The sequence below is a fragment of the Pseudomonas sp. Pseusp11 genome (assembly GCF_047304405.1).
Classification (GTDB): Bacteria; Pseudomonadota; Gammaproteobacteria; order Pseudomonadales; family Pseudomonadaceae; genus Aquipseudomonas.
This window is the reverse complement of sequence record NZ_JBGLZF010000001.1, coordinates 56,238-171,580: the sequence shown is the minus strand read 5'-3', so window position 1 is coordinate 171,580 and position 115,343 is coordinate 56,238. Positions and strand designations below refer to the sequence as shown.

Sequence of the window (115,343 nt, the reverse complement as noted above, 5' to 3'; positions counted from 1 at the left end):
TTGCGACGGATCATCGCCAGGTACTTGGCGCCGGCCTGCACATTGGCATCGAGATTCTGAATGTCACTGACGCCAACCCGTTGGGCGGCCGATGGTGTTATTTGCATCAGGCCGGTGGGGCCGCCTCCACTTCTGGCAGTGGGTTGCAGCGCCGATTCCTTGAACGCCAGCGCTGCCAGGTTCAGCCAGTCCATGTCCTGGGCTTGCGCGTGTTTTTGCAGCACCGGTCGAAGTTTTTCCAGACGCTGACGATCGGCTTTGGCCAAGGGATAGTGCACTTGATACAGGCGCCGGTAGATCCGCAGGAACGCCGCATCCTGGTCCGACGGTTGCTTGTAGGTGGTCAGGAAACGGTCGATGCTCGCCCGCAGCATCGAGGCGTCGCGACGCACGAACCAGTACTCCTCGCCCGGCTCATTGATGAGCACCTGTCGATCGAAGCGCAACTTGGGCAGGATCTTGCCCCAGCGCTCGGCGATCGGTTGCTCGACGATGGTCAGATGGAAGATCCCGCCTTGGACCATTTCCAGCACGTCCTCGACGGCCAGGCTTGGGTCGACCCACTCGATCTTCACCGGGGGCAGTTTGTGCAGCGCAAGCTTCTGATTGATCTGGCTGACCGCATCCCCGGCAGCACTGCCGGTGGGCAACGCGAGGGTTTTACCCGAGAGTTGTTCGAGGTGGGTGTAACGTCGCTCGCCTTTGATCCCCACCAGCAGCAACGGCACGTTGCTGGCAATTGGCTCACTGGTGCTGACCGCGTGCCCCGATTGCGGATCAAGCAATTCCCCCGGCGCGACCAGATCACCCTCCCCGCGCTGCAACGCGCCGAGCAGTTGATCCTTGGCTTTGGGAATGATCTTGAGGGTGATTTCCTGGCCGTCTCGGGCGTGGCCATTAAGGTATTGCTCGAAAGCCCGCAGGCGGTGGTATTCGACGCCGATGGCCTGGCCCTGGACTTCGCCGGAGCTGTTGCGACTCTGGTTGACCAGCACCCGCAGCACACAACTGCTGCGAATCTCCGCCAGGTCGCGGACCTTGGCTGCCGGTACGGCTTGCAACGGCCCGGCCAGACGTGCAACCGCCGGCATCGGCAGCAGCAACGAACAACACAGCAGTAACAAAACCGAGGGACGTGTCATCCACTCTCCGGAAAGAATACTGGCCAACCTCATGAGTGATTTCATGACATCGGGCAACAGAAACAGAGCGCTTGAAGCGCTGATAAAGTGCGAGAGAGTGGCACAGTGATGGCAAATCTACCAACCCCGACCTGCCTCGCGGCCTCAACAGACAGCTTTAACTCGTTGTAGTTCTTGGTTTTTCTTATAAATCTACAGCTCTGATATGCTTTCCGGCCTTTGGTCCGAGGTAGCACCATGCAACTCATCGATATCGGCGTCAACCTGACCAACCCCAGTTTTGCCGACAAACACCAGGCTGTACTCGACCGTGCCTACGCTGCCGGGGTCTGCCAACTGGTGCTTACCGGGACCAGCGTCGAGGGCAGCGAACAGGCGCTGGAACTGTGCCGGCAACTGGACGAAAGCGCTCAAAGACTGTTCGCTACCGCCGGCATTCACCCGCATTCAGCCAGCGACTGGAACGCCGACAGCGCCCAGCGTCTGCGCAGTTTGCTCAAGGAGCCGAACGTAGTGGCCGTGGGTGAATGCGGCCTCGATTTCAATCGTGACTTCTCACCCCGCCCGCAGCAGGAAAAAGTCCTCGAAGAACATCTGGCAATGGCGGTCGAACTGCAACTACCGGTGTTCCTGCATGAACGTGACGCCAGCCAACGATTGCTGGAGATCCTGCACGATTACCGCGATCAATTGCCGGCCGCCGTGGTGCACTGCTTCACCGGTGAAAAGAAGGCGCTGTTCAGCTATCTCGATCTGGATTTGCACATCGGCATCACTGGCTGGATCTGCGACGAACGCCGGGGCACGCACCTGCATCCGTTGGTGAAGGAGATTAAACGCGGGCGCTTGATGCTGGAGAGCGACGCGCCGTATCTGCTGCCCCGCAGCTTGCGCCCCAAGCCGAAGAACGGTCGCAACGAGCCGGCGTATCTGACTGAAGTGTTGCGTGAAGTGGCGTTGCATCGCGGGGAAAGCATGGAAGACCTCGCCGCCCACAGCACCGCCAGCGCCCGGGCGTTTTTCGGGTTGCCTGAGTTCGCGTGAAGCCTGAAAAGATCGCAGCCTTCGGCAGCTCCTACAGAGGTCCGCGATCGGTGTAGGAGCTGCCGCAGGCTGCGATCTTTCTCATGCAGCAAAGAATCTGTTGACCCACATCAAATTCAGTCTCCCTGAGTAGCGGCACAATAGTGGCACCTTGCCAAAACTGTTTCCGCTATCAGAGAAGACCTCCATGGGTGCCTGGCTTAGCAATATTTCGCTGAAATACAAATTCTGGGCGGTCAACGCAGTCGCCTTTGTCACCACCCTGTTGCTGGTGCTGTACGCCGTGCAGCTCGAACAACAGGCCCGCAGTCACGCCGCGCAAGTATCGGCCCAGGCCCAGGCACGATTGCTCAATGCCTGGCCTGTCGGGCAGCCGTTGCCCAAGGCCGACAACCTGCTGACCTTCAATCGTGGGCAGGCGCCTTTACTGAACGGGCAACCGCTGCTGGAACTGACCGATACCCTCGGTTGGGTCCAGATCAATGCCATGCCGCTGTTCGGGGAAAATCCGTTGATGGGTGCCGAGGTGTTCGCTCGTCCCGACGGTCAACAGGTCGCGGTCGTTGCCTACAGCCCGAGCCTGAGCCAGGTGTTCGGCGAGCGCTTCACTCACTACGCGGTAGCGGTGTTCATCCTGATGCTGGCGATGCTCGGCGCGTCGCAACTGTTGATCCGCTTCCTGCTCAGCCAGCTCAACACCTTGAAAGACGTGATGCTCCACGTCGAGAAAAGCGGCGACCTGTCGGCCCGTGTGCCACTGGCCTGCAAGGACGAAGTCGGGCAGATGGCCAATGCCTTCAATGCCATGCAGGCCGGCTACCAGCGGGTGGTCAACACTGTCGCCAGCACCGCCCGGCAACTGGACGTCGGCGCCGCGCAACTGGCCGCGAGCATGAACGAGGTGCGTCACGGCATGCTCGGCCAGCAAAGCGAAACCGATCAGGCCGCTACGGCGATCAACGAAATGACCGCCACGGTCCATCACATTGCCCAACACGCCGGCGCCACCCGCGACCTCTCGCAAACCGCCGACACCCTGGCTGGCAGCGGTCAGGAAGTGGTAACTCGGGTACAGAAATCGATTGGCGGATTGTCCACCGGCGTGCAGCAAACCGCCGAAATGATTCAGCGCCTGGCCGAGGACAGCCAGAAGATCAACGGCGTGGTCAACGTGATTCACAGCATCGCTGAACAAACCAACCTGCTGGCCCTGAACGCTGCCATCGAAGCGGCCCGGGCCGGTGAGATGGGACGCGGGTTTGCGGTGGTCGCCGATGAAGTGCGTAACCTGGCCAAACGGGTCCAGACGTCCACCGACGAGATCACCACCATGGTTTCCGCGCTGCAGGCCGGGACTCGGGATGCGGTGGATTTCATGCAGGAAAGTTCATACAAGGCGGACGACTGCATGCAACAGGCCCAGGAAGCCAGTGTGGCCCTGGCTGAAATCACCGGCGCGGTGGCGCAAATGCGTGAAAGCAATACGCAGATCGCGGTTGCGGCCGAGCAGCAGAGTCATGTGGCGGAGGAGATGAATCGGGCCGTGGTGAGCATTCGCGACGTGACCGAGAACACCGTGAAGCAGACCGTGAACTCGGCGATTACCAGCAATGAATTGGCGATGTTAGCCGGGGAATTGAGCAAGGCCATCGGGCAGCTCAAGCTTTAAGGGCCCGCGAAGGCAGTCAACATGAATATCGACCATGCCCCCTATCGCGCCGATAGCCAGCCTTGATTCGCCGACGTCTTTCGCCCGACCTATTCTTTGTTCATGAGCCTCAACGAACCAAGGATAAGCATCATGGGCAAACGTCATCCCAACCTTCCCGCCTGGCAATGGCGCCTGTACCCGCACAATCACCAGCACCCGACCAATCTGGTGTTGCACCTGATTGCCGTGCCGCTGTTCATCGTGGCGTTTTTGCTGATGGTCTCGGGGGTGTTCAGCCTGGATCTGGCGAGCTTCGCAATTGGCGTCATCGGCCTGATTGCCGCCTTGGGCCTGCAGCGTCACGGTCATAGCCTGGAGGCGCAAGCCTCCGAGCCGTTCAGTGATCGCAAAGACGCGGTATCACGCTTGCTGGTCGAGCAGTTCCTGACCTTCCCACGGTTTTTCTTCAGTGGCGGCTGGTGGCGCGCCTGGCGCGAACGCCACCGTCGCCATCGCTGATCAGGCGAAAATCGTGACGGTCTGCCGACTCATGGCGATCAACTGACCGTCTTCGCTCCACAGTTTGGCGGCGGCGTGTCCGTAGCCGTCAGCGGCATGCTCGATGTCCACCAGGTACTTGCACCAGTCCAGCGTACTCAACGCCAGCAACGGCTGGACGAATTCGATGGTCCAGGTGAGCGTGCTGCCTGCCGCCGGTTTCTTCAGATGCGACAACAAGGACGGCGGCCAGGCGTCGACCAGCGCCAGGATATGGGCTTCGCTGACCGACTCGCCCTCCCCATCCCCGCGCAAGCGTACCCAACCACCCATGTCCCGCGATTTGTTACCGGTGAACGGCATGCCACCGACACTCCAGCGCATGGCCAGGTAGCGCATGAATTCCGGGGTCACGCCTTTGATGTACGGCAGTTCCTGACAGTCGTCCCAATGCTTCATCTCAGGAGCCGGGTTGGCCGTGACCACCACTTCGGAAGGTCGCGAAGCGCCGAAGCTGCCCTGGACCAACGTCACCACTTGCCCCTTCTGCATCGCCCGACCCAGCACCTGGCTGACGGCTTTGCCTTCGCGCAATACGTCGACTTCAAAACTGACCGGTACATCGGGTTCGACCGGGCCGACAAAGGTGATTGCCAGCGAGCGTACCGGACGATCCGCCGGGACTTTTGCGCGCATGGCTTCGTATTGCAAGGCAGCGATCAGACCACCAAAACTCGCCCGCCCCTGGCCCCATTCAGGTGGAATAGACACTTCCTGCGGCTGGCTGCGAACAGCGTCGAGCAGATCGGAAAAGCGCATGGGAACCTCAGGGACTGGGAAATGGATGGAGCGATCTTAACCAGCTCGCAAGGCCGGCACAGCGCTTATTCCGGCCAAAATTACTGACAGATGAGCCGTGCTCGGCTGGAACCCACATTGGATTCGTGGTGGTTTCAGGATTTGAAGCAGGCTCTGCTGAGTTTGTCGAGAACACGGTCGGCGCGCTCTTCGGCCTGGGCCATGGTGGTTTTCCAGACTTCGACACACGGCTGCAAATCGGGCTCTTCCTTGGCGCGGGCCAGCCATTGCCAGCTGTCGTGCCAATCCCCCAAGGCAGCCTGAGCCGACTTCAGCCTGGGCATGGCCGCTTCCGGCAAACGATCCAGTTCGGGATAAGCTTCGATACCATAACGCGCACGCTTGATCAGCAGGCGCAGACGATGGCGGTCATGGGCGGGATCGTGCAGGGCCTGGTCGAGTTTCTTCCATTGTTTGGCCAAGCGTTTTTCGATGCGCTGGCGCAAGCCCTTGAGCAAACCATGGCGCTGGGAGGCCCGCAGGAAACGCGGAAAGGCGTCGAGGATCATCAACAACTGCGTCAGCTCCGGGCTCATCGCCACGGCTGGATAAGCCTCAGCCATCCGCGCCATGCGCCGGTGCGCGGCCTCGGGTTGATTGTGCTGGAGCAAGTACGCCGCCAGCACTTCACGATCACGCAACGGTGTGGTCAGTTGGCCGACCCGGGACGACGCTGCTTCCAGTTGTTCGACCCCGGGCAAACCGCGCAAGGGACGAAGCAGGCTGCGCAATCTGCGCACGGTGGTGCGCAGATCGTGCAGCGCTTCCGGATCGGTGCGGGCACTCAAGCGAGCCTGACAGGCCAGCAAACGGACTTCCAGGCCCAATACTTGAGCCACCAACCGATCAAGCACGGCAGACATCGCGTACTCCCTGAATCGAATTACCCTGAGTACGCTCCATCATGCCTCAACGGCCGGCGCGGGACTCACGAATGTAGAAACGTGCCTTCTCGGCCTTTCTGGTACAACCCTCGTACGCTTCGAATTGTTGCTGGGTCTTGGCACCGGTCAGCAACGACAGCGCCTTGGAGTAGCTGACAGTCCCGGCTAAACCCTCGGCCTTGGCCAGATCCAGTTCGTGCCAGGCAGCGTCGAGCTGGCTACCGCAGCTGTCACGGTAAGCGGTTTTACCGGCACAACCGGCAAGCGCCAACGCAATCAAAGGCACACAAATCCAGGCTTTCATCACTCACACCTCAAAGATAGTAGACAGTCGTGCAGGTAAGACCGCTCTGGCGCGCGAAAAGTGCCTTGGACCCGCAGTGGAAACTATAGCGCTCGCGAGGATACCTACTCGCCTTCGTTGAGTGTCAAAAAACGACGCCCGCTCCCGTCGAGCGACCATAGCGATTGAAGCGTGCCCCTCGTTGGGTGCATTGTTGAACCTTGTCAAAGAGGTCGATTCATGAAAAAGCGTGTCGCACTGGTGTTGGGCTCGGGCGGTGCCCGGGGCTACGCCCATATCGGCGTCATTGAAGAGATCGAACGGCGTGGCTACGACATTGCCTGCATCGCCGGTTGCTCCATGGGCGCGGTGGTCGGCGGGATCTATGCCGCCGGCAAACTCGATGATTATCGCGACTGGATCGAGAGCCTGGATTACCTAGACGTGTTGCGTCTGGTGGATGTCAGCTTCCGCCTGGGCGCGATTCGCGGGGAGAAGGTCTTCGGGCAGATCCGCAAGATCGTCGGCGAGATCAACATCGAAGACCTGCGCATCCCCTACACAGCCGTGGCCACGGACCTCACAAACCAGCAGGAAATCTGGTTCCAGGAAGGCTGTCTGCACCAGGCCATGCGTGCGTCGGCGGCGATCCCCAGCCTGTTCACCCCCGTAATGCAGGGCAACCGCATGCTGGTGGACGGCGGCATCCTCAACCCGTTGCCGATCGTGCCGGTGGTGTCGAGCCATTGCGACCTGATCATCGCGGTCAACCTCAACTCCACCAACCAGCGTCACTATCAACTGCCGGTGATCCAGCGCCCGGCGGCATTCAAGACCCGCTTCGACAGCCTGATCAGCTCGCTGGGCTCGAAATTGCCTTTCCGCCGTAAACAGGCGGAGCAATTGCTGCTTCTCGAAAAGGAAGCGCTGATGGCAGAAGCGGCCGAGATCAACCCGTGGATCGAATCCGCCCAGCCCGAAGCCCAGCAACCGGCGGCGGCCCCGGAAAGTGACGGCGCACCGAAATCCGCCACCGGGTCGTTCATCATCGACAACGTCGGGCCGGCGTCTTTGCTGGACCTGATCAACCAGAGTTTCGAGGTGATGCAGACCTCATTGGCGCAGTACAAGATTGCCGGGTATCCACCGGATATCCTGATCAACGTGCCCAAGCGGGTGTGCCGTTTTTTCGAGTTCTACAAGGCGCCGGAGTTGATCGCGCTGGGGCGCGAGATTGCCCGCGATACGATGGATCGGTATGAGAACGATCGGAATGAGGATTGGCGGTAAAGCGTACTGACGATCGTTCCCACGCTCCGCGTGGGAATGCATCCGGTGACGCTCCGCGTCACTTTTTAACGGCGGACGCAGAGCGTCCATGGCGGCATTCCCACGCAGAGCGTGGGAACGATCAACCACCTAACTCAACGATTCAATCAACCGATACCCCACCCCCGCCTCGGTGACGATGAATCGCGGTTGAGTCGGATCATCCGCCAGTTTCTGCCGCAGGTGCCCGACCACGATCCGCAGATAGTGGCTGTCCTCGGTGTGGGTCGGGCCCCAGATGTCCTTGAGCAATTGTTGCTGGGTGATCACCCGCCCCGGATGCCGCGCCAGTTGCGCCAGCACCGCGTATTCCTTGCGCGTCAGCGCCACTTCGGCGCCGTCCAATAGCACCCGGCGATAAGCCAGGTCGACAGTGAGCGGGCCGAAACTGAGCGCCGCTTCCTGGGCCTCACCCGTTGGCGCCTGACGCAGCAAGGCGCGCACCCTGGCGAGAAACTCCTGAATGCCGAACGGCTTGGTCACGTAGTCATTGGCGCCGCCATCCAGCGCCTGGACTTTCTGCCCTTCGCTGGCGCGCACCGAGAGCACCAGTACCGGCACCGTCGACCACTCGCGAAACTCGCGTAGCACCTGCTGGCCGTCCATGTCCGGCAGGCCGAGGTCGAGCACCAACAAGTCAGGTTTGTTCAATGCGGCCTGGGCCAGGCCTTCCGTGCCGGTGCCGGCCTCCAGCACTTTGTAGCCTTGGGAGGCGAGGCTGATGCGCAGGAACTTACGGATCTGCGGTTCGTCGTCAATGACCAAAATGGTCGCGGTCTGGCTCATGAATTCACATCAACACAAAGAGGTGGCAAGAGAGTAGCGCAGGCGAGATCAGGCTTCACTGTCCAATCCCGGCTGAGTCTGCAACGGCAAGTGCAGCGTGATACAGGTGCCGCGCCCTTCGATGCCGTCGGCGACGCTGATCCGCCCGCCATGGGCACCGACCATGCCCTGACAGATCGCCAGCCCCAACCCCGTACCCTGCCCACCGCGATCACCACGAGCGGCGGTGTAGAACATGTCGAAAATTTTCGCCCGGTCCTCCTCCGGAATCCCCGGTCCCTCATCGCTCACCGAAAAAAACAGCTCGCTGTCAGTGACGCCGGCGCGCAATTCAAGACGTCCGTGGGGCGGTGAGAAACGCGCGGCGTTTTCCAGCACATTGACCAGTGCTTGCTCGATCAACGCGGCATGCACATAGAGCAGCGGCAGTTCGGTCGGCACTTCGGTCACGACGTGCAACGACGCCAGCACCGCGCGCAGACGATTAAGTGCACTTCCGACGATGTCTGCCGGCGATACCCAGTCTCGCGCCAGTTTCAGGGCACCGTGACCGAGGCGGGTCATGTCCAGCAGGTTCTGGATGTAGCGATCCAGCCGTTCGGCTTCATCGCGGGTGCCTTCGAGCAGTTCGCGACGGTCCGCAAGCGGAATCGCCTCGCCCAGCGCCAACAGGCTGTCGATGCTGCCGCGCATGGAGGTCAACGGCGTGCGCAAATCGTGGGACACCGACGCCAGCAGCGCGCTGCGCAACTGTTCGGTTTCGCCATGCAAGCGCGCGGCCTCAAGATCATCGGCCAGTTGCGCCCGGGCCAACGCCTGGGCCAACGGTTGGCTCAGCGCGGTCAGCAAGCGCCGACGCTGGCCGCTCAGGGTCTGGCCTTCTTTGGCACACACGCCGAGCAGTGCCAGCGGCCCGTCGTCCACCGACAACGGCCACCACCACCAGCGCCCGAACGGCAAGGTACCGGTGCCCGCGCCTGCCGGTTGATCGTGTTGCCAGGCCCAATCGGCGGCGGCGCGCTCGGCTTCGGAAAACTCCAGCGGCCCGCCGGTTTCGACTTTCCAGCCGCTCTGGCCATCGCGATTGAGCAGGCACAGTTTCAGGTCGTTCCAGCCGTTGAGATGCTGGGCCGCGGCGCTGACCACGGCCTGACGGTCGGTGGCGGCGGTAAGTTTGCGCGACAGGTCGAGCAGTTCGCTGGTCTCTTCCTGAGTGTCGCGCAAGGCTTCCAATTGCCGCCGTTGCCGCGCTGCAAGGTTACCGGTCAGGGCCGCCATCAACAGGAAGAACAGCAAGGTCAGCACGTCCTCTTCGCGCTGGATGGCAAATGAGAAATTCGGTGGAATGAACAGAAAGTCATAGGTCAGAAACGACAGAGCCGCACAAGCCAGCGCCGGGCCAAGACTGCTGCGCACCGCCACCAGCAACACCGCCGCAAGGAACACCAGCGAAATGTTGGGCAGCGGCAAGACACTCGACACCGCCCAGGCCAGGGCACTGGCGAGCACCGTCGCCACCAGCGCCAAGGCGTAGTCGAACCACACCAGCGACTGCGCCGAACGCTGACGTGGCTGATGCTGTTCGTGATCGCTGTCGAGCACGTTGATTTCCAGCCCGCGAGCATCGCGCAGCAAACGCGACGCCAGACCGCCACCAAACAAGCGTCGACGCAAACGCTGGCGCGACTGGCCCACCAGCACCAGGCTGGCGCGACGTTCGGTAGCGTGCTGAATCAAGGTTTTCGCCACCTCACCGGCGCGCAGCAACACCACTTCACCGCCGAGGCGTTCGGCCAGTTGCTGGGCACTTTGCAGGCGCAGGCGCGACTGCTCGTCGCGCACCCGGCCGTTGTCCACATGCACCAGGCTCCACGGCAGATGCCGGCGCTGGGCGACGCGACTGGCGTGACGCACCAGACGCTCGGCCTGCGCATCGCCATCGACACCCACCAGCAAGCGACCGCGCACCGCTGGCGCTGCTTGCCCCAACTGGCGATAGCCCTGCGCCAGATCGTTATCGACCTGAGCGGCGGCGGTTTGCATCGCCAGTTCGCGCAGGGCGGTGAGGTTGGTCTGGGTGAAGAACGCATCGATGGCCGCCCGGGCCTGCTCCGGCACGTAGACTTTGCCGTCGCGCAGACGCTCCAGCAACTCACGCGGCGGCAGGTCGATCAGCAGCAGTTCGTAGGCTTCTTGCAACACCCAGTCCGGCAGGGTTTCACGCACCTGTACGCCGGTGATGCCGCGCACCTGGTCGTTGAGGCTTTCCAGATGCTGGACGTTGACCGTGGTGAACACGTCGATGCCGGCAGCCAGCAATTCCTGGATGTCTTGCCAGCGTTTGGTGTGACGGCTGCCGGGGGCATTGCTGTGAGCCAGTTCGTCGACCAGCACCAGTTTCGGCTTGGCGGCGAGCAAGCCGTCCAGGTCCATTTCTTCGAGCATTACGCCACGGTATTCCGAGCGCACCAACGGCTGCTGCGGTAAACCGGCGAGGAGTGCTTCGGTTTCGGCGCGGCCATGGGTTTCAACCACCCCAGCCAGGACTTTCACGCCCTGGCGCAGTTGAGTGTGGGCGGCCTGGAGCATGGCGTAGGTCTTGCCGACCCCCGGAGCGGCGCCAAGGAACACCTTGAGCCGGCCGCGGCCATCGCGGGGCAGGTCTGCTAACAGCGCGTCGGCGCGGCCGGAGTCACTCATCTGTCATTGCCTTGTTCGACTTGGGATTGGGGGTGTTGCCGTAAAAGATCGCAGCCTTCGGCAGCTCCTACAGAGGTCGCGGTGTCGACACGGTCAATGTAGGAGCTGGCGAAGCCTGCGATCTTTTGATCTACAGCTTCTGCAGTGCCAGGTTCAACTCAAGCACATTCACCACCGGCGGCCCCACCAACGGCCGCTCGATGTGCGCATCCAGCAGTTGCTCAAGCGTAGACACCGGCAGGTTGCGCGCTGCCGCGACACGCGCCAGTTGATAGGCAATCGACGCTGGTGGCAAGTGCGGATCGAGGCCACTGCCAGAGGTGGTCAGCAGTGCCAACGGCACCGGCCCCTGCCCGGCCACCTGCAGCTTATTGGCCTCCTCGATCACCCGAGTGGCCAGCGCCGGATTACTCGGCGAAAGGTTGCTGGCGCTGCTCGACACAGTGGCAAAGGCACCGGCCGATGGCCGTGGGTGGAACCAGGCGTCGCCGACGAAATCCTGGGCAATCAGCGACGAACCACGGACCTTGCCGTCGGCGTCGCGCACCAGGCTGCCATTGGCTTGGTCCGGGAAGGCAACCTGGGCGACGCCAGTCACCACCAAGGGATAAGCGACGCCGGTGATCAGGGTCATCAGCACCAGCAGGCTCAGGGCCGGACGTATCAGTGTGGACATTTCAAAATCCTCGATTCGAAGAATACTCATCACTTAGAAGGCACACACATCACCTGTGGCGAGGGAGCTTGCTCCCGCTCGGCTGCGCAGCAGTCGTAAACCCGGTGAATGCGGTGCCCTGAATAAACATTGGGCCTGAGGTGGGGCCGCTTCGCAGCCCAGCGGGAGCAAGCCCCCTCGCCACAAAAGCCCCTGCCTCAAACAACAACCGCTAAACCAGATGCAACGCCGTCAACAGCATGTCGATCGCCTTGATGCCCACGAATGGCACCAGAATCCCGCCCAGTCCATAGATCAGCAGATTGCGCCGCAGCAGCGCCGCCGCACTCGCCGCCTGCACCCGCACACCGCGCAGCGCCAGTGGAATCAGCACCACAATGATCAGGGCGTTGAACACGATCGCCGAGAGAATCGCGCTCTGCGGACTGCTCAGGTGCATGACGTTGAGCACACCCAATTGCGGGTAGATCGAGGCGAACAACGCCGGCAGGATCGCGAAGTACTTGGCCACGTCGTTGGCGATGGAAAAGGTAGTCAGCGCACCACGGGTCACCAGCAATTCCTTGCCGATCTGCACCACGTCCAACAGCTTGGTCGGGTCGCTGTCGAGGTCGACCATGTTCGCCGCCTCCCGCGCCGCCTGCGTGCCATCGTTCATCGCCATGCCCACGTCCGCCTGAGCCAGGGCCGGGGCGTCGTTGGCGCCGTCGCCGCACATGGCGACCAGGCGCCCGTCGTTCTGCTCGTGACGAATGCGCGCCAGTTTTTTCTCCGGCGTGGCTTCGGCCAGTACGTCATCCACGCCCGCTTCGGCAGCAATCGCGGCGGCGGTCAGTGGGTTGTCGCCGGTAACCATGACCGTGCGAATCCCCAGCTTGCGCAGTTCGGCAAAACGTTCGCGGATGCCGGGTTTGACCACGTCCTTCAGATGAATCACACCGAGCAATTTGCCGTCGGCGCACACCAACAGAGGCGTACCACCGCTCTGGGCGATCTTGTCGATTTCCCGGGACAGGGCGGGAGCCAGATCAGCGCGTTTCAGACCAACGAAATTCAGCAGCGAATCCACCGCGCCCTTGCGATAGACCCGGCCCTGATAGTCGACACCGGACAGGCGGGTTTCAGCGCTGAACGGCACGGCGGTCAGTACTTCGGGGGACGGTTCGGGGTGCGAGTGAAGACCGCGCAGGTACTCGACGATGGATTTGCCTTCAGCGGTGTCATCGGCCAGAGAGGCGAACAACGCGCCTTCGGCCAGTTCCTTGGCGCTGACGCCTGGTGCGGCATAAACCGCGCTGCAGCGACGGTTGCCGAAGGTGATGGTGCCGGTCTTGTCCAGCAGCAGGACGTGCACGTCCCCCGCCGCTTCCACGGCACGACCGGATTTGGCGATCACGTTCAGGCGCACCAGACGGTCCATCCCAGCGATACCAATGGCCGACAGCAAGCCACCAATGGTGGTCGGAATCAGCGTGACCAACAACGCGACCAGGAACACCAGCGGCAGGTTGCCGTTGGCGAAGTGGGCGAACGGTTGCAGGGTTACCACCACCAACAGGAAGATCAGGGTCAGGCCGATCAGCAGGATATCCAGCGCCACTTCGTTCGGGGTTTTCTGGCGTTTGGCGCCCTCGACCAGCGCGATCATGCGATCCAGGGTCGACTCGCCGGGGTTGGCGGTGATGCGCACCAGCAGCCAGTCCGACACCAGTCGAGTGTTGCCGGTGACGGCCGAACGGTCGCCACCGGATTCGCGAATCACCGGTGCCGACTCACCGGTAATCGCCGCTTCGTTGACCGCCGCGATGCCTTCAATCACCTCGCCGTCGCCGGGAATCATCTCCCCCGCTTCGACGCGCACCACGTCGCCCTTGCGCAGGCTACTGGCCGGCACTACCTGAAAGCTGCCATTGGCGCTTTTGCGCCGGGCGCTCAAGCCAACGCTGCCGGCCTTGAGACTGTCGGCGCGGGCCTTGCCGCGACCTTCGGCCAACGCTTCGGCAAAGTTGGCGAACAGTACGGTGAACCACAGCCACAACGCGATTTGCGCGGCAACGAAGGTTGGCACGGCGCTGTCGGGAATGAAGCACAGCACGGTGGTGAGGATGGCGGTCAGTTCCACCACCAGCATCACCGGCGCACGCTGCAATTGCCGTGGGTCGAGCTTGACGAACGATTGCACCAGCGCCGGGCGCCAGAGGGCCGAGATCGCGGTTTTCGGTTGTTCCGGCGCTTTGGCGGCGACGGTTTTGGTAACGGGCATATTCATCATTAGATCCTCAGAAGCCCATGCTCAGGTGTTCAGCGATAGGACCCAGCGCCAATGTCGGCAGGAAGGTCAAACCACCCACCAGCAAAATGGTCACGGTCAGCAAGGTCACGAACAGCGGGCCATGGGTGGGGAAGCTGTTCTGGCCAATCGGCGCGGTTTTCTTCATCGCCAGGCTGCCGGCCAGGGCCAGCACCGGAAGGATGTAACCGAAGCGCCCGATCAACATGCCCAGCCCCAGCATCAGGTTGTGGAACGCGGTGTTGGCACCAAAGCCGCCGAAGGCAGAACCGTTGTTGGCACTGGCCGAGGTGTAGGCGTAGAGCAACTGGCTGAAGCCGTGAGCGCCGGGGTTACTCACCGCCGCGACCGGGCCAGGCAGGCTGGCGGCAATCGCGCCGAGCACCAGCACGCCCACCGGCATCACCAGCAAGGTCACCACCAACAGCTGAACTTCCCGGGCTTGCAGTTTCTTGCCGAGGTATTCCGGCGTGCGGCCGATCATCAGCCCGGCGAGGAACACCGCAATCAACACGTTGAGCAACATGCCGTAGAGCCCGGCACCGACACCGCCGAAGATCACCTCGCCGACCATCATGTTGACCATCGCGACCATGCCGCTCAGCGGGTTGAGGCTGTCGTGCATGCCGTTGACCGAACCGTTCGACGCTGCGGTGGTGGTCACCGACCACAGCACGGTGGCGGTGGTGCCGAAGCGTGCTTCCTTGCCTTCCAGCGGCGCGGTCTGTTCGACGGCGACGTTGGCCAGGGTTGGATTGGGTTGGTATTCAGCCCACAGCGACGTCGCGCCGCCGATCAAAAACAGCGCCAGCATGCAGGCGATGATCGCGCGGCTCTGACGCAGGTCTTTGACGTAATGGCCGAAGGTGAACACCAGCGCCACCGGGATCAGAATGATCGAGGCGACTTCGAACAGGTTGCTCCACGCCGTCGGGTTCTCGAACGGATGCGCCGAGTTGACGCCGAAGAAGCCACCGCCGTTAGTGCCCAGTTGCTTGATCGCAATCTGGCTGGCGGCCGGGCCGAGCGGGATCACCTGATCGACGCCCTGCAGGGTCACGGCATTCACATATTGCGCGAAGGTTTGCGGCACACCCTGCCACACCAGATACAGCGCCAGCAGCAAGCACAGAGGCAGCAGGCCGTAGAGGGTGGCGCGAGTCATGTCGACCCAGAAGTTACCGAGGGTTTTGGTCGACTTGCGACCAATGCCGCGACACAGTGCAACCAGAACCGCCAGACCGGTGGCGGCACTGACGAAGTTCTGCACGGTGAGGCCAACCATCTGGCTCAAGTAGCTCAGGGACGCTTCACCGCTATAGGCCTGCCAGTTGGTGTTGGTCATGAAGCTGACGGCAGTGTTGAACGCCAGCGTCCACTCCTGGCCCGGCAGGTTTTGCGGGTTCAGTGGCAAGTGATCCTGGAACATCAGGATCGCGAACAACAGCAAAAAGCCCGCGAGGTTGAAGGCGAGCAAGGCCAGGGTGTATTTCTGCCAACTCTGTTCGGCCTGCGGATCGACGCCGGCCACCCGATAGCAGCCACGCTCCACCGGGCCGAGAATCGGCGAAAGCCAGGTACGCTGCCCTTCCATCACCTTGTAGTAGAAGCGCCCCAGAAACGGTGCCGGAATCAGCACCACGGCGAAGAAGGCGAGGATCAGCCAATAGTCATAACTGTGCATAGCCGCTCCTAGTTCCGGTCCGCGCGCAACAGCGCAACCAACAGATAAATGAACAGCCCCACTGCCAATAGCAGTGACACTCCGTCCAGAACGCTCATGGAAGTTCTCCGTGTTACGGCGTATTGCCGCGTGTGGAGTGATTGTCGGCAGGGAGGCTGTAAAGGCGCGAGATCGAGGGGTGTGGCGGGGCATAAAGAATGCGTAAAGAGTGGGTTTATGCCGGGATTACAGGGTTGTCCAGGCTTGCCCGCGAAGGCGGCGGAACAGCCGACAACGCCCCCAACTGGCGCACAAGTAGCGCCCATCCAGCGGCGAACATCCCCGATACGACACCTTTTGGCGCTTTACGACTGCCATCACAACACTGGCACGCCCGCTGCACACGCCCTCCCCCGAGCTTTCCAAACCGTTCAGGGGGCAACACATGAACACACAACTCAAACCCACGCTGGGCACGCTGCACCTGTGGGGAATCGCGGTCGGGCTGGTGATTTCCGGTGAGTACTTCGGCTGGAGTTACGGCTGGGGCGTGGCCGGTACGCTGGGCTTTCTGGTGACCTCATTCATGGTCGCCACGATGTACACCTGCTTCATCTTCAGTTTTACCGAGCTAACCACCGCGATTCCCCATGCCGGCGGTCCCTTTGCCTACAGCCGCCGTGCCTTTGGCGAGAAAGGCGGATTGATTGCCGGGCTGGCAACGCTGATCGAATTCGTCTTCGCGCCACCGGCGATTGCCCTGGCGATCGGCGCCTATCTGAACGTGCAGTTTCCCGCCCTCGACCCGAAACACGCAGCGGTCGGGGCGTACATCGTGTTCATGGGCCTGAACATTCTCGGCGTGAAACTGGCCGCCACCTTCGAACTGGTGGTCTGCGTATTGGCAGTCGCCGAACTGCTGGTGTTCATGGGCGTGGTCGCCCCGGCGTTCAGTTTCAGCAACTTCGCCCTCAACGGCTGGGCCGGCTCCGATGTGTTCGGTGCGCCGGCGATTGCCGGGATGTTCGCGGCGATCCCGTTCGCCATCTGGTTCTTCCTGGCCATCGAAGGTGCGGCCATGGCCGCCGAAGAAGCCAAGGATCCGAAACGCACGATTCCCAAGGCCTACATCAGCGGCATTTTGACCCTGGTGCTATTGGCCATGGGCGTGATGTTCTTTGCCGGCGGCGTCGGCGACTGGCGCACCCTGTCGAACATCAACGATCCGCTGCCGCAAGCGATGAAAGCGGTGGTCGGCGAAAGCTCCAGCTGGTTGCACATGCTGGTGTGGATCGGCCTGTTCGGCCTAGTGGCGAGTTTCCACGGGATCATCCTCGGCTACTCGCGGCAGTTCTTCGCCCTCGCCCGGGCCGGTTACTTGCCGGCATCGCTGGCCAAACTGTCGCGCTTCCAGACCCCGCACCGGGCAATCATCGCCGGTGGCGTGATCGGCATCGCAGCGATCTACAGTGACGGCTTGATCAACCTCGGCGGCATGACGCTGACGGCGGCAATGATCACCATGGCGGTATTCGGTGCGATCGTGATGTACATCATGAGCATGCTCAGCCTGTTCAAACTGCGCAAAACCGAACCGAACCTGGAACGCACTTTCCGCGCGCCTTGCTACCCGTTGCTGCCATTCATTGCGCTGGTGTTGGCGGTGGTTTGCCTGGTGGCGATGGCCTGGTTCAACACCTTGATCGGGTTGATCTTCCTCGGCTTCATGGCGGTGGGTTTCGTGTACTTCATGCTGACGGCGCAACTGCGTGCCGATGCGCCGGCGGATGCGATGTTGACCGGGCTCTAGACAGCCGCAGTGCTGCTGTCGGATCAGGCATAGAATGGAACCACTGCGAAATTCCATCGCTCAAAAGTGGTATGCACGATCGGTTGGCGAAACCCTCGCCCACCGGCCTGCCCTCAAGGAGAACGCCTATGCCCTGGTATGCCTGGTTGATTCTGATCGTTGCCATCGGCTCGATCGTTGGCGGTTTGATGATGCTGCGCGACACCGCCAACAAGGTCGAATTGACTGAAGAGCAACGTAAGCGCGTCGCCGAACGCAACGCGGAAGCGGATGCCAAGGATGCGCAGGACCGCTAGATCAAAGATCAAAAGATCGCAGCCTCCGGCAGCTCCTACGCGGGATATGCGTTCCCCCTGTAGGAGCTGCCGGAGGCTGCGATCTTTTTGCTTTTGCGCTTACTTTTCCCAAGCCGCCTTGGCAATGTGCAAGCCATGCAACCCTTTGTAAGCCGCACGCTCCGGCGGGCTCCAGCCCTCAAGCAACGAATCCTCCAACCGGTAAATCTCCACTCCCAGCGGGCGACAGACGCTCAACGGATCCTGCGCATCCGGCCCCCACATGGCCAGCGACAGATCGCCACCCGGGCAGGTCGATAGCGCACACAAAAGATCAATCTCGGCAAAGAACTCCAGATAATCGCCCTTCTGCGCCGGGCAGGCTTTCATGAAATACAGGTCGTCGTGGTTCAGGCCGGTGCACTGGAAAATGTTCAACACGTCATGCACATCGAACTCGGTCAGGCCATGGGGTAATACGGCGCGAGTCAGGTTGGAGTGGCAGTGATGATGGAAGTCTTCGCCGGTGAGCATTTTGTTCACGTAAGGATCGCAGCGTGTTCCCAGCAAATCGTGCAAACGTCCGCCGTGTTCGTCGATGCCATAACCGGCCAGGCTATCGTCGGTAATGGTCACCAGCGGCCGTAAAAATGGCAGGTTCGACCAGAGCCGGTCATGGGTGCTGACATGGGCGCCCTGCAACTGCCGGGTCCGCGCCGCCCACAAGCGCTCGCGTGGATCGTGGGCATTCCAGACATTGAAATCCCCGACTTGCGGGCCGACCGGGGTCGTGACCCTGAACACATGCCCGGCCGGTACATTCCAGGCGCGACCGGTGCGGATCGGCACTTCGAACTGCTCGATCAGCGTGCGCCCCGCTTTCTGGTCGCGGATCCGTTCGTAGAAGGCTGTGTCGACCTGCAAGGCCGAGCCTTTGCTGACTTGATAGGCCGCCGGATAGTCTTTGTACATGGCACAAAATCCTCGATCAGTGATGGGAAGAAGGGGCAAGCATCTGCAACAGGAGGTGTTCGGAATCGTCGAGATAACGGCTCATGGCGTCCGCAGCCGCGCGCTTGTCGCCGTCGGCCAGCAACTCATGTATCTGCCGGTCACGCGCCAGCCAGGGCGCCTGAAAACGTGATTCATCGGGAGCGGTGCAAAACACCAGGCGCAGTTGCGCGACGACGTTGGTGAAGAACTCGTCGAACAACGGACTGCGTAGCAATCCGACGATGTGTTGATGAAAGGCCAGGCTGTGGGTGCCGACGGCGCGCCAGTCCTCACGCTCCCGGGCCAGTTCGGTGGCCTCCAGGGCTTCGAGCATCCGGTCGGACTGATACTCACGCAATGGCTGACTGGCGCTGATGGCTTGCAGTTCCAGGGTGCGCCGAACCTTGAACAGATCGCGCACATCATCGACACCCAGCCTGCGCACCATCACGCCCTTGTTACGGACATAGCGGGTCAGCCCTTCCTGCCCCAGACGGTGCAACGCCTCGCGAATGGTGTTGCGCGAAGCGTTGTAAGCCGACACCAGATCGTTTTCCACCAACGCCATGCCGGGCAGCAAACGACCGCCGATGATGTCAGCGCGCAATTCCAATGTGATGTGGTCGGCCAGGGACAGTCCGCTGCTCATACTCAACGCCTCGTGATTGTTCAACAATCGTCTGCGAATGAATAATCACTATTCGTGCCATCACCTGCCTGTCGTGAACTAGTCCTCCCAGTATTTGAACAATACGCTGGCGTTCACCCCGCCGAATCCGAAACCGTTGGACATCGCGTAGTCGATGTTCATTGGTCGCGCCTGACCGTGGACGATGTCCACGCCTTCGGTAGCCGGATCCGGGTTATCGAAGTTGAGCGTGGCCGGCACCACCTGATCGCGCAGTGCCAACAGGGTAAAGATCGCCTCGACTCCGCCTGCGGCGCCGAGCAGATGCCCGGTGGCGGACTTGGTCGACGTCACCGCGATCTTGTTGTCCGAGCCGAACAACGACTTGATGGCCGCCAACTCTCCCAAATCGCCAACCGGTGTCGAGGTGGCGTGCGCGTTGAGATGCTGCACCTGTGCCGGCGAAATGCCTGCCTGAGCCAACGCCAGCGACATTGCCCGACGCGCACCGCTGCCATCCTCCGGCCCCGCAGTCAGATGATAGGCATCGGCGCTGGTGCCGTAACCAACCAGCTCGGCCAATGGTTGAGCGCCGCGTGCCAAGGCATGTTCCAGGGATTCGATCACCAGCAGGCCCGAACCCTCGCCCATCACGAAGCCATCGCGCCCACTGTCGAACGGCCGCGAGGCGCGCTCCGGGGTATCGTTGTAACCGCTGGACAGGGCCCGAGCCGCCGCAAATCCGGCGAGACTGACCCGATCGATCGCCGCCTCCGCGCCACCACACACCGCAATGTCCGCCTCACCGCAACGAATCAGCCGAGCCGCGTCACCAATCGCCTGGACCCCGGCCGCGCACGCTGTTACCGGAGCCCCCAAAGGCCCTTTGAAACCGTGCTGGATCGACACATGGCCCGCGGCGAGGTTGACCAGAAACGAAGGTATGGTGAACGGCGACAAACGTCGCGGACCACGGCTGTCGGTAGTACGCACCGCATCGGCAATCGCGCCGAAACCACCCACGCCCGAGCCGATAATAGTAGCCGTGCGCTCCTGGGCATTGGCGTCGAGCGCTTGCCAACCGGCCTGCTCCACTGCCTGACGCGCCGCCTCCATGGCGAACACAATGAAGCGGTCCATCTTCTTCTGCTCTTTGGGCGGCGTCGCCCGATCCGGGTCAAAACCCGCCTCGGGATCTTCCGCCAAGGTCGGCACCGCGCCACCGACCGTGGTCGACAGACCGGCAACCACCTCATCCGGCAACGTCCGCAACCCGGAGCGCCCGGCCAACAGACGCGCCCAAACCGCTTCGACACCGCTACCCAACGGAGACACCAGGCCCATGCCCGTGACTACCACCCGACGATTACTCATAGCGCAAATACCTCAGTCGATTCATGGCGCCTCACTTGTAACGCGCGGCGGCAATGCTTCTGGACAGATTCGGCGCCATCGCATGACGCGCCGCCACAAAGGATTCCCACTCCGAGAGATTCGGCAAGGAAGGAATGGTGATGAGCTCACCCTGATCCAGACCCGACAACGCCGCGTCGACCATCTCTCCCGCGTCCATGATCATGTCCTCCGGAATCTGGGACGCATCAATACCTGAGCGCTCCAAAATCTCGGTGCGTGTCACTCCCGGCAATACCGCTTGCACCTGAACCTCGGTGCCTTGCAGCTCAGTATTCAACGACTGAGTCAGGCTCAATACATAAGCCTTGCTCGCGCTGTACGTCGCGTTGAACCGCTCAGGAAACAACGCCACCACCGACGCAATATTGATAATCGTCCCACGACCGGCCTTGATAAAACCGGCTGCCGCCGCCGAAGCCAACCGCGTCACCGTGGTGACGTTCAACTGAATCAAACGCTCCATCTGATCCATGTCGGCGTTGGCCAACAAACCATCCGCCGCGATACCGGCGTTGTTCAACAATAGGCTGATGCTTGAATCGCTGCGCAGACGCTGCTCAATCTTCAAAACATCATCCTTTTGCGTCAGATCCGCCTTGAGCACCTCAACCTGAACACCATGCTCCGCGCGCAATTTGCTCGCGGCAGCCTCGAGTCGTTCCTGATCACGGGCGACCAGCAATAAATCAAAACCACGCGCCGCCAGCCGTTGCGCGTAAACCGCACCGATGCCGGAAGAAGCGCCGGTGACAAGGGCCGTACCTTGGGCCTGGACAGAATTCATGACAGTGCTCCTGGGTGGATGCTTAAGGAAAGACGAACGCTTCAGCGAACGACGGATTTATTATAGGCATAATTTTATCGCCATATGATAGCCGTAATTTTTTGCATCCCGATAAAAGGTGCCAGATAGCCCTCTGCAGCAATAAGCAAAAAAGGCCGGTCAATGACCGGCCTCCTGGTGTGGATTTACAAGCTTAGTTCACTTCCAGCTTCTCGCGATTCCTGTCCAGAATGGCTTTGCCGATACCCTTCACTTCCAGCAGTTCGTCTACCGACGAAAATGGCCCATTACTCTCACGATAAGCAACAATCGCTTTGGCCTTCGCCTCACCGATCCCGGACAACTCCCGTTGCAGGGTTGGCGCATCGGCCCCATTCAGATCGACCTTGGCGGTTTGAGGCTTGGCGGCAGCGTCCAGCATAAACGGTGCCTTGGCAGCCTCTGGCGCAGCCGTCGGCGCAGCGATGGCCGCAATAGAGGCGCTGGTGAGCAGGGCAAAAACCAGAGAGTAGAAATAGCCAGTACGCATAAATGAAGCTCCATGACATCGATTGGAAGAAGCAGCTTTTCCGAAGCTGCCTCCCAAACTTAGGCGATGTGATGGAGCTGTCAAAAGTGTGTCCGTTACAGGATGTGAAACAATCAGGGCTCGAGGCGGCGTTGCTGGTGAATCCAGTCGACGATCTCGCCGTCGGGCGTGTAGCCGCTGACCGTTTCGCGTAGAAGTTGACGGACGCGGGCGTAATCATCCTGTTCGACGGCAAGCAGCAACTCGCTCAAACGCCCCTTGAGCACGTCCCAGGGCAAATGGTCTTCGTTGGCGGTCATGATCATCGGATGTGGCGTCGCGGCAACGTTATCGCCGATCAGCAACTCTTCGTAGAGCTTCTCTCCCGGACGCAGGCCCGTAAACTCGATCGAGATATCGCCCTGGGGATTTCGCTCGGAACGGATGCTCAAGCCGGACAAGTGAATCATCTTCTCCGCCAACTCGACGATTTTTACCGGTTCGCCCATGTCCAGCACGAACACATCGCCGCCCTGCCCCATGGAGCCGGCCTGAATCACCAATTGCGCGGCTTCGGGGATCGTCATGAAGTAGCGGGTGATTTTCGGGTGCGTGACGGTCAGCGGGCCGCCGGATTTGATCTGGCTGTGGAACAGCGGGATCACCGAACCGGAAGAGCCCAATACATTACCGAAGCGCACCATGGTGAAACGGGTCTTGTTGACGCGCGATACATTGGCTTTATCGCCGAACAGCACAGGGGCAATTTCACGGCTCAGGGCTTGAAGCGTCAACTCCGCCAAACGCTTGGTGCTGCCCATGATGTTGGTCGGACGTACGGCCTTGTCAGTGGAAATCAGCACGAAGTTGGCGACCCCCGACTGCAACGCAGCCTGAGCCGTATTCAGGGTTCCGATTACGTTATTCAGCACGCCCTCGGCAATGTTGTGCTCGACCATTGGCACATGCTTGTAGGCAGCGGCGTGATAGACGGTGTCCACCCCCCAGGTCTTCATCACATCGAGCAGTTTGTGCGGGTGACGGATGGAACCAAGGATCGGTAGCAATTTGACCGAGACCGACTCACGGCAGGCGCGCTGCTCCAATTCCGACAGGATGCTGTAAAGATTGAATTCACTGTGTTCAAAAAGCAGAAGCGTGGTCGGGCCGAGCGAGAAAATCTGTCGGCACAGCTCCGATCCGATCGAGCCACCGGCGCCCGTGACCATCACGGTCTTGCCTTTGATACAGCGCTCCAGCAAATCGGCCTGGGCTGGCACGGCATCACGGCCCAGCAAGTCAGCGATATCCACTTCCTGAATGTCTTCAACCTTGACCCGACCGCTGGCCAGATCGGTGAAGTTCGGGACGCTTCGCACATGGAGGGGGTAGGCTTCCAGCAGATTGAGAATTTCCCTGCGTCGTGCGCGGGTGGATGACGGTAGGGCCAGGAGAATTTCCTGCGCTCCTGTTTCATCGATCATCTGTTGAATGTGTTTGGGTTTGTAGACCTGGAGGCCGGCGATCGATCGATCCGCAATACTTGGGTCATCATCGATGAACGCCACGGGACGCATGACCCGGCCCATGCGAAGTGCGGCAACAAGCTGATTGCCGGCTACGCCGGCGCCGTAGATCGCGACTTTGGTGAGACCGTTATCGCGATTGGTAAACGGCACATGGTGAGCGCCAGCGAACCAGTCGCCCATGAAATATTGGCGCATACACAGGCGCAGGCCGCCTATGATCACGAGGCTGAGCCACCAGTAGTTGAAGACGATTGAGCGCGGTACTACTGTTTCGTGATTGCTGTACCAATACACAGCGACAGCGAGAATAAGCGATGAAAGGCTGACCGCCTTGATAATGGCGATAAGCGCGTCATTACCGAAATAACGCATGACGGCACGGTACATGCCGAAACGTATGAACAAGGGAATAGCGATGACGGGCGCGCAGACAAAAAGCCAAAAGTGGACCCGCAAGGGGTTGTACATATCGTCAAGGCCCAGACGCACGATAAATGCCAACCACAAGGCAATCCAGACCAGCAGGATGTCCGTAGCGACCTGTATCAACCTTTTTCGACGCCGGGGCAGCCCAACCAGGTACGCTCTGATTTTATCCATCAACCCTTCAAACACCTTAGTTTCCTCCTCTCAGCAGCCCCTTCACCGTGGTGAAACCTCAAAGGTGCGTCGCGATCACTCTAGACTCAAATGACAGAGTAGATACTGCTTAGTTCTATACCGCTGGATCTTCCAGATTTCCGGCGCGAAATTTCATTGCCAGCGCGATCAATGGCACATAAGCCAAAATGACTCCCAAAGCGCCATCCAGACCAAAACGTGTCACGCACAAGGCTATCGGCAACAGCCAGAACAAATTGATCACGCCAACAGCGATGGTTACCGGTAAATGCTTGCGAAAACGACGTGAGGCGAACTGGTAGGCGTGGCTGCGGTGGGCTTCATAGACTTTGTCTCCTCTTAACAGGCGGCGAAACAGAGTGAATGTTGCATCAACGATGAACACCCCTAGCAAAATGAGCCAGGCCCATAGCATCGGCGCACTCACCCATGCTGCCTGCAGAGACAGCCCACCCAGCACAATGCCGAGAAATCCACTGCCGGCATCGCCCATGAAAATCTTCGCGGGTGGGAAATTCCAATAAAGGAAACCTGCCACAGAAGCGGCGAGAAACAATGTTCCCCACATCAGACTTTCCAGACCTGCCAACCAATACAGCAGACAGGCCCCCAGGCAGGCACTAATTGCTTCTACGCTGGCAATGCCATCGATTCCGTCCATGAAATTGTAGAGATTGAGTAACCACACCAGATAAAAAGCGGCCAGCACATGACCTGCCCAGCCCATATCGACATGGGCGCCAAACAATTCGACGGGGGGTAGCCCCCCCATCCAGCCCAGCAGCCAGACTGCCGCTGCAAAATGCCCCAACAAACGCCAACGTGCGGCGATATGTCCGTGGTCGTCCATAAAGCCAATCAACGCTACCGAGAGCCCTGCCCCTGCACTCGCGACAAAGGCAGATGGTGTAATCAGTCCTGCGGCGTACAGAAACATCAACGACACAATGAAAGCGACGACAATTGCGACGCCACCACCACGCGGTGTTGCAACAACGTGAGAGCTACGGGCGTTCGGAACATCCATCAAACTTCGAGAAATCGCGTACTTGCGTAACGCCGCCGTCAGCAAAAAGGAAATACAGACAGCCACCGGAATAAACCACGCATAACTCATTTTTGGCGAGACTCCAGAAAATGCTGTGCCGTCAATTTCAATCCATCATCCAGACTTGCTGGTGGACACCAGCCCAGCAACTCCTTGTTTTTCTGGATATCAACCTGCAATGAGCCGAAAAGCCGTTGAGCCACCGCGCGCCGTCCCAATAAGCCAGCCAGGAACACCAACGCCCCTGAAGGAATGGGGACAAGCCAGGTTTTCGCCCCCAAACAGGTGACAAGGCGCCGCATCAGCTGGGTCGTTGAAACATCACTATCATCGCTTGCCAGAAAGACCTGATTCGCTGCGCGAGGATGATCGACACACGTATTGATCAGATCAACGACATTCTCCAGTGACACAAGGCTTCGGTGATTGTTCACTGCCCCGAATGGTAGTGGAATGCCTTTGATCAACCATCGCATCATTTGCTGAAAGTTCGCACCTACACCAGCACCGTAAATAAGTACTGGACGGATAATTACAACTTCAATGGCTCCCGCATTGGCCAGTTGCATGAGTTGTTGTTCTGCTTCGCACTTGGAAATCGCATAGGAATCCAAAGGCAATGGAATATCATCTGCCGAGAACGCACGTCCTGGCGCAGTACTTTCCCCATTAACCTTGATAGAACTGATAAAGATAAATCTTTTAACACCAGCCTGTATGGCCTGGCGCGCCAGATTTAGTGTCCCTTCTACATTGATCGCACGAAACTTTTCCAGTGATTGCTCCGGGTCCTCATGCATCACGTGCACCCGGGCCGCCGAATGCACAACCACATCCACACCAGAGAGAGACTGAGCCCAGTTGGTGGCTCGATCTATATTCGATATATAAATTTTTTCTACTTCGTCAGGTAACTTGCTATTCAAATTTCTGAGCGGAGCCACAACCGATGTTTCCGGCAAAGTGCAGAAACGCCTCACCAGCGCGCCTCCCAGAAACCCCGTCGCACCGGTCACGAGTATTTTTTTTGACATTTCAAACCGATTCAAAAAATTGATAGCAATGGAATAATCTACCACGAAAATGCTTCATTTTGAGCGTTGAATTGGCGTGTTAGAGCCCTGCCCTCCTTCTGACCGCTTGGCCTCTGGTCCGTAGATGAGGAAATACAATCGGATTCAAGGTGAATTTCCATCACACAGGTTGGAGCAAACACCCGAGAGAGATAGAATCCCACCAATTTTGACCAAAAGCTCTATGAGTAGAGCCCGAGGCGCCTCGCCAAGATGAATGGCGTCAGCAAGCGATTCAAAATAAACACTAAATTCAACAGGCTAGGCCTCGAAGGGAGCACATCGATGCAGCAAATCAATAATCTCAGCGCGAAAATCGCCAAATACCGAGATCAGATCGATGCATCCATCCAACGCGTGGTGTCCAGCGGATGGGTTGTGCTGGGGCCCGAGGTCAAACGCTTTGAAGCGTCCTTTGCCCAATACCTGGGCGCCGACCACTGCATAACCGTCGCCAATGGCACCGATGCAATCGAATTGGCCCTCAAGGCTCTGGGTGTAGAAAAAGGTGACGTTGTCGCCACGGTTGCCAATGCCGGCATGTATACAACCACTTCTGTTCTGTCCATCGGTGCCGTACCCACCTTCATGGACGTCGATCTCGAAACCCAGGTCGTGACCCTCGCGGAAGTGAAACGCGCCGTGGAATCGGGAGCCAAAGCTGTCGTCGTGACGCATCTTTATGGCCTGGCCATCCCGGAGATCCAGGAGATTGCAGTTTTCTGTGCAAACAAAGGCATTGTGCTTCTGGAAGATTGCGCACAAGCACACGGTGCCAGCATGCATGGCAAACGCGTAGGTACATTCGGGGACGCCTCGAGCTTCAGTTTCTACCCGACAAAGAACCTCGGAGCCCTGGGCGACGGTGGCGCAGTCGTCACCAACTCGGCTGAGATTGCGCAACGAGTCGCACAGTTGCGTCAATACGGATGGTCCTCCAAATATTGCGTAGAGTTGGGCGGAGCCAGAAACAGCCGCCTGGACGAAATGCAAGCCGCCATTCTCTCCGAGTTCCTGCCTCACCTTGATCAGGGCAATGCACGACGCCATGAGATTGCCGAACGTTATCGCAACGAAATCAATCAACCCGACATTGTTCATCCGCAAGGAACAAGTGATGCCTGGGTTGCTCACCTGTATGTCATCAAGAGCCAGAAACGTGATGCGCTGCAGCAACATCTGCGCAGCCTGGAAATCGCGTCTGAGGTTCACTACCCGATTCCTGACTACAAACAACCTGTATTCAAGAATGTGAACGCTGACTGCCACCTGGCCAACACCGAGCGTTTGGCAAAAGAGATTCTGACACTGCCATGCTACCCAGAAATGGAAGAGCATGAAGTCAGTGCCGTGATCACAGCCGTCAATGGATGGGCGGCATGACCTACTCGATCATCATCCCGGTTTACAAAAACGCAGAATCCATTCCACGCTTGATTCAGGCACTCAGTGAAATCAACGAGAGCCTGAACAACGAGGTAGAGGCGGTTTTTGTCGTCGATGGCAGCCCGGATGCATCGTTTGAGTTGATTCAAAAAGAACTGCCAAACCTGCCTTTTGCAGCGCAGCTATTGGCCCATTCGAGGAATTTCGGTTCATTCCCAGCGATTCGAACGGGCCTCATGGCAGCAACCGGAAAATACTTCGGTGTCATGGCTGCCGACCTTCAGGAACCACCGGAGTTGCTGATCAGCTTTTTTCACTCACTTTCAAATAATGAGTGTGACGTTGCCATCGGTACCCGCAACGCCCGTAAAGACCCGTTTTTTAGCCGAATGGCCTCTTCAATGTTCTGGGGGCTTTACAGAAAGCTGGTCGTCCACGATATGCCTAAGGGTGGCGTAGATATCTTTGGCTGCAATAACGCGTTCAAAGAGCAACTTCTGAAGCTTGAAGAATCTCGCTCGTCATTGATCGCATTAATATTCTGGCTCGGTTTCAGAAGAAAATTCGTCGACTACGATCGCCAGGTTCGCCAGGAAGGCAAGTCAGCCTGGACGTTCAAGAAGAAGCTCGAATACATGATGGACAGCGTCTTCGCTTTCACTGACTACCCTATTCGTTTATTGGTCAAAATGGGCGCGATAGGCTCATTAGTGTCAGCGGCAATAGGCCTGATGGTCATCATTGCAAAAATTCACGGCACCATTGCAGTACCAGGCTACGCCGCCACTATGGTCGTGGTCCTGCTGCTGGGCACCTTGAATCTTCTGGGTCTGGGTCTTGTAGGTACCTATGCCTGGCGAGCGTATGAGAACACCAAACAGCGACCGTTGGCAGTCGTGAGCATACAGTTGAACAACCGAGAGCAAATCCGTCATGTCTAACCCGACGATCCACCCTAGCGCAGATGTCAAAAGTAACAACATCGGCCAAAACACACGTGTTTGGCAGTATGTTGTAGTTTTTCCTGAAGCGGTGATCGGCACGGATGTGAACATCTGCTCTCACTGCCTGATTGAAAATGATGTTGTTATCGGCGACAGAACGACGATCAAGTCGGGTGTTTATCTTTGGGATGGCCTGAGGGTTGGTAATGATGTGTTCATTGGCCCAAACGTCACCTTCACCAATGACAAGTTTCCACGCTCCAAGGTCTACCCGGAAGCATTTCTGCCAACCGTGATACACGACAAGGCCTCGATCGGCGGCGGCGCCGTCATCCTCCCTGGCGTCACCATCGGTATGGGGGCAATGGTTGGAGCGGGCGCAGTGGTCACCAAATCCGTGCCTCCGTATGCGATCGTGACAGGGTCACCGGCGCGGATTACCGGATATGTAGAGAATTCAGCGGCAAGCGACAACAGCGAAAAACCGAAACTCGTTGAAAATGCAAAGTCGCAAGAAGGAATTACAAGAGTTGGTGTGGGCGACGTCACCATACACAACTTCAAATACGTTGCGGACATGCGGGGCGATTTGTCAGTAGGCGAATTCGAAAAGGAAATCCCTTTTATTCCGAAGCGCTATTTCCTGGTGTTCAATGTACCCAACCAAAAAACCCGCGGTGAGCATGCTCATCACAACTGCCATCAGTTCCTCATCTGCGTGAAAGGGAGTTGCGCCGTCGTGGTAGATGATGGTCAAAACCGCGCGGAAGTAATGCTCGACGCACCGAACAAAGGGATTTATTTGCCACCTTTGATCTGGGGCATTCAGTACAAATATTCCGAAGATGCAGTGCTGCTGGTATTCACTTCAGACTACTACGATTCGGCCGACTACATTCGAGACTATTCTGATTTTGTTAAAATAACGGGCTCAAAAAACTAGTGAGCATTACCATCTCTAAAGAAAATATACGTCGATGGGTATCGTTCCTGGCAGGAGGTTGTTTGAACACCCTCCTGACCTATGGAATCTATTTACTACTGAACATGTATATAAGCTATCAAAAATCTTACGTCATCGCTTACATAACCGGGATCCTATTCTCGTACCTGTTTAACGCACACATTGTTTTCAATGTGAAAAAATCATGGAAAGGCTTGATGGCCTACCCAATTGTGTATTTGCTCCAGTATATGTTATCCGCCTTAATGCTTAGCCTTATGGTGGAAAGACTAGGAATACCCAAAGAAATAGCACCGCTTTTGATAATTGTACTGCTTCTGCCTGTAACCTACTTGCTTAGCAAAACAATACTTAAAGCTACAGATCAGCCCAAGGCAGGAATGGATCAGTAAAGCAAATGACAAACCTGACAAAGCAACCCTTATCCCAAAAGTTTTCCCCGTCGCGCTCTTGTATCGGGATAAAGTCTTGGATGGCGCACATCTTACCAGTTGCTATTTTGGTCTTGGCGTTGTGGGTACCGTACGGATTTTCGCTGATCGGCTTGATAGAAGAGTGGGGATTGCTAGGGTCGTTTACAACTCATGGACTGTTCTTTGTAACTGACACTACCAGCCCACTGGCTGCACATGCGCTACGCCCACTAACGATTCTTCCTCAAGCCATCGCTTACTATTTAGACCCCTATTCTTTCAAGTATTGGAATGTGCTCCTTGCACTCTCACTCTGCGTAAAAGGCTCAAGCCTGAGTTACATAACAAGCCATATTACTGGCTCATTAAAATGGGGAGTGATCGCAGGCCTGCTGATCATAATTTATCCAGCCGACACTATGCAGTTATCGTTCAGAGCGCTCCACATAAACTGGGCGCTTAGTTCGGTACTGCTTGGAACCTCGATATTCATAGCCGCTTTGCAAGCGACATCGAGAATCACATCGTATTTATTGAGTATCGCGTCAGCAATACTATTGCTGGCTTCCTGCGCGATGTATGAAGCGTCACTATTACTGACTGCACTACCACTTTTAACAATATTCATAAAATCAGATTTAAAATCAGTTATCCTCCAAGTACGCCAACACATATGGAAGCATCTGATTTGGTTTGTGGGTGCATTTTCGTACATTGCTTACGCTATCCATACGGCACCACTCGTTAACAGTTATCAGAGTGGTATCGCTGGCAGCACCAGTATTATTACCACGATCAGGCATGCACTTCCAAACCTGTTCTCGATAGGCTTGCTGAGAACAACCCTGGGGGGATGGTATGATGCAACAAGAATAACTGCCGCGGAGTTCAGCTCCTACTGGTATGCCATAAGCATAGTGCTTATATTATTTATCGCGTCTTTTCTTTTACTTTCCAATTACAGAAAAAGCCAGCCCGCAGAAGCCGATATTTACTCGCCAGTCATTATCCGCCTGTTAATTGCTGGCGTCACTTTGGTACTGCTAGGGTATGCCCCTTTTCTACTCTCGGTATCACATCAAGCGATAAGCCAACGTACGTTCTTGTTCGCGACACCAGGCGGTGTGTTTGTGACGCTCGCCATACTTATTGGCATTGGCAAAGCCAGCAAAAACCTGGCAGCACTTGGCGTAGCCCTATTCGTTTTTATCGGCCTCTCAAGCCAACTATATCAATTCCACCACTATGTAAAAATATCGGATAGACAGCGCAATATTCTAAAGAATATCGTCGAAAATTTTGACGGTAAAACCAACAACAAAACACTAGTAATCGTCGACAAAACAAACCAGCTCAATAACACCTGGATGTTTATAAACGAAAACTTACAGGCCACTCTTAATTATATTTACGGGCATCCATTTAATTCAATGGAGGTATGCCGCGAAAATGGCAATGAGTGGCAGCATACCGACAGTGTTGGCCGAAAGGGAACCTGTGAAGAAACCGCTAATGAATGGACTTTTCATTACCCAACACCTATAAGTGGTCCAGGTTTCGAACCCACCAAAAGTTTGGAAGACAAAAAGTTAGCCAAATCTCAAGCCGTTACAATCATTGTAAATCCAGATGAAAACTCCGAGGCCAATACAAACCGCGCGAAAATGTTACGCAGCGACCAAAGCCGCACTGGCGCGATCTATCGTGGATTTATCGACAAACCTGACTATCATAATCGCCTGATTGGTTTCACCGACCAGAAATCCGATGAGCATTACTTTTGGGGATTTGGTAACTGGTGGAGTATGGAACTGCCAATAGCGGGCTCTGGTTGGCGCGAAGCTGAATGGAGTGTTAACAAATTTCAGCATAACGCCTCAGCATGGAAAACAAATAAACAGGCATTCCTCGATTTTAAGTTTTCACCTTCATCAGACCGTTATCAGCTGCGCGGAATGTTCGATGTAATCGTCAACCCGACAATAAAAAAGAGCATGAAAATTGAAGTGAATGGTATCAACATCCCCTTTGAATGGAAGGACGACAACAGCTTTCAGGCTGAACTCGTCAAGAGCCAACTTCGAGACGGAATGAATACAGTCACTTTCATTAGTGACGTTGATGACAATTACTATGGGTTTTCGGGAAGACTTGACTGGATTGAGATAAAAAAATAGCACTAGACCAATACACTTCAGCCTCCTGCCCATCGTAAGTGATGCGCAGGAAGCATCGCGCTGTATTAACGCGACTCTCCTGCGGTATCTGGCTCGCCATCAGCGATGGCACAAAACTTTGGACAAAAGTTTCACAGGAGTCCAGTCTTCACACAGCAGTGGATGCAGATAATCAATCACGCCGGCCAAGTTGCCGGCGTTTTTAGTTACGTGCTAAATGAACACCGCCCCACAAGGGTTCGTCGCATAGCGCCCCATACGCCCCGACCCTCACCTGCCAGATCGCCGGCAATCTGGAGGATGCTTACCTGGTAATGTCGGGGTAAGAAGCTGCACGCTCATTAGTGAACATGAACAGCTTCCTTTCAATGCGCGCGCATCGCCATAAATTATTCCGCAGTAGTCACGCTACTGCTACGGTCGATTTCTTTTTGCTAAACAATTGCTTGATCGACTTCTGAAGCGGTCTCTCAATAGACAAATGCAACCCAATAGAAATACATGTAACAATCAGCAGAAAAATTGCCAAATGCAGTACTTGATACATAAGCGATCCCGAAGGATGCGCAGTATATAGTGGGCGCAAGATGGCATGTATTAGATAGAACGCAAATGATGACTCCCCCAACAGTATCATTCTTTTGCCAGAAAACGCCGCCGACACTTTAGATTTTTGATCTATCGCAACTCCCAGGATCACGATAGTGAACAGCGCCGCATAAGCTGCATCCCAGCTAAACGCGGACAAAAAGTTCTTGCTCCATCCCATAAGCACCAGTATCAATAACAATGACGCCGCAACCGCCCTGCTCCAGGTCCGTTGTACTTTGTTGGTCGCTACAAAATGACGCTTGTAATAGATGGCTGCGGCGATACCTAAACAGAAGTCAAATATCCTGGTAGCCGGCATGCGGTATAACCATCTGTGCGCGGAGTCAGGGTTTATTGACGTCAGCTCCGCTCGCCCCGGCATGGAGAAATAGGCTGCAAGACAAAGTTGAGCAGCAAAAGAAAACAGTGCAAAAATCAATAACCTGTTGCGCGACTTTATAACATTTAACTTACTCAGCACCGGTATAAGCAATGGAAATGTTAGATAGAGGAATACTTCAACACTAACACTCCATGCCGGCCCGTTGATCCCAAACGAAAAATAAACATCACTACTCCAGGCTTGCACCCCGACAAGATATGGGAGCAAAGGCGTTTCTAGTCCCGAGTTCATCCAGGGATAAATTATGCAGAGCGCATAAAGAGGATAAATCCGGGCAAACCTGGACACAATGTATTGGTAAGTATTTTTTATAGGATCCGATTCAAATCTATCAAGATAGTTATAAGCAATAATAAAACCAGAAAGTACAAAGAAAAACGTCACACCGCTATAACCTGAGCCTTGGACCCGTAAAGCCCATCCGTTAAGACCCGGAATATTATAGTGTGAAAAAAATACCATTAAGGCTGCAGCAAACCTAAGTCCGGTTAGGGCAGGTATCGCACCTGAACGGTCGGATGAAATCGGCATCATGCACTCCCAAATTTTGAAAAATCTCATCAGAAGTCTGGGCAACAGAATGTAATCGTGTTGCCCACTACTCCTTCCTCTTGCTTACCGTAGCCTCGCAGTTTCACTAGGAGAGCGGTTTTGTATACCGGCGCACTGAGCGACCACCTTAGTTAATAGCTCATCAGTCTTCCGAAAACCCCGACCACGCGTTAATTCAATCTGCTTTCGTTCAACGGCTCAGATGTTTTTGAAAAGGCTGTACGCAACGAAGAATCGCGGTACTTACTCAAGAATATTTTTCCTGCACGCAACCCATACCGCTCCACACTTTTATGCATAGCGAAACAGACTAAAAACAATACAACCAAAATCTGGGCTTTTGCGGGAATAAAAACCAGACCTAAATAGTCCACCAAGGAGGATATATAACCCCAAAGCCAATTATGAAATAAGTAAACCGCGAATGTCATGTTGGAAATCACACGTATCAAGGGCCCATCTTCAATTCTCAGTCGCAAGCTCCATCCTAATAGAAAAATCATGACAGCATAGAGCCCATAATTAAACTCTTTCCAGTTAGGTTGATACTTGGCGACCATAAAGAGGAAACAGCCAAACAAAACACAAAACGCACCGATGCATAGATTTTTTTTGGCGCTTCCGGTTTCCCAAAGATAAACACAAGCGCCCATAAACAGAAACGTTGAGTAAATCGTTTGGTAGGCCAAGGGAAGATTTGCGGCACTAGGAAAAGGCGGTAGTAAAACAATCGCAGCAACAAGAGCAATAAAAACAATAGGTAAATAGTTCTGGCGTCTGAACAGGCCTAATGCCTTGAAGATGGCCATAACTATATAGAAAGCAATCTCTAGCCTGAGAGTCCACTCGACCCCGCCAAGAGCCAAAGGAGTTCCAAAAAAATCGCCGATCAAAAGAAGTCGTGGCACCCATACTGAAAAAGGGGGAAATGCGACGCCTCTAAGGTAGTGATCGAATAAACCCTCCATTAATACCGCTACGATAAAAAGCGGATAGATCCTGAAAAATCTTTTTAGCAAGAACTCAAGCGTCGATTCCGATTGCAGCACGTGAGTGATGATATATCCAGATGTCAGAAAAAAAACAACGACACCAGCACCACCGCCATAGCACAACGGAAGGATTGCCTGTGCGAAATACCGGACAGTTACATGCAACGCCTCATTAGTAGAAGCAAAAGCCAGTGAGTCATACATCTTGTGAGCAATAAGCACACTGATAAATGCAAATATTCGCATTACATCGAGAAAAACGATTCTATCGATGATTCTGTTAGCCATTTTTTGACCGCACATAAAGGAATTGAAGACCGATGACCGAGGGAGTCATTGCGACAACGGGCATTCTACAAGCCTTGATTGTCACTGTCAGGTTTCGTACACACCGATTTGAAAGAAACCACCAGCAATGGCACCTCGTTCATCGGCGACGATTTCGACAGCCTAAAAATCAATTGTCGATAGCTGATCATCCCCTTAAGATGCCTGCCTGATCGGGATCGGTTACGCCTGTACTTTGTCGCAGTCCCCGAAAAATGAGCTTGCTCAGGTCTTCTACCAACACTATGAAGCATGGACACCGAAGGGATTATATTTCCAGAATGTTACGCATCGATAAAAGCTCTTCAGTGAGTACATCACCCCCACAGAGTTATCATCCTGTCTACCGACCCGATATCGATGGCTTAAGAGCTTTTGCGATCCTCGCCGTAGTCATTTTCCATGCCTTCCCTACCCTTCTTACAGGTGGATTTGTTGGAGTCGACGTTTTTTTTGTAATTTCCGGCTATCTTATCTCAAGCATTATTTTCAAGAATCTGGAAAGCGGTACGTTCAGTTTTTATGACTTTTACAGACGTCGAGTACGCCGAATATTTCCTGCGTTGCTTCTAGTATTAGCTACGACATTCGCGTTTGGCTGGATAATACTGCTGGCAACTGAGTTCCAACAGCTAAATAAACATATAGCCGCCGGACTTGGTTTCGTCCAGAACATTATTTTATTTCAAGAGTCCGGCTATTTTGACGTCAGCTCTGAGCTAAAACCGCTCACGCACTTGTGGTCGCTTGGCGTAGAGGAACAGTTTTATCTAGCTTTTCCAATTATCTCGCTATTCATATGGCGCTGGAACCTAAACGCTCTGATAATTATTGCGCTGATGCTACTGGCATCTCTGTACTGCAATATCGTCGAAGTTACAACTAATTCCTCTGCCGCGTTTTTCTTACCGCAATACCGTTTCTGGGAACTGCTATGCGGCAGCGTTCTAGCCTACATCATTGTAGTAAGAAAGCCCGCCCCTTCATCTTTAATAATCCCTCATTTCACCTCGATTTTCGGCCTTGGGCTATTGATAGCATCCGTTGTATTAATTAATAAAGGCCTTCAGTTTCCAGGGTATTGGGCAATCCCTCCAGTGTTGGGATCTGTGCTAATCATCGCCTCAGGCCCTAAGGCCGTGATCAACAAGTATATTTTTAACAACCGAATTGCTGTTTGGATCGGCCTTATCAGTTACCCGCTATATCTGTGGCATTGGCCGCTGCTTACCTTCGCTAGAATTATCGAATCTGAAGTACCAAGTCCACAAACAAGAACAGTCGTTATTCTGGCAAGCGTAGGACTTGCATGGACGACCTATCGATTCGTCGAAAAGCCGTTCAGAGCAAAATCCAACCCGAGAGTAGTTTTTAATGGACTAATAGTTACCGCAATTACTTTCGCTTCTATTGCCACATTAACCGTTGTCAACGGTGGCTTTCCATTCCGACAAAAAGACCGCGAAGAATTTGCGCAATCATTCGCAAACACAGCCCCTGACTGGAATTACTTCACAAACAACGAGACGGCTGCCCGCTTCCGGATGGACTGCGACTTTTATGATACAAAGAGTTTTTTTAAAGGAAAAGCCACCAATATTCCCGCAAGTAGTATAGCCCCGAGTTGTTACACACCTACTGCGAACAAAAAAATTCTCTTATGGGGCGACTCACATGTTCAGCAACTTAACTATGGTCTTCAGCATACACTACCGGACAGCGTTTCGATTCTCCAGGTAGCCAGTTCAGGATGTTTCCCCAATCTTCCGGACAAGTTCCAAACTGAAGCCGAGTACTGCCGAGTATCCAACCAGACAGCACTCGACGTTATAAAGAGAGAAGCGCCCCAAGTAGTTATTATTGCGCAGATCACAGGGCATGACACCGTGAACGACTATACCGCGATGACAAAACTACTGAAAAGTTATGGCGTGTCCCACATTGTTATCGCAGGTCCGGTTCCCAAGTATCAGGCGAGCCTCTATCAGATCATTACAAGGAAGTATTGGTTGTACACTCCAAGGCGTATCATTGACGATGTGGACAGCTCCGTATTCGAAGTGGATGCATCCCTTAAAGCAAAGTACGGAAATGGTCAAGGTGGCTTTGAATACTTTTCAATGACTGATCTATTTTGCAATAAAGACGGATGCATCACCTATTTAGGAAACGATCGCAAGAGCGGATTGGTAACCTTCGATGCAACACACTTGACCTCAATTGCATCGGTCTACGTCGCTAAAACCGCGCTGACAGAGGTTATTCTTAAAGATCTCAAGATGAATCCATAAAGAAAATGTAACTTCGGCCAAATCCAGGCTGATAAATAAAAATGCTTTTGGAGCCGACATAACAAGATTAATCGGCTCCATAAGTAAAATCATTCACACTTCCCAAAAACCGGGTATCAGCAGTCAGGGCAACTCATATGAAATGCAAGCCATTGCTGCGCTTGTGATCCCCAGAGACACCGAAGAGAGAAACAGAAAGACCAACGAAAGGATCAGCCAATGCTGGCAGATTGTGGCTTTGAATGCTCCCCATTCGAACCGGGTAATAACCGCGCCAAACAACACCAGGTAAACCGGCATAAAGAATCGTGTCTCTACCGCTCCAGGCAAGATAGCCAACACCGGCAGAAGAATGGGGGCTAGGTAAGCCGCCTCAATCCATCGTTTTTCCTTACGCAACCAATAGATCAACACACAGAAAAACAACAGACAAAAGCAAAGAAACGATACAACACTTTTGTTTGTGGATGACTTCTCGGCATAAACAATGCCATCACGCACATCCAAACCATTAACAAGGTGCCGGCCATAAATACCTAAAAATTGCATCGGATGTCTTAGAACCATGGAAAGATAGCCGCGCATATTAGGCTCAGAGAACGATGACGCATCAAGATCCCGAAGGGCGACACCTGCAGGATCACGATAATAAAGACTCGGCGCTGGACTGTCTTTACCTGCATAGGTCTCATAACGCTGGACTACGACTCCCCAATAGAGCTGCTGGGCCATCAGTGGTTTTCCTTTCACCATGGCAATCACTAATGGTGTAGCAGTCCCATGTATACGCTTGTTAATCAACATCTGGGGCGTAGCAACGATTACTGCGCCGAATAAGAAAACAAGCATTCCAAAGACGCGCAAACGCCAAGGTTTACCTCGCATAAACACGAATAAAACAACGAAAAAAAGCGCCATTGCTGCGAACAAATAAATTGTCCGAACATTATAGGCTGCGCTGACAGCGGCTCCGGATAGAAATAACCAGCCCAACCAATATTTTGAGTTCGCGCGGCTCGCCAGTATCACACTAATGATGAGTATAAGTAGTGCGGGCAAATCAGACAATGGAAACAAGAATAAGCCAGGAAACAGCAAGAATGTGAGCAATGCAAAGGCTGTCCGTCGCGCGAAGGACAGTTTACCGCCAAAGGTCTTCAAGAAAAAATCAGCAATGGGGCCTGTTAGCAAACAAGCATAAACAGCAGAAGATACGAACTGAAAAACCACTCTACCGTTATCACCGACCATATCAGCAAGTGCGTGAACCGGCATCAGTACAAGTGGATAAAAATATCCACGAGCCACTTCGGGAAAATTGACTATAACTGAAGGCGAACTAAGCCCCCAGTACAAACTCGAATCAAAAGGATAGAAGGAGATATCCATGACCCGATGAACTAAAAAAGTCAGCAAGAACACGGTAAAGCAAGAAAAGACCCGCTGCCGGCGCTGAAGCAACCCCAATAAATCCATAATATTCTCTACGTCTGGTTTTTAACGCGCTATTTTTGTCATTTTCCGTGCACAATATAGACGCAACGTTCTAAGTTATATCTCGGCTTTCAATATTCATTACTTCAAAAGCGAGTGATATATTTCACTGTAGGACTTAACCATATCATCGGCCTTGAAATACTCTTCATAACGTTTTAGAGCATTCTCTCCCATTTTGGCGGCCCCATAGGGGTCATCCCACAACTTCTTCATAGCGCTTGCGAGAGACACACTGTCTCCCGGGAGTGCTACACAGCCCGTTTGACCTTCGATATTGATGTACGTCGTACCTGTTCCGATTTCACAGGAAATCAGTGGTTTTCCATACATCGCTCCTTCGAGAAGGGTAATCCCGAAAGCTTCGGACCTGAGGTGAGAGGGAAATACCAACGCGAAACACAGACTCATCAATGCCGCCTTATCGCTGTCAGGCAAGGCACCGACAAAAAAGACATTCTCCAGCTTTGCATCTTTAGCCTTCTGTTTCAGTGCCGCTTCCATGGGACCTTTACCCATGATCACGACAGGCAGCTTTGTCTGCTGTGCCGCCTCCAGAAGAAAATCAAGGCCCTTGTAATAACGAAGCGCGCCTACGAAAAGGAAGAAGCGCTCACCCAACGCCTCACGCCAATGAGCCTTCGATGCATCAGTAACCTCAGGGTATGTATTGCGATCTATACCAATGGGGATGACCTTAACCTTATCTACATACTTCCCCAGCGTTTCGCTGCTTGCAACATAGTTAGGTGACGAAGCAACGATTACGTCCACATTTCGAAGAAACGCGTGCAGGAGCGGATTATAGAGTCGAAGCAACGACTGCTGTTTCACGATATCCGAGTGATAAGTGACAACGGTTGGCTTCTTGATTCTGGTTAGAAAGTGCACCATATCCATAAATGGCCACGGAAAGTGGTAGTGGATAATATCTGCCTGTTTTGCCAGCTCGAAGAAATCCTTGATCGCCCCGATTGAAAACCCGGTTGAGGCCACTTGAAAATTCTCATACGACCGGTGGGTCATATGATGTCCGAGCCGTTCATTGCGCATCGCGCCACGTGGACTAAGATAAAGGACTTCAGACTCGATACCGTGCTGTCTCCCCCCCTCAGCGAGCTGAAAGATAACCTGCTCTACACCACCCATGGTATCGGGGTAGTAAGTCTTGAAAAAATGCAGGATTTTCAATGTTTGCGCCCCAGAAACTTCGCGGGAACTCCAACATAGGTACCGGCCTGCTCCAGATTACGATGAGCGCACGCACCGGCGCCCAGCATGACATCGTCTGTTATCAGCAGTCCATCGATCACCGTTGAGCCAGCCCCCAGGAAGCAGCGATCACCAACACGACTGCGACCCGCAACTACAGCACCGACGGAAATGTGGTTGTAGTCACCCACTGTGCAGTCATGCTCAACGATCGCGCCGGTGTTTATAATACAGCCGCGTCCCACCGATGCCATCGGTCCAACATGTGCGTGATGAGCAATAAAACTACCTTCACCGATTTGGGCCCCGACGCCTATCGTGGCCCTAGAGGAGATGAGTGTCGCTAACCGCCATCCTTGCTGAATGACCCATTCACATTGCTCTATTCTTTTTCTGTTGTCGCCTGCCGCCGGCATGACTGACCAATCTGCGGGCAGCTCAAAGTCCACTGACGCTTTCACTGGAAACGAACAAAACGATTCGCCTTGTTTAGCCTTAGCGTCGATAAAACACAATTGTGTTATTCCCGATGCAAGCGCGACGTCAGCCACACTCCGGGCATGACCACCGAACCCCAGAATCAGCATCCCTGTGATTGGACTCATTATTGGCCCTCCGAAGGGCTACCGCCGCCTTCAGAAATAGCTTCAAGAACGGTGATATGCTCATTCACCACATCTGTCCAGGTACGCTGAATCAGGCCCTGATAGATATTTTTCTGTAGTGTAAGAAGCTCTTCTCGATGAGAAAGAGCCCATTCAATACGATGAGCCATATCTTCCCAATCAAACGGGTCAAAAAATGTCGTATCTTGCAGTTCTGGCTGATCAAGTATCTCCTCGGTAACCGCGATTCGAGCCATAACCACAGGAGTGTCTACCGACAGAGCCTCGGTGAATGTGAACGGGCACCCACCTTCGCTAAGGCTAGGGTTTACTGCCAGATCCGCTAACTTGTAACAAGCCGCAAGTTCCTGCACCGTCAAACCGTGCAAGCATAGAACATCGTTCTCCAAACCGTGTTCGGCAATAAATTTTTTGACAGCTGGATACCGCTCGGGATCACCGGTCAGAACCAGTTTGTGGCTGACATATTTTTTTCTTAAAAGAAACTCGTACGTCCGCAACAACATCAACAGGTTTTTGTTCGGTCTAAACTGACTCGCATAAAATATAAACTTGAACGAAGTATTTGCAAAACCTACAGTGTAGTTCTTATTTGAGGATTTTCGCATCGCACTAGCGAGAAGTGTTTGAGAGTAATGAAGCGAGGTGGCTTCCAGATCTGCAAACCCACGGGTTGTCACCCACTGGTTTAGCATATTCGGCGCATGATGAATCACCGCTACATTAGAAGCGCGTATCGAATACTGATCGACCAATGTCTCCCACTTGATCGCGTTGCTATAGGTAACGTAATGCTGCCCTGTCTGGATCGATCTACGGACATCCTCATAGGTCTGCAAAAAGCGTTCGCCTCCCACATTTGAGAACCCGACAGGGAAGTCCGATAGCACCACATCCGGCACACACATCAAGCGTGGACGATTTATTCTGTTGAAGGCTGGCCAGAATGCAGTAGGACTGTACCAGGCTTTCACATCAGCCAGGTTATCAATCAAGCGAAGCATCCGCTCCGACTCAATCCGCTCCATTCGCTTATAAAGCCGGAATATGAAAGCGTCGTCTTTCGGCTCCCCGACAGCCCCTTGAGCACGTGATACATAACGCCGAAACGGTCGCATCAGTCGTTTAAAAACAAACTTGAATTTTATGAAAAAAAGAACGATTAACGCCAACACAATGATTGGACTAAACAGGAGCAGAAGGCTGGCAAGAAAAGCGCCCTCTATCAACAGCAATATCAGCCCTGAGTAAGAATCGGTCGTCACCAATTGATGCTCAACGTGGTCAATGGCAGCTCTTTTAATCGAGGCAAAACCATTGGAAATTCTTTTAAATATTCCCGGCTTCCGCTTTCGTTTCTTTCTAGCGATGTAGGCTTCGTAGACGCGCAACACCATCGGCTTTTTCGAGGGTGAGACTAATTCGAAGCGCTCTTTAGAGACACCTTCGCTGTGAAATAGATCTTCAAGCCCCTCTTTTGACCAACTGGGGCATACAAGTACAAAACGGATATCTTCTCGGTCCCCTGCCCCTTTCAAGAAGGCAGCCAGGTATCTACCCAATCCTTCGTGACGAAGATCTAAACCTGGTGCGTAGGCCAGGTAGATACCATATTTTTTTATAGACACTCTCGTATGACTCCCCAATATTGTGCCGCCAACTTCTCAACGCCTTGTTCTGCCAATACCTCAGGCGATGGAAGCAGGGCCTTCTTGGACAAGTAAGTCAATTCCATTTCTTTCAGCTTATGTGCCATCTCTTTATAATCGGCAGCATTCATCCACGACAACTGCAGTGAAAATTGAACATCCATCTCATGCATAGCTGGATAATTACTACTCAAAGCTGGCACGCCTAAGCTAGCCGCTTCAACAACACTGAAGGTGCCGTTATCAATTTTACCGGCATGCCATAAAAACGTAGCATTTGCCAAAGCACAGCGATACTCAAAGTCCGGAAGTTCGCCGAGCCATTTAACTTTTTCCTTTAACGCAGCGCTTGTACCAACGAGTGTAGACAGGGACTTAAGATGCGGCAAACCACGCTCTAGCAGATTCTCTGTATTCACACCCGTCACATGACAGAAAAACTGCCCACCCAGAGTTTCATAGTAAAACTTAAGAGCTTTCAACGCATTTTCATGATTTTTATGCGCACCAGCATTTGTTGTCCACAAGAAATACGGATGATCAGGTGTCGATACTATTCCTGGCTCAACTTTTGAAAAATCGGGAGCGAGCATAGGCACTTTGGCGATTCGATTTACTTCCACACCGGCATACTGAATGGCGTCCTGCTTTGTAAATTCAGTCGTAACAAGAACTTTCTGCGCCCTGCGCACGGCACTAATAAAGTTTTGATCGCCGTTTTTGGAAAGTACCTTTTCATATCGTTGAAGATAATCATAAACCATGAATATGCATGGTCGCAGAGGTACCAAGGGAGCCTGCACCCGATCAGAGACAACGATCCATGCATCACAATCCAAAAGCTGTTTGATACCATCATCCGGGACAATATATTTTACGCTGTCAGGTTCCCAGCCTTCGTGACCGGCATACCGCATAGCCCTACGTGCTGTTTGCGCATCGAGGGTTTTCCATTTAAATGTGCGCTGCTGAACCCTCTCATTCTTATCTGAAGGATCTTCCGACTGGTCGTCAGCAGACTTCAAATGCAAGAGCACTACGTCGACATCTTCTCCCCATTGCCTGCTCCCTTCATGCAAAGCTTCCGCCAATAACTTGGCTCCACGAAGGCTCCCCCCTCGATATTCGACAGGGACTACAACAGCAATTTTCTTACGTTTTATTGGCCGCTGGCTTTGTTCTAAACGGCTGACTGCCAACTCTTGCAGGATTTCTCTGAAACCGTTTATCCAAGCAGCTTCGCAGTTCTCTGCACGCATAGGCTCCAGCAACACTGCCTGGCTGCTGCGGACTTGCTCAATGAACGCTGAGTCATCATTCAAGATGCGACGGATTTTCTCTCTGGCTTCTTTGACAGACTCGCATCGGCCAGGAAGGGTCGCTCCCCCCATGCGATCGAGGATGCCACCACTCATGAAGATCAATGGCATACCGACACGAATAGCTTCGAAAGGATGATAATGAATATGGTTAGGCTCGCTTGAATGATAAAACATCACTCGCGACTCTCTCATATTACTTTCGTGCTCTTCGTTGGTGACAAATCCCAACACATTCGGATCATCCACTTCTATCGGTTGAGAGCCACCGATCTTGTATGGAAAACCTTGCATATCCGAGACAAATTTCTCATATACTTTTTTATAGTAGCTACTAAAACCAATATCCGGACATACAAAAAAAATGTGTTTCTGACTACCATTCCAAACATCATTGATCCGGCAATCACTCAAACCCAGCGGTAAAAATGCCTTTCGTTTTTGCAGATACATGGACTCAGAATCTGCAAGATGCTCGTAGGCGATGCCTAACCAAAGGCGTCGCCCAAGTTTCTTTACTGACTGTGTACCCAAGGTGAGGATCTTGACGACTTCGGAGTAACTTAATGTTTTATCCAAACCATAAGCACGCCAGATTGCTGCACCACTGAATGATCGAGCAACCTCATTCATAAAGCCTTTTGAATGACAGATGAAAAAACACACATCAAAATATTTATTAGCGATTTCCCACGCCTCTTTCGAAGGTGAGACAAACCAATTTTGCGCGTTCAACACCGCCAGATCTTCGGCCGGAATAGTCAGATTGGCATCCTCTGAATAGTCTATGCTTGCCGAACGAAAACCGATTTCCTGTGGAAATGACTTAGGGAGAAAAAACTCTGTGACTCCCAAGGTTTTGAGCATCTGCAACTCGAAACGACGAGCCGCACCATGATTCAGCAACCACATGACACGAAACGGCTTAGTTTGCATCAGAAAGTCCATTTATCTTTTTGTATTCCGCTATAGCGTCTGTTATCTCACCATCGAACAACAACTCACCATGATGGAACACCAAACCCCGGGTGCAGATGGATTGCAAGGCACCAAAGTCATGAGAAGCCAGAACGAGTATTTCGGCCTTTTCGATCAAACTGGTAATACGTACTTTAGCCTTTGCCATAAAGTTGGCATCGCCAGCACCGATCACTTCATCCAGCAACAAAATGTCGCCACCAACCGTAGTAGAGATAGCAAAAGCCAGTCGTACCTGCATCCCGGCAGAGTACGTTTTAATCGGGTAATCAATAAACTCGCCCAGATCGGCAAACGCCACAATCTCGTCGATCTTCTCTCGCATGAACTTTGGCGACAAACCAAGCAGTAAACCACGGTAGAGAATGTTCTCACGTCCCGTGGCATCCGGTTCAAAGCCCAAGCTCAGATCAAACAGCGAACGAACCTGGCCTTGTACCACCAGTTCACCGCTGGAGATTGGATACAAGCCGGCGACCGTCTTGAGGAATGTGCTTTTGCCCGCGCCATTATGCCCAAGAAGCCCCACGCGTTCGCCGCTGACAATTTGAACATTTATGTTCTTGAGCGCATGAATATCAGCGACGTGATTGTTGGTATCTTTCTTTGAGAAAATATTGGCCAGCAAGGACTTTAATGAACGTTCCTTATAAGCCGCGGCCGCGTAATGAAGGTTGACGTTCTTTACATTGATCTGATTGATTCTATTCATTCTCATAGGTAAAAAATCACCTTCCGCTCTGCTTTGTAACCAACATACATTGCAATTAGCCCAAAGAACAAAGCAGTACCTAAACTAAATGTATAATTTGCAAGTGTTGGCCACTCCCCTTGCAGTAGCGGCGCCCTGAACAACTGTAGAATGTGATAAATCGGGTTGTAATCAACCAGCGCATGCAGCCCGCCGTTTTGAAACATTTTCGCTTCAAAGTACACCGGAGACACAAACCATAATGATTGCATCACAAGCCCAAGCGCATGGGGAACGTCGCGAAAACGGGTGCTGATGTAGGATAGAAGTGTGGATACAGGCCACGCTATCAAGGCAACGACAGGGAATATCGTTAGCGTCGCCAACCAGCTCCATCCGAAATTCTGAGGCATCATGATTGCCACCCAGAGATAGAGCGAAACGCTGGCCAGCATGAGCACAATTGAACTACCGAGCACTGTTCGCAAGGTATAAATGGCCAAGGGATGATTACATTGTTTAATGTAGGCATCCGCCTGAACGAAAGACAATGACCCGCCAATTGTATTAGCGGAAATAAACTCCCAAACTACGATTCCTGATAGAACATAGGGTGCGTAGGTTAATACGTCCGTATTGAACAGCCGGCTGAATACCAGCGTCAGGAGTATCGTCATACCCAATGGCTGGATAATTGACCACGTTACGCCAAAAAAAGATCGGCGCCAGCGAGAACGCAAATCAGCTAGAGCAAGATGCACCCAAAAGTATCGAGCAGCCCACACGCGAGAAAAATACGAAAACATTACTTCCCCTGAATAATTAAATTCGAAAGCCTGGACATTATTCGTCCTCTTTGAATTTTATGAGAATTGAGACTGTTACCAGCCTCAATCCCAACGCAACATCAGCTGGCAAAGTAAGCCCGAATTTCATCTACTACTTGCTGCACCTGTTCACGGCTCAGCGTCGGATAACTTGGAAGGTTCACCCCTCGCAAGCTGAGGTCCTGCGCTACCGGGAAGGACTCATCCGTCTTGCAATGTGGCATATGGTGAGCAGGAGCGAACAGAGGACGTGTCTCAATGCCCTTGTTCTTCAAATGATCACGCAATGCCTGACGCTGACTCTGATCATCCAACAGTATCGAGCACATCCAGTAGGAGTGACGAGTACCTGGCTGCTCTGCGTGCATCTGCAGCGGAAGCCCTTCGAGCGCTTCGCGATACCAGTCTGCAACCTGACGCTTAAGAGCGATGATCTCGTCTGCACGCTCCAACTGGGCAAGGCCAATGGCTGCGCAGATGTTGGTCATCCGATAGTTGAATGCCAACTCATCGTGCCAATACTCGCGGGTCTTGGACACACCCTGGCTTTTAAGATGACAGGCTCTCTCGTGGATGTCCTTGTTCTTGGACACCACCATTCCACCCTCACCGGTGGTAATGGTCTTGTTGCCAAAAAAGCTGAACGTGGCGACATCGCCAAAAGTCCCTACGTGCTGACCTTTGTACAGAGAGCCGAAAGCTTCTGCACAGTCTTCGATCAGCAGCAGATTATGCTCTTTACACAGCGCGACGACTTCATCCATGTCACACGCCAGACCGTACAAGTGCACCACCATGACGGCTTTGGTTTTCGGCGTTATGCGGCTTCGGATGTCTGGAACGCTGACGTTCCAGGTATCAGCCAGGGACTCAGCGTACACGACGCTGGCCCCGGTTTGCATAATGGTGTTGACCGACGCCACGTAAGTGAGCGTTGGGACAATCACCTCATCGCCAGGCCCAAGCCCCAGAGCGGCCATTGCCAAGTGCAGGGCTACCGTGCCATTGCTCACCGTGGTCGCATGTTCGGCACCGATGTATCGGGCAAACTCGCTCTCAAAGCGGGAGATGAATTCTCCGCGAGAAGAAATCCAGGTCGAATCAAGACACTGGTTTACATATTCCTTTTCGCGGCCGCCCAGAAAGGGCTGATATACCGGTATCATCCCAGTCCCCTTATTCCTGACCCTTGAAGTATTTAAAGCCGTGTTCAGCGACCAGCTTGTCGCGTTTGGCTTCACTCAGATCTTCACGCATCATTTCTTCTACCAGCTCAGCGAAGGTAGTACGTGGTACCCAGCCCAGTTTGGCTTTGGCTTTGCTTGGGTCACCCAACAGCGTCTCAACTTCGGCAGGACGGAAATAACGTGGGTCGACGGCAACGATGCATTTGTTGGTTGCGACGTCGTAACCTTTCTCGTCTACACCCTGGCCTTCCCAACGAATCTTGATATCTGCTTCTTTCGCTGCAACTTCAACAAACTCCCGAACGGAATGCTGTTCACCGGTAGCGATCACAAAGTCGTCTGGTGTTTCTTGTTGCAGCATAAGCCATTGCATTTCCACGTAATCACGGGCATGACCCCAGTCACGCAGGGCGTCCATGTTACCTAGGTACAGGCAGTCTTGCAGACCGACCTTGATACGTGCCAAGGCGCGCGTGATCTTACGGGTTACGAAGGTTTCGCCGCGGATCGGAGATTCATGATTAAAGAGAATACCGTTGCAGGCATACATGCCGTAAGACTCACGGTAGTTCACGGTGATCCAATAGGCGTACATCTTGGCGACGGCATATGGGGAGCGGGGATAGAAAGGCGTGGTTTCTTTCTGAGGAATTTCCTGCACCAGACCATAAAGCTCGGAGGTGGATGCTTGATAGAACTTGGTTTTCTTCTCAAGACCGGCGATCCGGATTGCTTCAAGGATGCGCAGTGTACCCATGGCATCAGTGTCAGCTGTATATTCTGGTGATTCGAAGGAAACGGCTACGTGGCTTTGTGCCCCGAGATTGTAAACTTCATCTGGTTGTACTTCCTGCACGATGCGAATCAAGCTGCTCGAATCGGTCAGGTCGCCGTAGTGCAGTTTCAGATCATAGCCTTTCTTATGCGGGTCGTGGTAAAGATGGTCAATACGGTGAGTATTGAACAAGGAGGCACGGCGCTTGATACCGTGTACCGAATAACCTTTCTTGAGCAAGAACTCAGCAAGGTAAGCACCATCTTGACCAGTAATACCCGTAATCAACGCTACTTTCTTGTCGCTCATTTTTTCACCAATTTAAATTAATCAATCGAACAGTAAGTCTCTATCGGAGAGCCAACTTATCGCTGCCCCTCACCTTCCCTCTGGAAGTGAGAACCGTTTTTTCATTCCATATTTCTACTGTTCAGCAGTCCCTCAATTTCTTTAACTTTCAACGCCACCAGCGCTGGGTCTCCTTTACTTTCCACATTCAATCTCAACAGAGGTTCTGTATTTGAGCCTCGGAGATTAAATCGCCAGTCAGAAAATTCCAGACTGACTCCATCGGTTTGATCAAGGTGAGGCCCGTGAGGTAAATAATGTGCCAGGACCTCTTCCAGCGCCGCTGACACATCGTTCACTCGATAATTGATTTCACCACTGCATGGATAGGCGGCAATGCGCTCATCAACAAGCTGGGCCAGATTTTTTCCCGACGCAGACATTAATTCGGTCACCAATAACCAGGGAATCATGCCGCTGTCACAGTAGGCGAAATCCCGGAAATAATGGTGAGCACTCATCTCGCCGCCGTAGATCGCATTCTCCAGACGCATGCGCTCCTTGATAAAGGCATGCCCGGTTTTGCATTGTACTGAAACACCGCCCGCCAATCGAACCTGATCGATCGTGCTCCAGGTCAGTCTGGGATCATGGATGATTTTGGAGCCTGGGTTCTTCTTGAGCAGCATTTCCGCCAGCAGACCAACCAGGTAATAGCCCTCGACGAAGCGGCCATCCTGGTCGAAGAAGAAGCAGCGATCAAAGTCACCATCCCACGCAATTGCCAAGTCGCAGCCGTTTGCCAGCAACGCTTGCCGTGTCAGCGTGCGGTTCTCTGGCAGAAGCGGATTGGGCACACCGTTGGGAAAGTTGCCATCGGGCTCGGCGTTGATGACCACCCATTCGAAGGGTAGCTTTTGGGCCAACTGCCGCAACACTGGCCCGGCAGCGCCATTGCCCGGGTCGGCAAGTATTTTCAGCGGTTTGAGATTCGCAACGTTGACGTAACTGAGAAGGTGCTCAATGTAGGTCGTCTTATCCAGTTCGAATCGAACTTCGCCGGGGCTTGCAGCCAAGGCTCCCAAATCACCACTTTCCACACGGTCGCGTATGGCATTTAGCCCGGTGTCGCCACTGATAGGCCGAGATTCGGACTTCACAAGCTTCATCCCGTTGTAACCCTTGGGATTGTGACTTGCGGTGATCATCATTCCACCATCCGCCTTGAACGAGCTAGTGGCAAAGTAGACTTCTTCGGTGCCACACAAGCCGATATCGATGACGTTGGCACCTGCCTCGAGCAAACCACGTGTCATCGCCTCTGCCAGCATCGGGCTTTCGAGCCGCATGTCCCGCCCCAGCACAATGTTTTTGCCCTGTAGCTCGACAACCATGGCCCGGCCAATCCGGTAAGCAACCTCTTCATTGAGATCAGATGGCACTTGGCCGCGAATGTCATAGGCTTTGAAACACTGGGTTTTGATCGGGGTATTCATACCGCTCTCTTGCTGAGGTATGTGGAAGCGAAGCCGATTAACGGCTCTGCTTTCTCGTCAGGATGGAAATGCATCAGGACCAGCCCAGATGCAAAAAAGCCTGACCGGTGGAAATCCACCGATCCGGCTTGTAACTGCGACGGTACTCTTACTTATCGACGCGGCCGTAATTATCTTCAAAACGAACAATATCGTCCTCGCCGAGATAGTCACCACTTTGTACTTCAATCATCACCAGGTCTATGACCCCAGGATTCATCAAACGGTGCTGATGACCAGCACGAATAAACGTGGACTCGTTGGTGTTCAACATCAGCTCCTGCTGATCGTTGATGACCTTAGCCATCCCGCTGACAACGATCCAGTGTTCGCTTCTGTGATGGTGCATCTGCAAGGACAACGAAGCCTTGGGCTTCACCACAATGCGCTTGATCTTGAAGCGCTCGCCGTTTTCCAGGGTTGTGTAGGTCCCCCAAGGGCGATGAACGGTGCGATGGAGCAAATGCACCGTGTGGCTGGCCGCCTTGAGCTGATTGACAATATGCTTTACGTCTTGGGCGTGATCTTTGTGGGCGATCATCACCGCGTCCGGGGTATCGATGACCAGCAGGTCCTCAACCCCGACCAGCGCAGTCAGTCGATCTTCACTGTTTACATAATTGTTACGGGAATTGTGGGACAACACCTCGCCTTCAAAACGATTGCCATCTTCATCAGGCTCGGTCAGTTCACTGACCGCGTTCCAGGAACCGATGTCACTCCAACCAATATCACAAGGGATGGTCGCTACCTTGGAGGAGCGCTCCATCAATGCGTAATCGATGGAGATGTCTGGAACCTCTGCGAATGCATCGGCGTCGAGTGCCAGGCAACGATACTTGTCAGAGATGGTAAGGCGCGAGCTTTCAATGGTTTTACTGACAGCTTCCACCACGTCCGGGGCATGCTGACGAAGCTCTTCCAACACAGTGCCAACCCGGAAGCAGAACATCCCGGAGTTCCAATAGTAGTTGCCCGCGCTGACGTAGCCTTCAGCCGTTTCAAGATTGGGCTTTTCGACGAAGCGCGCAACTTTCAGACCACCCTTCAGGGGCGCATCTTTTTGAGCTTCAATGTACCCGAACCCTGTTTCAGGATAGGTCGGCTGAATACCAAAGGTGACCAGCCAGCCTTCGGAGGCAAGCGCAACTGCACTGGCTACCGCCGCCGCAAATGCTTTTTCGTCTTTGATCAGGTGGTCTGCCGCCAACACCAACATTTGGGCGTCGGGGCCATGCGAAGCTTCCAGTTGAAGCGCCGCAGCAGCGACGGCGGCAGCTGTATTACGCCCGAAAGGCTCAAGGATGAAACCTTGCGAGTGCTTGTGCGTGTTGACCGCACCGTACTCGTCTTCGGTCTTGAACAGGAGCTCACGGTTGGTCACCGTAAGAACTTCCACAACACCTTCCAGACGCGAAGCACGAAGGAACGTTTTCTGGATTAGATTCTGGCCATCTGGCAGATCCATGAACGGCTTTGGATGGGCCTCCCGGGAGACAGGCCATAACCGGCTGCCTACTCCGCCAGACAAAATTACGGGAATCAGTTCCATGCTCTAAATCCTTAATCCCCTTCCGGCAGATTCATCCAGAAAGTGGGCTCAGTTATGTTTCTGGTCATCCTTGCATCGTATGCAATGCAAGTTTTTTGCTCGAGTCGACCGAGGGTGACAGCCAAGCATCAATCCAAACCGGTTGATTTTACACCGAGTACGCCTCCCCCTCACTCGCTAGCTCGACCACTTATCCGTATTCCTGCCTCAATTTTTTGAGGCGATCTCGATAAGTCGGAGCCAGGAGTGCGGGCCCAATAAGCCTGAGGCATGCAGCACTGAATGGGGTCAGATAGTTCTGCCGGCCATTCTACAGCTAGTACCGGGAATAAATAACTCATGCGAAGGGCAGATACGAAAATCATTTGAAAACAAACGATTTCTTCAAATCGACATCAAAATAATATCAATCGTCAGCCACGATCAATTCTCACTCAAGCCTCGTCAATCCTGCGCCTTCAAAAGCTTTTCCAGATAGGAACCATAACCGGTCTTGCTGAGACGCACTGCCTGAGCCGACAGCTCAGCGGCGGAAATCCAGCCACTGCTGTAAGCAATCTCCTCCAGACAGGCAACTTTCAAACCCTGCCGCTTCTCAATGGTATGCACGAAGTGGCTCGCCTCCAGCAACGAATCATGTGTACCGGTATCCAGCCAGGCAAAGCCGCGACCAAGCATTTCGACTTTGAGGGTCTTCTGCTCAAGGTACGCACGGTTGACATCAGTGATCTCCAACTCACCACGCGCGGATGGCTTGATATTCTTGGCGATCTCGACAACCTGGTTGTCGTAGAAGTACAGCCCCGTCACCGCATAGCTCGATTTTGGCTTCAGTGGCTTTTCTTCGATACTCAAAGCGTGGCCGGCAGCGTCGAACTCCACTACACCAAAACGCTCCGGGTCCGATACGTGATAGCCGAATACCGTCGCTCCATGCTCTTGAGCGCTGGCCGAACGCAGATTGTCCGAGAAGTGTTGACCGTAAAAGATGTTGTCGCCCAGGATCAGACAGCAAGGATCCTTGCCGATGAACTCTTCACCAATGATGAACGCCTGCGCCAGACCGTCCGGGCTTGGCTGCTCAGCGTAAGTCAGCTTGATGCCGTACAGACTGCCGTCACCCAGCAATTTACGGAAGCACGGCAGGTCTTCAGGGGTGGAGATAATCAGGATTTCGCGTATACCGGCGAGCATCAACACCGACAGCGGATAGAAGATCATCGGCTTGTCGTAGATCGGCAGCATCTGCTTGGACACGCCGAGGGTCAACGGGTGCAGACGAGTACCCGAGCCACCAGCGAGGATGATGCCTTTACGATTTGTCGTGGTCATTTGTTCAGGACTTCCATAAGCATTCGGGTGACACCACTTTGCCAATCCGGCAAGTGCAAAGAAAAATTGTCGCGCAGCTTCTGAGTATTCAATCGGGAATTCAGAGGGCGGCGCGCCGGTGTCGGGTAGGCGGTCGTTTCGATCGGATTGATCGCTGTGACAGCAAGCTCTTCACCGTTGGCCTTGGCAAAACCGATCACATGGCTGGCATAGCCGTGCCAGGACACTTCGCCGGCGGCCGCCAAGTGATAAAGACCCGCCAGCTCAGGACGCTGCAACACTTGCTGAATAGCCAGCGCCGTCACGTCAGCGATCAGGTCTGCGCCGGTAGGGGCGCCGATCTGGTCGGCGATGACGCTCAGGGTTTCGCGATCCTTGGCCAGGCGCAGCATGGTCTTGGCGAAGTTGTTACCGCGAGCACCATAGACCCAACTGGTGCGGAAGATCAGGTACTTGCATCCCGAGGCAATAATCGCCTGCTCGCCGGCCAGTTTGCTGGCACCGTAGTGATTCACCGGTGCGACGGCATTGGTTTCTTGCCACGGCGTCAGGCCTTCACCGCTGAACACGTAATCGGTCGAGTAGTGAATCAGCCAAGCCCCTAGAGATGCGGCTTCTTCAGCCATAACCTGACTCGCCTGACCGTTCACACGATCGGCCAGCTCAGTCTCGGATTCAGCTTTATCGACCGCAGTGTAGGCCGCTGCGTTGACGATGATGTCGGGTTTAACCTGACGGATCGTCGCGCGCAGTGCATTGAGGTCAGACAGGTCGCCGCTCAAACCATCGACCGGATGACGGTCCAGGGCGATCAGTTCGCCAAGAGGCGCAAGAGAGCGCTGCAGCTCCCAGCCGACCTGGCCGTTTTTTCCCAACAGGAGAATTTTCATGCTTTGTCCGAACGGTCCGTGTAGTTCTGGTCGATCCATTGCTGGTAGCTGCCGCTCTTCACGTGAGCCACCCACTCAGTGTTGTTCAGGTACCACTCGACAGTCTTGCGTATACCGGTTTCAAAGGTTTCTTCCGGTGTCCAACCCAGCTCGCGCTGGATTTTGCTGGCGTCGATCGCGTAACGCTGGTCGTGGCCCGGGCGATCCTGAACGTAGGTGATCAGGCTGGCGTGTGGACGATGAGCAGAGTCTGGGCGCAGTTCATCAAGCAGTGCGCAAAGGGTATGCACCACTTCGATGTTTTGCTTCTCGTTATGGCCGCCGATGTTGTAGGTCTCGCCGATCACGCCTTCGGTCACGACTTTGTACAGTGCGCGGGCGTGGTCTTCGACGTAGAGCCAGTCACGAACCTGATTGCCTTTGCCGTAGACCGGCAGCGGCTTGCCTTCCAGTGCGTTGAGAATGATCAGCGGGATCAATTTCTCAGGGAAGTGGAACGGACCATAGTTGTTCGAACAGTTGGTAACCAGGGTCGGCAGGCCGTAGGTACGACTCCAGGCGCGAACCAGGTGATCGGAACTGGCCTTGCTGGCCGAGTACGGCGAACTTGGCTGATAAGGCGTGGTTTCGGTGAAGAGGTCTTCCGGACCTTCAAGGTCTCCGTAGACTTCGTCGGTGGAAATATGGTGGAAGCGGAAGTTGGCTTTACGCGCATCGTCCAGTGCCGCCCAATAGTGGCGTGCAGCTTCCAGCAAGGTGTAAGTGCCGATGATGTTGGTCTGGATGAATTCAGACGGACCGGAGATCGAGCGATCAACGTGGGATTCTGCGGCCAGATGCATGATGGCATCCGGTTGATGTTCACGCAGGACACGATCCACCTGATCACGGTCGCAGATGTCGACGCGCTCGAACACGTAACGCGAGTTCTGGCTGACTTCGGCCAGCGACTCAAGGTTACCGGCATAAGTCAGTTTATCGACGTTAACGACAGAGTCGGCAGTGTTGGAGATGATATGACGAATGACTGCTGAACCGATGAACCCGGCGCCGCCAGTTACTAGAATTTTCACGCGAAACCATACCCTTGAGTTGCTGACAGGGCCGCCAACCGCGCACCGTCTAATCCATGAATGCAAAAGCCATCAAGTCAGCCATGGCTTCTGACAGAGTCAGTCTGAACCGATGCGGGAATCCCCCCCCTAATCGGCCAAGCGCAGCATTTTACAGCTTAATGAAGGTTTTACTAATGGATATGGACAAGCTGTGACATCAACCCAACTCGCACGACGGGATTGTCACATCAGACAAGACGCTTGCGTGAGGCTCTGGACGCACGCCCCAGAAACCAACCCAGAATCGGTCCTATTATCATGCCGACCAGCAGCGCAATCACCATGATCAACGACACAGGTAACTGTGGGCCCGCCCAACCGAAGAACAGCAGGGACACGCGTTGCTGGTTCTCAAGAACGAACGCCAGGATCACCAGAACGAGCAACAGGACAAATACAGCGAGGAGTACGCGCTTGAGGTTACGCATCAGCGGCTCCTTGAAGTGCGGAAGCCGTCAAAGCCCTTCCTCCTCATCTTCGTTCACACGATCGCGCAGTTCTTTGCCTGGCTTGAAATGCGGAACAAACTTGCCGTCGAGGCTGACGGACTGACCTGTTTTTGGATTACGCCCCACGCGCGGCGCGCGATAGTGCAGTGAAAAACTGCCAAAACCACGGATCTCGATTCGATCACCAGTGGCCAGACATTGGGACATTTGCTCAAGCATGGTCTTGATGGCCAGCTCTACATCTTTGGATGAGAGTAGCCCTTGATGGGTGACAATTCGTTCGATCAACTCCGACTTCGTCATATTTTTCCCTTCTTTTTCAAGCAGCTAGATCAGCGCTTCAAAGGTTTTAGCATGCCCCGAGTAATTTGAACAGCCCGAGTGTTGACATATTGTTCCTAGCAGCGAGATGCCCAATTCAAGGCACCGGAACTCTGATCGAACCCACACACTCACCTGCAGATAACCAGCATGGTGCGTGTCAGATAGCCCGCGGGATTGAAACCGAAAGGGAATATATCTTCCTCCTTGGCGTCATCAGACCTTACGATGACTTTATAACCTGCCCCTTTACACTCCTTGGCCGCTCGCTTGTGACACCTCTCCCATCCTGAGCCCAATCCCGAACAATCGACCTCTATACCACTGACGCCGCGCACCACATGAGTCTTGGCGCTGGTGGTACAACCTGCCAATGTCATTACTGCTATCACGACAATGAGCTTGTTCATTCACTTCCTTATGCCGGATGCGCAACCCGGCGGTCGTTCACTTCAGACTAAGCCTAGCCTTGAATAGACGATTGACCTGTATGAAGTTACAGACAACTTATGTAGATCATTGGTTTCACGAAAGAAATATTGCAGCATCAGCACGTTTGGGATTCACCAAATCGTAGACACAAAAAAGGGCGACCGAAGTCGCCCTTTTTCTATGGTCTGACAGAACTCAGTTCTGTTTTTCCATTTGTGCACGCAACAGGTCGCCCAGAGTGGTAGGACCAGCAGCGATGTCAGCAGCAGGCTTGTCTTTCAAGCTCTGGATTGCTTCTTTCTCTTCAGCATCATCTTTCGACTTGATGGAGAGCTGGATTACGCGGCTCTTGCGATCAACGCTGATGATCTTGGCTTCTACTTCCTGGCCTTCTTTCAGAACGTTACGCGCGTCTTCAACGCGGTCACGGCTGATTTCGGAGGCTTTCAGAGTCGCTTCGATATCGTCGGCCAGAGTGATGATGGCGCCTTTGGCGTCAACTTCCTTCACGATGCCTTTAACGATGGCGCCTTTGTCGTTCTCTTGAACGTACTCGGAGAACGGATCGCTTTCCAGTTGCTTGATACCCAGGGAGATGCGCTCACGCTCTGGGTCAACCGACAGGATAACGGTGTCCAGCTCGTCGCCTTTCTTGAAGCGGCGTACGGCTTCTTCGCCCACTTCGTTCCAGGAGATGTCGGACAGGTGAACCAGACCGTCGATGCCGCCGTCCAGACCAATGAAGATACCGAAATCGGTGATCGACTTGATGGTGCCGGAGATTTTATCGCCCTTGTTGAACTGGCCAGAGAAATCTTCCCATGGGTTAGATTTGCACTGCTTGATGCCGAGAGAGATACGACGACGCTCTTCGTCGATGTCCAGAACCATAACTTCCACTTCGTCGCCGACTTGTACGACTTTCGAAGGGTGGATGTTCTTGTTGGTCCAGTCCATTTCGGAAACGTGTACCAGACCTTCAACGCCTTCCTCCAGCTCAGCGAAGCAGCCGTAGTCGGTCAGGTTGGTTACACGAGCGGTAACGCGAGTGCTTTCTGGGTAACGGGCTTTGATAGCAACCCATGGATCTTCGCCCAGTTGCTTGAGGCCCAGGGAAACACGATTGCGCTCGCGATCGTACTTCAGAACCTTGACATCGATCTCGTCGCCAACGTTGACGATTTCGGAAGGATGCTTGATACGTTTCCAAGCCATGTCGGTAATGTGCAGCAGGCCATCGACGCCACCCAGATCGACGAATGCGCCGTAATCGGTGAGGTTCTTGACGATACCTTTGACTTGTTGGCCTTCCTGCAGGGATTCCAGCAGAGCTTCACGCTCGGCGGAGTTCTCGGCTTCGAGGACGCTGCGACGGGAAACGACAACGTTGTTGCGTTTCTGGTCGAGTTTGATGACCTTGAATTCCAGCTCTTTGCCTTCCAGGTGCGTGGTGTCGCGCACTGGACGGACGTCAACCAGAGAACCTGGCAGGAACGCACGGATGCCGTTAACGTCGACAGTGAAGCCGCCTTTAACCTTACCGTTGATAACGCCCTTGACCACTTCTTCGGCTGCGAAGGCTGCTTCCAGAACAATCCAGCATTCAGCGCGCTTGGCTTTTTCACGGGACAGCTTGGTTTCACCAAAGCCGTCTTCAACCGAGTCCAGAGCAACGTGAACTTCGTCACCGACGTTGATGTTCAGTTCGCCAGCGTCGTTGTAGAACTGCTCAAGCGGGATGAGTGCTTCAGACTTCAGGCCAGCGTGAACGGTTACCCAGCGAGCTTGGTAATCGATATCAACGATAACACCGGTGATGATGGAGCCTGCCTGAAGGTTCAGGGTTTTTAGGCTTTCTTCAAAGAGTTCCGCAAAGCTTTCGCTCATTTTAATTCCTGTTGATAAGGGCGAAGAATACGCCCATCTCCACATCCCAGACGATGTGGGTTAGTTTCATTTAAAAGAAGCTCCGCAGGACTATGACTGGTCCCCTGCGGCCCTCTTGGTCACCCGGCGATATCGCGAATGGCGATCTCGCTCATGATGCGTTCCAGCACCTGATCGATGGATAATTCCGTGGAATCCAGCTGTATGGCGTCAGCCGCCGGTTTGAGCGGGGCTACCGCTCGCTGGGTGTCACGCTCATCGCGCGCACGTATCTCATCTAGCAGACTCGACAGACTAACACCATCGACTTTGCCCTTCAACTGCAAGTAACGTCGGCGCGCACGCTCTTCGGCACTGGCAGTGAGGAAAATCTTCAAGGGCGCGTCGGGAAATACCACCGTACCCATGTCGCGACCATCGGCCACCAGACCCGGCGCCTCCTGAAAAGCCCGCTGACGCTGCAGCAACGCCTCGCGAACCGCAGGCAACGCGGCGACCTGCGAGGCTCCCGAGCCGACACTCTCGGTACGGATCACATCGCTGACTTCATCGCCTTCCAGAATAATGCGCTGCAACTGACCGTCGGTCGCCGCGATGAACTGCACATCCAGATGAGCGGCGAGCTTCTTGAGCAATTCCTCATTGGTCAGGTCGACGCCATGGTTATGCGCGGCGAAAGCCAGCAATCGATAAAGTGCACCGGAATCCAGCAGGTTCCAGCCCAGGCGCTTGGCCAGAATCCCGGCGACAGTACCTTTGCCAGAGCCGCTTGGCCCATCAATAGTGATGACCGGTGCAATGCTGATCACGACTGAGCCTCTTGTGCAACACGGATACCGACCTGCGCGCACAGCGCGAGGAAGTTCGGGAACGAGGTCGCGACGTTGGCGCAATCATGGATGCGGATCGGCGCAGTGGCGCGCAGTGAAGCCACGCTGAAGGCCATGGCAATCCGGTGATCGCCGTGACCGTGCACTTCGCCGCCGCCGATCTGGCCGCCGTCGATGATGAGGCCGTCCGGAGTGGGCTCGCACTTGACGCCCAGCGCCAGCAGACCGTCCGCCATGACCTGGATCCGGTCCGATTCCTTCACGCGCAACTCTTCGGCACCACGCAGCACAGTGCGACCTTCGGCACATGCAGCCGCCACGAACAGCACCGGAAACTCGTCGATAGCCAGTGGAACCAGCGCTTCGGGAATCTCGATACCTTTGAGTTTAGCTGCCCGTACGCGCAGGTCGGCTACCGGCTCGCCACCGACTTCACGCTGGTTTTCCAGAGTGATGTCAGCGCCCATCAGACGCAGGATGTCGATTACGCCGGTACGGGTCGGATTGATACCGACGTGTTCGAGCACCAACTCCGAACCTTCGGCAATCGACGCCGCCACCAGGAAGAACGCCGACGACGAGATATCGCCCGGCACCTCAATGTGGGTCGCGGTCAGATTGTGGCCGGACTCGACCGAGGCCGTCGCCCCGTTAACGGTCACCGGGTAGCCGAAGCCACGCAGCATGCGTTCGGTGTGGTCGCGAGTCGGTGCCGGCTCGGTGACCGTGGTCTTGCCTTCGGCATACAGACCCGCCAGCAGCAGGCAGGATTTAACCTGGGCACTGGCCATCGGCATGGTGTAAGTCAGGCCCTTGAGCTTGTTGCCGCCACGAATGGTCATCGGTGGACGACCGTCAGCGGCGGTCTCGATCACAGCGCCCATTTCACGTAGCGGATTGGCCACGCGATTCATCGGACGCTTGGACAACGAAGCGTCGCCGGTCAGGGTGCTGTCGAAGTTCTGCGCAGCCAACAGGCCAGACAGCAGACGCATCGAAGTGCCGGAGTTACCCAGATAGATCGGGCCCGGCGCAGGCTTCAGGCCATGCAGGCCGACGCCGTGAATGGTCACACGACCATGGTGCGGACCTTCGATGACGACGCCCATGTCGCGGAAAGCTTGCAGGGTCGCCAGGGCGTCTTCGCCCTCGAGGAAACCTTCCACTTCGGTGACGCCTTCAGCCAGGGAACCGAGCATGATCGAGCGGTGGGAAATCGATTTGTCGCCCGGTACACGAATCCGCCCAGTCAGGCGGCCACCAGGTTGTGCCAGGAAAATCAGATCGTTGGAATTCATAGCGTCCACATAGGCCCGGCGGGCCAGGATTTTACTGAAATGCTCGCGGGCAACCCGGGCGCGAGTGAACACGCCCAACAATTGGTGCCCATCCCCTGCATCGACCGCGTCGCGCAAGGCGTCGAGGTCGCTGCGAAATGTATCGAGTGTGCGCAGGACAGCTTCGCGGTTGGCGAGGAAGATGTCGTGCCACATGACCGGGTCGCTACCGGCGATTCTTGTGAAATCGCGGAAACCGCCCGCAGCGTAACGGAAGATCTCAAGATTTTCATTGCGTTTGGCCAATGAATCGACCAAACCGAACGCCAGCAAGTGCGGCAAATGGCTGGTCGCCGCCAACACTTCGTCATGACGCTCGACTTGCATGTGCTCGACGTCGGCGCCCAATTCGCGCCACAAGCGGTCGACCACCGCCAGCGCGGCCGGGTCGGTCTGATCCAGCGGCGTCAGAATCACTTTATGGCGACGGAACAGGTCGGAATTGGAGGCTTCCACCCCGCTCTGTTCGGAACCGGCAATCGGATGCCCCGGCACGAAACGCGCCGGCATGCCGCTAAACGCCTCGGTCGCCGCACGCACCACATTGCCTTTGGCGCTGCCAACATCGGTCAGAATCGCCTGCCCCAGATCTATGCCCGCCAACAGCGCGAGCAGTTTCTCCATGGCCAGGATCGGTACCGCCAACTGAATCACGTCGGCACCCTGGCAAGCTGCCGCAAGGTCTACTTCGCAGCGATCCACCACACCCAACTCGACCGCCAGTTTGCGCGACTGTGGATCGAGATCGACCCCGACCACTTCGCGGCACAGACCGCTTTCACGCAGGCCTTTGGCAAACGAACCGCCGATCAACCCCAGACCGACCACCACCAGGCGACCGATCATAGGTTCAGCAGATTGCAGTGCAGTGACATCAACCACGAGCCATAACCTTGGTCAGCGCCTCGAGGAAGCGGCTGTTTTCCGCTGGCAAACCGATGGTGATACGCAGGTGGTTCGGCATGCCGTAGTTGGCCACCGGACGCACGATCACGCCTTCACGTAGCAACCCCTGGAACACCGGGGCAGCAACGCGACCCAGATCGACACAGATGAAGTTGCCTTTGGATGGAATCCAGCTCAGCCCCAACTCACGGAAACCTGCCTCTAGCTGCTGCATGCCGGACTGGTTCAGGCGACGGCTTTCAGCCAGGTACTCGACGTCTTGCAGCGCAGCACAAGCGGCGGCCAGTGCGAGGCTGTTGACGTTGAACGGCTGACGCACGCGATTGAGCACATCGGCGACGATGGCCGAGGACAAACCGTAGCCGACCCGCAGCGACGCCAGGCCATAGGCCTTGGAGAAGGTGCGCGAGACCAGCAGGTTCGGATAGGCCGCCAGATAGTCCAGGCCATCCGGCAAGTCGCTGCCTTCGGCGTACTCGATGTAGGCCTCGTCCAGCACCACCAGTACATGGGCCGGAACGTCCTGCAGGAATTCATCCAGCGCCTCGGCGTCGAACCAGGTCCCGGTCGGGTTGTTCGGGTTGGCGATGAACACCACGCGAGTGTCGGCATCGATCGCGGCCAGCATGGCCGGCAGATCATGACCCCAATCTTTGGCCGGGATCACTTTTGCCTGGGCGCCAACGGCCTGGGTCACGATCGGATAGACCGCAAACGCATGCTCGCTGAACACCGCGTTCAGGCCCGGTGCCAGATAGGCACGCGCCACCAGCTCCAGAATGTCGTTGGAGCCGTTGCCCAGCGTCACTTGGTTCAGCTCGACGCGGCACTGATCGGCCAGCAGGGTCTTGAGCGCAAAACCGTTGCCGTCCGGATAGCGGGTCAGCTCGGCCAGCGCTTCGCGAATCGCCGCCAGCGCCTTGGGACTGGCGCCCAGCGGGTTTTCGTTGCTCGCCAGTTTGACGATGCTGGCCGGATCGAGGTTCAGCTCACGAGCCAGTTCGTCCACGGGCTTGCCCGGAACGTAAGGCGAAAGTTGTTGCACGCCCGGCTGTGCCAGAGCGAGGAAGTTGCCACTCATTTGCTACCGCCCTTAGAGAACTGCTTTCGGGTAGGAACCCAGCACTTTGAGTGCCACTGCTTCCTGACTGATCTTTTCCAGCACACCTTTGACCAGCGGGTCGCGGTGATGGCCGACGAAGTCGATGAAGAACACGTAGGTCCATTTACCGCTGCGCGACGGACGGGTCTCGATCCGCGTCAGGTCGATGCCATTGTCGTGGAACGGCACCAGCAATTCGTGGAGCGCGCCGGGTTTGTTGCTCATGGAAACAATGATCGAGGTCTTGTCGTCGCCGGTCGGCGGCACTTCCTGGTTGCCGATCATCAGGAATCGCGTGGAGTTGTCCGGGCGATCCTCGATTTTCTCGGCCAGACGGGTCAACCCGTAGAGGCCGGCAGCCATGTCGCCGGCAATCGCCGCCGAGTTCCACTCACCCTTGACCCGCTTGGCCGCCTCAGCGTTGCTGGACACCGCCACGCGCTCGACATTCGGGTAATGGGCATCCAGCCACTTGCGGCACTGGGCCAGGGACTGGGCGTGGGAATAGATGCGACTGATGCTGTCGGTCTTGGTGTTTTCGCCAACCAACAGGTGGTGGTGAATGCGCAGCTCGACTTCGCCACAGATCACCATGTCGTGTTCGAGGAAGCTGTCGAGGGTGTGGTTGACCGCGCCTTCGGTGGAGTTTTCCACCGGGACCACGCCAAAGTTCACCGCACCGGCCGCCACTTCACGGAACACTTCGTCGATCGCTGCCATTGGCTTGCTGATCACCGCGTGACCGAAGTGCTTCATGGCCGCAGCCTGAGTAAAGGTACCTTCAGGGCCGAGGTAAGCCACTTTCAGCGGCTGCTCGAGGGCCAGGCACGAGGACATGATTTCGCGGAACAGCCGCGCCATCTCTTCGTTACCCAGCGGCCCCTGGTTACGCTCCATCACGCGCTTGAGCACCTGAGCTTCGCGCTCAGGACGATAGAACACCGGCACTTCGCCTTCGGCCAGCGAGGCCATCTTTACTCGCGCAACTTCCTGGGCGCAGCGTGCGCGCTCACTGATCAGTTCCAGGACCTTTTCGTCCAGAGCATCAATGCGCAGGCGCAGTGCCTTGAGTTCTTGCTCAGACATTAGCCGTGTTCCTTCTCGAACTCTGCCATGTACGAGACCAGTGCGTTGACCGCAACGATATCGACGGCGTTATAGATGGAGGCACGCATGCCGCCCACGGAACGGTGACCTTTGAGGTTCAACAGGCCACGTTCGTCGGCACCCGCCAGGAACGGCTTGTCGAGACGATCGTCGGCCAGACGGAACGGCACGTTCATCCACGAGCGGTCAGGCTTGTTGATCGGGTTGCTGTACAAGCCGCTGGCGTCGATGAAGTCGTACAGCGTACGCTGCTTCACTTCATTGAGCTTGCCGATGGCTTCGACGCCGCCCTGCTCTTTCAGCCACTCGAACACCAGACCGGACAAGTACCAGGCCAGGGTCGGCGGCGTGTTGTACATCGAGCCGTTGTCGGCCGCGACCTTGTAGTTGAGCATGGTCGGGCAGATGGAACGGGCGTTGCCCAGCAGGTCTTCGCGAACGATGTTCACGACGATGCCGCTCGGGCCGATGTTTTTCTGGGCGCCGGCGTAGATCATGCCGAAACGCGAGACATCCACCGGGCGCGAAAGAATGTCCGAGGACATGTCGGCGACCAGCGGCACATCACCGGTTTCCGGGATCCACTGGAATTCCAGGCCGCCAATGGTTTCGTTCGGCGCGTAGTGAACGTAGGCCGCATCTTTCGACAGGTTCCATTCGTTCTGACCAGGCACAGCGAAATAGTCGTAAGGCTTGGCGGTCGCGGCAACGTTGACGTGGCCGTAGCGCGAGGCTTCTTCGATCGCTTTCTGCGACCAGATACCGGTGTCGATATAGTCGGCGGTGCCGTTTTCCGGCAACAGGTTCAGCGGAATCTGAGCAAATTGCTGGCTCGCGCCACCTTGCAGAAACAGCACTTTATAGTTCGAGGGGATATTCAGCAGATCACGCAGATCCTGCTCGGCCTTGGTGGCAATGGACACGAACTCATCGCTGCGATGGCTCATTTCCATGACCGACAGGCCCTTGCCGTGCCAATCAAGGAGTTCAGCCTGGGCGCGCTTCAGGACAGCTTCGGGAAGCGCCGCAGGACCGGCACAGAAGTTATAGGCTCTCTTGCTCACATCCAATCTCGCTCTGATTTGGTGGTATCACGCAATAAATCTGTAGGAGCTGTCGAGCAGAGCGAGGCTGCGATCTTTTAGTGCTGAGCGAAAGCAAGAGCCAGATCAAGAGATCGCAGCCTCGCTTCGCTCGACAGCTCCTACATTAAAAACAATTCCACAGTTCCCTGAGGACAAACAACAAGGGGGCGAATCTTCATCCGCCCCCTGCTTGCCCGCTTACTCCTGCGGCTCTTCGTCGGCGGCGGCGTCGAGTTGCTGGTCGTCGGCAACATCGTCGATCACGACCTCACCGTCGAACACTGCACCCTCTTCACCTTCAAGCCCTTCGCCTTCCAGCTCTTCGCCTTCGACTTCCGACGGCTCCTGAACCCGCTCCAGGCCCACCAGCGTTTCATCGTTGGCCAGCTTGATCAGGGTCACGCCCTGGGTGTTACGACCCAGGCTGGACACTTCGTCGACGCGGGTACGAACCAATGTACCCTGGTCGGAAATCAGCATGATTTCCTCGCCATCAAGCACCTGGACCGCGCCGACCAGACGGCCGTTACGCTCGTTGCTGACCATCGCGATAACACCCTGACCGCCACGCTTGTACTCAGGGAACTCGGTGATCGCGGTGCGCTTGCCGAAACCACGCGCCGAAGCGGTGAGGATCTGGCTGCCTTCTTCCGGGATCAGCATGGAAATCAGCTTCTGGCCTTCCGGCAGACGCATGCCGCGGACACCGCGAGCGGTACGGCCCATGGCGCGAACGTCGGTTTCCTTGAAGCGAGTCACCTTGCCGCCGTCGGAGAACAGCATGACTTCGCGATCGCCATCGGTAATGGCCGCAGAGATCAGCACGTCGCCTTCATCCAGCTCCAGCGCGATCAGACCGACGCTGCGTTGACGACTGAAGGATTCCAGCGGGGTCTTCTTCACGGTGCCTTTGGCAGTGGCCATGAAGATGAAGTGACCTTCGGTGTATTCCTCGACCGGCAGCATGGTGGTGATGTATTCATCACTGTCCAGCGGCAGCAGGTTGACCAGCGGACGACCACGGGCAGCGCGGGACGCTTCCGGAATTTCATAGGTTTTCAGCCAGTACACTTTGCCTTTGCTGGAGAACAGCAGCAGCGTGGTGTGGCTGTTGGCGACCAGCAGGTGAGCGATGTAGTCCTCATCCTTCACGCCGGTAGCCGATTTACCTTTACCACCACGACGCTGAGCCTGGTACGCCGCCAGCGGCTGGGTCTTGGCGTAGCCACCGTGGGAAATGGTCACGACGCGCTCTTCTTCCGGGATCATGTCGCCCAGGGTCAGGTCGAGACGGGCATCGAGAATCTCGGTGCGACGCACATCGCCGTACTCGGCACGGATCACTTCCAGCTCTTCGCGGATCACTTCCATCAGGCGCGTGGCGCTGTTGAGGATGCGGATCAGCTCGCCGATCTGGTTGAGGATCTCTTGATACTCGGCCAGCAGCTTTTCGTGTTCCAGACCAGTCAAACGGTGCAGACGCAGCTCCAGAATGGCTTGCGCCTGCTCTGGCGACAGGAAGTACTTGCCGTCGCGCAGACCGTATTGCGGATCGAGGTTTTCCGGACGGCACGAATCGGCACCGGCACGTTCGACCATCGCGACCACGGCGGAGGATTCCCAAGGCGTGCTGATCAGCGCTTCCTTGGCTTCCGACGGGGTCGGCGAAGCCTTGATCAGGGCGATGACCGGGTCGATGTTCGACAGGGCAACCGCCTGACCTTCCAGGATGTGGCCACGTTCGCGCGCTTTACGCAGCTCGAACACGGTACGACGGGTCACGACTTCGCGACGGTGACGAACGAAGGCTTCCAGCAGATCCTTGAGGTTGAGGATCCGCGGACGACCGTCGATCAGCGCGACGATGTTGATGCCGAACACGCTTTGCAGCTGAGTCTGGGCGTAGAGGTTGTTGAGGATCACCTCAGGCACTTCGCCGCGACGCAGCTCGATCACGACGCGCATACCGTCCTTGTCGGACTCGTCGCGCAGCTCGGTGATGCCTTCGAGCTTCTTCTCTTTGACCAGCTCGGCGATCTTCTCGATCAGACGGGCCTTGTTCAGCTGGTAAGGGAGTTCGGTGATCACGATCTGCTGACGGCCACCGACCTTGTCGATGTCTTCGATGATCGAGCGGGCACGCATGTAAATGCGCCCGCGACCGGTGCGGTAGGCTTCGATGATGCCGGCGCGACCGTTGATGATCGCGGCGGTCGGGAAGTCCGGACCGGGGATGTATTGCATCAACTCATCGACAGTCAGCTCCGGATTGTCGATGAGTGCCAGGCAACCGTCGATGACTTCACCGAGGTTGTGCGGCGGAATGTTGGTCGCCATGCCCACGGCGATACCGCTGGAGCCGTTGACCAGCAGGTTGGGGATCTTGGTCGGCATGACCGCGGGGATCATTTCGGTGCCGTCGTAGTTCGGCACCCAGTCCACGGTTTCTTTATGCAGGTCGGCCAGCAGCTCGTGCGCCAGTTTGGTCATGCGCACTTCGGTGTATCGCATGGCCGCGGCGTTGTCGCCGTCCACCGAACCGAAGTTGCCCTGGCCGTCCACCAGCAGGTAACGCAGCGAGAATGGCTGCGCCATCCGAACGATGGTGTCGTACACCGCGGTATCACCGTGCGGGTGATACTTACCGATCACGTCACCGACAACACGGGCAGATTTCTTGTACGGCTTGTTGAAGTCGTTGCCCAGCTCGCTCATCGCGAACAGCACACGCCGGTGCACGGGCTTCAAGCCATCGCGCGCATCCGGCAGTGCCCGCCCGACAATTACGCTCATCGCGTAGTCGAGGTAGGACTGCTTCAGCTCGTCTTCGATATTGACCGGGAGGATTTCTTTGGCCAGTTCGCCCATGAGAAGCCTGATTCCTTTTTCTGGTGAAACTTCGTCACATCCATATGGGACGAACGAAGCTCGCCGATGCAGACTGAGTGCCATGCACCGACTTACGACAAATCAACGAGTTATGCCATGGATCTGCGCAGTAAAGGCAGCCACATCAGGCTACCCTGGAAACCGCCGGATGTTATCACAAGAGCCGCCACGCACCTATCCCCCAGATGCGCATGGAGCATAGTTAGTTGACCGGTGACAGGCTTGAAGGAGACGAGAGGGGCTTAGAGGCGTGATCAACCGGCATTCAACCGTATTTTTCACTTGTAAACACCGATTTCGTACAGCCTGAATGATTTAATGCAGACGCTTGCGGCACATCAACTGGGCCATTTTCGCGGTGTCCGGGCGCTCGACGATGCCTTTTTCGGTGACGATCGCATCGATCAGGTCGGCCGGGGTCACGTCGAACACCGGGTTGAACGCTTCCACATCCGCCCCCACCCGCTTGCCGCCAACTTCCAGCAACTCGCGGCCATCACGCTCTTCGATAGGAATCTCGTCGCCACTGGCCAGGTTCATGTCGATGGTCGAACTCGGCGCTACCACCATGAAGCGCACGCCGTGGTGCATGGCGTTGACCGCTAACTGGTAGGTACCGATCTTGTTCGCCACATCGCCATTGGCGGTAATCCGGTCGGCGCCGACGATCACCCAGGTCACACCCTTGGTTTTCATGATGTGCGCGGCAGCGGAATCGACATTGAGGGTCACCGGAATACCCTCATTGGCCAATTCCCACGCAGTCAATCGCGAACCTTGCAGCCATGGCCGGGTTTCGTCGGCGTAGACGCGCTCGACCATGCCTTCGATGAACGCCCCGCGAATCACCCCCAGCGCCGTGCCGAAACCACCGGTGGCCAGTGCACCGGTGTTGCAATGCGTGAGGATCGCCTGGGCGTTGCCTTGATGTTTGCGGATCAGGTCGACGCCCAACTGGGCCATGGTCAGGTTGGCTTCGCGATCACTTTCGTGGATGGCGATGGCTTCGGCTTCCAGCACCGACAGCGGATCGGCGTGCTCCTTCAGGCGCTCAAGCCGCTCACGCATGCGACCCAAGGCCCAGAACAGATTGACCGCGGTCGGACGGGAGTCAGCCAACAGCGCGAAATCCTCTTCCAGCGCCGCTTGCCAGTCGCCCCCTTCGGCAAAACGGGTACGGGCCGCCAGCACCACGCCATAGGCCGCACTGATACCAATAGCCGGCGCACCGCGCACCACCATCGAGCGAATGGCTTCGGCCACACCCGCAGCGCTGGTGTAGGCGATCCAGGTTTCCTCGAACGGCAAAATACGCTGATCCAGCAGGTACAGTGCGCCATCACGCCAATCGATGGCCTTCACCTTCTCCGCAGCCAACAGTCGATCGCGCATCCCACACCCCGCACTCATGAACAAAAGCCGCCGATTATAGCGATCCCCCCGCGAAGACGCTCGGGTATACTTCGCCATCCTTTACAAAAGCACTGGAACCGACTCTCGATGCCGACCCCCACCGCTGCGCTCGACCTATTATTGCTGCCGACCTGGCTGGTACCCGTCGAACCGGCTGGCGTGGTCCTTAAAGAGCATGCCCTGGGCATCCGCGACGGTCGTATCGTGTTTATCGGCCCACGCGCAGCAGCCTTGAAGCTTAACGCAAGCGAAGTGCGCGAATTGCCGGGCATGCTGCTCAGCCCCGGCCTGATCAATGCCCACGGGCACGCGGCAATGACGCTGTTCCGCGGCCTGGCCGACGATCTGCCGCTGATGACCTGGCTGGAAAAACACATCTGGCCGGCCGAAGCCAAATGGGTCGACGAGGCTTTCGTACGCGACGGCACGGACCTGGCCATCGCCGAGCAGATCAAAGGTGGCATCACCTGCTTCTCTGACATGTATTTCTTCCCGAAGGTCGCCAGCGAACGCGTACATAACAGCGGCATTCGCGCCCAGATCGCCATTCCGATCCTCGATTTCCCGATTCCAGGCGCCAGCACCGCGGATGAAGCCATTCGTCAGGGCGTCGAATTATTCGGCGATCTCAAGCATCACGAACGGATCAAAATCACCTTCGGCCCCCATGCCCCGTACACCGTGGGCGACGAAAACCTGGAAAAAATCCGGGTGATCGCCGAAGAGCTGGACGCCTCGATTCACATGCATGTCCACGAAACCGCCTTCGAAGTGCAGCAGTCGGTGGAACAGCGCGGCGAACGCCCGCTGGCCCGCCTCGGCCGCCTGGGCCTGCTCGGGCCGCGCTTCCAGGCCGTTCACATGACCCAGATCAGCGATGAAGACCTGGCGCTGCTGGTAGAAAGTAACACCAATGTGATTCATTGCCCCGAGTCGAACCTGAAGCTGGCCAGTGGCTTCTGCCCGGTCGAGCGTTTGTGGCAGGCCGGAGTGAATGTGGCGGTCGGCACCGATGGCGCGGCCAGCAATAATGACCTGGACCTGCTCGGCGAGACCCGCACCGCCGCTTTGCTGGCCAAGGCTGTCGCCGGCTCGGCCACCGCGCTGGACGCCCATCGCGCCCTGCGCATGGCCACGCTCAATGGCGCCCGTGCGCTGGGGATCGAAGCGCAAACCGGCTCGCTGGAAGTCGGCAAGGCGGCGGACATCGTCGCGTTCGACCTGTCGGGCCTGGCGCAGCAACCGGTCTACGACCCGGTTTCGCAACTGATCTATGCCACTGGCCGCGACTGCGTGAAACACCTTTGGGTCGCCGGCAAGCAACTGCTCGACGACCGCCGCCTGACCCGCCTGGATGAAGCGCAACTGTGCGCCACCGCCAAGGCCTGGGGCCAGCGCATCAGCGGCCACACCGAATCATAAGCACCCTGGACCAAAACCGGGGCAACAGAATTTTTCAAGTTTTAGAGGACTGACACCATGAGCAACGTCGACCACGCCGAAATCGCCAAGTTCGAAGCCCTGGCCCATCGCTGGTGGGACCGCGAAAGCGAGTTCAAACCGCTGCACGACATCAACCCGCTGCGGGTCAACTGGATCGACGAGCGCGTCAATCTGGCCGGCAAGAAAGTCCTCGACGTCGGTTGTGGCGGCGGCATCCTCAGCGAAGCCATGGCCCAACGCGGCGCCACCGTGATGGGCATCGACATGGGCGAAGCGCCGCTGGCGGTCGCGCAATTGCATCAGCTGGAATCCGGCGTGAATGTCGAGTACCGGCAGATCACCGCCGAAGCCCTGGCCGAAGAAATGCCTGAGCAATTCGACGTGGTCACCTGCCTGGAAATGCTCGAACACGTGCCGGATCCGTCCTCGGTGATCCGCGCCTGCTTCCGCATGGTCAAACCTGGCGGCCAGGTGTTCTTCTCCACCATCAACCGCAACCCGAAGGCCTATCTGTTCGCCATCGTCGGCGCCGAATACATCATGAAGCTGCTGCCGCGCGGCACTCACGACTTCAAGAAGTTCATCCGCCCTTCCGAGCTCGGCGCCTGGAGCCGCATGGCCGGCCTGACCGTCAAGGACATCATCGGCCTGACGTACAACCCGCTGACCAAGCACTACAAACTGGCAGCCGATGTCGACGTCAACTACATGATCCAGACCCTGCGCGAGGAGTAAGCCGATGCGTATCAGAGCAGTTCTTTTCGACATGGACGGCACTCTGCTCGACACCGCGCCGGACTTCATCGCCATCTGCCAGGCGATGCGTGCTGACCGTGGTTTGCCGCCGATGAACGACAAGCACATCCGTGACGAGATCTCCGGCGGCGCCAGGGCGATGGTCGCGGTGACTTTCTCGATGGACCCGGAATCGCCGGGCTTCGAGGAGCTGCGCCTGGAGTTTCTGGAGCGCTATGTCAAAGGTTGTGCGGTGCACAGCAAGCTTTTCGACGGCATGGGCGAATTGCTGGCCGACATCGAGAAGGCCAACCTGATCTGGGGCGTGGTCACCAACAAACCGCTGCGCTTCGCCGAGCCGATCATGCAGCAATTGGGGCTGGCCGAGCGTTCGGCGCTGCTGATCTGCCCGGATCACGTGAAGAACAGCAAACCGGACCCGGAGCCGTTGATCCTGGCGTGCAAGATGCTCGACCTCGATCCGGCCAACGTGCTGTTCGTCGGCGACGACCTGCGCGATATCGAGTCCGGGCGTGATGCCGGCACCAAGACAGCCGCCGTGACCTATGGCTATATTCACCCGGACGATAACCCGCGGCATTGGGGCGCGGATGTGGTGGTCGATCATCCGCTGGAGTTGCGTCAGGTGCTGGATAGCGCTTTGTGCAGCTGCTGATTACAGAGGCTTTTGTGGCGAGGGAGCTTGCTCCCGCTGGGCTGCGAAGCGGCCCCTTTTATTATCGCGCAGTGTCAGGTATGTCGCATTTGCAGGTTTACGACTGCTTCGCAGCCGAGCGGGAGCAAGCTCCCTCGCCACAAATACGATGCCTGCCTGTTGAATTGTGTTGAGGTTTTTTTATGTTTGATTATTCCGCCCGCCCTGAATTGCTCAAGGACCGGGTCATCCTGGTCACCGGCGCTGGCCGAGGCATCGGTGCTGCCGCCGCGAAAACCTACGCCGCGCATGGCGCCACCGTATTGCTGTTGGGCAAGACCGAAGCCAACCTGACTCAGGTCTACGACGAAATCGAAGCGGCCGGGCATCCACAACCGGTAGTGATCCCGTTCAACCTGGAAACCGCCCTGCCCCACCAATACGATGAACTGGCGGCCATGATCGAAACCGAATTCGGCCACCTCGACGGTTTGCTTCACAACGCGTCGATCATCGGTCCACGCACACCGATCGAGCAGTTGTCCGGCGAGAACTTCATGCGCGTCATGCAGGTCAACGTCAACGCCATGTTCATGCTGACCAGCACCCTGCTGCCGCTGCTCAAGCTGTCGCAGGACGCCTCGGTGGTGTTCACCTCCAGCAGCGTCGGTCGCAAGGGTCGTGCGTATTGGGGCGCTTACGGCGTGTCCAAGTTCGCGACCGAAGGCCTGATGCAAACCCTGGCCGACGAAGTAGACACCGTCGCCCCCGTGCGCTCCAACAGCATCAACCCCGGCGCCACCCGTACCAGCATGCGCGCTCAGGCCTACCCTGGGGAAAATCCGCTGAACAACCCGACACCCGAGGAGATCATGCCGGTCTACCTTTACCTGATGGGGCCGGACAGTACCGGTATCAATGGCCAGGCGTTCGACGCTCAGTAATGCCCGTGCGTCGCTTTTGTGCCGCGACGGCTTCCCGTCGCGGTACGCAAAGCCAGTGATAACTGCCACTGTTTCAAGTCAAATAAATGTCAACGCCCCCGGCACCATCCTTCGCAAAACCCTAAACCCTATTGATTTAGAACGCTTTTTAGCCGACTGAACTGAATGGCACGACTTTCGCTCTAATTTTGCTCAGACACGCCGTGTGAAAGCAGACGGGGCGGAGCTTGAGCCGAGAGGTTACTAATCTTCGGCAAAGCGGACTAAACTCGTGCCAAATGTCCTACGGGACTGATGGACCAGTATGACGCGCAGCCCAAAGCCGCTCTCACCCAGCCTGTAAGACAGTCTTACTGTTTAGGGGCTCACGCCATATGAAATCACCTTCCCAGACCAACGCAATTGACTTCGACAGCGCCAAATTGCAACGCCTGGGCTTTGGTCAGCAGCCTCCCCTTCTGGAGCGGCCCGTCAGTCTTGCGCAATTGCGTCAGGCGCTGGGCCTGCAACTGCAAACCAGTCTTGAGCCGCAACGCATTCTCGGACTTTTCTTCCGTGAAATTCAGCGCCTTGTGCCGCTGGATGCCTTGAATTATGAGCATCAGCCCAGCGACTTGCGCCTGCAGTTCGGCCAGCGAGGTCATCATTCGATCAGCTACAGCCTCAGTCATGAAGGCGAGCAATTGGGTGAACTGGTGTTCCGTCGCAATCAGCGTTTCAGCGATGAAGAGCAAGGCCATCTGGAGTCGCTGTTATCAGCGCTTCTCTATCCGATGCGCAATGCCCTGCTCTACCGTGCCGCCACCCAAAGCGCCTTGCGCGACCCGCTGACCGACACGGGCAATCGCATCGCGATGGATCAGACGCTGCAACGGGAAATCGAGATGTCGCGCCGACACTCACAGCCCCTGTCGCTGCTGATGCTGGACATCGATCACTTCAAACAGATCAACGACACCTACGGGCACAGCGCCGGCGATGAAGTGCTCAAGGCCGTCGCAGCCTCGATCAAAAGCCAGTTGCGTAACGTGGACATGGTGTTCCGGTTTGGAGGCGAAGAATTCATGATCCTGCTGTCCAACACCAGCCGGGAAGCCGCGGCCATGGTCGGCGAACGACTGCGGTTTGCTGCGCAAGCTCAGGACTATGTGGCCGAAGGCAAGACTATCGAACTGACGGTCAGCCTGGGTTGCTCGACCCTGCTGCCCGGCGAGTCTGCCGACAGCCTGTTGCGACGAGCCGACAGTGCGCTGTATGTGGCCAAGCGCGAGGGGCGTAACCGGTTGGCGATGGCGGGCTGAGTCAGTTCCCGATAATCAAATGTGTGGCGAGGGGGCTTGTCCCCTCGCCACACAGGCTAGCTCCTACAGTTGTTTCGTGTAGTCTTCATATCAGCTCTCGGCCAACGCCATCCGCTCACGGACTACCGGGGCTTTCGCTGCCAACTCCAACTGCATGCAACGTTCCAGGAACAGGTACATGTAGTCGTAACTTTTGCAGACCGCCTGACGCAATTCCATTTGCAGGGATTTGCTCGGGTTCAGCCCCGCCAGGGTGCAGATGATTTCCAGCGCTTCCCAAGGATGGGCATCGTCGTACTGGGCGTGCATCTTCAACCACTTCATGGCCCGCTTGCGATCTTCCTCTGGGAACGATGCCGCGTAGACGCCACTGGAACAAACCAGCGCCGACCACTCTCCGGTTGCACCCTCGATCGCGTAGTTGGTGGCGGCGATAGCCACGATCAGCGAGTCCGACGAACTGGTGTGCCAGCACCAGTGACTCAAGGCGTGAAGTTCAGGCGCAACCTGTTGCGCCTGCAGATCTTCCAGGCTGATACCGTGAGCACGGCTCCAGTGCACCCAGTAATCGGCATGGTTCAGTTCGACGCGAATATTGCGCATCAGCCAGCGACGCGCCATGTCTTCGCCAGGGTGGCGTGCAAAACGGGTCTTGGCCAGGTTCTGTGCCATGTATAAGGCGAACTGTTCGACCACCGGCCAGCCACCAATGAGGTACTGACGCATGGTTTTTGCGCTGAGCTTGTTATCGCGCATCCGCTGGTACAGTTCATGTTCGACGACGCGGCGCTTGCTCTCACTGCAATCCTGAATCAATTGCTGAGCCCAGGCGGGGTAACTTGCAGCTTCCATGAGGGGTCCGGTTCTGTTGAATGTGTCGATCACTGTCGCGCTCCTTTTGATTGTGATTTTCAGATCAACAAGAGATTTCAACGGAACGTGCCGGGCGCCTTGAATAACAAAGGCCGGGGCCTGGCAGGACGACTTTGTAAACTGTCGCAGGTAAACAGATGCGGGCGTTCAATCAGATACCCTTGAGCGTAATCCACCCCGATCTCCAGCAATGCCTGCTCGATCTGAGGTGTTTCAACGAACTCGGCAATCGTACGCTTACCCATGACATGCCCGATGTGATTGATCACTTCGACCATGGCGCGGTTAATCGGGTCGTCCAGCATATCCTTTACGAAACTCCCGTCGATCTTCAGGAAGTCTACAGGTAAATGTTTCAAGTAAGCGAATGAGGACATACCGGCGCAGAAGTCATCTAATGAGAAGTGGCAACCTAAGCCTTTGAGTTCATTAATAAATCTAATCGCGCTAGGCAAGTTGGAAATCGCGCTAGTTTCTGTAATTTCAAAACAAATCATTTCAGGCGGAATTGAATATGCAACAAACTGTTCACGAAGGAAGTCCAGAAACGCCTCATCTCCGATAGTAATACCTGACAGATTTATCGCACACATGGCCAGCGGCTCTTCGCCCTCTTGGGCGATGGCCTGGGCAATGACCTTGAAAACGTTCTCCACCACCCAGCGGTCAAGCGACGTCATCAAACCATAACGTTCGGCGGCCGGAATGAAACTGTCCGGCAGAATCATGCGCCCGGCTTCGTCATGCAGGCGTAGCAGGATTTCGATATGTCCGCCGTCCCGCTCGCCAAGACCCAGAGGCGCGATTTCCTGGGAGTACAGGCAAAAGCGGTCCTCCTCCAACGCCATGTGCAGGCGCTGCACCCAGGCCATCTCGCCATAGCGCAGGGACAGCTCCGAATCGTCGGCGTGATAGACCTGAACCCGGTTGCGGCCCTTTTCCTTGGCCATGTAACAGGCCATATCAGCGGCTCGCAGCGAGGCCTCGAGGGTGGCCGGACTCTGAGTGACGTGCACCAGGCCAATGCTCACCGTGGTCACGAACGGCCGGCCTTTCCAGACAAAGTGCAGGTTCTGCACGGTCTGGCGCAGGACTTCGGCGATTTTCTCGGCGGCTTCCGGCGCACAGTTTTCCAACAGAATGCCGAACTCGTCGCCACCCAATCGGGCCAAGGTGTCGCCTTCGCGCAAACCTGACTGCAGCAACGCACAAATATGCCGCAACAGCTCATCGCCGGCAGCGTGACCGCAGGTGTCGTTGACCAGTTTGAATTGATCCAGATCGAGGAACATCAAGGCATGACGCCCCGCTTGTCGCGTCAGGCCGTGCAGGGCCTGTTCCAGGCGATATTCAAACTCGCGGCGGTTGGCCAGCCCGGTCAAGGCGTCATGGGTCGCCTGCCAGGACAGATTGGCGATGTACTGCCGCTCCTGGGTCATGTCATGCAGCACCAGCACGGTGCCACTGACCTTGCCCGCGTTGCGGATCGGCGCACCGACCAGGGTCACCGAAACCGTGCTGCCATCCAGTCGCTGGATCAGTTTGGAATGTTCGCTGCCGCCGCTGAGCTGGCCGCTCAAAATGTGCTCGATCAAGGTAAAACCGTCGGCCTGGGCGTTCTCGTCCAGCAGATTGAACAGCGCCGCCAATGGCAACCCCGTTGCCTGCTCGGCTTTCCAGTGAGTCAAGGCCTCGGCGGCCGGGTTCATGTAGGCAATCGCGCCCTCGACGTCGGTGGTGATCACCCCGTCGCCAATCGATTGCAGGGTGATCTGCGCCCGATCTTTCTCCAACTGCAAGGCATCGGCGAAGGCATGGCGCTGCTCGAGCAGCTTTTGGGTACGCAGCAAGGCCAGCACGATCAGGCCCAGCGCGGTCGCGAGGTTCGTCGCCAGCAGCAACCGGAGAATCATGCGCGAGCCCTCGCCCAAGGCATCGCTGAACGCTTTGGCAGGGGGCGTCACGCCATCGTTGATGGCCAAAATCTGCGCCTTCCAGCGCTTGATGTCGGCATCGGAGGCCTGGCTATCGACGATACCCTGATGCATTTCCTGCGCGACGTCATCGAGCCGCACCAGGTACGCGTCACCGATCGTCCAGAGCTCGATGGCTTTTTCCAGGTAACTGATGTGCCGGAAATTGAGGTACAGCCAAATCAGGCTGGGGACGTCGTCCGGGTGATTGCCGCCCTTGAGGATCGCGAGCCGCGCGGCCTCGATATTCGGTGGCTGATGATCCAGCGCCATACGCAACTCATGGCCGCCCTGAGGCACGGCAATCGCGGTCTGGTATTTGAGAAAAATCGTCTCGTCGCGACTGTCGGCGTAGAGATTAAGGTAATAGATGGCGTCTTTCTGGCCCTTGGACCACAGGCTCTCACCGCCGACGTAGCCACGAACCGCCGAAAGAACGTAAAGACTGACGCCGCCCAACAGTGCCTGAAACAACACAACGGCGATAAATGGCCAGACGATGCCCAACAGCCGTGGCGTTCCGAGAGTCCGCGCTTGATTCATGAGGTCCCTTGTTTTAGCACTGCCAGATCATCATCCAACGTGATCGCTACAGCTAGACTAGGGTGCGATCTCGAAACCGGCAAGCAGAGGATCGACCTCTATGCCGTACACGTGCGCCCCAAATAGATATATACCGCCAAGGCCAGTTTGGAGATCTGTTTACTGGGCACTTCGGGCTCCCCCTATCCGTTACGGGAACCCTTTCAAAGGAGTGCAACATGACAGAGACGTCTTCACCTTCACCCGATCAACCGGCGCTGTCACCCGCAGACGAAGAATTTCGCGCCAGACAGGCTCTGGGACTCGACGACGGCCCGGATATCGAAAACTTCAGCCTTCGCACCACCGCCCAGGATCGACGAGGGTTCAAGGCTATTCAACGCGCGGCCCCCAGCCTCGCGAAACACATGACCATCGACACTTACAAGGCAAAACGCAACGATGCTCAAATCACCGACATCGTGAAAGCTTTCCTGAACGGCAAGCGTTCGTTAATCGGTCATCTCGGCGCCTCTGTACTGGCTTCCGCCTCCATGGATCAACTGCGAGCGACGCCGTCTGTATTCCTCCAGCGAATACTGAACACAGTCGAAGCAAAAGAGCTGGGGGACAGACTGCTCAGGACGCTCAGGTGGTATGGCGCAGGCCCTGGCGAACAAACTTCGGCGTCCGTGCGCCATCAGCTGGTATGCAAAGCCATATGCCTTTACTTGCAAGCCCCGTCAGCGGATGAGCCGCAGGAAGTCGCCGGATTCCGCTGGCAAGACACGGCTCACTGGGGCAAAAGCTACCAGGCCCTGCGCAGCGATTTTGAACTGCACTTGCTACGCACCAACCGGGTGACTGATGCAAAAGAGGCGGCCTTTCTCGCACGGGTGTTCGAGACCCGCCTCTCAAAGGACTTCGCTGTGCGCGATACTCCGCCCGACCTTCCTTACAAAAGTTCGGTGGTGTGGGTGAACTTCATGCACGGCGTGCTGCTGGCAGATGAATTTGGCCTTGATCGATTGCAACCGCTGTCCTTTCAACAACTCGTCGACTTGCCCCTGACCCGGAGCGCCGACGCCTCACCCGAGCAACTTGAGCAGATTACTCGACTGAGGATGGGGCCGGCACTGGAATGGGCGGTTTGCTGCGGCATCGTTCAATCACGAAGAAAATCCGATTACGACGAGGACGATATGAAGCGGGCGATGGCGGCTCTGGAAAGCCACAGCAAGAGCCTGAACAACGCCGTTATGACACTGGATTTGCCGCCCCCTGAAAGACTGAAGATGGCCAAACGGGTAAAGGATGATCTGTTTGGCCAGGCAATGTTCGAATCGGACGGGCGCAAGTTGCTGCGCGATGATCCACCGAGCGGCGGCCCCAGAGACACGCCCTCATTGAAACTGCCAGGCTATGCATTCCTGGATGTCTATGCCGACGGCCAATTCGATGACAAGAGAAAATGGTTTGTAACCCGACCCGACGGAAAAACACGAACCAGTCAGTGGATCAAGATCGACGACAAGCGAACCCTGCGTCATGGGGAATTCTTTCGCAAAGATCATGAGGGGATCGAAAGGCGTGTGCTTACCAGATACGAAGGCGAGACACTGCCTGATATCAACACGCAGTTTGAAACAGACTTCACAAACTACCTCTCGAAAATCAGGACGGCCTATCAAACCCTGATTACCAGTCTGCTGACCTCACTGCCACTGACCGACCGCCAGGCCCTTGAACGGGGTGACGTCCGCTTGCTGAGCCTGCACCTGGACGAAAAACACATCAAGGCAAGGGGAGACATCCGGCCAAGAAAAGGTTTCGTTCTACAGGTGACCCACAATCATGAAATTACCTATTACGAACTGATCCCGAGTGCTGGCGTCATTCGTTGTCGACCCCACCTGAGAGTTTCAACAATCAACGGAGTTCGCACCACGTTTTCGTTGCACGCCTCGATCCCCGGACAAACATATACCGCTGAACTCAGCACTACGCTGCTTCTCGATTGGGCCGCTCACTTAAAGGGCACACAGCCTGCTGATAGAGAGTACTGCATAGCGATCCTCGGCGTGGTAGGTGACGTGCCCACAGCTGTATCGCCGATCGCAGACGATAGCGATAGCAAAGTAACAGCGCTGGCATCCTCCCGTTTGAATGCAGTGGCCCACTACATTGCAACGAATTTTCTGTACGTCGACGAACAGCAGTTGCGTACCCAGGCCCGCGGCATGACGGCATTCGACACCCTCAGGACCAGAAGCGAACAACGGATCAATACGACCCTGGAAGTAGCCAAAGGGTTCGTGCCCTTCTGGGGCAGCATCGAGGACATTTTGTCGGGCAAAGTTGGCCAAATACTCATAGGCGTGGCCGGACTCGTGCTGGACCTGGCTTCATTCCTCACCCCTGTCGGGAAATTCATGTCGGGTTCGGTGCGGTTGATCAGGGCCGGGGCAACTGCCTCGCGAATGACCGTCAAAGCAAGTCTGCCTTCCTTTTCAACGTTGAGCCGAAAACTCCTGACCGCCTCCCTGAGCAACCTCAATCCGCTGGACGGGGTCCCGACACTGCTCAAGTCAATGGGAAGCGGTGCCTGGAAAGGACTGCACATGGCGGGACGCGTTAGTGTTAGCGGGTTCAGGAAACTGGCAGGACGCGCCGACAGCTACCGACTGGTGCACAACCTGCCCCAGACAACCGATCCGGGGCGCTGGAAGCCGCTGGCAAGCAGTGATCGACTGGCTACGGTCAATGGCGTCGATGACGTACTCGTGCGCAATACCAGCCCATCGGACCTGACCCGATTCCACCCCGTCGACCCGGTAACGTCCTTGCCCTATGGCCCCCGCCTGCACAATCACAGCAACAACCTCATACAGGGCCGGTCAACCTTCAAAACGTTATCTCCTGCCGAATCCCACGTCCTGGTAGAACTCCCGAAAGACGCCCATGTCCGTGAAGTACTTGAGGTCGATGGTCGAACTACGCTGTTCGTTGATGACGTTCCCTATCGTCTGGACGGCAACCAACTGCGGCGTGCCGACTTGATTGATGATCAGGCGATGTTCAAATCCTTGCCTTGCCGGGTACGACGTAGCCCGGGTGCCGATGTATGCACCACCACATTCGTCACCCGTGATCCGGCACCGACGCCGCCCGTCGGCAGTTTCGACGACAACAAAGGCTGGGCGCCGTGGTTCGGAGACAGTATCTATACACCGGCTACTGAGAACAGGGCGATGCTGCTTAAAACCCTGAAGAGTAAAAACCGGCTCCCGGCTACGATGGAGTTCCAAAAAGGGATTTGTGGGAGGATCAAGGTGAGTATTCCCTACGGGCCCCAGAATCAATTTGATACCTTCGAGGCGGGTGCCACCCTCATCCCGGCCATGGACGGTTCGAAGCACTATGTGTTCACCCGGCTGGATGCTGGAGCTTTTTACATCGCCGAACTGGCACAAGGTCAAAGCATAAGAGACACGCTCAATTTCAAGAAAGCCTCCACATTGCCGGAAGATCTCAAAACAGAATTGCTGAAGGTCTACACCGGATCGTTGAATGCCAACAACATGGCAAGGATTTACGGCACGGAAGCGGTGGAGCGTGCGTTGAAAACCATGGAGGAAATTGCCATTCCGATTGGCGGCCACGTGAACCCGCCCGATACGCTCAAATTGCTCAAGGTCGATACCAGTCCGGGAGAAGCGGTGCTGTTCGACCACTCGACCCGAATGATTGTCACCCGACTGCCAGACGGTGCGAAAAACTGGTCACGCAGCAAGGAGGCACCGGAAGTGCTCCGCCAGAGGACGATGGAAATTTTCAATACGTTATTTCTTGAACCGACCTTCAAACCGAAGAATGTCGACAGCGCCCTGCGGATCGACAGCGCGATGCAAAAGCTCCAGAACCTGATCCCTCGAAGCCAGCGCACTCGCAACCCGAGAAACATCGCGTACGCCGAAGTCACCACCGCGGCGGGAAAGCGAGAGGTTTACGTGAGCGTTTCAGGTGCACAGGGGACAACCGGACATCTGCCATTGTTCAAGCAAAACCTGGGGGCAGATCATGTGAAAGTCGGAGAAACGACGTACTTCAATATTGATCTCAATCCACCACTCCCCGGCATGTCTCTGAGCGTGACACCCGAGGGCAAACTGCTGGCCGTGCCGCACACCATAAAAAACATCGACACCTATACACCGCCATTGACCAGTGCACCGACCTCACTGGACAGCGAGAGCAAGCTGATTGGTGTAATCCGCGAGAAATACTCCGATCCCCAATCGATCAAATCAGTTGACGTTGCCACCACCATGCCGCCTTGTGACTCGTGCTCGGTAGTGATGAAGCAATTTGCTTACGACGGCGGGGAAAATGCCCTGAACGTTATGTGGCACTAATTTAGTGCTGCTGCAAATGCCCATAAAGCTTGGCGTACAAACCACCATCGGCAATCAATTGCTGATGGTCGCCATCCTCGGCAACCTGCCCGCCATCAAACACCAGCACCCGATCGGCCTGCTTCACGGCCGACAATCGGTGCGCAATGATCAACGTGGTACGGTGGCTCAAGAAGCGCGCCAGTGCCTGGTGCAGGTTGTACTCAGTGGCCGCGTCCAGTGCGGACGTGGCTTCGTCGAGGATCACCACTTTGGGCTCGGCCAACACCATTCGGGCAATCGCCAGGCGTTGACGCTGCCCGCCGGATAAACGCACGCCGGATCGCCCGACGATACTGTCCAGGCCATTGGGCAGTTCACGTACCGTGTGTTGCAGCTGAGCAATTTCCAGTGCCTGCCAGCAGGCCTCGTCACTGCGTTCGCGGCCCATGGTCAGGTTGGCCCGCACGGTGTCGTTGAACAGGGCAGGATGTTGCAAGACCACGGCGACATTTTCCCGGACGGTTTCCAGGCCGATCTCTTGCTGAGTCGAACCACCGAAACGGATGGTCCCGGCCAGCGGCGTGTACAAACCCAGCAGCAACTGCACCAGGGTACTTTTGCCACCCCCGCTGGCACCGACAATCGCGACTTTTTCACCGGGGGCAATCGACAGGTTCATTTGGTTCAGCACCAACTCGTCGCCGTAGCCGAAACTCAGCCCCTGCACTTCGATGCCCACCGTGTCGCGCCCTTGGAACGGATCAACACCGCCGGTGTATTGCGGCTCGTCGGCACGGGCCAGCAACTCGTTGATCCGCGACAGCGCACCGCCGGCGGCGTAAAAGGCGTACTGCAAATTGAGCAGCTGTTCCACCGGACCGATCATGAACCACAGGTAACTGAACACCGCCAGCATCTGGCCGATGGACAGGTCGGAAAACAGCACGGTGAGCATGGCCGCGGCGCGGAAAATATCGATGCCGAACTGGAACAGCAAACCGCTGGCCCGGTTCGATGCATCGGTTTTCCACTGCGAGCTCACCGCGTAATCGCGCACTTCCCGCGCTCGCTGCCCCAACCGTCCGAGGAAAAACCCCTGACGATTACCGGCACGCACTTCCTGGATGGCGTCCAGGGTTTCGGTCAAGGCTTGGGTGAAGCGTGAGGTGCTGTCGTTCTCGAGCTTCTTCAGATGTTTGACCCGCTTGCCCAACTGCACCGTGGCGTAGATCACCAGCGGGTTGAACAGCAGAATCAGCAGCGCGAGTTTCCAGTGCATCCACATCAGGATCGATGCGGTGCCCACGAGTGTCAGCATCGCCACGAGGAAACGACTGAGGGTTTCGCCGACGAATTTGTCCAGCGTGTCCAGGTCGGTGACCAGGTGCGTGGTCACCGTGCCGCTGCCCAGGCTTTCGTATTCGCCCAGCGAGATGCGCTTGAGCCGGTCGATCAACCGCACCCGAATCCGATACACGATGTCCTTGGCCAGCGCCGCAAACAATTTCGCCTGCACCACGTTGAACAACAACGCGGCGCAACGCAGCGCCAGGGTCACCAGCAGCATCAGGCCGATATAACCCGCGGCTTTCTGCCAGACGTCGGGCAGCGCGTGGTTCATGATTTTCAGCGCAACATCACCGTGGCCCAGCAGCACTTCATCCACCAGCAACGGCAACAGCAACGGGATCGGCACGCTGCACAGCGTTGCCAATACCGCAACGCCGTTGGCGATCCACAGGGATTTTTTATGGTGAAGGGCCAGGCGGCGGATTTCCGCCCAGCTCAGCCGATCGACACGTTTGGGAGCCGCTGCATCATCGGGCAGATCATGCACAGGCAGCGCGCTCCAGCCAGCGGCCGAGCAATGGTGACAACTCGCTCAGGGGCTGATAGCCATTGGTCAGCAGCGCCAATTGACCATTGCGCTCTGCCAGCAAGGTCGGGAAACCGGCAATGCCCAAGTCCTGGACCCAAGTGAAATCGGCGGCGGTCGCAGCGTGCTGATCGGCACGGTCGAACGCTGCGGCAAACTCGATGCGCGGCAAACCGGCCTGCTCCGCCAGCTCCACCAACACGCTGGCACGGGTAACGTCGCGACCTTCAGCATAGAACGCATGCTGGATCAGCCCGAGCAGTGTCCAGGCGCAATCCGGCGCCAGGCTGCGCGCGGTCACCAGCGCCCGACAGGCAGGCTCGGTGTCGTAGACAAACCCGTCGGGCAACGCGCCTTCAAACTTGAACGGCTGGCCGGTGGCCTCGTGAACCGCCTGCCAGTGCTCAAGGATGTAGCGCCGGGTGGTCGGCTCCAGCGCCGCGCCACTGCCGGTGCGCAAACCACCCACCACCAGATGCAACTCCACACCCGCCGCCTGCGCCTGCTCGACCAGCGCTTTGGCCACCGGAGCGAAGCCCCAGCACCAGGAACACATCGGATCCATCACATAGAGCAGGCGTGCAGACATGGTTCAAGCCTCGGAAGCGGATTGCTTGTAGTTGTAACCGATCGGGTGCGGCATGTTGCGCGCCTTGGCCAGTTCGATCTGCTTCTGCCGGTCGATGGCACTGCGACGGGTTTTCTCGCTCAGCTTATCCCAGCAATGCGGGCAACTGATGCCGGCCACATAGTGCTCGGATGCGCGGTCTTCAACGCTGACAGGCGTACGACAGGCATGACATTGATCGTAGTCGCCTTCGCTGAGATCGTGACGAACGGTCACGCGGTTATCGAACACGAAGCAGTCGCCCTGCCATTTGGTTTCTTCCTGCGGCACCTCTTCGAGGTACTTCAGGATGCCGCCCTTGAGGTGATAGACCTCGTCGAAACCCTGACTGAGCATGTAGCTCGACGCCTTCTCGCAGCGAATGCCGCCGGTGCAGAACATCGCGACTTTCTTGTGCACGGCCGGGTCGAAGTTGGCTTTGATGTAGTCGGGGAACTCGCGAAAACTGGTGGTCTTCGGATCGATGGCGCCTTCGAAGGTGCCGATCGAGACTTCGTAGTCGTTGCGGGTGTCGATCAACAACACTTCCGGATCGCTGATCAGCGCGTTCCAGTTCTGCGGATCCACATAGGTGCCGACCTTTTTGTTCGGGTCCACGCCTTCAACGCCCAGGGTGACGATTTCTTTCTTGAGTTTGACTTTGGTGCGGTAGAACGGCTGATCAAAGCAGTACGACTCTTTGTGGTCGATGTCGTCCATGCGCGGGTCGTTCTTGAGCCAGGCCATCAGCCCGTCAATGCCTTCGCGGCTGCCGGACACGGTGCCGTTGATGCCTTCTTCGGCGATCAGCAGCGTGCCTTTGATGCCGTTGTCGATCATCGCTTGCAGCAGTGGTTCGCGCAGGTCGACGTAATTTTCCAGGGTGACGAACTTATACAGTGCCGCCACGACAATCTGTTGTGTCATGGGTAATTCTCCAGGTGGCTACCCTCGTAAGGGGTGAACCGGATGCGAAAAAAAACGCGCCGGGTGAGCGGCGCGTTGCGGATTCTAGCAAAAACCGTATGGCTTTAGGACTGTGAGATACCTTTGTGGCGAGGGAGCTTGCTCCCGCTGGACCGCGAAGCGGTCCCAAAACCTGCAACGGTGTTCTGTTTGAAAGAGCTCAGTTGCCGGCATTACGACTGCTTCGCAGCCGAGCGGGAGCAAGCTCCCTCGCCACAACAGCCCCGGGCCATCAGATCAATGACTGCCGCCAGCACAGGTCGGCGAGGCCGGAGCCGCATCGATCTGTGCCCATTCCTCCGGCGTGTAGGTATGCAGCGCCAACGCATGGAACTCGCCCATCAGTTCGCCCAAAGTGCCGTACACCTTCTGGTGACGCTTGACGCGATTGAGCCCTTCGAACTGCCGGCTGACCACCACCGCCTTGAAGTGGGTCTGTAACCCACGACTGTGCATGTGGCTTTCATCCAGCACTTGCAGGTGCTCGGGCTGTAGCAGCCCCAGCGTCGATTCGATGCGTTGTTGCATGGTCATCCCGAACTCCGCTTAAGGCTTTTTCTTGGCTGGAGCTGGAGCGGCCGCATCTTTCGGCGTCAGCTCGGCCGTCATGTCAGCCAGCAGTTTGTTGACCACAGGCACCGCGCTTTCCAGCTTGGCTTGAGTCATCTGGGCCGATTGCTGAGTCAGCTGCGGCATTTTTTCCAGGACTTTCTTGCCCAGTGGCGACTGGTAGAACGCCACCAGATCCTTGAGCTCGGATTCGCTGAAGTTGGTGGTGTAGAGCTTGACCATGTCCGGCTTCAGCTTGTTCCAGCCAATGGCTGCGTCCAGCGCTGCGTTGGCTTTGGCCTGGTAAGTTTCCAACAAGGCTTTTTTCGACTCAGGTGCTTTGGTCTGTTCAAAGCGCTGAGCGAACATTTGCTGCACTTGCATGTACACCGGAGTGCCCAGTTTGTCAGCGTGCGCCAGGGTCAGGAAAGCTTCGGCACTGGCGTTGTGGCTGGCGGTATCGGCAAAAACCTGGCCGCTGGCGCAAACCAGTGCAACCGCGGTACAGATGGCACGAAGACGAGTCATCGAGTTTCCTTTTCTAGCAGGCGAGGTATAACCCCAAGGGCGACCATTCTGCGCCTAAAAAAGTGTGTCGCTCAACCCCAAGCCTTGTCGCGACTGATTTAGAGGGGTTGAACGGTCAAATTCCAGACTGATGGAACCACGACCGGCGATCACAGCCTAAACTGCGCTATCAGACCTACAGGAGTGTGCATGATGAGCCGTATCGAAACCGACAGCCTGGGCCAGGTGGAAGTCCCGGATGACGCTTACTGGGGCGCTCAGACGCAACGCTCGCTGATTAATTTCGCCATTGGCAACGAACGCATGCCGCTGGCTGTGTTGCATGCCCTGGCCCTGATCAAGAAAGCCGCGGCACGCGTCAACGATCGTAATGGCGACCTGCCCGCCGACATCGCTCGCCTGATCGAACAAGCGGCCGACGAAGTGCTCGACGGCCAGCATGACGACCAGTTCCCGCTGGTGGTCTGGCAGACCGGCAGCGGCACCCAGAGCAACATGAACGTCAACGAAGTGATCGCCGGTCGCGCCAACGAACTGGCCGGCAACCCGCGCGGTGGCAAGAGCCCGGTGCATCCCAACGATCACGTCAACCGTTCCCAGAGTTCCAACGACTGCTTCCCCACGGCCATGCACATCGCGACGGTTCAGGCGGTGCAACAGCATTTGCTGCCGGCGATCGCTGAGTTGTCCGGCGGCTTGGCGGAGCTGTCCGCGCGGCACATGAAACTGGTCAAGACCGGTCGTACCCACATGATGGACGCCACGCCGATTACCTTCGGTCAGGAACTCTCGGCGTTCATCGCACAACTGGATTACGCCGAGCGGGCGATCCGCAACGCGTTACCGGCGGTCTGTGAACTGGCCCAGGGCGGCACCGCGGTCGGCACCGGGTTGAACTCACCCCACGGTTTTGGCGAAGCAATCGCCGCCGAACTGGCCGCCCTCTCCGGCCTGCCGTTCGTCACCGCGCCGAACAAATTCGCCGCACTGGCCGGTCATGAGCCACTGACCACGCTGTCCGGCGCCCTGAAAACTCTCGCTGTGACCCTGATGAAAATCGCCAACGACCTGCGCGTGCTGGGCTCCGGACCACGAGCCGGTTTTGCCGAGGTGAAACTGCCGGCCAACGAGCCGGGCAGCTCGATCATGCCCGGCAAGGTCAACCCGACCCAGTGCGAAGCGTTGTCGATGCTGGCCTGTCAGGTGTTGGGCAACGACGTCGCCATCGGTTTTGCCGCCAGTCAGGGGCACCTGCAATTGAACGTGTTCAAACCGGTGATCATCCACAACCTGCTGCAATCGATCCGCTTGCTGGGCGACGGCTGCAGCAACTTCCAGCAGCATTGCATCGCCGGCCTGGAACCGGATGCCGAGAAAATGGCCGAGCATCTGGAACGAGGCTTGATGTTGGTGACAGCGCTGAACCCGCACATCGGGTACGATAAATCAGCCGAGATTGCCAAGAAGGCCTACAGCGAGGGGCTGACACTGCGTGAGGCGGCGTTGAAGTTGGGGTATCTGACCAATGAAGAGTTCGATGCGTGGGTGCGGCCGGAGAATATGCTGGAGGCAGGTGCCAAGGGCTGAGTTCTCTAGCGCCCGACAGTCAGTCATCGCGGGCAAGCCACGCTCCCACAGGATTTGTGTCAATCACAACACCCGTGAGCGACCCAAAACCTGTGGGAGCGTGGCTTGCCCGCGATGAACGATAACGCGGTCTAACTGGCTGCCATCCGCACCCGCCGTGCCCTGAGCCCGGCGATCAACGATGGCCCCAACGCCACCAGCGCCGACCCGAGCACCACCAGCACCGCCCCGCCATAACCCAGACCATTGATCTGCTCGGCATGCACATACTCCGGCCATAACCACGCAGCCACGGCCACCGCGGCAAAGGTCACCAGCGGCGTGATCGCCAGCGTCGCGCTGACTCGCGACGCTTCCCAATGGGCCAGGGCTTCGGCGAAGGCGCCATACGCGATCAGGGTGTTCAAGCAGCACGCCAGCAGCAGCCAGCCTTGCAGCGGGCTCAGTTGCAGTGCTTCCAGCGGATGCACCCAGGGCGTCAGCAACAGCGCGCAGAACAGGTAAATCACCATCATCACCTGCAACGAATTCCACACCGTGAGCAACTGCTTCTGGCCCAAGGCATAGAAGGTCCAGACCGTCGACGCCAACAGCACCATCAGCACACCCGCGGTGTAATCGGTCAGGGAGGTGAGCAACTCGCCCAGGCGCTGATTGAAGAACAGTGCAAAGCCGATCAACAGCACCAACAGGCCAATCCCCTGCCCCACGCTGAACCGCTCCTTGAACACGAACAGACTGGCGATCAGCAACATGATCGGGCCCATCTGCACCACCAGTTGTGCGGTGCCGGCGCTAAGCAGGTTCAGGCCCATCAGGTACAGCACGTAGTTGCCGACCAGTCCGAGCACCGCCATCAACACCAACCAGCCACCGCGCGGGCCAAGGACTTTGCGGCTCGGCAAGCGCTTGGTCGCCGCCAGATAAATGAACAGGCAACCGCCGGACACCATCAGGCGAAACCAGGTCACTGTCACTGGGTCCATCACCAGCAGCACTTGCTTGAGTTTGATCGGCAGAATTCCCCACAACAACGCGGTCAGCAAGGCCAGGAATAAACCGTACACCCAGCGACCCGATGAAATATGCATGCTGCCCCCGAAGCCCATTGGCAAGAATGCTCATTCTAGGCTCAGACCGGGGCGCGACACAGGGACAGTTGCCCTCGGGCCGCGATTGAAACTGTGCAGGTCGTACCATGACATTGACGGGATGCCGTCGATCAGCTCGCCAGGCGTTGCAAAGGGTTCATGCATAAGCTCATTGAAACCGCCCTCTGCAGGAGATCACCCATGTACGGCATGCGCGCCCATGACACCGCCCCCGCCACGCACTTTCGCTGTGACCGGTTGTGTCGTGTCAATGGGGAGTTGTATTTCACCACCCGGGAACAGACCCTGGAGGGGCCGTTCGATAATGCGGCGACGGCCGAGAAGGAGATTCAGGCTTATATCGAGCGGATGCAGGTTTTGAGCATGAACATGTCATCGAGGTGACAACACCCGCGAGCATAACTGCTCTCGCGGGGTGTAAGCGCAACATACAAGGAGCGAGGCTTGCCCGCGAAGGCGACCTCACGGAATTACCGCACCGCCTCAAACAACCCCGTAGCCCCCAACCCCCCCCCCCCCCACATGGTGACGATGCCGTAACGCAGGTTACGCCGCTGCAACTCGCGCACGATGTGCCCGACCTGACGCGAACCGGTCATGCCGAACGGGTGGCCGATGGAAATCGAGCCGCCATTGACGTTGTATTTGTCGTTGTCGATCTCCAGCCGGTTGCGGCTGTACAGGCATTGCGAGGCGAACGCTTCGTTGAGCTCCCACAAATCAATGTCGGCAATCTGCAACCCCTTGGCCTTGAGCAACTTCGGCACCGAGAACACCGGGCCGATGCCCATCTCGTCCGGCTGGCACCCGGCCACGGTGAAACCGCGAAAGAAGGCTTTGGGCTTGAGCCCCAGCGCCAGGGCTTTTTCCAGGCTCATCACCAGCGTCATCGAAGCACCGTCAGACAGCTGCGACGAGTTGCCAGCGGTCACCGAGCCGTCTTCGGCAAACACCGGTTTCAACCCGGCCAGGCTTTGCAGGGTGGTGTCGGGGCGGTTGCAGTCGTCGTGATCGACAATGCCGTCGAGGATCTGCACCTGGCCGGTGGCCTTGTCTTCAACGCGATACTTCACCGCCATCGGCACGATTTCATCGTTGAACAACCCGGCGGCCTGCGCCAGAGCGGTACGTTGCTGGCTTTGCAGGGCGTACAGATCCTGCTCCTCGCGGCTGACGCTGTAACGACGCGCGACGATCTCGGCGGTCTGGCCCATGGGGAAATAGATACCTGGCACCTGCTCTTTCAGCAGCGGGTTGATCAGGTTGTCGGTGTTGACGCTTTTCATGGTCAGGCTGATCGACTCGACACCACCGGCGACGACGATGTCGCTGCAACCGGAAGCGATCTGATTGGCGGCAATCGCGATGGCCTGCAAGCCCGACGAACAGAAGCGGTTAAGGGTCATGCCACCCGTGCCGATGCCCAAGTGCGACAGCACCGCGACGTTGCGACCGATGTTGTAGCCCTGGGCGCCTTCGTTGGAACCGGCGCCAACGATGCAATCCTCGACGCTGGCCGGGTCAACGTCATTGCGCGTGAGCAGCGCGTTGACACAGTGCGCCGCCATGTCGTCGGGACGGGTCATGTTGAACTTGCCGCGAAAGGATTTGGCCAGGCCGGTCCGCACGCTGTCGACGATCACCACTTCACGCATGGCATACACCTCATTGTTGTTGTCAGTCGGGAGTTGGACCGAGCATAAGCCCCACTCATGACTGACCGCGACAATCATTCACCCCGCGTATGCGTAACCATCGGCTCAGCGCTTGCGCTTTTGCAGTTTCTTCTCCCGTTTGTCGGACTTTTCGAATGCTGTTTCCAGCGCCTCATTGAGGGTGCGCAATACCTTGACCCGCGCCCAGCGCTTGTCGTTGGCTTCCACCAGGGTCCAGGGCGATACCTCGGTGCTGGTGCGGTCGACCATATCGCCGACCGCGGCGCGGTAATCGTCCCACTTGTCGCGGTTACGCCAGTCGTCTTCAGTGATCTTGAAACGCTTGAAGGGGATCTCTTCGCGCTCCTGGAAGCGCTCCATCTGAGTCTGTTTGTCGATGGTCAGCCAGAACTTGACCACGATCACCCCGGCATCGTCGAGCTGCTCTTCGAAGTCGTTGATCTCGCCGTAGGCACGCAACCAGTCCGCCTCGCTGCAAAAACCCTCGATGCGCTCCACCAGCACCCGGCCATACCAGGAACGATCGAACACAGTGAATTTTCCCCGCGCCGGAATATGCCGCCAGAACCGCCAGAGATACGGCTGCGCCCGTTCTTCTTCGGTAGGCGCGGCGATCGGCACGATGTTGTACTGACGTGGGTCGAGTGCCGCGGCCACCCGACGGATCGCCCCGCCCTTGCCTGCCGCGTCGTTGCCCTCGAACACCGCGATCAGCGCGTGACGACGCATGCGTTTGTCGCGCATCAGCCCGGAAAACCGTGCCTGCTCGGTAATCAGTTGCTCTTCGTAATCGTCCTTGTCCAGGTTCAGGGTCAGGTCCAGGCTGTCGAGCAGATTCACGTGATCGACGCTGGGAGACAAGGGCGCGGCACTGACTTTGTGCGGGTGAATCCTGGGTCTCTTGAGCGCGCTCTGCAGGCCTTCGAGCAGAATCTTGCCGACCGCCAGGCTGCGATAACGAGCATCCAGGCCAGCAATCACGTGCCACGGCGCGTAGTCGCGGCTGGTGCGGCGTAGTACCCGTTCGCCGTACTTCACGAACTTGTCGTAGGTCGCGGATTGTTGCCAGTCCAGCGGGCTGATGCGCCAGCTGTGCAGCGGGTCATCGGCCAGCGCCTTGAGCCGCGCTTTCATTTGCTTCTTGGAGAGATGAAACCAGAACTTGAAGATCAGCGCGCCTTCGTCGCACAACATCTTCTCCAGCCGTTCGGCGCCGTTGATGGCTTGATCGAGTCGCGGATCCTTGAACAAACCATGAACCCGCCCTTGCAGCATCTGGCTGTACCAGTTACCGAAGAAAATCCCCATGCGCCCCTTGGCCGGGAGCATCCGCCAGTAGCGCCAGACGGGTGGTCGAGCCAGCTCTTCGTCGGTCTGCTGGTCGAAGGTGCGGACCTCGATCAGGCGCGGGTCCATCCACTCGTTGAGTAATTTGACCGTCTCGCCCTTGCCGGCCCCTTCGATGCCGTTGATCAAAATGATCACTGGAAAACGGTGTTGCTGCCGAAGTTCGAACTGCGCTTCGAGCAAGGCTTCACGCAGGGCCGGCACTTCGGCTTCATAGGTTTCTTTGTCAATGACATGACCGATTTCGGCGGATTCGAACATGAGCGCGCTCCTTCCAGGATTGAGCAAGACTAGCGGATTGGCGTCTCATGCGCAGGACAAATCCATCCTTGAGACTGATACGAACCCTGTGGCGAGGGAGCTTGCTCCCGCTGGACGGCGAAGCCGTCCCGATATCAGAAAACTTGTACTCCGGTGCTACATAGACAACCAACTTGCGGCTGCTTCGCACCCGAGCGGGAGCAAGCTCCCTCGCCACAAAACGACGATTCTCCCTGCCTCCCGAATGTGGCACTTGCCACGGATCAAGCACCGCCGTGGCGATCGGCTAGAATGGCCACCTTGCCGTTGCCGAGCCTGCCATGAAACCTGTATTGCCCCACGCCCAGCTCGACTGGGACGACCAAGGTCGCCCGCGCTCGCGGGTGTTCGATGATGTGTATTTTTCCGACCAGTCGGGCCTTGAAGAAACCCGCTACGTGTTTCTGGAGCAAAACGAATTGCGCGACCGCTTCGCCGCATTGCCGGCGGGCGGTCGACTGGTGATTGGCGAAACCGGTTTCGGTACCGGGCTGAATTTTCTCTGTGCCTGGCAGTTGTTCGAACAACACGCGGTGGCCGGTGCGCGGCTGCATTTTGTCAGTGTCGAAAAGTACCCGCTGAGCGCTCCCGACCTGCAACGAGCCCTGGCGTTATGGCCAGAGCTCAAGCCGTTCGCCGATCAACTGCTGGCGCAATACGTGGCGATCCATCAGGGCTTTCAGCGGCTGGTGCTGGACAGTGGCCGCGTCACCCTGACCTTGCTGATCGGCGATGTGCTGGAGCAGTTGCCGCAACTGGACGCGCAGATCGACGCCTGGTTTCTCGACGGGTTTGCCCCGGCGAAAAACCCCGACATGTGGACTGCCGAGCTGTTTGCTGAACTGGCGCGTCTGGCGGCACCCGGCTCTACCATCAGCACGTTTACCAGCACCGGCTGGGTACGCCGCCTGTTGAACGCCGCAGGCTTCAAGATGAAACGCACGCCAGGCATCGGTCACAAGTGGGAGATCCTGCGGGGCACCTTTCTTGGCTGGCCTGAAGAGACCGCACCACCTGCCGCGACTAAACCCTGGTTCGCTCGCCCAACCCCGCCGACCGGCGAGCGCCGCGCCCTGGTGATCGGTGCCGGGCTGGCCGGTTGCGCCAGCGCCGCCAGTCTCGCCGCGAGGGGTTGGCAAGTGAGCCTGTTGGAGCGCCACGAAGCACTGGCGCAGGAAGCCTCGGGCAACCCTCAGGGTGTGCTGTACCTCAAGCTTTCGGCCCACGGCACCGCGCTGTCGCAATTGATCGTCAGCGGTTTTGGTTACACCCGGCGCCTGCTGGAACAGTTGCAGCGCGGCGTCGACTGGGACGATTGCGGGGTCTTGCAACTGGCCTTCAATGCCAAGGAAGCCGAGCGTCAGGCGCAATTGGCCGCGGCTTTTTCGCCAGGCTTGGTACACCTGCTCGATCAACCGCAAGCACAGGCCCGGGCCGGCATCGAACTGGAGCACGGCGGCCTGTTCTTCCCGGAAGGTGGCTGGGTTCATCCTCCTGCGTTGTGCCAGTGGCAGGCGTCTTCAACGAACATCCAGTGGCTGCCCCATCGCGAGGTGCTGGAACTGCGCAAGGTCGATGATCAATGGCAAGCCTGGGACGGCGAGGCACTGCTGGCCAGCGCGCCCGTGGTGATTCTGGCCGGCGCCGCCGAGATCAAGCGTTTTCCCCAGAGCGCCGAGTTGCCCCTCAAACGCATTCGCGGCCAGATCACCCGACTGGCGCAAACCCCTGAAAGCCAGAGCCTGGCAACCGTCGTCTGCGCCGAAGGCTATGTGGCACCGGCACGTCTGGGCGAACACACCCTCGGCGCCAGCTTCGATTTCAAGAGTGACGATCTGGCCCCGACCGTCGCCGAACACCTCGGCAACCTGGCGTTGCTCGAAGAAATCTCCACCGACCTGGTCACCCGCCTGCATGTTCAAGACCTGGACCCGCAGCAGCTTGAAGGGCGCGCGGCGTTCCGCTGCACCAGTCCCGATTACCTGCCGATCGTCGGACCACTGGCCGATCAGGCCAGCTTCGCCAATGCCTATGCCGCGCTGAGCAAAGATGCCCGACAAGTGCCCGATGTGCCCTGCCCGTGGCTCGATGGGTTTTACGTCAACAGCGGTCATGGCTCTCGCGGTTTGATCACCGCGCCATTGTCCGGAGAGCTGTTGGCGGCATGGCTTGAGAGCGAGCCTTTGCCCTTGCCCAAAACCGTGGCCGAAGCCTGCCACCCCAACCGTTTTGCCTTGCGCCAGTTGATCCGCGGAAAAGTCTGACACGCAGACTTATAACTTATCGGTCTAAAACTCCAGGGATTCAGCCGGGTCAGTTTCCGGGTACCCGCCGTTTTTTGGCGGGTATCGATTGACCCTCCCCAACGGAAAAACCGGTAAGGACTTATGTGCGGATTAGCTGGAGAATTACGTTTCGACCATCAACCTGCGGACCTCGCAGCCATTGAACGAATCACCCATCACCTGGCCCCTCGCGGCCCTGATGCGTGGGGCTTCCACAGCCAAGGCCCGATTGCCCTGGGTCATCGGCGCCTGAAAATCATGGACCTGTCGGACGGCTCGGCACAGCCGATGATCGACCATCAACTGGGCCTGTCCCTGGCCTTCAACGGCGCCATCTACAACTTCCCGGAACTGCGCACCGAGCTGGAAAGCCTCGGTTATGCCTTCTACTCCGGTGGCGACACCGAAGTGCTGCTCAAGGGCTATCACGCCTGGGGTGAAGCGCTGTTGCCCAAGCTCAACGGCATGTTCGCCTTCGCCATTTGGGAACGTGACGCCCAGCGTCTGTTCATCGCCCGCGACCGTCTCGGTGTGAAGCCGCTGTACCTGTCGCGCACCGGCCAGCGCCTGCGCTTTGCCTCGGCATTGCCGGCATTGCTCAAGGGCGGCGACATCAACCCGATCCTCGATCCGGTGGCGCTCAATCATTACCTGAACTTCCACGCGGTGGTCCCGGCCCCGCGCACGTTGCTGACGGGCATCGAAAAACTGCCCCCGGCGAGCTGGATGCGCATCGAAGCAAACGGCACCACCGAGCAGCAAACCTGGTGGAGCCTGCCCTACGGCCCACATGCCGACGAACTGAATCTGACCCTCGAAGACTGGCGTGACCGTGTGCTCGACAGCACCCGTGAAGCGGTGGCGATCCGTCAACGGGCGGCTGTGGATGTCGGTGTGCTGCTGTCAGGTGGCGTCGATTCGAGTCTGTTGGTGGGACTGTTGCGCGAAGTCGGGGTCGAAGACTTGTCGACCTTCTCCATCGGTTTCCAGGATGCCGGCGGCGAGCGCGGTGATGAATTTCAGTATTCGGACCTGATCGCCAAACACTACGGCACCCGGCATCACCAACTGCGTATCGACGAACAAGAGATCATCGAGCAACTGCCGGCAGCGTTCCGCGCCATGAGCGAGCCGATGGTCAGCCATGACTGCATTGCCTTCTACCTGCTGTCCCGGGAAGTGGCCAAGCATTGCAAAGTGGTGCAGAGCGGCCAGGGCGCGGACGAGTTGTTCGCCGGGTATCACTGGTATCCGCAGGTGGACGGCGCGAGCGATCCGTATGCGGCGTATCGCGATGCGTTTTTCGACCGCAGCCATGTCGACTATGCCGCCACAGTGCAGCCGAAATGGCTGACAGCCAACGATGCCGCCGGCGACTTCGTGAAGGAACATTTCGCCCAACCCGGTGCCGACGCGGCGGTGGACAAAGCCCTGCGCCTGGACAGCACCGTGATGCTGGTGGACGACCCCGTCAAACGGGTCGACAACATGACCATGGCCTGGGGTTTGGAAGCGCGCACGCCGTTTCTCGACTATCGCCTGGTGGAGTTGTCGGCGCGAGTGCCGGGCAAATTCAAACTGCCGGATGGCGGCAAGCAAGTCCTGAAAGAAGCGGCGCGGCTGGTGATTCCGAGCGAAGTGATCGATCGCAAAAAAGGCTACTTCCCGGTGCCAGGTCTCAAGCATCTGCAGGGCGACACACTGAACTGGGTGCGTGAACTGCTGCTCGATCCGAGTCAGGATCGCGGCCTGTTCAATCCCGCCATGCTCGACCGCCTGCTGACCGACCCGCAAGGCCAGTTGACCCCGTTGCGCGGCTCCAAGCTGTGGCAATTGGCGGCCCTGAACCTGTGGCTCTGTGAACAAGGAATCTGATCGATGAAACCCCACGCCACGGCTTACAGCCAACGCTTGTTGCGCGGTCAGGCGCCCTCCTACGAACGCTTGCAGGCACGCCTGGCCGAAGACGGCAGTGCATTGAGCGCCGTGCCCATCGCCGTGCATTGCGGTTGGGGCCGGTTGTTGATCGGCCATACCTTTCCCGATGCGGCGAGCCTCGCCCAAGAGTTGCTCAATGAGCAGCCCGGTGAGCGGGACATCGCCTTGTACGTCGCCGCCCCCCAGCAAGTGCTGGGGCTGGAACCGGCGCAACTGTTTCTCGACCCGTCAGATACTTTGCGCCTGTGGTTCAGCGATTACCGTCAGGCCACCCGGGTGTTTCGCGGTTTCCGTATCCGTCGGGCGCAAAGCGAGGCGGACTGGCAGGCGATCAATCAGCTGTATCAGGCCCGCGGCATGCTGCCGATCGATGCAGGTTTACTGACGCCCCATCATCAGGGCGGCCCGGTTTACTGGCAGGCCGAAGACGAGGACAGCGGCGCAATCATCGGCAGCGTCATGGGCCTCAATCATCACAAGGCATTCAACGATCCGGAAAACGGCAGCAGCCTGTGGTGCCTGGCTGTGGATCCGCAATGTTCCCGCCCAGGTGTCGGTGAAGTGCTGGTGCGGCACTTGATCGAACACTTCATGAGCCGTGGGCTGAGTTACCTGGACCTGTCGGTGCTGCACAACAACCGTCAGGCGAAAAGCCTTTATGCCAAGCTCGGTTTTCGCAACTTGTCGACGTTTGCGATCAAGCGCAAGAACGGCATCAACCAGCCGTTGTTTCTCGGCCCCGGCCCCGAAGCCGAGTTCAATCCGTATGCGCGGATCATCGTCGAAGAGGCTCATCGGCGCGGCATTGAGGTGCAGGTGGATGACGCGCAAGCCGGTCTGTTCACCTTGATTCACGGCAGTCGCCGGGTGCGTTGCCGCGAATCCTTGAGCGATCTGACCAGCGCCATCAGCATGACCTTGTGCCAGGACAAAAGCCTGACCCACAAAGTGCTGAAAAACGCCGGCCTCAAACTGCCCGCCCAACAACTGGCGGGAAGCGCGGACGACAACCTGGCGTTTCTCGACGAGCACGAACGGGTGGTGGTCAAACCGCTGGACGGTGAACAGGGCCAAGGGGTGGCGGTGGATTTGCGCAGCATCGAGGAGGTCCAGCAAGCCATCGAGAACGCCCGTGCATTCGACAGTCGAGTGCTGCTGGAAAGCTTTCACGAAGGCCTCGATTTGCGGATTCTGGTGATCGGATTCGAGGTGGTCGCGGCCGCCATTCGCCGGCCGGCGGAAGTGGTGGGCGATAGTCAGCATTCCATCGGCGCGCTGATCGAGGCCCAGAGCCGTCGCCGTCAGGCAGCGACCAGCGGTGAAAGCAAAATCCCGCTGGATCAGGAGACCCAACGCACCTTGCAGGCGGCGGGTTATGACTACGGCAGTATTCTGCCGGCCGACGAGCACTTGTTCGTACGGCGCACGGCGAATCTTCATACCGGCGGCATCCTTGAAGACGTCACGGCGATTCTGCATCCAACCCTGGTGGATGCGGCGGTGCGCGCGGCGCGAGCGCTGGATATTCCGATGGTCGGGCTCGACCTGATGGTGCCTGCCGCCGACCAGCCGCAGTACGTGTTTATCGAAGCCAATGAACGCGCCGGCCTGGCCAACCATGAACCGCAGCCGACGGCCGAGCGGTTTGTGGATTTGTTGTTTGCGCATAGTCAGCCGGCAGTCCCTTAGTGATGTGTTGTTTGTACCAACACCATCAGGAGTTTCCATGACCAGCAAAATTCCCGAACCGGATCTCGATTACCTGCAAAAAGTCCTGCTGGAAATGCTCGCCATTCCCAGCCCCACCGGGTTCACCGACACCATCGTGCGGTACGTCGCCGAGCGCCTCGAAGAGCTGGGCATTCCCTTTGAAATGACCCGTCGAGGCACCATCCGCGCGACTCTTAAGGGCAAGAAGAACAGTCCGGACCGAGCAGTCTCCGCTCACCTGGATACCATTGGCGCGGCGGTTCGCGCGATCAAGGACAACGGACGCCTGACCCTGGCGCCCGTCGGCTGCTGGTCCAGCCGTTTTGCCGAGGGCAGCCGCGTCAGCCTGTTCACCGACAACGGCGTGATCCGCGGCAGCGTGTTGCCGCTGATGGCTTCCGGGCACGCGTTCAACACCGCCGTGGATGAAATGCCGATCAGCTGGGATCACATCGAATTGCGCCTGGACGCCTATTGCGCCACCCGCGCCGATTGCGATTCGCTGGGGATCAGCATCGGCGATTTCGTCGCCTTCGACCCGTTGCCGGAATTCACCGAAAGCGGCCACATCAGCGCCCGTCACCTCGATGACAAGGCCGGCGTTGCCGCACTGCTGGCGGCCCTGAAAGCAATTGTCGACAGCGGCGAAGAGTTGATGATCGACTGCCATCCGCTGTTCACCATCACCGAGGAAACCGGCAGTGGCGCGGCGGCTGCCCTGCCCTGGGATGTCAGCGAATTCGTCGGCATCGACATCGCGCCGGTCGCGCCCGGCCAGCACTCCAGCGAACACGCGGTGAGCGTGGCGATGCAGGATTCCGGCGGGCCTTATGACTATCATCTGTCGCGGCACCTGCTACGCCTGGCCGCTGACAACGAACTGCCGGCGCGTCGGGACCTGTTCCGCTATTACTTCAGCGATGCTCACTCGGCCGTCACCGCCGGCCACGACATTCGCACCGCGCTGCTGGCCTTCGGTTGCGACGCCACCCACGGCTACGAACGCACCCACATCGACAGCCTCGCCGCCCTCAGCCGCCTGCTCGGCGCCTACATCCTCAGCCCACCGGTATTCGCCAGCGATGCACAACCGGCCACAGGGTCACTGGACCGGTTCAGTCACCAGATCGAGCACGAGACGCAGATGGAAAGCGATACCCGGGTGCCATCGGTGGATAGCCTGCTGGGACAGCGCACAGAAAGCTGAGGCGAACACTGGTGATGTGTTCATATCCGCCGTAGCATCGCGCCAATGTTTAACCGAGGTGCCTTATGCTGATCCCCCACGACCAACTTGAAGTCGACACCCTGACCCGCCTGATCGAGGATTTCGTGACCCGTGACGGCACGGACAACGGCGATGACACGCCGCTGGAAACCCGTGTATTGCGTGTCCGTCAGGCATTGACCAAGGGCCAGGCGCTGATCGTCTTCGATCCGGAAAGCGAGCAATGCCAGTTGATGCTCAAGCACGACGTGCCCAAGCACCTGTTCGACTGAGTCAACGACCTTTGGCTTTTGCCTGTTTGATCTGGATGCGCTCGTAGACTTCGGCGCGGTGTACGTTGACCTGCTGTGGCGCTTCAACACCGAAGCGCACACTGCTTCCGTTGACGGCGAGCACCCGCACGGAAATGTTGTCACCAATGGATATCAATTCGCCCACAACGCGACTGAGTACAAGCATGGCATTCATCCTTCAGGGTTACCGGCCCCTGAAGATGCCCGGCGCAGAGCGGGTCTTCAATGCAACGACCGCAAAACAGTCCCGCCCTACAATGCAGGCTGCATCACCCTGACGGACGTGTCTGACAAACCGCTTGAATGAAGGACCGATCCGTCAGGAAGCGGTAAGGCGCGGGCCAAACAAAATGACACTCGCCCCGAGTACACACAGCGCCACGCCGATCCAGTCCGAGCCCAATGGTCGAATCCGCTCGACCACCGCCAGCCAACCAACCGACGCGATGATGTAGATGCCACCGTAGGCGGCATAGGCGCGACCGGCGTAGTTCGCTTCGACACGGGTCAGCAGTAGCGCGAATAACGTCAGGCTGAGCAAGGCCGGGATGACCCACCACACGCTTTTACCCTGGCGCAGCCACATCCAGAAAGCGAAGCAGCCGGCGATTTCGAACAGCGCGGCGAGGAAAAACCACAGGTAATTGAGCATGCAAACGTCTCGTGAGGATGACCGATTGCGGCCACCCTAACGACGGTGTTGCGCACGGGCAAGTTCAGCCTGCGTTTTGTTTGGCCTTGGCGCGCATTTTGTCGGCCATCACAGTCATTTCGTTGTAGAGCAGTTGCGGGTCTTTCTGTTTGATTGCCCAGGCCATGCGCCCCTGTTCATGGGGCAGGATCAAGAATTCGCCGGCGGCGACCTGCTGATAGATGTAGTCGGCAATGTCGGCAGCGGTGATCGGCGAGCTTTCCAGCAATTTGCCGACCTGGGCTTTCATGGCCGGGGTCGGGCCACGGAAGGAGTCCAGTAGATTGGTCTGGAAGAACGACGGGCAAACTACATGCACGCTGACTTCCTCATGGGCCAGTTCAATCAGCAAACTTTCGGACAACGCCACCACACCTGCCTTGGCCACGTTGTAGTTGCTCATGGCCGGGCCTTGCATCAGCGCCGCCATCGAGGCGATGTTGATGATTTTGCCTTTGCTTTTCTCCAGCAGCGGCAGGAAGGCCTTGCAGCCCTTGACCACGCCCATCAGGTTGATCGCGATTTGCCAATCCCAGTCCTCCAGCGACAGTTCACTGAAGAACCCGCCCGAGGCCACACCGGCATTGTTGACGATGACATCGATACCGCCGAGTTTCTCTTCGCAGGCTTGGGCGAAGGCGGTCAACTGACTGTAGTCGCGCACATCGCAGCGCTGAATGAAGCCGTCACCGCCAGCTTCGCGCACCAACTTGAGGGTTTCCTGCAGGCCGGGCTCACTGACATCCGACAAGGCCAGCTGCCAGCCTTCACGCGCCCAGCGCAGCGCGATTTCGCGACCCAGGCCTGAGCCCGCGCCAGTGATCATCATGCGATTTTGCATAGCAAACAGCCTTGTTGTTCCGGGGAAGATGCACCGAGTGTAGCGAAGGATAATGCGCGACCCACGCTCCATCAGAGTGCTGAATGGCCAGCGATGAACCACGGCGCGGTGCGGTTGTTTCAACTTCGAGACACAGCAAAAGAAATAAACATACTTTCCAAAAACATTAAAAAAACTTGGAATTTTTTTTCATAGCCATGAGTCGGATTTTTTAAGCAGCTAGGATTAATACAAGTCCAGCTGATGGCTAAAACGCCAGGTCAAACCCACAACGCTTCCAACAAGGAAATAGACATGGGCACAATTCTTATCGTTATTCTTATCCTGTTGCTGATAGGCGGCCTGCCGGTCTTCCCGCACTCCAGAAGTTGGGGTTACGGCCCGTCCGGCATCATCGGCGTGGTGTTGGTGGTGCTGTTAATCCTATTGCTGCTTGGCAAGATATAAAGATTTTACCGGCAAAAAAAAGAGGCCCTGCGAAGGGCCTCTTTTCCATGTTCGGAAAACTTAGTCCGGTTTGCCGTCAACCACACCGGCGGTGTTGTCCAACAGGCTCTTGGTAGCCGTCTGGATGAACGACTCGAGCTTCTGCTTGAGCGCCGCTTCATCAGCCGATGCCGGGATCACTTCACCTTTCGGGTTAGCGCCCAGTTCGTATTGATACAACCTTGGCGGCATCTCTTTAGGCAGTACCAGCACGCGGTCCGCGGTGAGCAAGGCGACCGTCTGATCGCTGCCCGACGGCTTGATCATGCCGAAACCCTTGTCACCTTCCGGCAGGTTCAGCAAGTCGCGCCCCCAGCATTGATGAACCACATCGCCACCCACGCGGCCCATGATGGTCGGCACGATGTCGATCTGGGTGCCCACGGTGTGGTCGACCTGACCGAATTTTTCCTGTATGCCCGGCCCGATCATCAGCATCGGCACGTTGAAGCGGCCCAGGTCCATTTCGGTGATCTGTTGTTCATTGCCAAAACCGTGGTCGCCGACGATCACGAACAGGGTTTCCTTGAAGTACGGCTCTTTGCGGGCCTTTTCAAAGAACTGACCCAATGCCCAGTCGGAGTAGCGCATGGCGGTCAAGTGTTCGTTGAGGCTGCCACGATCGGTCACGCGCTCCACCGGCAACGGCGTCGGCAAGGCGTATGGCGTGTGGTTGGACAGGGTTTGCAGCAAGGCATAGAACGGTTTCTTGTCCTTGCCGTCGCGGGCTTTCAACTCTTCCAGGCCACGGTTGAACATGTCCTGGTCAGACACGCCCCAGGTCGGGTCGGAGAACACCGGGTTGACGAAGTCATTGCGCCCGATAAAGTTGGTCATGCCCTGGTTGCTGAAGAAGCCCGACTGGTTGTCCCAGGCGAAGTCGCCGTTATAAACATACACATCGTCGTAGCCACGAGTGCTGAGCAACTGTGGCAGGCCGGACAGTTTGTGGCTGCCTTCCGGGGTCTGCATCAGGTATTCGAAACCTGGCAGGTTCGGGAAGCAGGCCATGGTGGCGAACATACCCTGGTGGGTATGGGTGCCGTTGGAGAAGAAACGGTCGAACAACAGACCTTCTTTCGACAGTTTGTCGAAGGAAGGCGTGATCTGGCCCGGACGTCCCAGAGCGCCCACCGAGTGACCGGCGAAGCTTTCCATCAGGATCACCACGACGTTCTTGATCGGCAGTGTCTTGTTGGCGTCGGGGGTGTAGTTGCGGCGCACCGCGGCGGTCTCCGGGTTCACCAGTTTGTCGCTCGGAGTCAGCAGCATATCGCGCACGGTCTGCTGGGCCAGAGGTTGTTCCAGTGTGGCTTTCCAGATGTTGTCGCGCTCTTCGGACATCCGGCTCTTGGCCGCGGCGATCAGCGACAGCGTGCCGTTGAGGCCCAACTGGTTGGCGAAATTCGAGTCGGTGGTGTAAACGTCACCCCAACGCAGCGGCGGGCCTTGACGCAGAGTGCCGCGCGCCGCGACCACGCAGATCATCAGACAGACCACAAACACCACGCCGCGCACATACCACGGAGCGACCTGGCGCGTGCCGATGCTGCCACCACTGAACGGCCCGCGAGGACGTGTGGCGCGGTCGGCGCCCTTGAACGCGAGGGTCAGAATCAACGTGCCCACACCCCAGGCCAACAGGTAGCGAACTACCGGAAAACCGTACCAGAGCATGCTCATCACGGTTTTCGGGTCTTCTTTCACATACTGGAAGACCAGGCCGTTGAGGCGCTGGTGGAACTCGCGGTAAAAGTCCATCTCCATCAGGCCGAGGAACAACGCGATACTCGAGGCAATGGTCAACCAGAGCCGGAAGAACCCGCGGGCCGCCATGGCCCGGGCGCTGAACAGGGCCAGCAGCAGCGGAACGCTGAGGTAAACCACCAGGCGCAAGTCGAAACGCAGGCCATTGGCGAACGCTTCCAGGAAGGTCGAAGCCGGTGTGTCGAGGATCATCGAGCGGTTGTAAACCAGCAGCGCGACGCGCAGCAGGCTGAACATGACCATCATGATCAGGGCGCACAACAGTGTGTAGGCCAGATGCGATTTGACGGTCGGTTGCAGCAGGCGACTAGTAGCTCGCTGCTGATTCAGGGCGTCCGGGTTTGCCATGTCGTTTTAGGACCCATTGGAAGTTGAAGTTACAAAAATACAGTGGCGCCTTGCCCTCTGTTGGCCATCCTCGGCCCCGGGGCGTGCGCGGTGCGCAAATGTTGCACGATCAACAGCTGCATTGCCATTGATTACTGCCCGACAGCCCAACTGTCGCTTGTAGCGCTCTGGGACAAGAGGCGTGGCGCAAAGTTGCGGGGTTGACTCGTTGAGGCGAGAGCGAATTGTCTTGGAGACTTTGTGAAAATTTTGTTCAACGCATATCCGGAAACAAAATAAAGCCAGCCCTTGGTAAAAAACGCAAACGCCCCGATCAAGTCGGGGCGTTGTTCAACAGGTCGTATCAACTGGATACGCGGTTACTTCTCGGCGCGTTCTTTCAGGGCTTTGAGAGTATTGAATGGCGCATCGACCACGAACTTGTTGGCCAACCACGACGGCACGCTGCCACCTGGATCGGTGTGGACCTGATACGTCACTTCGACTTGATCGCCTTTGGGCACGAACTTCCAGAAACCCTTGACTTGGGCAACCCGTACAAAACCTTTTTCTTCCGGAAGGTACTTCGGCTGCCCTTCCAGCTCGCGGGTCAGGCTGCCATCGGCGCCGTCAACGGTGGTGACATGCAATACAGAATCGCGAGAAGTCACCGGCCACGGTGTATTGAACTGAGTGTAGGTCCAGCTCTGGTTGCCTTCATGCTTGAGCAGCTTCTGGACCTTGCACTCGTGAATCCAGGCGCAGGCTCCCGGAACGTCTTCCTGCAGTGCACGCAGTTTGGCCATGGTGGTCTTCATGACCGTTACACCACGGTAAGCCTTGTATTGGGAACCAGCCACCTCACTCAAGGACACCTTGATGCCGTCTTCGTCCTTGGCGGTTTTCCAGTCTTCGGCCTGGGCCGTGGAGGCCAGCAAAACCGTCAAACCACACAGCACAGCGATACGATGCAGCGAACCCATAGTCTTATTCCTTATTGTTGAAGTTCCGTTCGTTGAACACATCACGCGGCCGTCATTTGCTCCCACCAGCCCAGCAATTTGATCGCTTCGTCGCGGCTGCTTCCGCAAACCTCGACATCGGCCTCAAACGCCGAACACACCGCGGGACGTTCCGGCTTGCCGAAAATGCTGCACAGGTTATCGGCAGACAGTTGTACGCATCGTTCTCCGGCGGCTTTGCCATTGGGCATGCCGGGAATCGGCGAACTGATGGAAGGGGCAATGCAACAGGCGCCACAGCCTTCACGGCATCTCATGACGACAAGCTCCTCGCGACGAGCAATGTGTTAAAGGGACGTGGCACAGAGTAACGGCTAAAACAGTTGTTTTAAATTACCCGGGCCCGGGTTTTTACGCTCAAACGAACGTGACTGACCAGTCTCCGACAAAGCGTCTGTTTCGCGGGTCACGAACAGGGGGAAATTTACTGCTTGAACTCGAATTCCAGCGCCGCGCCTTCAACGTCCCGGCGCTCTTCATTGCGCCGTTGCAGCTGCATTTCGTTGCTGATCAGGCGACCGTTCAGCTGAAACGGACTGCTTTTGCCGCCGAACATTTGCGGCAACACCGCATCGTGTCGAGGCAACGGTACCGTGCCGACCGGTTTCAATTCATCGACCTTATCCTTGGGCAAGCTCAAGTCGAGATTGGCGGGAGGGAGTTTGGTCTTCAGCGCTTCACTGGCTGGTTTTGACTTGGAAGCAATGGGAGAACGCTTTTTGACCGGTGCAGCCTTCTTTGTGGCCGGAGTGGTTTTTATGACAGTCGCCGGTTTTTTCGCGGTTGCAGCGGCTGTCGGTTTTTCCTGGACGGAAGCCGCCATGACACCTTCCGCATGACAAGTCATCAACAGGCAGATCAATAACCAGGCGGCAGGAAAAATCGGTTTCATGGACCCAACGGCGCGAACGGCAGAAGGTTATATGCTCGCCTGTTGGAGGCGACAAGACAAGCGGGCAGTTCATAACTGCCCGGCAAGTCAAAAACCGCTCATTGTCTCCTGACACAGTTGTGTCGCCAGCAGCCCCAGCGTCATCAATGCACGCTCGGCCTCGCGGTTCCAGGGGATGCCACAGTTCAGGCGAATGCAGTGATTGAACTGTTCGGTGTTACTGAAAATCAGCCCCGGCGCAATGCTGATGCCCTGCTGCAGCGCACGCACATGCAACTCTTGCGTATTGACCCGCCCCGGCAGACTGACCCACAGAATGAAACCGCCGGTAGGCCGGGTCATCTGTGTACCTTCCGGGAAGTATTGCTGCACTGCCAGTTGGAAAGCGCTGAGGTTCTTGCGGTACTCCTGACGGATGTAACGCAAATGCCGGTCGTACCCGCCGTTCTCCAGATAGGCCGCAATGCCCATTTGCGTGACGCTGCAGGCCGAATGCGTGCTGAACGTCTGCAAGCGCTGAATTTCCTGCTGGTACTTGCCGGCAATCATCCAGCCGATCCGCACGCCGGGCGACAGGGTTTTGGAGAAGCTGGAGCAATAAATCACCCGATCCAGCCGGTCATAGGCCTTGAGCGATTTGGTGCGGCCCTGCTCGAACATCAGCTCGCCGTAAATATCGTCTTCGACAACCTGGATATCGAAATCCGAGGCCAGGCGCAGCAGTTGTTTCTGCCGCTCTTCGGGCATGGTGCCGCCCAAGGGATTGCTCAGGCGCGTGGTCAGCACCAGTGCCTTGATCGACCACTGGTTGGCCGCCAACTGCAAGGCTTCGAGGCTCATGCCGGTGGCCGGATCGCTGGGGATCTCGATGACTTTCAGCCCCAGCAGGTCGGCCAGTTGCAGCAAACCGTAATAGGTCGGCGACTCGGCGGCGATCAGATCGCCCGGCCGGGTCAATACACGCAGAGACATCTGCAACGCATCGACGCAGCCGTGGGTGATCACCACTTCCGACGGATCAACCACCACGCCGGCATCGCGCATGCGGATCGCCACTTGCCGACGCAACGGCTCGAAACCAGGGCTGAACATATAGCTGAACGCGCGCGGACTATGGAAACGGGTGACTTTGGCCAGTTGCTGATGCAGTGCCCGCACCGGCAGATAATCGACGCTCGGTACGGCTGCGCCCAACGGGAACACGCCTTCGCGGCGGGATTCGACCAGGACTTGCTGAATGATGCTGCTGCGGGTGACCAGGCCTGGGCGCTCGACCCGGGCGATGTCCGGGGTCGGTGCCGTCAGGGCGGGTGTCTGGTGCACGTAGTAACCGGATTGCGGCCGGGCACGGATCAGCCCTTGATCTTCAAGGTTGGCGTAGGCCTGCAACACCGTCGCATGGCTGACGTTGAGCTGCGAGCTCATCTTGCGCACTGAAGGCACGCGCTCTCCCGGCTGATAGACGCCGCGGCGGATGTCTTCGGCCAGTTGCTGAGCAATACGTTGATAGAGCAAGAGATTGGTCATGACGCAGCACTCGATTTCACGGGCATTTTATTCTTGTGTGAAACAATACCGGAACAGTTTAGAAGTGTACTGGGACAGTTAATACAATAGTCGACCATACAGTGCGGTGTCAGCAAAAACTGTACTGTTTTAACGACGCATTTGACGGGCGCAAAAAAACCCGGCGCTGCTGAGCAGGCCGGGTCGTAGGAGCTGTCGAGTGAAACGAGGCTGCGATCTTTCCAGGCCCACTTGAGTCCCAAGCGAAAGATCAAAAGATCGCAGGCTTCGCCAGCTCCTACAGGATTTCTGGCAGCCCTTAACGAGCCGCGCCGAGCTGGCCTTTTTCGTCGGAGAACACAATTTCCACCCGACGGTTCTGTGCACGACCGCGCTCGGAAGCGTTGGCGTCCACCGGGTACTCATCGCCGTACCCTTCAACCTGGATGCGTTTGTCGTCGATGCCCAGGTCCGTCAATACGTCAGCTACCGATTGCGCCCGGTCGCGGGACAGCTTGAGGTTTTCCTGTTTACCGCCAGTGCTGTCGGTGTAGCCCTCGATCCGCACCACACGCTTGGGGTTGAGCTGCAGGAACTGGACGATCTTCAACACCACGCGGTTCGCCGAGCTCTTCAGCTCCGCCTCACCGGTATCGAACAGCACATCACCCAGGGTCATCACCAGACCACGGTCAGTCTGGGTGGTCGCCAGCGCCACGATCTGCTCTTCGAGCCACTTGCCCTGTTGCTGCACGCTGAGCAACTTGGACTCACGCAGCGCCAATTGCAGGCGCTGACGCTCGAGTTCGAGCTTCGCTGCGCGCTCTTCGTTGAGCACTTGATTGGTGTGTTCCCGGGCGATTTCGCTGTAGCGCTGGCTCAGGTAGGCGTAATGCGCCACGTCCGAACCGCTGCCCCAGTAGCTGGACAGACGATCGGCGCGGGCCAGGGACTCGCCGGCGCGGATCACGTCTTTGGGCGCAATGCGCAGCACGTTGGAATCTTCCTTGACCTTCTGGAAGTCGGCGCCGGCCTGCTGCAACGCGGCTTCGCTGTGTTGACCGGCGCAGCCATAAAGGCTTGCGCAGCCGGCCAGGATCAAGCCGCCGAGTGCTTTGGTCTTCAGGTTCATTGGGCATCTCCCAGTTGCTTGCGCAGGCGGGTGATGCGGGTATTGAGCACGTTCAACTGCTCCTCGCTCTTGTGGGTCAGGACCCGGGCTTCGGCCAGGCGCGCGTCCAGCTCGGCCTGCTCGGCCCGCATGCGCGCATTCTTGAAGGACTGGTCGGCCATGTTGCCCTTGGCACGGTTGAACTTGTCCTGGGCCAGTTTCAGCTCCGGCACTTCCTCGGCGGTAGCGCCCACGGCCTTGGCTTGTTCGAGGGCCTGTTCGGTCAGGCGTATTTGTTCATTCGGCGCCGGATCGGCTGCACAACCCGCCAGAGCCAGAACGGCCAGGGCAGCGAAAAGAGGTCGAATACTCACTAAAAATCCCTACTGTTTTGGGGTACTGACAGGTTGTGGCTGCGGTTGTGAGCCTTGCGCTTTCCAACGCTCGATATTGCGCAGCAACGCAGATTCCGTCAGTCCGGACGCGGGCAATTCTGTCATCTTTTTGGCCAGCTGTCCGCGCAACCAAGGATCGTTACAGGCGGAGTTATGGGAAACCGCGAGGTACAGGCCGGGTTTGTCGATGGGTTGTGGGTGGGCCATCAAGTCATTGGCCATCCCCAGCGTTTGCACCATGGCCATGCCCGAGTAGCGACCGGCGAGGACAAACTCCACCTCGCCCAGCAGCAATTTCTGAAAGGCCTGAGTCAGATTGGGTGTGCGCACGAGGGTCAATTGCTGCTCGGCGAAAGTGCCGAATGAAGGGCTCACTCGAGCCTTTTCCGACAACGCGCCGGGATGACCGTGGAGGTCCTGCGCTTCGTTGTAAACCAATAACGAGTCGTTGCGAGTCCAGACCAGATAATCGTTTTCCAGCAGCGCAGGATGGATGTAATCCAGATTTTCCAGCTCTGTGACCATCAACGGCGCATCGGCCAACATGTCCATGCGCCCGCTACGCACTTCATCCAGGGCCTGGGAGCGTTTACCGGCATAGAGCAGCTCGACCTTGATGCCCAACTCCCCCGCCACTTGTTGCAATAAATCAGCACTGGCGCCAATCAGGTGCTTGGGGTTTTGCGGGTCTTGCCACAGGTACGGCGGCGCGTCGGGACTGCCGGTCACGATCAGGCGCTCGCACTTGCCCGCGGCAAACGACAGCCCTGGCAATAGCGATAATCCCAGCAAGCCCCATACAAGGCGCAGATCCATGGCCAAACACTCCTCTCAATCCCGGATATGCCAACAAAAGCACAAAAAAAAAGCCCGACCAAAAGGCCGGGCTCTTTATAAGTCAAGCCGCCGGATTAGACCAGCTTCTCGAACTCAGGGATGGCTTCGAACAGGTCTGCCACCAGGCCGTAATCGGCCACCTGGAAGATCGGCGCTTCTTCGTCCTTGTTGATCGCCACGATCACCTTGGAGTCTTTCATGCCGGCCAGGTGCTGGATCGCGCCGGAGATACCGACGGCGATGTACAGCTGTGGCGCAACGATCTTGCCGGTCTGACCGACCTGCATGTCGTTGGGTACGAAACCTGCGTCAACCGCAGCGCGCGAAGCACCAACGGCGGCGCCCAGCTTGTCGGCCAGGGCGTACAGGTGTTTGAAGTTGTCACCGTTCTGCATGCCACGACCACCGGAAACGACGATCTTGGCAGCGGTCAGTTCCGGACGATCGGACTTGGCCAGTTCTTCGTTGACGAAGCTGGAAGTGCCGGCGTTGTGAATAGCGGCAACAGCTTCAACAGCGGCCGAACCACCTTCGGCAGCCACCGGGTCGAAACCGGTAGCCCGCACGGTGATCACTTTCACTGCAGCATTCGATTGCACAGTAGCGATGGCGTTACCGGCGTAGATCGGACGCTTGAAGGTATCGGCGCTTTCTACCGAGATGATCTCGGAGATCTGGTCAACGTCCAGCTGGGCGGCGACGCGCGGCAGGATGTTTTTGCCGTTGGAAGTGGCGGCAGCCAGGATGTGGCTGTAGCCCTTGCCCAACTCGGCTACCAGTGGAGCAACATTTTCCGGCAGCTGATGCGCGTAAGCAGCATTGTCAGCGTTCAGGACTTTGCTCACGCCAGCGATTTTCGCAGCGGCTTCAACCACGGCGCCAGCGCCCTGACCTGCAACCAGAACGTGGATGTCGCCACCGATCTTGGCGGCAGCAGCAACGGTGTTCAGCGTGGCCGGGGCCAGCACTTTGTTGTCGTGTTCGGCGATTACCAAGATAGTCATGATTAGATTACCTTCGCTTCGTTTTTCAGTTTCTCGACCAGTTCAGCCACCGACTTGACCTTGATACCCGCGCTGCGTGCAGCTGGCGCTTCGACTTTCACGGTCTTGTTGGTGGAGGCGGTGGAAACGCCCAAAGCGTCCGGAGTCAGCACTTCGAGAGGCTTCTTCTTGGCTTTCATGATGTTTGGCAGGGACGCGTAGCGCGGCTCGTTCAAACGCAGGTCGGTGGTGACGATGGCCGGCAGTTTCAGGGAAACCGTCTGCGCGCCGCCGTCGATTTCGCGGGTCACGGCAACTGTATCGCCGGACACTTCGACTTTCGACGCGAACGTGCCCTGACCGTAGCCGCTCAATGCCGCGAGCATCTGGCCAGTCTGGTTGTTGTCGCTGTCGATGGCTTGTTTACCGAGGATCACCAGCTGTGGCTGCTCCTTGTCGACCACGGCCTTGAGCAGCTTGGCCACGGCCAGGGAAGTCAGATCTTCAGCGGATTCGACGAGGATGGCGCGGTCGGCACCCAGAGCCAGCGCGGTGCGCAGTTGCTCTTGAGCGGTGGATGGGCCGATGGAGACGACGACGATTTCAGTCGCCACGCCTTTCTCTTTCAGACGTACGGCTTCTTCCACTGCGATTTCGCAGAACGGGTTCATCGACATCTTGACGTTGGCGAGGTCGACGCCGGAATTGTCCGCCTTGACGCGAACCTTGACGTTGTAATCCACAACGCGTTTGACAGCTACAAGAACCTTCATGGATTCCTCGTTACTCTCCGGTGAAAAGAAAGTCGCCTAGGCGAACCTGGCGGTTGATGCTCATCGGCGCAAGGGCACCTCTAAAAACGCTGGCAGATGTATCGGGTGAACCTTGCTCACGAGGCTGATGACCGTTCGTCAGTGGTGACCGACAAGTCATTCATTACCGTGGCGTGTAAACTGCGCGCGATACCTGCGCGGCGCTTCACCTTGTACTGCCATCGCCCTGTCTTTAGAGGTGCTCTTGAAACCTGTATTCAGCCTACGGCGAGCGCAAAACCGCCCGTATCTTGACCGGAACACCTATTCCGGTCAATACGGCAAAATGGCCAGTCATAAGCCGCGTGACTTTGATTTATCTGGCTTTGAGCCGATTCAAACAAACGTTTGTATTGGACGCTAAGAGTGGTGTAGATATAATGCGCCACCCAAAGAGAAAGGTGGTTCATCGATTGTCCTCTGTGCCGCACTATGGGGAATTCATGAATGCGACACCCAACCTCCAATTAGAAAAAAAACTGTTGAGCCTTGAGTAGGAGATAGCCTGTGGAACGCGAATACATGGAATTCGACGTGGTCATCGTCGGTGCCGGCCCCGCTGGCCTGTCTGCCGCCTGCCGTTTGAAGCAGAAGGCCGCCGAAGCCGGTAAGGAAATCAGCGTCTGCGTGGTCGAAAAAGGCTCCGAAGTCGGCGCTCATATCCTGTCCGGTGCCGTGTTCGAACCACGGGCCCTGAACGAACTGTTCCCGGACTGGAAAGAACTCGGCGCGCCGCTGAACACGCCAGTCACCCGCGATGACATCTTCGTTCTGAAAAACGCTGACAGCGCGCAGAAGATTCCAGACCTCTTTGTGCCCAAGACCATGCACAACGAAGGTAACTACATCATCTCCCTGGGCAACCTGTGCCGCTGGCTGGCCCAGCAGGCCGAGAACCTGGGCGTGGAAATCTACCCGGGCTTCGCCGCCCAGGAAGCGCTGTTCGACGAGAACGGCGTAGTTCGCGGGATCATCACCGGCGATCTGGGTGTTGACCGCGAAGGCAATCCGAAAGAAGGCCTGTACACCCCAGGCATGGAACTGCGCGCCAAGTACACGCTGTTCGCCGAAGGTTGCCGCGGCCACATCGGCAAGCAGCTGATCAAGCGTTTCAACCTCGACAGCGAAGCCGACGCCCAGCATTACGGCATCGGTCTGAAAGAAATCTGGGAAATCGACCCGGCCAAGCACCAGCCAGGCCTGGTGGTCCACACCGCCGGCTGGCCGCTGGACATCATGGGCACCGAGAACACCGGGGGCTCGTTCCTCTATCACCTGGAAAACAACCAGGTGGTGGTCGGTCTGATCGTCGATCTTTCCTACAGCAACACCTTCCTGTCGCCGTTCGATGAGTTCCAGCGCCTCAAGCATCACCCGGTGCTCAAGCAATATCTGGAAGGCGGCAAGCGCGTCAGCTACGGCGCTCGCGCCATCTGCAAAGGCGGCCTGAACTCGCTGCCGAAAATGGTCTTCAAGGGCGGCGCTCTGATCGGTTGCGACCTCGGCACCCTGAACTTCGCCAAGATCAAAGGCAGCCACACGGCGATGAAGTCCGGCATGCTCGCCGCTGACGCCGTGGCCGATGCCTTGTTCGCCGATCTGGACGGCACGCAAGAGCTGACCACTTACGTCGACGCCTTCAAGAAGAGCTGGCTCTACGACGAACTGTTCGCCAGCCGCAATTTCGGCCCGGCGATGCACAAGTTCGGCCCGATCCTCGGCGCTGGCTTCAACTGGATCGACCAGAACATCTTCGGCGGCAAACTGCCGTTCACCCTGCACGACACCAAGCCGGATTACGCGTGCCTGAAACTGGCGGCCGACTGCAAGAAGATCGACTACCCGAAACCGGACGGCAAGCTCAGCTTCGACAAGCTCAGCTCGGTGTTCATCTCCGGTACCAACCACGAAGAAGAGCAGCCGTGCCACCTGAAGCTGGCCGACGCGAGCATCCCGATCAGCAAGAACCTGCCGCTGTACGATGAACCTGCCCAACGTTACTGCCCGGCCGGCGTGTACGAAGTGGTCACCCAGGAAGACGGCGAGAAGCGCTTCCAGATCAACGCCCAGAACTGCGTTCACTGCAAGACCTGCGACATCAAGGACCCTGCACAGAACATCACCTGGGTGGCGCCGGAAGGCTCCGGCGGCCCGACTTATCCGAACATGTAAGTCGACCGTCTGAACAACAAGGCTCCCTGAACGGGGGCCTTTTTGTTGCCCGCAATTCAAGCGTCACCACAAGAACCTGTGGATCAGGCAGCGCGCTCATCCCCCGGATTACGCTCGAAGTAGCGCTTGTACTCACGGCTGAACTGCGACGTGCTCTGATACCCCACCCGATGCGCCACCTGGGCCACGCCCAATCCTTCGCCCTGCAGCAAGCGCTGGGCCTTGAGCAAGCGCAAACGCTTCAGATACTGCACTGGCGACAACAAGGTGCAGCGTTTGAAATGCTCATGAAACGTCGACGCGCTCATGTTCGCGCAACTGGCCAGGGCGTCGACGTTCAGCGGCTCGGTGTAATGGGCATGCAGATGGCTCAGGGAGGCCGCGATCCGGGCGAACTGCCCCTGTTGCTCCACCAGCGCCCGCAATACATCGGCTTGCGGCCCACGCAAGGCGACGAACAACAACTCACGCAATCGCGCCTGTCCCATAACCTGGCTCTCCAGCGGGTCGTGCAGACAGCGCAACAGCCGTTCAACACAACCACGCATCGCATCATCGAGCACCGCCGAAGTCATGGACTCTGGCGTCTGCGCCGCGATACAGCGCCCCGACGCCAGCCCCATGGCCAGCACCAACTCACCGAGCAACACCCGGTCAATGGCGATGGAAATGCCCAGCATCGGGCCATCGGGCGCGGAAAACGTCTCGCACTCGAACGGCACCGGCAGCGCTTGAATCAAATAATGCCCGGCGCCGTACTCCAGAGTACGCGACCCCAGATACGCCAACTTGCTGCCCTGGGCGATGATGACCAGGCTTGGCTCGTAGATTTGCGGGCCACGGGCCAAATCACAACTGGCCCGCAAAATCTGCACGCCCGGCAACGCGGTAGGCGTGAAACCATCGCGGGTGGTCAGCGGCTGGATCAGCGAAACCAGCGTGGCATTGGCATCGAGATGACGGGTCAACAACATGGAGAGCTCTTCACAAAAAAGTCGCGAAAAAAGGGATGAAAACATCATCGCAGGTCTGAACGCCAATGCGGCCAATCAACGGCGCATACCGGAGGATTAGGCATGACACCCGGAGGAATCGCCATGGCCGGTCACCCGTGCGGTGCCCAGAATGGCTCGCCTCACCTGTCACTGCTTTTGCGAGGTTCACCATGTACACCGCCATCGGATACGCCGCTCAGTCGCCCACCACTCCCCTCGCCCCGATGAAATTCGAACGCCGCAGTCCACGGCCCGACGACGTCGCAATCGAGATTCTCTACTGCGGCGTCTGCCATTCCGACATCCACCAGGCGCGCAACGAGTGGGGCATTGCGGTTTACCCGCTGATGCCCGGCCATGAGATCGTCGGCAAAGTGACCGCCGTCGGCGCGAACGTTACTAAACACAAAGTCGGCGATCTGGTCGGCGTCGGTTGCATGGTCGACTCGTGCCGCCATTGCGAAGCCTGCCAGGCCGATCTGGAGCAATACTGCCTCGAAGGCCCGACCATGACGTACGCCACCCCGGACCGGGTCGATGGCAGCAACACGATGGGCGGTTACTCCGACAGCATCGTGGTCAGCGAGCACTTTGTCGTGCGCATCCCGGAGAAGCTCGACCTGGCCAGCGCCGCGCCGATTCTATGTGCCGGCATCACCACCTACTCGCCGCTCAAGCACTACGGCGTCAAGGCCGGCGACAAGGTCGGGATTCTTGGCATGGGCGGTCTCGGTCACATGGGGATCAAGTTCGCCAAGGCGATGGGCGCTGAGGTGACCTTGTTCACCCGCTCGGCGAGCAAAGCTGAAGAAGGTCGTCGCCAAGGCGCGGACCACGTGATCGTGTCCACCGATGCCGAACAGATGAAGGCCGCCGCCGGACAATTCGACTTCCTGCTGGACAC

At 57.0% G+C, this 115,343-nt stretch carries 97 protein-coding genes (2 of these 97 cut by a window edge); 28 read left to right on the top strand and 69 right to left on the bottom strand.

The window, feature by feature from the left end; translation table 11 throughout:
• Positions 1 to 1,142 carry the 5' portion of a transglycosylase SLT domain-containing protein gene (locus ACCC96_RS00780; RefSeq protein WP_413694720.1) on the bottom strand. Its footprint begins 280 nt before the window's first position, so the window shows 1,142 of its 1,422 coding nt (coding positions 1-1,142); the start codon lies at positions 1,140 to 1,142; its stop codon lies off the left edge, out of view.
• Positions 1,143 to 1,379: 237 nt separating this feature from the next.
• Here ACCC96_RS00780 and ACCC96_RS00775 point away from each other — a divergent pair, with 237 nt between their 5' ends.
• The 3 genes from ACCC96_RS00775 to ACCC96_RS00765 all read left to right on the top strand — a co-directional run bounded on the left by ACCC96_RS00775 (position 1,380) and on the right by ACCC96_RS00765 (position 4,356).
• On the top strand, positions 1,380 to 2,186 hold the full coding sequence (locus ACCC96_RS00775) for a TatD family hydrolase (protein ID WP_258672879.1): 807 nt from the start codon (positions 1,380 to 1,382) through the stop codon (positions 2,184 to 2,186).
• Between the two features lie 187 nt (positions 2,187 to 2,373).
• Positions 2,374 to 3,855 carry a methyl-accepting chemotaxis protein gene (locus tag ACCC96_RS00770; RefSeq protein ID WP_019650535.1) on the top strand — a complete coding sequence of 494 codons (1,482 nt, stop codon included), beginning with the start codon at positions 2,374 to 2,376 and terminating at the stop codon, positions 3,853 to 3,855.
• A gap of 132 nt (positions 3,856 to 3,987) precedes the next feature.
• Positions 3,988 to 4,356, top strand: coding sequence for an Mpo1-like protein (locus ACCC96_RS00765; protein WP_019582554.1), 369 nt, complete (start codon positions 3,988 to 3,990; stop codon positions 4,354 to 4,356).
• On the opposite strand, the gene ACCC96_RS00760 is transcribed toward ACCC96_RS00765, so the two are convergent.
• The 3 genes from ACCC96_RS00760 to ACCC96_RS00750 all read right to left on the bottom strand — a co-directional run bounded on the left by ACCC96_RS00760 (position 4,357) and on the right by ACCC96_RS00750 (position 6,381).
• Positions 4,357 to 5,154 (bottom strand): acyl-CoA thioesterase, encoded by a 798-nt coding sequence (locus tag ACCC96_RS00760; protein ID WP_413694719.1) that lies wholly within the window; start codon positions 5,152 to 5,154, stop codon positions 4,357 to 4,359.
• A gap of 134 nt (positions 5,155 to 5,288) precedes the next feature.
• Positions 5,289 to 6,056: a CHAD domain-containing protein gene (locus ACCC96_RS00755; RefSeq protein WP_413694718.1), complete on the bottom strand. Its 768-nt coding sequence runs from the start codon at positions 6,054 to 6,056 to the stop codon at positions 5,289 to 5,291.
• A gap of 46 nt (positions 6,057 to 6,102) precedes the next feature.
• Positions 6,103 to 6,381 carry a hypothetical protein gene (locus tag ACCC96_RS00750; protein WP_018929811.1) on the bottom strand — a complete coding sequence of 93 codons (279 nt, stop codon included), beginning with the start codon at positions 6,379 to 6,381 and terminating at the stop codon, positions 6,103 to 6,105.
• A 219-nt stretch (positions 6,382 to 6,600) separates the two neighbouring features.
• Here ACCC96_RS00750 and ACCC96_RS00745 point away from each other — a divergent pair, with 219 nt between their 5' ends.
• Complete coding sequence (locus ACCC96_RS00745; protein ID WP_019650533.1) at positions 6,601 to 7,650, top strand: patatin-like phospholipase family protein; 1,050 nt, start codon at positions 6,601 to 6,603, stop codon at positions 7,648 to 7,650.
• 129 nt (positions 7,651 to 7,779) lie between these two features.
• On the opposite strand, the gene ACCC96_RS00740 is transcribed toward ACCC96_RS00745, so the two are convergent.
• From ACCC96_RS00740 to kdpF, 6 genes are all read right to left on the bottom strand, one after another.
• On the bottom strand, positions 7,780 to 8,475 hold the full coding sequence (locus ACCC96_RS00740; protein ID WP_007939969.1) for a response regulator: 696 nt from the start codon (positions 8,473 to 8,475) through the stop codon (positions 7,780 to 7,782).
• A gap of 48 nt (positions 8,476 to 8,523) precedes the next feature.
• Positions 8,524 to 11,175 (bottom strand): DUF4118 domain-containing protein, encoded by a 2,652-nt coding sequence (locus ACCC96_RS00735; protein WP_413694717.1) that lies wholly within the window; start codon positions 11,173 to 11,175, stop codon positions 8,524 to 8,526.
• Between the two features lie 130 nt (positions 11,176 to 11,305).
• Entirely contained in the window at positions 11,306 to 11,851 is a 546-nt protein-coding gene (gene kdpC / locus ACCC96_RS00730; protein ID WP_413694716.1) for a potassium-transporting ATPase subunit KdpC, read from the bottom strand.
• Between the two features lie 211 nt (positions 11,852 to 12,062).
• The gene (gene kdpB / locus ACCC96_RS00725) at positions 12,063 to 14,120 is read right to left on the bottom strand and encodes a potassium-transporting ATPase subunit KdpB (RefSeq protein ID WP_258672874.1); all 2,058 of its coding nucleotides are present in this window, start codon (positions 14,118 to 14,120) and stop codon (positions 12,063 to 12,065) included.
• Between the two features lie 10 nt (positions 14,121 to 14,130).
• Positions 14,131 to 15,825 (bottom strand): potassium-transporting ATPase subunit KdpA, encoded by a 1,695-nt coding sequence (gene kdpA / locus ACCC96_RS00720; RefSeq protein ID WP_413694715.1) that lies wholly within the window; start codon positions 15,823 to 15,825, stop codon positions 14,131 to 14,133.
• A gap of 8 nt (positions 15,826 to 15,833) precedes the next feature.
• Positions 15,834 to 15,923, bottom strand: a complete 90-nt coding sequence (kdpF, locus tag ACCC96_RS00715; protein WP_007899818.1) for a K(+)-transporting ATPase subunit F — start codon at positions 15,921 to 15,923, stop codon at positions 15,834 to 15,836.
• Positions 15,924 to 16,249: 326 nt separating this feature from the next.
• On the opposite strand from kdpF, the gene eat reads away from it, so the two are divergent.
• Together eat and ACCC96_RS00705 are read left to right on the top strand one after the other, a co-directional pair.
• Positions 16,250 to 17,614: an ethanolamine permease gene (gene eat, locus ACCC96_RS00710; RefSeq protein ID WP_413694714.1), complete on the top strand. Its 1,365-nt coding sequence runs from the start codon at positions 16,250 to 16,252 to the stop codon at positions 17,612 to 17,614.
• 128 nt (positions 17,615 to 17,742) lie between these two features.
• Complete coding sequence (locus tag ACCC96_RS00705; protein ID WP_008006000.1) at positions 17,743 to 17,910, top strand: DUF2897 family protein; 168 nt, start codon at positions 17,743 to 17,745, stop codon at positions 17,908 to 17,910.
• Positions 17,911 to 18,009: 99 nt separating this feature from the next.
• On the opposite strand, the gene ACCC96_RS00700 is transcribed toward ACCC96_RS00705, so the two are convergent.
• The 8 genes from ACCC96_RS00700 to ACCC96_RS00665 form a co-directional block, all read right to left on the bottom strand.
• Positions 18,010 to 18,861: an urea carboxylase-associated family protein gene (locus tag ACCC96_RS00700; protein WP_413694713.1), complete on the bottom strand. Its 852-nt coding sequence runs from the start codon at positions 18,859 to 18,861 to the stop codon at positions 18,010 to 18,012.
• A gap of 16 nt (positions 18,862 to 18,877) precedes the next feature.
• Complete coding sequence (locus ACCC96_RS00695; protein WP_018929820.1) at positions 18,878 to 19,531, bottom strand: GntR family transcriptional regulator; 654 nt, start codon at positions 19,529 to 19,531, stop codon at positions 18,878 to 18,880.
• 78 nt (positions 19,532 to 19,609) lie between these two features.
• Entirely contained in the window at positions 19,610 to 20,884 is a 1,275-nt protein-coding gene (fabF, locus tag ACCC96_RS00690; RefSeq protein WP_413694712.1) for a beta-ketoacyl-ACP synthase II, read from the bottom strand.
• A gap of 31 nt (positions 20,885 to 20,915) precedes the next feature.
• Entirely contained in the window at positions 20,916 to 21,710 is a 795-nt protein-coding gene (locus ACCC96_RS00685) for an SDR family NAD(P)-dependent oxidoreductase (protein WP_413694711.1), read from the bottom strand.
• Between the two features lie 193 nt (positions 21,711 to 21,903).
• Positions 21,904 to 22,239: a ComEA family DNA-binding protein gene (locus ACCC96_RS00680; RefSeq protein WP_413694710.1), complete on the bottom strand. Its 336-nt coding sequence runs from the start codon at positions 22,237 to 22,239 to the stop codon at positions 21,904 to 21,906.
• A 113-nt stretch (positions 22,240 to 22,352) separates the two neighbouring features.
• The gene (locus ACCC96_RS00675) at positions 22,353 to 24,347 is read right to left on the bottom strand and encodes a polysaccharide biosynthesis protein (protein WP_413694709.1); all 1,995 of its coding nucleotides are present in this window, start codon (positions 24,345 to 24,347) and stop codon (positions 22,353 to 22,355) included.
• 115 nt (positions 24,348 to 24,462) lie between these two features.
• Positions 24,463 to 25,485 carry an MraY family glycosyltransferase gene (locus tag ACCC96_RS00670; protein ID WP_019650521.1) on the bottom strand — a complete coding sequence of 341 codons (1,023 nt, stop codon included), beginning with the start codon at positions 25,483 to 25,485 and terminating at the stop codon, positions 24,463 to 24,465.
• Positions 25,482 to 26,495: a UDP-glucose 4-epimerase family protein gene (locus tag ACCC96_RS00665; RefSeq protein WP_413694708.1), complete on the bottom strand. Its 1,014-nt coding sequence runs from the start codon at positions 26,493 to 26,495 to the stop codon at positions 25,482 to 25,484. The genes ACCC96_RS00670 and ACCC96_RS00665 overlap by 4 nt, the downstream gene beginning before the upstream one ends.
• Before the next feature lie 279 nt (positions 26,496 to 26,774).
• Here ACCC96_RS00665 and ACCC96_RS00660 point away from each other — a divergent pair, with 279 nt between their 5' ends.
• From ACCC96_RS00660 to ACCC96_RS00640, 5 genes are all read left to right on the top strand, one after another.
• A complete protein-coding gene (locus ACCC96_RS00660) occupies positions 26,775 to 27,872 on the top strand; it encodes a DegT/DnrJ/EryC1/StrS family aminotransferase (RefSeq protein WP_258672866.1) in 1,098 nt (365 codons plus the stop codon).
• Positions 27,869 to 28,816 carry a glycosyltransferase family 2 protein gene (locus ACCC96_RS00655; RefSeq protein ID WP_413694707.1) on the top strand — a complete coding sequence of 316 codons (948 nt, stop codon included), beginning with the start codon at positions 27,869 to 27,871 and terminating at the stop codon, positions 28,814 to 28,816. The genes ACCC96_RS00660 and ACCC96_RS00655 overlap by 4 nt, the downstream gene beginning before the upstream one ends.
• Positions 28,809 to 29,762: a WxcM-like domain-containing protein gene (locus tag ACCC96_RS00650; protein ID WP_309475232.1), complete on the top strand. Its 954-nt coding sequence runs from the start codon at positions 28,809 to 28,811 to the stop codon at positions 29,760 to 29,762. Before ACCC96_RS00655 ends, ACCC96_RS00650 begins: the two co-directional genes overlap by 8 nt.
• Positions 29,762 to 30,175: a GtrA family protein gene (locus tag ACCC96_RS00645; RefSeq protein ID WP_258613315.1), complete on the top strand. Its 414-nt coding sequence runs from the start codon at positions 29,762 to 29,764 to the stop codon at positions 30,173 to 30,175. The genes ACCC96_RS00650 and ACCC96_RS00645 overlap by 1 nt, the downstream gene beginning before the upstream one ends.
• Positions 30,176 to 30,255: 80 nt before the next feature.
• A complete protein-coding gene (locus ACCC96_RS00640; RefSeq protein WP_413694706.1) occupies positions 30,256 to 32,373 on the top strand; it encodes a hypothetical protein in 2,118 nt (705 codons plus the stop codon).
• 403 nt (positions 32,374 to 32,776) lie between these two features.
• On the opposite strand, the gene ACCC96_RS00635 is transcribed toward ACCC96_RS00640, so the two are convergent.
• Together ACCC96_RS00635 and ACCC96_RS00630 are read right to left on the bottom strand one after the other, a co-directional pair.
• On the bottom strand, positions 32,777 to 33,898 hold the full coding sequence (locus tag ACCC96_RS00635; RefSeq protein ID WP_413694705.1) for an acyltransferase family protein: 1,122 nt from the start codon (positions 33,896 to 33,898) through the stop codon (positions 32,777 to 32,779).
• 191 nt (positions 33,899 to 34,089) lie between these two features.
• Entirely contained in the window at positions 34,090 to 35,199 is a 1,110-nt protein-coding gene (locus ACCC96_RS00630; protein ID WP_413694704.1) for an acyltransferase family protein, read from the bottom strand.
• A gap of 320 nt (positions 35,200 to 35,519) precedes the next feature.
• On the opposite strand from ACCC96_RS00630, the gene ACCC96_RS00625 reads away from it, so the two are divergent.
• The gene (locus tag ACCC96_RS00625) at positions 35,520 to 37,529 is read left to right on the top strand and encodes an acyltransferase family protein (RefSeq protein ID WP_413694703.1); all 2,010 of its coding nucleotides are present in this window, start codon (positions 35,520 to 35,522) and stop codon (positions 37,527 to 37,529) included.
• Positions 37,530 to 37,652: 123 nt separating this feature from the next.
• On the opposite strand, the gene ACCC96_RS00620 is transcribed toward ACCC96_RS00625, so the two are convergent.
• The 25 genes from ACCC96_RS00620 to mtnA form a co-directional block, all read right to left on the bottom strand.
• Positions 37,653 to 39,005, bottom strand: coding sequence for a hypothetical protein (locus tag ACCC96_RS00620; RefSeq protein WP_413694702.1), 1,353 nt, complete (start codon positions 39,003 to 39,005; stop codon positions 37,653 to 37,655).
• A gap of 99 nt (positions 39,006 to 39,104) precedes the next feature.
• Positions 39,105 to 40,172: a glycosyltransferase family 4 protein gene (locus ACCC96_RS00615; RefSeq protein ID WP_050563968.1), complete on the bottom strand. Its 1,068-nt coding sequence runs from the start codon at positions 40,170 to 40,172 to the stop codon at positions 39,105 to 39,107.
• A 38-nt stretch (positions 40,173 to 40,210) separates the two neighbouring features.
• Entirely contained in the window at positions 40,211 to 40,840 is a 630-nt protein-coding gene (locus ACCC96_RS00610; protein WP_413694701.1) for an acetyltransferase, read from the bottom strand.
• Complete coding sequence (locus ACCC96_RS00605) at positions 40,840 to 42,489, bottom strand: glycosyltransferase (RefSeq protein WP_413694700.1); 1,650 nt, start codon at positions 42,487 to 42,489, stop codon at positions 40,840 to 40,842. The genes ACCC96_RS00610 and ACCC96_RS00605 overlap by 1 nt, the downstream gene beginning before the upstream one ends.
• Positions 42,480 to 44,765: a glycosyltransferase gene (locus ACCC96_RS00600; protein ID WP_413694699.1), complete on the bottom strand. Its 2,286-nt coding sequence runs from the start codon at positions 44,763 to 44,765 to the stop codon at positions 42,480 to 42,482. The genes ACCC96_RS00605 and ACCC96_RS00600 overlap by 10 nt, the downstream gene beginning before the upstream one ends.
• Positions 44,755 to 45,525, bottom strand: a complete 771-nt coding sequence (locus ACCC96_RS00595; RefSeq protein WP_413694698.1) for an ABC transporter ATP-binding protein — start codon at positions 45,523 to 45,525, stop codon at positions 44,755 to 44,757. The genes ACCC96_RS00600 and ACCC96_RS00595 overlap by 11 nt, the downstream gene beginning before the upstream one ends.
• Positions 45,522 to 46,304, bottom strand: coding sequence for an ABC transporter permease (locus tag ACCC96_RS00590; protein ID WP_026286697.1), 783 nt, complete (start codon positions 46,302 to 46,304; stop codon positions 45,522 to 45,524). Before ACCC96_RS00590 ends, ACCC96_RS00595 begins: the two co-directional genes overlap by 4 nt.
• A 101-nt stretch (positions 46,305 to 46,405) precedes the next feature.
• The gene (locus ACCC96_RS00585; RefSeq protein ID WP_019650505.1) at positions 46,406 to 47,491 is read right to left on the bottom strand and encodes a DegT/DnrJ/EryC1/StrS family aminotransferase; all 1,086 of its coding nucleotides are present in this window, start codon (positions 47,489 to 47,491) and stop codon (positions 46,406 to 46,408) included.
• A 10-nt stretch (positions 47,492 to 47,501) separates the two neighbouring features.
• Positions 47,502 to 48,596 (bottom strand): GDP-mannose 4,6-dehydratase, encoded by a 1,095-nt coding sequence (gene gmd / locus ACCC96_RS00580; protein ID WP_018929843.1) that lies wholly within the window; start codon positions 48,594 to 48,596, stop codon positions 47,502 to 47,504.
• Positions 48,597 to 48,697: 101 nt separating this feature from the next.
• Positions 48,698 to 50,071, bottom strand: a complete 1,374-nt coding sequence (locus tag ACCC96_RS00575; protein ID WP_413694697.1) for a phosphomannomutase — start codon at positions 50,069 to 50,071, stop codon at positions 48,698 to 48,700.
• 148 nt (positions 50,072 to 50,219) lie between these two features.
• Positions 50,220 to 51,662: a mannose-1-phosphate guanylyltransferase/mannose-6-phosphate isomerase gene (locus tag ACCC96_RS00570; protein ID WP_026345962.1), complete on the bottom strand. Its 1,443-nt coding sequence runs from the start codon at positions 51,660 to 51,662 to the stop codon at positions 50,220 to 50,222.
• Positions 51,663 to 52,106: 444 nt separating this feature from the next.
• Positions 52,107 to 52,994 (bottom strand): glucose-1-phosphate thymidylyltransferase RfbA, encoded by an 888-nt coding sequence (rfbA, locus tag ACCC96_RS00565; RefSeq protein WP_413694696.1) that lies wholly within the window; start codon positions 52,992 to 52,994, stop codon positions 52,107 to 52,109.
• Entirely contained in the window at positions 52,991 to 53,884 is an 894-nt protein-coding gene (gene rfbD, locus ACCC96_RS00560) for a dTDP-4-dehydrorhamnose reductase (RefSeq protein ID WP_413694695.1), read from the bottom strand. The genes rfbA and rfbD overlap by 4 nt, the downstream gene beginning before the upstream one ends.
• Positions 53,881 to 54,957, bottom strand: a complete 1,077-nt coding sequence (rfbB, locus tag ACCC96_RS00555; RefSeq protein ID WP_019650500.1) for a dTDP-glucose 4,6-dehydratase — start codon at positions 54,955 to 54,957, stop codon at positions 53,881 to 53,883. The genes rfbD and rfbB overlap by 4 nt, the downstream gene beginning before the upstream one ends.
• Positions 54,958 to 55,187: 230 nt before the next feature.
• On the bottom strand, positions 55,188 to 55,427 hold the full coding sequence (locus ACCC96_RS00550; RefSeq protein WP_019650499.1) for a LapA family protein: 240 nt from the start codon (positions 55,425 to 55,427) through the stop codon (positions 55,188 to 55,190).
• A 27-nt stretch (positions 55,428 to 55,454) separates the two neighbouring features.
• On the bottom strand, positions 55,455 to 55,751 hold the full coding sequence (ihfB, locus tag ACCC96_RS00545; protein WP_003369729.1) for an integration host factor subunit beta: 297 nt from the start codon (positions 55,749 to 55,751) through the stop codon (positions 55,455 to 55,457).
• Between the two features lie 149 nt (positions 55,752 to 55,900).
• The gene (locus ACCC96_RS00540) at positions 55,901 to 56,179 is read right to left on the bottom strand and encodes a hypothetical protein (RefSeq protein WP_019650498.1); all 279 of its coding nucleotides are present in this window, start codon (positions 56,177 to 56,179) and stop codon (positions 55,901 to 55,903) included.
• A 217-nt stretch (positions 56,180 to 56,396) separates the two neighbouring features.
• Positions 56,397 to 58,088, bottom strand: a complete 1,692-nt coding sequence (rpsA, locus tag ACCC96_RS00535; protein ID WP_018929851.1) for a 30S ribosomal protein S1 — start codon at positions 58,086 to 58,088, stop codon at positions 56,397 to 56,399.
• A gap of 119 nt (positions 58,089 to 58,207) precedes the next feature.
• Positions 58,208 to 58,897 (bottom strand): (d)CMP kinase, encoded by a 690-nt coding sequence (cmk, locus tag ACCC96_RS00530; protein WP_007939921.1) that lies wholly within the window; start codon positions 58,895 to 58,897, stop codon positions 58,208 to 58,210.
• Positions 58,894 to 61,101 (bottom strand): bifunctional prephenate dehydrogenase/3-phosphoshikimate 1-carboxyvinyltransferase, encoded by a 2,208-nt coding sequence (locus ACCC96_RS00525; protein ID WP_413694760.1) that lies wholly within the window; start codon positions 61,099 to 61,101, stop codon positions 58,894 to 58,896. Before ACCC96_RS00525 ends, cmk begins: the two co-directional genes overlap by 4 nt.
• A gap of 28 nt (positions 61,102 to 61,129) precedes the next feature.
• On the bottom strand, positions 61,130 to 62,242 hold the full coding sequence (gene hisC, locus ACCC96_RS00520) for a histidinol-phosphate transaminase (protein WP_230174513.1): 1,113 nt from the start codon (positions 62,240 to 62,242) through the stop codon (positions 61,130 to 61,132).
• A gap of 12 nt (positions 62,243 to 62,254) precedes the next feature.
• Entirely contained in the window at positions 62,255 to 63,349 is a 1,095-nt protein-coding gene (gene pheA / locus ACCC96_RS00515) for a prephenate dehydratase (RefSeq protein ID WP_007939916.1), read from the bottom strand.
• Positions 63,349 to 64,434 (bottom strand): 3-phosphoserine/phosphohydroxythreonine transaminase, encoded by a 1,086-nt coding sequence (serC, locus tag ACCC96_RS00510; RefSeq protein ID WP_019650495.1) that lies wholly within the window; start codon positions 64,432 to 64,434, stop codon positions 63,349 to 63,351. Before serC ends, pheA begins: the two co-directional genes overlap by 1 nt.
• Positions 64,435 to 64,653: 219 nt before the next feature.
• On the bottom strand, positions 64,654 to 67,323 hold the full coding sequence (gene gyrA, locus ACCC96_RS00505) for a DNA gyrase subunit A (protein WP_413694694.1): 2,670 nt from the start codon (positions 67,321 to 67,323) through the stop codon (positions 64,654 to 64,656).
• 336 nt (positions 67,324 to 67,659) lie between these two features.
• Positions 67,660 to 68,736, bottom strand: a complete 1,077-nt coding sequence (gene mtnA, locus ACCC96_RS00500) for an S-methyl-5-thioribose-1-phosphate isomerase (RefSeq protein WP_258672854.1) — start codon at positions 68,734 to 68,736, stop codon at positions 67,660 to 67,662.
• 108 nt (positions 68,737 to 68,844) lie between these two features.
• Here mtnA and ACCC96_RS00495 point away from each other — a divergent pair, with 108 nt between their 5' ends.
• The 5 genes from ACCC96_RS00495 (at position 68,845) to ACCC96_RS00475 (ending at position 73,835) form a co-directional block, all read left to right on the top strand.
• Positions 68,845 to 70,179 carry a TRZ/ATZ family hydrolase gene (locus tag ACCC96_RS00495; protein WP_413694693.1) on the top strand — a complete coding sequence of 445 codons (1,335 nt, stop codon included), beginning with the start codon at positions 68,845 to 68,847 and terminating at the stop codon, positions 70,177 to 70,179.
• A 57-nt stretch (positions 70,180 to 70,236) separates the two neighbouring features.
• Entirely contained in the window at positions 70,237 to 70,935 is a 699-nt protein-coding gene (gene ubiG / locus ACCC96_RS00490) for a bifunctional 2-polyprenyl-6-hydroxyphenol methylase/3-demethylubiquinol 3-O-methyltransferase UbiG (protein ID WP_019650491.1), read from the top strand.
• Positions 70,936 to 70,939: 4 nt separating this feature from the next.
• The gene (mupP, locus tag ACCC96_RS00485; protein WP_413694692.1) at positions 70,940 to 71,611 is read left to right on the top strand and encodes an N-acetylmuramic acid 6-phosphate phosphatase MupP; all 672 of its coding nucleotides are present in this window, start codon (positions 70,940 to 70,942) and stop codon (positions 71,609 to 71,611) included.
• Between the two features lie 182 nt (positions 71,612 to 71,793).
• The gene (locus tag ACCC96_RS00480) at positions 71,794 to 72,534 is read left to right on the top strand and encodes a YciK family oxidoreductase (RefSeq protein WP_007939907.1); all 741 of its coding nucleotides are present in this window, start codon (positions 71,794 to 71,796) and stop codon (positions 72,532 to 72,534) included.
• A 374-nt stretch (positions 72,535 to 72,908) separates the two neighbouring features.
• Positions 72,909 to 73,835 (top strand): GGDEF domain-containing protein, encoded by a 927-nt coding sequence (locus tag ACCC96_RS00475; RefSeq protein ID WP_413694691.1) that lies wholly within the window; start codon positions 72,909 to 72,911, stop codon positions 73,833 to 73,835.
• A gap of 90 nt (positions 73,836 to 73,925) precedes the next feature.
• Here the strand turns inward: ACCC96_RS00475 and ACCC96_RS00470 are convergent, their stop codons facing one another.
• Positions 73,926 to 74,687 (bottom strand): TenA family transcriptional regulator, encoded by a 762-nt coding sequence (locus ACCC96_RS00470; protein WP_218584820.1) that lies wholly within the window; start codon positions 74,685 to 74,687, stop codon positions 73,926 to 73,928.
• 77 nt (positions 74,688 to 74,764) lie between these two features.
• A complete protein-coding gene (locus ACCC96_RS00465; protein WP_258672851.1) occupies positions 74,765 to 77,224 on the bottom strand; it encodes an EAL domain-containing protein in 2,460 nt (819 codons plus the stop codon).
• Between the two features lie 218 nt (positions 77,225 to 77,442).
• On the opposite strand from ACCC96_RS00465, the gene ACCC96_RS00460 reads away from it, so the two are divergent.
• Positions 77,443 to 81,618: a deaminase domain-containing protein gene (locus ACCC96_RS00460; RefSeq protein ID WP_413694690.1), complete on the top strand. Its 4,176-nt coding sequence runs from the start codon at positions 77,443 to 77,445 to the stop codon at positions 81,616 to 81,618.
• A gap of 1 nt (position 81,619) precedes the next feature.
• Here the strand turns inward: ACCC96_RS00460 and ACCC96_RS00455 are convergent, their stop codons facing one another.
• The 5 genes from ACCC96_RS00455 to ACCC96_RS00435 form a co-directional block, all read right to left on the bottom strand.
• Positions 81,620 to 83,437, bottom strand: a complete 1,818-nt coding sequence (locus tag ACCC96_RS00455) for an ABC transporter ATP-binding protein (protein WP_413694689.1) — start codon at positions 83,435 to 83,437, stop codon at positions 81,620 to 81,622.
• Positions 83,430 to 84,032, bottom strand: coding sequence for a DsbA family protein (locus tag ACCC96_RS00450; RefSeq protein ID WP_172901241.1), 603 nt, complete (start codon positions 84,030 to 84,032; stop codon positions 83,430 to 83,432). Before ACCC96_RS00450 ends, ACCC96_RS00455 begins: the two co-directional genes overlap by 8 nt.
• 36 nt (positions 84,033 to 84,068) lie before the next feature.
• Positions 84,069 to 85,010, bottom strand: a complete 942-nt coding sequence (locus tag ACCC96_RS00445; protein ID WP_413694688.1) for a rhodanese-related sulfurtransferase — start codon at positions 85,008 to 85,010, stop codon at positions 84,069 to 84,071.
• 276 nt (positions 85,011 to 85,286) lie between these two features.
• Positions 85,287 to 85,583 carry a BolA family protein gene (locus ACCC96_RS00440; RefSeq protein WP_018929866.1) on the bottom strand — a complete coding sequence of 99 codons (297 nt, stop codon included), beginning with the start codon at positions 85,581 to 85,583 and terminating at the stop codon, positions 85,287 to 85,289.
• 12 nt (positions 85,584 to 85,595) lie between these two features.
• Entirely contained in the window at positions 85,596 to 86,126 is a 531-nt protein-coding gene (locus ACCC96_RS00435) for a DUF2059 domain-containing protein (RefSeq protein WP_019650483.1), read from the bottom strand.
• A 192-nt stretch (positions 86,127 to 86,318) separates the two neighbouring features.
• Here ACCC96_RS00435 and ACCC96_RS00430 point away from each other — a divergent pair, with 192 nt between their 5' ends.
• Positions 86,319 to 87,713, top strand: coding sequence for a class II fumarate hydratase (locus ACCC96_RS00430; protein ID WP_019650482.1), 1,395 nt, complete (start codon positions 86,319 to 86,321; stop codon positions 87,711 to 87,713).
• A gap of 131 nt (positions 87,714 to 87,844) precedes the next feature.
• Here ACCC96_RS00430 and ACCC96_RS00425 read toward each other — a convergent pair whose 3' ends face one another.
• Positions 87,845 to 88,804, bottom strand: a complete 960-nt coding sequence (locus tag ACCC96_RS00425) for a DMT family transporter (RefSeq protein ID WP_413694687.1) — start codon at positions 88,802 to 88,804, stop codon at positions 87,845 to 87,847.
• A gap of 201 nt (positions 88,805 to 89,005) precedes the next feature.
• Here ACCC96_RS00425 and ACCC96_RS00420 point away from each other — a divergent pair, with 201 nt between their 5' ends.
• A complete protein-coding gene (locus tag ACCC96_RS00420; RefSeq protein WP_413694686.1) occupies positions 89,006 to 89,209 on the top strand; it encodes a DUF6316 family protein in 204 nt (67 codons plus the stop codon).
• Between the two features lie 86 nt (positions 89,210 to 89,295).
• Here ACCC96_RS00420 and ACCC96_RS00415 read toward each other — a convergent pair whose 3' ends face one another.
• Both ACCC96_RS00415 and pap read right to left on the bottom strand, forming a co-directional pair.
• Positions 89,296 to 90,480 carry a thiolase family protein gene (locus tag ACCC96_RS00415; RefSeq protein ID WP_413694685.1) on the bottom strand — a complete coding sequence of 395 codons (1,185 nt, stop codon included), beginning with the start codon at positions 90,478 to 90,480 and terminating at the stop codon, positions 89,296 to 89,298.
• 105 nt (positions 90,481 to 90,585) lie between these two features.
• Positions 90,586 to 92,109 (bottom strand): polyphosphate:AMP phosphotransferase, encoded by a 1,524-nt coding sequence (gene pap, locus ACCC96_RS00410; RefSeq protein WP_413694684.1) that lies wholly within the window; start codon positions 92,107 to 92,109, stop codon positions 90,586 to 90,588.
• Positions 92,110 to 92,429: 320 nt separating this feature from the next.
• Here pap and mnmC point away from each other — a divergent pair, with 320 nt between their 5' ends.
• From mnmC to ACCC96_RS00385, 5 genes are all read left to right on the top strand, one after another.
• A complete protein-coding gene (gene mnmC, locus ACCC96_RS00405) occupies positions 92,430 to 94,412 on the top strand; it encodes a bifunctional tRNA (5-methylaminomethyl-2-thiouridine)(34)-methyltransferase MnmD/FAD-dependent 5-carboxymethylaminomethyl-2-thiouridine(34) oxidoreductase MnmC (protein WP_413694683.1) in 1,983 nt (660 codons plus the stop codon).
• Positions 94,413 to 94,535: 123 nt separating this feature from the next.
• Entirely contained in the window at positions 94,536 to 96,308 is a 1,773-nt protein-coding gene (locus ACCC96_RS00400; protein WP_413694682.1) for an N-acetylglutaminylglutamine amidotransferase, read from the top strand.
• 3 nt (positions 96,309 to 96,311) lie between these two features.
• Positions 96,312 to 98,060: an N-acetylglutaminylglutamine synthetase gene (gene ngg / locus ACCC96_RS00395; RefSeq protein ID WP_413694681.1), complete on the top strand. Its 1,749-nt coding sequence runs from the start codon at positions 96,312 to 96,314 to the stop codon at positions 98,058 to 98,060.
• A gap of 37 nt (positions 98,061 to 98,097) precedes the next feature.
• Positions 98,098 to 99,288: an osmoprotectant NAGGN system M42 family peptidase gene (locus ACCC96_RS00390; protein ID WP_413694680.1), complete on the top strand. Its 1,191-nt coding sequence runs from the start codon at positions 98,098 to 98,100 to the stop codon at positions 99,286 to 99,288.
• Between the two features lie 65 nt (positions 99,289 to 99,353).
• On the top strand, positions 99,354 to 99,581 hold the full coding sequence (locus ACCC96_RS00385; protein WP_003199186.1) for a YheU family protein: 228 nt from the start codon (positions 99,354 to 99,356) through the stop codon (positions 99,579 to 99,581).
• Between the two features lies 1 nt (position 99,582).
• On the opposite strand, the gene csrA is transcribed toward ACCC96_RS00385, so the two are convergent.
• The 3 genes from csrA to ACCC96_RS00370 all read right to left on the bottom strand — a co-directional run bounded on the left by csrA (position 99,583) and on the right by ACCC96_RS00370 (position 101,134).
• A complete protein-coding gene (csrA, locus tag ACCC96_RS00380; protein ID WP_019650474.1) occupies positions 99,583 to 99,768 on the bottom strand; it encodes a carbon storage regulator CsrA in 186 nt (61 codons plus the stop codon).
• Positions 99,769 to 99,921: 153 nt separating this feature from the next.
• Positions 99,922 to 100,254 carry a YnfA family protein gene (locus tag ACCC96_RS00375; protein ID WP_258672839.1) on the bottom strand — a complete coding sequence of 111 codons (333 nt, stop codon included), beginning with the start codon at positions 100,252 to 100,254 and terminating at the stop codon, positions 99,922 to 99,924.
• A gap of 64 nt (positions 100,255 to 100,318) precedes the next feature.
• Positions 100,319 to 101,134, bottom strand: coding sequence for an SDR family oxidoreductase (locus tag ACCC96_RS00370; protein ID WP_018929879.1), 816 nt, complete (start codon positions 101,132 to 101,134; stop codon positions 100,319 to 100,321).
• Positions 101,135 to 101,422: 288 nt separating this feature from the next.
• Between ACCC96_RS00370 and ACCC96_RS00365 the strand changes: the two genes are divergently transcribed.
• The gene (locus tag ACCC96_RS00365; RefSeq protein ID WP_172901242.1) at positions 101,423 to 101,581 is read left to right on the top strand and encodes a DUF3309 family protein; all 159 of its coding nucleotides are present in this window, start codon (positions 101,423 to 101,425) and stop codon (positions 101,579 to 101,581) included.
• A gap of 60 nt (positions 101,582 to 101,641) precedes the next feature.
• Here ACCC96_RS00365 and ACCC96_RS00360 read toward each other — a convergent pair whose 3' ends face one another.
• The 10 genes from ACCC96_RS00360 to ACCC96_RS00315 form a co-directional block, all read right to left on the bottom strand.
• Positions 101,642 to 103,735 carry an LTA synthase family protein gene (locus tag ACCC96_RS00360; RefSeq protein ID WP_413694679.1) on the bottom strand — a complete coding sequence of 698 codons (2,094 nt, stop codon included), beginning with the start codon at positions 103,733 to 103,735 and terminating at the stop codon, positions 101,642 to 101,644.
• Between the two features lie 359 nt (positions 103,736 to 104,094).
• Positions 104,095 to 104,697: an START domain-containing protein gene (locus ACCC96_RS00355; RefSeq protein WP_413694678.1), complete on the bottom strand. Its 603-nt coding sequence runs from the start codon at positions 104,695 to 104,697 to the stop codon at positions 104,095 to 104,097.
• A gap of 41 nt (positions 104,698 to 104,738) precedes the next feature.
• A complete protein-coding gene (locus ACCC96_RS00350) occupies positions 104,739 to 104,993 on the bottom strand; it encodes a YkgJ family cysteine cluster protein (protein WP_007942053.1) in 255 nt (84 codons plus the stop codon).
• A 167-nt stretch (positions 104,994 to 105,160) separates the two neighbouring features.
• On the bottom strand, positions 105,161 to 105,628 hold the full coding sequence (locus ACCC96_RS00345) for a translation initiation factor 2 (protein ID WP_413694677.1): 468 nt from the start codon (positions 105,626 to 105,628) through the stop codon (positions 105,161 to 105,163).
• A gap of 87 nt (positions 105,629 to 105,715) precedes the next feature.
• On the bottom strand, positions 105,716 to 107,155 hold the full coding sequence (locus tag ACCC96_RS00340; RefSeq protein WP_019650470.1) for a PLP-dependent aminotransferase family protein: 1,440 nt from the start codon (positions 107,153 to 107,155) through the stop codon (positions 105,716 to 105,718).
• 298 nt (positions 107,156 to 107,453) lie between these two features.
• Positions 107,454 to 108,266: an OmpA family protein gene (locus ACCC96_RS00335; RefSeq protein ID WP_018929884.1), complete on the bottom strand. Its 813-nt coding sequence runs from the start codon at positions 108,264 to 108,266 to the stop codon at positions 107,454 to 107,456.
• Positions 108,263 to 108,619, bottom strand: a complete 357-nt coding sequence (locus ACCC96_RS00330) for a DUF4398 domain-containing protein (protein ID WP_018929885.1) — start codon at positions 108,617 to 108,619, stop codon at positions 108,263 to 108,265. Before ACCC96_RS00330 ends, ACCC96_RS00335 begins: the two co-directional genes overlap by 4 nt.
• A 9-nt stretch (positions 108,620 to 108,628) precedes the next feature.
• On the bottom strand, positions 108,629 to 109,456 hold the full coding sequence (locus ACCC96_RS00325; RefSeq protein WP_413694676.1) for a substrate-binding periplasmic protein: 828 nt from the start codon (positions 109,454 to 109,456) through the stop codon (positions 108,629 to 108,631).
• 95 nt (positions 109,457 to 109,551) lie between these two features.
• A complete protein-coding gene (locus ACCC96_RS00320; protein WP_019650467.1) occupies positions 109,552 to 110,481 on the bottom strand; it encodes an electron transfer flavoprotein subunit alpha/FixB family protein in 930 nt (309 codons plus the stop codon).
• Positions 110,482 to 110,483: 2 nt separating this feature from the next.
• Positions 110,484 to 111,233: an electron transfer flavoprotein subunit beta/FixA family protein gene (locus tag ACCC96_RS00315; protein WP_105343061.1), complete on the bottom strand. Its 750-nt coding sequence runs from the start codon at positions 111,231 to 111,233 to the stop codon at positions 110,484 to 110,486.
• A gap of 546 nt (positions 111,234 to 111,779) precedes the next feature.
• Between ACCC96_RS00315 and ACCC96_RS00310 the strand changes: the two genes are divergently transcribed.
• Positions 111,780 to 113,444 carry an electron transfer flavoprotein-ubiquinone oxidoreductase gene (locus ACCC96_RS00310; protein WP_413694675.1) on the top strand — a complete coding sequence of 555 codons (1,665 nt, stop codon included), beginning with the start codon at positions 111,780 to 111,782 and terminating at the stop codon, positions 113,442 to 113,444.
• A gap of 83 nt (positions 113,445 to 113,527) precedes the next feature.
• Here ACCC96_RS00310 and ACCC96_RS00305 read toward each other — a convergent pair whose 3' ends face one another.
• On the bottom strand, positions 113,528 to 114,418 hold the full coding sequence (locus ACCC96_RS00305) for an AraC family transcriptional regulator (protein ID WP_258672834.1): 891 nt from the start codon (positions 114,416 to 114,418) through the stop codon (positions 113,528 to 113,530).
• 191 nt (positions 114,419 to 114,609) lie between these two features.
• Here ACCC96_RS00305 and ACCC96_RS00300 point away from each other — a divergent pair, with 191 nt between their 5' ends.
• On the top strand, positions 114,610 to 115,343 hold the 5' portion of the coding sequence (locus ACCC96_RS00300; protein ID WP_019650465.1) for an NAD(P)-dependent alcohol dehydrogenase. Its footprint extends 319 nt past the window's final position; only the first 734 of its 1,053 coding nucleotides appear in the window; its start codon is at positions 114,610 to 114,612; the stop codon falls past the right edge of the window.

Excerpts from the sequence above, each read along its gene's own strand:
- rfbD (WP_413694695.1), bottom strand. The coding sequence starts at position 53,884 with ATGAAAATTCTCCTGTTGGGAAAAAACGGCCAGGTCGGCTGGGAGCTG.
- ACCC96_RS00685 (WP_413694711.1), bottom strand. The coding sequence starts at position 21,710 with ATGAATTCTGTCCAGGCCCAAGGTACGGCCCTTGTCACCGGCGCTTCT.
- pheA (WP_007939916.1), bottom strand. The coding sequence starts at position 63,349 with ATGTCTGAGCAAGAACTCAAGGCACTGCGCCTGCGCATTGATGCTCTG.
- ACCC96_RS00445 (WP_413694688.1), bottom strand. The coding sequence starts at position 85,010 with ATGACACAACAGATTGTCGTGGCGGCACTGTATAAGTTCGTCACCCTG.
- gmd (WP_018929843.1), bottom strand. The coding sequence starts at position 48,596 with ATGAGCGACAAGAAAGTAGCGTTGATTACGGGTATTACTGGTCAAGAT.
- ACCC96_RS00415 (WP_413694685.1), bottom strand. The coding sequence starts at position 90,480 with ATGCGTGAAGTGGTGATCGTCGACAGCGTGCGGACCGGCCTGGCCAAA.
- ACCC96_RS00475 (WP_413694691.1), top strand. The coding sequence starts at position 72,909 with ATGAAATCACCTTCCCAGACCAACGCAATTGACTTCGACAGCGCCAAA.
- ACCC96_RS00700 (WP_413694713.1), bottom strand. The coding sequence starts at position 18,861 with ATGTACAAAGACTATCCGGCGGCCTATCAAGTCAGCAAAGGCTCGGCC.
- ACCC96_RS00585 (WP_019650505.1), bottom strand. The coding sequence starts at position 47,491 with ATGATACCGGTATATCAGCCCTTTCTGGGCGGCCGCGAAAAGGAATAT.
- ACCC96_RS00325 (WP_413694676.1), bottom strand. The coding sequence starts at position 109,456 with ATGGATCTGCGCCTTGTATGGGGCTTGCTGGGATTATCGCTATTGCCA.
- kdpF (WP_007899818.1), bottom strand. The coding sequence starts at position 15,923 with ATGAGCGTTCTGGACGGAGTGTCACTGCTATTGGCAGTGGGGCTGTTC.
- ACCC96_RS00600 (WP_413694699.1), bottom strand. The coding sequence starts at position 44,765 with ATGCAAACTAAGCCGTTTCGTGTCATGTGGTTGCTGAATCATGGTGCG.
- ACCC96_RS00695 (WP_018929820.1), bottom strand. The coding sequence starts at position 19,531 with ATGAGCAGCGGACTGTCCCTGGCCGACCACATCACATTGGAATTGCGC.
- ACCC96_RS00420 (WP_413694686.1), top strand. The coding sequence starts at position 89,006 with ATGTACGGCATGCGCGCCCATGACACCGCCCCCGCCACGCACTTTCGC.
- ACCC96_RS00370 (WP_018929879.1), bottom strand. The coding sequence starts at position 101,134 with ATGCAAAATCGCATGATGATCACTGGCGCGGGCTCAGGCCTGGGTCGC.
- ngg (WP_413694681.1), top strand. The coding sequence starts at position 96,312 with ATGAAACCCCACGCCACGGCTTACAGCCAACGCTTGTTGCGCGGTCAG.
- ACCC96_RS00670 (WP_019650521.1), bottom strand. The coding sequence starts at position 25,485 with ATGAGTTATGCGTGGTTTATTCCGGTGGCTGTCTGTATTTCCTTTTTG.
- ACCC96_RS00755 (WP_413694718.1), bottom strand. The coding sequence starts at position 6,056 with ATGTCTGCCGTGCTTGATCGGTTGGTGGCTCAAGTATTGGGCCTGGAA.
- ACCC96_RS00540 (WP_019650498.1), bottom strand. The coding sequence starts at position 56,179 with ATGAACAAGCTCATTGTCGTGATAGCAGTAATGACATTGGCAGGTTGT.
- ACCC96_RS00775 (WP_258672879.1), top strand. The coding sequence starts at position 1,380 with ATGCAACTCATCGATATCGGCGTCAACCTGACCAACCCCAGTTTTGCC.
- fabF (WP_413694712.1), bottom strand. The coding sequence starts at position 20,884 with ATGAGTAATCGTCGGGTGGTAGTCACGGGCATGGGCCTGGTGTCTCCG.
- ACCC96_RS00315 (WP_105343061.1), bottom strand. The coding sequence starts at position 111,233 with ATGAAGGTTCTTGTAGCTGTCAAACGCGTTGTGGATTACAACGTCAAG.
- ACCC96_RS00385 (WP_003199186.1), top strand. The coding sequence starts at position 99,354 with ATGCTGATCCCCCACGACCAACTTGAAGTCGACACCCTGACCCGCCTG.
- ACCC96_RS00320 (WP_019650467.1), bottom strand. The coding sequence starts at position 110,481 with ATGACTATCTTGGTAATCGCCGAACACGACAACAAAGTGCTGGCCCCG.
- ihfB (WP_003369729.1), bottom strand. The coding sequence starts at position 55,751 with ATGACGAAGTCGGAGTTGATCGAACGAATTGTCACCCATCAAGGGCTA.
- mtnA (WP_258672854.1), bottom strand. The coding sequence starts at position 68,736 with ATGCGCGATCGACTGTTGGCTGCGGAGAAGGTGAAGGCCATCGATTGG.
- kdpB (WP_258672874.1), bottom strand. The coding sequence starts at position 14,120 with ATGAATATGCCCGTTACCAAAACCGTCGCCGCCAAAGCGCCGGAACAA.
- ACCC96_RS00525 (WP_413694760.1), bottom strand. The coding sequence starts at position 61,101 with ATGATCGGTCGCCTGGTGGTGGTCGGTCTGGGGTTGATCGGCGGTTCG.
- ACCC96_RS00770 (WP_019650535.1), top strand. The coding sequence starts at position 2,374 with ATGGGTGCCTGGCTTAGCAATATTTCGCTGAAATACAAATTCTGGGCG.
- ACCC96_RS00635 (WP_413694705.1), bottom strand. The coding sequence starts at position 33,898 with ATGCCGATTTCATCCGACCGTTCAGGTGCGATACCTGCCCTAACCGGA.
- rpsA (WP_018929851.1), bottom strand. The coding sequence starts at position 58,088 with ATGAGCGAAAGCTTTGCGGAACTCTTTGAAGAAAGCCTAAAAACCCTG.
- pap (WP_413694684.1), bottom strand. The coding sequence starts at position 92,109 with ATGTTCGAATCCGCCGAAATCGGTCATGTCATTGACAAAGAAACCTAT.
- ACCC96_RS00765 (WP_019582554.1), top strand. The coding sequence starts at position 3,988 with ATGGGCAAACGTCATCCCAACCTTCCCGCCTGGCAATGGCGCCTGTAC.
- ACCC96_RS00335 (WP_018929884.1), bottom strand. The coding sequence starts at position 108,266 with ATGAACCTGAAGACCAAAGCACTCGGCGGCTTGATCCTGGCCGGCTGC.
- hisC (WP_230174513.1), bottom strand. The coding sequence starts at position 62,242 with ATGAGTGGCAACTTCCTCGCTCTGGCACAGCCGGGCGTGCAACAACTT.
- ACCC96_RS00745 (WP_019650533.1), top strand. The coding sequence starts at position 6,601 with ATGAAAAAGCGTGTCGCACTGGTGTTGGGCTCGGGCGGTGCCCGGGGC.
- ACCC96_RS00615 (WP_050563968.1), bottom strand. The coding sequence starts at position 40,172 with ATGGGTGGTGTAGAGCAGGTTATCTTTCAGCTCGCTGAGGGGGGGAGA.
- ACCC96_RS00630 (WP_413694704.1), bottom strand. The coding sequence starts at position 35,199 with ATGGCTAACAGAATCATCGATAGAATCGTTTTTCTCGATGTAATGCGA.
- rfbA (WP_413694696.1), bottom strand. The coding sequence starts at position 52,994 with ATGACCACGACAAATCGTAAAGGCATCATCCTCGCTGGTGGCTCGGGT.
- ACCC96_RS00750 (WP_018929811.1), bottom strand. The coding sequence starts at position 6,381 with ATGAAAGCCTGGATTTGTGTGCCTTTGATTGCGTTGGCGCTTGCCGGT.
- ACCC96_RS00550 (WP_019650499.1), bottom strand. The coding sequence starts at position 55,427 with ATGCGTAACCTCAAGCGCGTACTCCTCGCTGTATTTGTCCTGTTGCTC.
- kdpA (WP_413694715.1), bottom strand. The coding sequence starts at position 15,825 with ATGCACAGTTATGACTATTGGCTGATCCTCGCCTTCTTCGCCGTGGTG.
- ACCC96_RS00470 (WP_218584820.1), bottom strand. The coding sequence starts at position 74,687 with ATGGAAGCTGCAAGTTACCCCGCCTGGGCTCAGCAATTGATTCAGGAT.
- ACCC96_RS00435 (WP_019650483.1), bottom strand. The coding sequence starts at position 86,126 with ATGACTCGTCTTCGTGCCATCTGTACCGCGGTTGCACTGGTTTGCGCC.
- ACCC96_RS00660 (WP_258672866.1), top strand. The coding sequence starts at position 26,775 with ATGCAGCAAATCAATAATCTCAGCGCGAAAATCGCCAAATACCGAGAT.
- ACCC96_RS00390 (WP_413694680.1), top strand. The coding sequence starts at position 98,098 with ATGACCAGCAAAATTCCCGAACCGGATCTCGATTACCTGCAAAAAGTC.
- ACCC96_RS00480 (WP_007939907.1), top strand. The coding sequence starts at position 71,794 with ATGTTTGATTATTCCGCCCGCCCTGAATTGCTCAAGGACCGGGTCATC.
- ACCC96_RS00350 (WP_007942053.1), bottom strand. The coding sequence starts at position 104,993 with ATGAGATGCCGTGAAGGCTGTGGCGCCTGTTGCATTGCCCCTTCCATC.
- ACCC96_RS00625 (WP_413694703.1), top strand. The coding sequence starts at position 35,520 with ATGTTACGCATCGATAAAAGCTCTTCAGTGAGTACATCACCCCCACAG.
- ACCC96_RS00465 (WP_258672851.1), bottom strand. The coding sequence starts at position 77,224 with ATGAATCAAGCGCGGACTCTCGGAACGCCACGGCTGTTGGGCATCGTC.
- ACCC96_RS00675 (WP_413694709.1), bottom strand. The coding sequence starts at position 24,347 with ATGGATAAAATCAGAGCGTACCTGGTTGGGCTGCCCCGGCGTCGAAAA.
- ACCC96_RS00590 (WP_026286697.1), bottom strand. The coding sequence starts at position 46,304 with ATGTTTTCGTATTTTTCTCGCGTGTGGGCTGCTCGATACTTTTGGGTG.
- eat (WP_413694714.1), top strand. The coding sequence starts at position 16,250 with ATGAACACACAACTCAAACCCACGCTGGGCACGCTGCACCTGTGGGGA.
- ACCC96_RS00640 (WP_413694706.1), top strand. The coding sequence starts at position 30,256 with ATGGCGCACATCTTACCAGTTGCTATTTTGGTCTTGGCGTTGTGGGTA.
- ACCC96_RS00735 (WP_413694717.1), bottom strand. The coding sequence starts at position 11,175 with ATGAGTGACTCCGGCCGCGCCGACGCGCTGTTAGCAGACCTGCCCCGC.
- ACCC96_RS00620 (WP_413694702.1), bottom strand. The coding sequence starts at position 39,005 with ATGGATTTATTGGGGTTGCTTCAGCGCCGGCAGCGGGTCTTTTCTTGC.
- ACCC96_RS00595 (WP_413694698.1), bottom strand. The coding sequence starts at position 45,525 with ATGAGAATGAATAGAATCAATCAGATCAATGTAAAGAACGTCAACCTT.
- csrA (WP_019650474.1), bottom strand. The coding sequence starts at position 99,768 with ATGCTTGTACTCAGTCGCGTTGTGGGCGAATTGATATCCATTGGTGAC.
- ACCC96_RS00740 (WP_007939969.1), bottom strand. The coding sequence starts at position 8,475 with ATGAGCCAGACCGCGACCATTTTGGTCATTGACGACGAACCGCAGATC.
- ACCC96_RS00680 (WP_413694710.1), bottom strand. The coding sequence starts at position 22,239 with ATGCGTACTGGCTATTTCTACTCTCTGGTTTTTGCCCTGCTCACCAGC.
- ACCC96_RS00610 (WP_413694701.1), bottom strand. The coding sequence starts at position 40,840 with ATGAGTCCAATCACAGGGATGCTGATTCTGGGGTTCGGTGGTCATGCC.
- gyrA (WP_413694694.1), bottom strand. The coding sequence starts at position 67,323 with ATGGGCGAACTGGCCAAAGAAATCCTCCCGGTCAATATCGAAGACGAG.
- ACCC96_RS00355 (WP_413694678.1), bottom strand. The coding sequence starts at position 104,697 with ATGGGTTCGCTGCATCGTATCGCTGTGCTGTGTGGTTTGACGGTTTTG.
- ACCC96_RS00450 (WP_172901241.1), bottom strand. The coding sequence starts at position 84,032 with ATGTGTTCCTGGTGCTGGGGCTTCGCTCCGGTGGCCAAAGCGCTGGTC.
- ACCC96_RS00425 (WP_413694687.1), bottom strand. The coding sequence starts at position 88,804 with ATGCATATTTCATCGGGTCGCTGGGTGTACGGTTTATTCCTGGCCTTG.
- ACCC96_RS00375 (WP_258672839.1), bottom strand. The coding sequence starts at position 100,254 with ATGCTCAATTACCTGTGGTTTTTCCTCGCCGCGCTGTTCGAAATCGCC.
- ACCC96_RS00400 (WP_413694682.1), top strand. The coding sequence starts at position 94,536 with ATGTGCGGATTAGCTGGAGAATTACGTTTCGACCATCAACCTGCGGAC.
- ubiG (WP_019650491.1), top strand. The coding sequence starts at position 70,237 with ATGAGCAACGTCGACCACGCCGAAATCGCCAAGTTCGAAGCCCTGGCC.
- ACCC96_RS00305 (WP_258672834.1), bottom strand. The coding sequence starts at position 114,418 with ATGTTGTTGACCCGTCATCTCGATGCCAATGCCACGCTGGTTTCGCTG.
- ACCC96_RS00360 (WP_413694679.1), bottom strand. The coding sequence starts at position 103,735 with ATGGCAAACCCGGACGCCCTGAATCAGCAGCGAGCTACTAGTCGCCTG.
- ACCC96_RS00705 (WP_008006000.1), top strand. The coding sequence starts at position 17,743 with ATGCCCTGGTATGCCTGGTTGATTCTGATCGTTGCCATCGGCTCGATC.
- kdpC (WP_413694716.1), bottom strand. The coding sequence starts at position 11,851 with ATGTCCACACTGATACGTCCGGCCCTGAGCCTGCTGGTGCTGATGACC.
- ACCC96_RS00440 (WP_018929866.1), bottom strand. The coding sequence starts at position 85,583 with ATGACCATGCAACAACGCATCGAATCGACGCTGGGGCTGCTACAGCCC.
- mupP (WP_413694692.1), top strand. The coding sequence starts at position 70,940 with ATGCGTATCAGAGCAGTTCTTTTCGACATGGACGGCACTCTGCTCGAC.
- ACCC96_RS00340 (WP_019650470.1), bottom strand. The coding sequence starts at position 107,155 with ATGACCAATCTCTTGCTCTATCAACGTATTGCTCAGCAACTGGCCGAA.
- ACCC96_RS00570 (WP_026345962.1), bottom strand. The coding sequence starts at position 51,662 with ATGGAACTGATTCCCGTAATTTTGTCTGGCGGAGTAGGCAGCCGGTTA.
- ACCC96_RS00650 (WP_309475232.1), top strand. The coding sequence starts at position 28,809 with ATGTCTAACCCGACGATCCACCCTAGCGCAGATGTCAAAAGTAACAAC.
- ACCC96_RS00495 (WP_413694693.1), top strand. The coding sequence starts at position 68,845 with ATGCCGACCCCCACCGCTGCGCTCGACCTATTATTGCTGCCGACCTGG.
- ACCC96_RS00655 (WP_413694707.1), top strand. The coding sequence starts at position 27,869 with ATGACCTACTCGATCATCATCCCGGTTTACAAAAACGCAGAATCCATT.
- ACCC96_RS00760 (WP_413694719.1), bottom strand. The coding sequence starts at position 5,154 with ATGCGCTTTTCCGATCTGCTCGACGCTGTTCGCAGCCAGCCGCAGGAA.
- mnmC (WP_413694683.1), top strand. The coding sequence starts at position 92,430 with ATGAAACCTGTATTGCCCCACGCCCAGCTCGACTGGGACGACCAAGGT.
- ACCC96_RS00460 (WP_413694690.1), top strand. The coding sequence starts at position 77,443 with ATGACAGAGACGTCTTCACCTTCACCCGATCAACCGGCGCTGTCACCC.
- ACCC96_RS00430 (WP_019650482.1), top strand. The coding sequence starts at position 86,319 with ATGAGCCGTATCGAAACCGACAGCCTGGGCCAGGTGGAAGTCCCGGAT.
- ACCC96_RS00575 (WP_413694697.1), bottom strand. The coding sequence starts at position 50,071 with ATGAATACCCCGATCAAAACCCAGTGTTTCAAAGCCTATGACATTCGC.
- ACCC96_RS00345 (WP_413694677.1), bottom strand. The coding sequence starts at position 105,628 with ATGAAACCGATTTTTCCTGCCGCCTGGTTATTGATCTGCCTGTTGATG.